This window comes from Williamsia sp. 1135 (assembly GCF_002095395.1).
Taxonomy (GTDB): domain Bacteria; phylum Actinomycetota; class Actinomycetes; order Mycobacteriales; family Mycobacteriaceae; genus Williamsia.
Map to the genome: position 1 here is coordinate 57,672 of NZ_MJEI01000106.1, position 115,343 is coordinate 173,014.

Sequence of the window (115,343 nt, forward strand, 5' to 3'; positions counted from 1 at the left end):
GACGACGAATCGGTTGACGCGCTGGTCGAACTGTGGCAGCGCGCACTGGAATCGATTGCGCTGCATTCGGCATCGCCTGACGCCGGCGGTCTGTCGCCCAGCGACCTCGATCTCGTCGATCTGTCGCAAGAACAGATAGGCGAGTTGGAGGACCGTTTCGGCGAGGTCGTCGACGTCTGGCCTCTGACACCGCTACAGAACGGTCTGCTCTTTCATGCCGAGCTCGCCGCCGGCGGCCTCGATGTGTATGCCGCTCAGATGATTCTCGATCTGCAGGGTGTTGATCCTGACCGGATGCGCCGCAGTGCAGATGAACTCGTCCGTCGGCACCCAAACCTTCGCAGCGCCTTCGTCGTCAATTCGGATGGCACCGCGTTGGCAGTCATCGATGGCCGCGCCTCGGCGCCCTGGATCGCCCACGACGTATCCGATCTCGATCAGCACGCGCAAGGACTGCGGATCGACGAGCTAACCCATGGCGAGCGGATCACACCGTTCGCCATGGATCGCCCGCCGTTGCTGCGTTTCACGATGATCAAACGTGGTCCCGGTGCGTACCGCTTCGTGGTCACCAATCACCACATCCTCCTCGACGGCTGGTCGATGCCGATCTTTGTCGGCGATCTGCTCGCGATCTATCGATCAGGTGGCGGTGGGGAGGTGCTCTCTGCTCCCAGGTCCTATCGCAATTACCTGTCCTGGTTGCAATCGCAGCCCGGCGGGCGCTCGCTCGAACTGTGGTCGAAGGCCCTCGAAGGTTTCACCGAACCCACTGTGCTCTTCCCCGTCACCGGGACGAAACTCACGGGCGAAGTGCCACAAGAGGTTTCGGTTGCGGTCGACGATGATGTCTTCGAACGGCTGACCCGGTACGTCCGCGAAACCGGGATCACCCTCAACACCGTTCTACAGTCCGCCTGGGGAATCGTGCTCTCGCGCCTGACAGGTCGCGACGATGTTGTGTTCGGAACCGCGGTGTCCGGTCGACCGCCGCAGGTCGCCGGGATCGAGTCGATGCTGGGGCTGTTCATCAACACACTTCCGGTTCGTGTCCGGATCGACCGCAGCGGCGATGTCGCCGGTTTGATGAAACGGCTTGCGCAAGAACAGGCCGAGTTGCTCGATCATCACGCTGTCGGGCTGGCCGAGATCTTTGCCGCGGCGGACGTCGAATCACTCTTCGACACCATGATGGTCTACGAGTCCTACCCTCTGGACCGGGACGCGCTCAGCGCTGCTGCGGACATCGATGGGATGCGGGTCGACGGTGCCGATGTCTTGGACGCCACCCACTACCCGCTGACACTCATCGCCATGACCGATCCGCACCTGCGGCTGTCGGCGAAGTATTTGGCGGGCGCCGTTGACCGCGAGCAGGCCGAGTCGATCTTGAACATGATGGTGCGGGTACTGCGGCAGCTCGCGGCAGGCCCGTTGGTCCGCGTCGGTGACATAGAGATCCTCACCGACGACGAGCGACTCGAACTGCTCGGACAGAGTGGGGCCGTTGCCACATCGCCGACCACACTGCCAGAGCTGCTCGCAGATGCGGCGGCGATGGGCGCCGGGCGCAACGCAGTCGAGTCGCCGTCAGGATCGATCACCTACCAGGAGCTCGACGCGCGATCGAACGCCCTTGCCCGGCTGCTCATCTCGAGAGGTATTGGTACTGAGAAGGTTGTCGCCCTCGGGATGGGGCGGTCCATTGATTTCATGGTCGGCCTATGGGCGGTTGCGAAGACCGGTGCCGGTTACCTTCCCGTGGACATGCGCTACCCGCCCGAACGTATCGAGCACATGCTCGTCGATTCGGCGGCGGTGTACGGCCTGTCGACTTCGTCGTGGCGTGAGGCACGTCCAGGAAGCATCGAGTGGCTTGAACTCGACGTCGCCGACACGGCCGACATCTTGGCCGGATACTCCACTGCGAGCGTCGCCGAAAGCGAACGTCGTTCGCCGATTCGGCTCGCCAACACCGCCTACATGATCTACACCTCCGGCACGACGGGTGTGCCGAAGGGTGTCGCGGTGACGCATGGCGGCCTGTCGAACCTCATGCACGACCAGTCCGACCGTTTCGTCCTGACGTCACGGTCGAGGACGCTGCACTTCGCCTCTCCGAGCTTCGACGCCTCTGTGTTGGAAGTGTTGCTGGCGCTCGCGCATGGGTCGACGATGGTCATCGCACCGACGGAACTGTACGGCGGTGAGGAACTCCACGATTTCCTCGCCGAGTACGCGGTCACTCATGGATTCATCACGCCTGCGGCACTGGCCTCTGTGGATCCGGCGAATCTGGACGACTTCGAAACCGTCGTGGTCGGCGGGGAGGCGTGCCCGCCGGAACTCGTCGAGCGCTGGGCTCCGGGTCGTCGGATGTTCAACGGTTATGGGCCGACGGAGACAACTTGTTTCGCTGACATCGCTGGACCGATGTCCGTCGGTGCAGACATCACGATCGGCTCGCCGGTTCGTGGCCTGACGTCGCTGATCCTGGACGGACGCCTCCAGCCGGTACCGGTCGGTGTGGACGGTGAGCTGTACCTGAGCGGCCCCGCGATGGCTAGGGGGTACCACGAGCGGGCGTCGCTGACTGCAGATCGGTTCGTCTCGAACCCGCACGGAGCCTCCGGTGAGCGCATGTATCGAACGGGTGACGTCGCGCGGTGGGTCCGCGGGGCCCACGGGCTTGAAGTCAAGTACCTGGGCCGCAGTGACTTCCAGGTAAAGGTCCGTGGCTTCCGTATCGAGCTGGGGGAGATCGACGCGACGCTGGCCGCGCACCCCGACATCGACTTCGCTTCGACGGCGGGCATGACGCTGCCTTCCGGTGTGACGGCGCTGGTGTCCCACGTCCTGGCGACAGCTCCACTGGACGCCAGGACGGTTCGGGACTTCGTCGGCAGTCGACTGCCTACGCACATGGTGCCCAGCGCGGTCGTCTTTCTCGATGAGATACCCCTGACCCGTTCGGGCAAGCTGGATCGGGCGGCTCTGCCGGCGCCGGACCTCACCGCGTTGCCTGTTGGTGGTGCGGAGCCATCCACGGCGACCGAAGTGGCCGTCGCCGAGGTTTTGGCGGAGATTCTCGGGCTACCTGCGGTTGGCGCGGACGTCTCGTTCTTCGACGTGGGCGGTAACTCCCTCCTCGCGACGAAAGCGGCAGCCCGGATCAGCGCGCGAATAGGCCGCCGCGTGGCGGTCCGCGAGATCTTCGACAATCCAACCGTCGAAACCCTGTCTGCTGCAGTTGATTCAGCAGTCGCATCTGAGTCTGTGCCTGACCTAGTTGCAGGTCTTGCGGGGGATCGGCCTCCGCTGTCCCTGGCCCAGCAGACCATGTGGTTGCTCAACCGACTCGACCCGGACTCCGCCGCGTACAACATTCCACTGGTGGTGCGACTCCGGGGGCAGATCGATAGGACGGCACTTCGCGCGGCGTTGCTCGACGTGGTCGAGCGGCATGAACCGCTCCGTACGATCTTCCCCGACACCGGGGGTGACCCCGTGCAGCATGTACTGCCCATGTCGGAGGTCGTCCTCGAACCGTCGATCGAGTCGGCGACCGAGACCGATCTCGACTCGAGAATCTCCGGTGTTGCACGACGTGGATTCGATCTGCGCTCGGATCTCCCGTTGCGCGCGAACATCTTCGAGATCGCCGACGATGACCACGTAGTCGTGGTGGTTGTCCACCACATCAGTGCAGACGGCGCATCATTGAGCCCGTTGGCGCGGGACTTCGTGTTCGCGTACTCATCTCGGGCAGCCGGCCGGCCTCCTGAGTTCGCGCCCCTGGCTGTGAGTTATCCGGACTTCGCAGTTTGGCAGCGCCGGTATCTCGGCGACGCCGACGACGCGGATTCGGAAGCCGGACGGCAAATCGGGTACTGGAGGAACGAGCTCGGCGGCGCACCTGAACTGCTGGAACTCCCGTCGGATCGACCACGTCCACCGCAGCGATCCACCCAGGGTGCGACAGTGCCGCTCGAGATCGACGAAGAGCTCTATGGCGATTTGGTCGTTCTCGCCCGCGAGCACGGCGTAACCGTCTTCATGCTGCTCCATGCGGCGTTGGCGGTCCTGCTGTCACGCGTCAGCGGAAATTCCGATATCGCCGTCGGCACACCGGTTGTCGGCAGGCGGGACGAAAAGCTCGCCGATCTCGTCGGGGTCTTTGTCAACACGGTGGTGCTGCGAACCGAGATCGATCCGGCATCCGCGGTCGCGGAACTCCTCGGCGTCATACGCAGGGTTGACTCGTCCGCGTTCGACAACGCGGACGTGCCGTTCGAGCAGCTCGTGCGCGCCCTGGGTCGTCGACGGTCCAACGCGTATTCACCGATTTTCCAGGTGTTGCTCTCGATGCAGAACAACGAGCGTGTCGATATCGACGTAGCCGGAGTGCGGGCGCAGATCAACAACCTGAGCTCTACGCGGGCAGCGCAGTTCGATCTCTCGTTCAACCTGTTCGAGTTGTACAACCCGACCACGTTCGCCCCGGAGCGCTTGGGCGGTGAATTGAGTTATGCAACAGATCTTTTCGATGAGCATTCCATGACCGAGCTTGCTGACAGATTTGTGGCAACGGTCCGTTCCTTGGTCTCCGCGGCCGCCGGAGTCGTCGGTGACATCGATATCCGGACCGCTTCCGAGAAAGGGCTCGGAGTTCCGTCGGTCGTCGAGCTGCTGGCCACCGACAACATCCTCGAGTTGATCTCCGCGGCAGCGTCCGTCGATCCGGATGCCATCGCCGTGCGCCATGGCGATGTCTCGGTTTCCTACCGTGACCTGCACGGGCACCTGACGTTGGTCGGAGCACCTCTTGCCGCGCGTGGGCTCAGTGATGATGCGGTGCTGTCGGTCTCGCTGGCGGGGCTCATCCCGGCGACGGCCACGCTGCCGCCGAACGGGCCGGGAGGAATCGGCTCGGTCATCGATGAATTGGTGGCGACGACGACGGGGATCGTCGCCAATGGCGGCGGTATCGAACAGTCGCTGCGCGCGGCCGTGTCACGTTCTGGCGCGGACACGCTGGCCTCGCTCTTCACAGAACAGGCAGCGAGAACTCCGGACGCAGTCGCAATTCGGTTCGGCGACGAGAACCTCGACTATGACGAGTTCGCTCAGCGGGCCGGACGCCTCGCGCGGCATCTGATCGAGGAGGGTGTCGGACCCGAATCGCTTGTCGGACTTGCGGTGCCGCGATCGCTCGAATTGTTGATCGGTATGTACGCGATCACCCTCGCAGGCGGCGCGTACGTTCCCATCGATCTCGAACACCCGGCCGAACGGATCGCCCACACGCTGCGCACCGCCGATCCGGTGTGTGTTCTCGTACTGGCCGATGCGGAGCCGCTGCCAGGCTTCTCAGGTGCGACCATCGAACTCGACAGGGTAGACCTATCTCGGTACCCGGGCGGCGCGGTCTCCGACACCGAGCGCTCGGCACCGCTTCGTCCGCACAACACCGCGTACGTGATTTTCACCTCGGGCTCCACCGGCAAGCCGAAAGGCGTTGCCATCAGCCATGGTTCGATCGTGAACCGTTTGCTGTGGATGCAGGGGGAGTACGGCCTGACCGCGGACGATGTCGTGTTGCAGAAGACGCCGGCGACATTCGACGTATCTGTCTGGGAGTTCTACTGGCCGCTGCAGGTGGGCGCGCAACTCACCATCGCGGCGCCAGGTGGTCACCGGGATCCTGGCTACCTGCAGTCGCTGATCGAGCGGCACGGGGTGACCACATTGCACTTCGTCCCGTCGATGCTACTGATCTTCGTTGCGGCAGCAGACCCTTCGGCGCTGATGTCACTGCGCCTGGTCTTCGCCAGTGGTGAAGCTCTTCCGGGTGCTACGGCTGCGGCCTTCCGCCGGATATCGGCTGCGCCACTGCACAATCTGTACGGCCCCACCGAAGCAGCCGTCGACGTCTCCTACCACGAGTGGACCGAAGCGGACGGCGCGTCGGTCCCGCTGGGGGTAGCGGTCAGCAACACCGAGTTGATCGTGCTCGACGATCGCTTGCGCCCGGTGCCCGCCGGAGTGGCCGGGGAGTTGTATCTCTCCGGCGTCCAGTTGGCGCGCGGGTATGTCAACCGCCCCGATCTGAGCAGCGACCGGTTCGTCGCGCTTCCGAACGGACTGTCGACCACTTCGGGCGCCGGCACCCGGATGTACCGCACGGGCGATCTCGTCCGTCGCAGGGCGAGCGGAGAGCTCGAATATCTGGGGCGCACAGACTTTCAGGTCAAGCTCCACGGACTCCGCATCGAACTGGGTGAGATCGAGTCGGTGTTGCTCGGCGCCGACGGCGTGACCGGCGCGGTGGTCCTGGTCGTGGACGACAACATCGGCCAGCGGTTGGTGGGGTATGTGACCGGGCAAGGCGACGTCGACGTCGACCTGCTCCTGGATCAGTGCCGGACGCGGTTACCGGAGTACATGGTTCCGACAGCGCTACTCCAGCTTTCCGAGTTTCCGACCAACGCCAACGGAAAGCTCGACAGGGGTGCGCTTCCCGTCATCGAGGTGGTGACGAGGACCGACGAGTTCGTTCCGCCCACGAATCCGCTCGAGGAGGTCGTCGCGAATCTCTTCGCCGACACCCTCGGTGTCGCCCGTGTCAGTGTCACCGCCTCGTTCTTCGAGCAGGGAGGCAACTCTCTCGGTGCTGCCCGTCTTGCGACCAGGGTCTCGGAGACGCTGGGAACCACGATCGGGATCCGCGACCTGTTCGAGAAGCAATCGGCACGGGCACTCGCGCACCTGATAGATGACCGCAGGTCCGCAGGTGACACCGGCGGAGCGGTGGTTGCGGCGCGCTTCGTCAAGCCTGATGTGCCACGTCCGCAACATGTTCCGCTGTCGCTCGCCCAACAACGTCTGTGGTTCATCAACAGGTACGATCCGGAGACCGGTGCGTACAACATCCCGATGACGCTGCTGTTCACGGGTGATCTAGATGTCGAGGCTCTCGGCGCTGCGCTGGTCGACCTGGTCGAAAGACAGCAGGCAATCAGGACCATCTACCCGCAGGGTCCGGACGGACCCCACCAGGTTGTCGTCCCGATCATGGAGGCGCTTCCCCCGTTCCGGCTCGACTCCATTCCGCAGGAACAGGTGTGGAATCGGTTGCGGGCCTTTGCAAAGCCTGGCTTCGACGTCACCACCACGGTGCCATTTCGGTCAGCACTCTGGCACCTCGAGCCCGCCGACCCTGTCGCAGGTGTCCCCGACGAACACCTGCTGGTCATCGTCATACACCACATCGCCTCGGATGGTCTCTCGATGCAGCCCTTGGCGGCGGACCTGCTCACCGCCTACCGCGCCCGCCGTGGGGGGCAAGCGCCGGACTGGGCGTCACTGGAGGTCCAGTACGCAGACTTCGCGCTCTGGCAGCAGCAGAACTTCGGACTGGAGGCCGCGAGTGGCCTCGCTGCCACACAACTCGATTTCTGGCGCACAACACTTGCGGGACTCCCAGAGGTCATCGCGCTGCCGACCGACCGCCCGCGCTCGAATGTGCGCACCGGTCAAGGTGCCAGCCACTACTTCTCGGTGCCCGCCGAAGTGCACCGAGACCTGGTTGCGCTCGCCGGCGCCAGCGGAGTGTCCAGCTTCATGGTCGTCCACGCTGCCCTCGCCTTACTTTTCGCGCGGTCGGGCGCTGAACGTGACGTTGCATTGGGAACACCGATCGGAGGACGCGGCGCGCCCGAACTCGACGCGCTGGTCGGTATGTTCGTCAACACCCTCGTGTTGCGCACGGAGGTCCCTTCACAGGGCACCGTCGCCGAGTTCCTTGCCGCCGTGAGGGCGGCCGATCTCGATGCATTCACCAACAGCGACGTGCCATTCGAGCAGATCGTGGATGCCCTGACGCCGCAGCGGTCCATGGCGCACACGCCGCTCATCCAGGTCGTTTTCGGCCTGAACAACGGATCCCGCCCCACGCTCGATCTCGACGACCTGATCGTCACCCCGGGCGCGGTAGACACCGAGTTCAGCAAATTCGACCTCGCCTTCGAGTTCACTGAGCAATGGGACGCAGAGGGACGGCCGGCAGGTCTGGCCGGGTTCCTCGGATACGCGACCGACATCTTCGACCCGTCGACCGCCACCGCGTTGGCAGATCGTCTGAACATGGTGCTCGCGGGTGTTGTGACCGGTGGGAACACTCTTCTTGACGAGATCTCACTGCTCGACGACGCGTCGAAGGCCGCCCTCGTCCCGGTCACAGGCACAGAGCCGGTCGAGCCGTCGACTCTCATCGAACTCCTCGACTCCGCGGTCGTGGCCGGCGGTGACGGTGTGGCAATGATCTGCGGCGCCCAGAGCATGACCTATCGGGAACTGGATGAACGCTCGAATCAGCTTGCGCGCGAGCTCATCGCGAGGGGGTTGGGGCCAGAGGACGTCGTTGCGCTGGGCATCACACGCAGTATCGAGTCGGTCTTGGCGGTCTGGGCTGTGGCCAGGTCCGGGGCGGCGTTCGTACCGGTGGATCCCAACTATCCGGCCGATCGCGTGGAGCACATGCTCACCGATTCCGGCGCCGCAATCGGTCTGACCAGACGCGTCGATGCCCTACGGCTGCCGAGAACAGTGGAATGGCTGGACATCGACGATCCGGTTCTTCACCGGCACTCCGGGACATCGATCTCCGCCGACGAGCGCCGCGCGCCGGTCCGGGTGTCGAACTGCGCGTACATCATCTACACCTCCGGCACGACCGGGAAGCCCAAGGGCGTAGAGGTCAGTCACGGGGGCCTTGCCGCGTTCAACGCTGAGCAGGTGTCTCGCTACAGAACCGACAGAGACTCGCGGACACTGCATTTCGCTTCTCCCAGCTTTGATGCGTCGGTGCTCGAGCTGCTGCTGGCGGTCGGTGCCGGTGCCACGATGATCATTGTGCCGTCCGGGATCTACGGCGGCGACGAGCTGTACGACCTGCTTGCCCAACACGAGGTCTCCCATGCGTTCATCACGCCGTCGGCATTGGCGTCGATCGATCCGCGCGGTCTGCCGCACTTCGCCGATGTGATCGCCGGCGGCGAGGCCGTTCCGGGTGATCTCGTCGAGCGGTGGGCACCGGGGCGGCGCCTATATAACGGGTACGGACCCACCGAGACCACGATCATGACCAACATCAGCGACCCGATGTCGCCGGGCACACCGGTCACCATCGGCGGTCCGATTGCCGGCGTGAGTGCGCTCGTGCTCGACGTCGCCCTGCGTCCGGTCCCGGTAGGTGTTCCCGGAGAGCTGTACATCAGCGGACCCGGGGTCTCTCGGGCGTATCGCGGTCGCGCCGACCTCACGTCGAATCGCTTCGTCGCCAACCCGTATACACATGCCGGTGCCCGTATGTACCGCACCGGTGACGTGGTGCGGTGGGTCGCTGTCCCGAAGGACGGCGGGTCGACCGCCTTCGAGATCTCCTACATGGGACGCTCGGATCAACAGGTCAAGGTGCGCGGATTCCGAATCGAGCTCGGCGAGATCGACGCCGTCCTGGCCGGTCATCCCGCGGTCGATTTCGCCGTCACCATCGGTGTGGACGGGCCAACCGGCGACACGGCGCTGGCCGCCTATGTGAAGCCGACACCCGGCAGCACGGTCGACGCCCGGGATCTCACCGACTACGCCAACGGTTTCCTGCCCAAGTTCATGGTGCCCACGTCGATCGTGCTGTTGTCCGAGGTGCCGCTGACACCGGTTGGCAAGCTCGACAAACGCGCACTGCCCGAACCGGACTTCCGGGGAAACGGAACCGAACATCGTGAGCCGTCGACACCGATGGAGCACGCGATCGCTTCAGCCTTCGCAGAGGTGCTCGGCGTGGACGCGGTGGGCGCGGACGACTCCTTCTTCGACCTCGGTGGCAATTCGCTTGCGGCAACACGTGCGATCGCCCGGATCAACGAGATCCTGGGTGTGCGGCTCGGCGTACGGATTCTGTTCGAGGCCCCTGTCGTCGCCGCCCTCGCCGAAGCCATCGGCGCGTCACCGGACCTAGATGGCATGCCTATCCGACCGCTGACCCCCCAAGTCCGTCCGGAGCGGATCCCACTGTCGTTGGCGCAGCAACGCATGTGGTTCGTCAACCGCCTCAACCCCGATGCGGCGGACTACAACATCCCGCTCGGTCTACGACTGCGAGGAACGCTCGACGAAGCCGCCCTTCGCACGGCTCTGATGGATGTCATCGCGCGTCAGGAGATCCTGCGAACGGTCTATCCCGATTCCGTGCAGGGGCCGTACCAGCGGATCCTGCCGGCGGGTGAGGTCACCCCGCAGCTGATCGGCAGAGTCGTCGACAGTGAAGACGAACTGATCGCTGCATGTGTCGAGGTGGCCACCGAGGGCTTCGACGTCACTACGGCGCCGCCGCTGCGGGCACTCCTGATCGAGCTGGCACCAGATGACCATGTCGTCTTGCTCGTGATCCACCACATCGCCGCAGACGGATCTTCGCTGGTTCCGCTCGCGACCGATCTGATGACGTCGTACTCGGCGCGCATCGCCGGCGGCTCACCCGTCTTCCGGCCGTTGAGCGTGCAGTACGCGGATTACGCCATCTGGCAGCGCGGCGTGATGGGTTCCGAGGACGACCCGGAGTCGCTCGTGTCTCGCCAGATCGCTTTCTGGCGTGAGCATCTTGCCGGACTGCCGGAGCTGTTGGACATCCCCACGGACCGACCTCGCACAGACAAGCGTTCGGTCTCCGGTGGTGAGGTGACGTTCACGATCCCGGCGGAACTGCAGGAGAAGCTGCACGCACTCGCCAGGGACAACGACACGACGATGTTCATGGTCGTCCACGCGGCCTACTCGGTCCTGTTGTCGCGGTTGAGCGGATCGTCCGACGTCGCCGTCGGCGCCCCCACGGCCGGCCGCAACGCCTCCGCTGTCGAGGGGCTGGTCGGGATGTTTGTCAACACCCTGGTGCTCCGTACTCGCGTCGACCTGTCGGATACGTTCCTGAGGACTCTGTCGGAGACCAAGGCTTCGGACCTGGCAGCGTTCAACAACGCCGACCTGCCGTTCGAGCAGGTGGTCGAAGCGCTCGCGCCGGGACGCTCCCGCAAGTACGCCCCGCTGGTGCAGGCGATTCTGACGATGCAGAACATCGACATCCCGACCGTCAGGCTCCCGGGCCTCGAGGTCAGCGGACTCGATTCGCCGCTGCGATACGTGAAGTCGGATCTAGGGCTGACCGTCTCGGAGTCGTTCGGGGCGGACGGTCGTGGGCGCGGCGTCGACGCCATCCTCGACTACGCGGTAGACATCTTCGATGAGGAGACAGTCGTCTCCATGTCGCAGCGGTACCTCGCGATCCTGGATGCGATCACGCAAGACCCGAACGTCACCGTCGGTGACATCGACATCCTCAGCGATGCCGAACGGGCATCACGGGGTCGCGCGATCTCTTCACCGGAAGTGGAAGGTTTCGGCTCGGTACTTCAGGAGCTGAAAGGCAAGTCGCTCTCCGAACTACTGGAGACGGCGGCAAGGATAAGCCCGGCCGGCATTGCACTGTCGCACAACGGGACCGATGTGTCCTACGGTGCGCTGCACGCGAAGTCCAAAGAATTGGTCGTGACACTCGCCGCGGTCGGCGTCGGGCCGGAGGCAGCCGTGACCGTCGCGCTGTCGACGCTGCTGCCGGGCCTGCTCGAAGGGGAGTCGGCCGAGGGGTTCGCCGAACAGTTCGCCGGCATGCTCGCATCGGTGATTGCCGAATCGGGCGAGGGTTCGGCCCGTGATGCGACCCTGATGGGCTTGTTCGACGAACAGGTGGGCCGCACTCCGGGTAACCGGGCGCTCATCGACGGTGACCTCGTCTTGACCTACTCCGAGCTCGACGAGCGTGCCAACCGGCTTGCCCGGCTACTGATCTCCCGCGGTGTCGGCCCAGAGCAGCTGGTTGCGGTCGCTCTCGACCGGACCGCAGATCTGGTCGTCGCACTGATCGCAGTCCTCAAGACCGGTGCCGGGTACCTGCCGATCGACACCAGCCACCCGGTCGACCGGCTGCAGTTCATCTTCGACGATGCCGCACCGGTCGCGTTGATCGTGTCGGAGGGTCTCCGCGGCACACTGCCCGCTCAACTACCAGACAGCGTCGTGCTCGACGATGCAGTGACGAAGGACTCGCTCCGGGCCCTTGACGGCACCCCGTTCTCGGAGGCGGAGCGCCCCGGGGTCCTCGCGTCCAATGTTGCCTACGTCATCTACACCTCCGGCTCCACGGGGCGGCCCAAGGGTGTGGTGATCGCTCATGAGACGGTCGTCGCCTTGTTCCGGAACACTCAGGCGGAGTTCGGTTTCGACGAGAACGACGTGTGGACGATGTTTCATTCGTACGCCTTCGATTTCTCTGTGTGGGAGCTGTGGGGCCCGCTGCTCTACGGTGGCGCGCTGGTCATGGTCGACTACGTGATGTCCCGTTCGCCGCAAGAGTTCCGGGAACTGCTCGTGCGCGAACGTGTGACGGTTCTCAACCAGACCCCTTCGGCTTTCTACCAGTTCGCCGAGATCGACCGGATCGCGGATCCGTCCGCTGGTGAACTGTCGCTGCGTTATGTGATCTTCGGTGGCGAGGCGCTCGACCTCGGACAGCTCGACCGGTGGTTCGCCCGACACCCCGACACCGCTCCGGTACTGGTGAACATGTACGGCATCACCGAGACGACCGTGCACGTGACGAAGATCCGACTCGACCGTGAGTTCGCTGCCCGCGCAACGTCGTCGGTGGTGGGTGACGCGATTCCGGGTCTGCGCGTGCACGTACTCGACAGCCGTCTGCATCCTGTCTCCAGTGGAGTGGCCGGTGACCTCTACGTGTCGGGCGCACAACTGGGACGCGGCTATCTCGCCCGCCCCGATCTGACCGCCGCGCGGTTCGTCGCAGACCCGTTCGGTCTGCCGGGTGAGCGCCTCTACCGGTCCGGCGACATTGCACGATGGAACTCGCGTGGCGAACTCGAATACCTGGGTCGCAGTGACTCCCAGGTGCAGTTGCGCGGCTTCCGCGTGGAACTGGGAGAAGTCGAGGCCGCGCTCCTACGTATAGACGGCGTCGCCTCCGCGGTGGCGCTGGTGGACAAGCCGGGCGAGCGTGACCTGGCCACGGGCGATCGACTGATCGCGTACGTGGTGCCGGAGATCGGTGCCCACCTCGAAGTCGGAGACATCCGCTCCGCGGCAGCCGGATTCCTGACCAGCTATATGGTTCCCGACGTGGTGGTCCTGTTGGAGGCCCTTCCGCTGACCGTCAACGGAAAGCTCGACCGGACCGCGCTACCACTCCCGGAATCGTTTGGGGGAGGGGCCGAGCACATCGAGCCCAGGACCGCCGCAGAGCAGGCCGTCGCCGAGGTGTTCGGTGACATCGCCGCGGCGACGCGGGTGGGCGCCACCGATTCCTTCTTCGACATCGGCGGTACATCACTCGGTGCGACCAGGGTGGCTGCCCGGGTGTCCGCAGCACTCGGGATCGACATCAGCGTGCGCGATGTGTTCGATCACCCGAGTGTCGCCGAACTGGCCGAGCTCGCGTCGTCGCGAACCGGTGGCTCCGGGCTGTCGCGGCCCGCGCTCACACCGCGAATACGCCCGGAACGAATCCCGTTGTCGCTCGCACAGACCCGCATGTGGTTCATCAACCAGTTCGACACCGCATCGCCGGCGTACAACCTGCCGCTGCCACTTCGGCTGTCAGGTGAACTCGACACGACGGCGCTGCGGCAGGCGATCGCCGATGTCGCGGAACGTCATGAGTCGCTTCGGACGACGTTCCCGGACACCGCTGACGGGCCTTATCAGTTGATCCACCCGGTCGCCGATGTCGTGGCTGCCGTCTACCGAGAGGTGACGGTACGCCGCGAGCCGGAGGCAGTCGCAGATGAACTACGGAAGCACGCGCTGGCGGGATTCGACGTCACGACCGGGTTCCCGCTGCGCATCGTGCTGGTACGCATCAGCGACAGCGAACACATCCTGATGCTCGTTGCCCACCACATCTCTGCGGACGGTGCCTCGATGGCTCCGCTGTTCGGTGACCTGGTCACGGCCTACGAAGCGCGGCGGACAGGCATCGCCCCCCAGTACCAACCCCTGGTCGTCCAGTACGCCGATTACTCGATGTGGCAGCGTGAATTGCTCGGCGACGAGGGTGATCCGGAGTCGGTGGCAGCATCCGAGGTGGCGTTCTGGCGGTCACGTCTCGACGGTCTTCCGGAATCTGTCGAGCTACCCTCGGACCGGCAGCGTCCCGGAACGCAGTCGCTTCGAGGAGAGGGCTTCGGCTTCACCGTGAGCGCTGCGATCCGCGAATCGCTCCAGGAGGTTGCGCGTTCGCATGATGTCAGCATGTTCATGTTGGTGCACGCGGGTCTGGCCGTCCTGCTCGAAAGGCTGAGCGGAGCAACCGATATCGCGATCGGCACCCCGGTGGCGGGGCGTGGCGAGCAGGCGCTCGATCCGCTGGTCGGCATGTTCGTGAACACGGTTGTCCTACGGGCCGAGGTCGACCCGGGAGTCCGGTTCGTCGACTTGCTCGCGCAGATTCGCGAAACCGATATCGATGCGATGGCACATGCGGACATCCCGTTCGAGCGACTCGTCGAGGTACTCGATGTGCCTCGGTCGACGGCTCATCATCCGTTGTTCCAGGTGGCGCTGTCATTCGATAACAACGAGATGCCCGAATTGTCCTTGCCGGGTTTGCGGGTGTCGCCGGTAGTCGCAGACTTCGAGGTCGCCAAGTTCGATCTGCAACTCTCGATCGGCGACAACGATGCGCCGGGCGCTCCGTTGAGTGCACTACTCACCTACGCGACCGACCTGTTCGACGAGTCGTCCGTCAGTGAGTTCGCCGATCGATTCGTGCGAATTCTCGAGGCCGTCGCCGACGACCCAGCAGTCCTGCTGAGCGACATCGACATGCTGTCGGCCGGCGAGTTCGTGCAGCTCACCGAGGTCAGCGGCGCGCCCGGGCTCGACCCGGAGAGCCTGCCGGCACTACTGACCCGTGGTGTGGTCGCCAACCCCGACGGGATCGCGGTCTCGTTCCGCGGCGAGACCCTGACATACGCGGCGCTCGACCGGCTGACCAACCGGATGGCTCGTCGACTGATCGCCCTCGGCGCCGGACCGGAAACGGTTGTCGCTCTGGGTATCCGTCGTTCGAAGGCGTCGATCATCGGAACCTGGGCGATCGCGAAGACCGGCGCCGCCTACCTGCCGATCAATGTGGACTACCCCCGTGAACGCATCGTGGAGATGCTCGAGGACTCCAGTTCGATCTTCGGTGTGACGGTGTCGGCAGACAGCGCGGAACTGCCCGCCGACGGCCACTGGCACGACCTCCACGATCTCGATGCCGCGTCCTCCGAGGAAGAGGACACTCCGGTGTCGGATGCCGACCGACGTGCTCCGGTGCATCCCGAATCGTCGGCCTACTTCATCTACACCTCTGGTTCGACAGGAAAGCCAAAGGCGGTGGTGGTGACCCACCGCGGTCTGGCCAACCTCGCGAGGGATGTGCGCGAGCACTACGACGTCAGTACGGACTCGCGCTTCCTGCATGTGGCATCGCCGAGCTTCGATACCTCTGTCGGCGAGTTGTTGGCTGCGTTCAGTGCCGGCGCCACGCTCGTCGTCTCCCCGCAGGATGTCTTCGGCGGTGATGAGTTGGCCGAGTTGATCGCCGAAGAGCAGATCACCAACGTCGTCATGACGCCGACCGCGTTGATGACCGTAGATCCCACTGGACTCGAATCGGTGCATTCGGTCGTCGTGGGTGGCGACGTCTGCCCGCCCGAACTCACAGAACGTTGGACTGGTGCGCTCCGAAATGCGTACGGCCCCACCGAGACAACGGTCATCGTCACGATCACGCCGCCTCTCGATGCCGGCGCGCGCGTCACGATCGGTTCGCCGCTTCGAGGCGTCACCACACGCATCCTCGACTCGCGGTTGCGGGTGGTCCCGCGCGGCGTTGTGGGCGAACTCTACGTGGCCGGACCAGGTGTCGCCCGTGGCTATCACGACCGTCCCGGCACGACGGCAGAGCGTTTCATCCCCGATCCTTATGGAGCGGCGGGATCGCGGCTCTACCGCACCGGTGACCTGGTCCGGTACAGCGTCGACACCGACATCGCCCCGAACTCGCTCGAGTACATCGGGCGTAGCGACTTCCAGGTGAAGGTCCGTGGCTTCCGCGTCGAACTCGGCGAGATCGACAGGCTCCTCGACAAACATTCAGCCGTCGACTTCGCCGTGACGACCGGCGCCCCCGGTCCGGGCGGTGACACGGTGCTCGTCTCGTACATCCTGGCCAAGCCCGGTACTACGATCGACGAAGATGAACTCAAACGCTCTGTGGGAGAGCATCTTCCGCAGCACATGATTCCGTCCGTGGTCATGGTGATCGACTCGATACCACTCACGCCGATCGGCAAACTCGACCGCCGCGCCTTGCCGGCGCCGGTGTTCGAGGTAGGGGACCGGGTCTTCCGAGCCCCGAGCAGCCAATTGGAGTCGACGCTGGCTGATGTCTTCGCAGATGTACTGGGTGTCGAAGAGGTGAGTGTCGACGAAAGCTTCTTCGATCTCGGCGGTAACTCGCTCAGCGCCACCAAGGTCGTCGGGCGGGCGGGTGCCGCGCTCGGCAGCAAGATCGGTGTCCGAGAGCTGTTCGCAGCGCCGACCGTCGCCGAACTCGCCGCCCGACTCACTGCGGCCACCGGTGTCCGTGCCGCCCGCCCACCGCTGGTCGCCCGACCGCGACCCGTGCAGATTCCGTTGTCGCTTGCGCAGACCCGGATGTGGTTCCTGAACCGCTTCGATCCGGAGTCCGTGGCCTATAACATCCCCGCCGCCGTCACACTCGCGGGTGAACTCGACATCGCGGCACTCGAATCGGCGATCGCCGATGTGGTGAACCGGCACGAGTCGCTACGCACCATCTATCCCGATTCGCTTGCTGGACCGCACCAGGTGATACTGCCCGCCGAGGATGCCCTTCCGACAGTCGAGAGGTACCTGGCAACGGCAGAGGACATCCCGGAGGTACTTGGGAGATTCGTCGCACAGGGCTTCGACGTGACGGTCACGCCACCGGTGCGGATTGCGCTGGTCGAGATCGATGCGGTGACACGTGTCCTGGCGATGGTCGTGCACCATGTTGCCGCAGACGGCCAGTCGATGGTGCCCTTCGTGGGAGATCTCGCCACCGCGTACGCCGCGCGGGCGCTCGGCTCAGCGCCCGAGTGGGCGCCCCTGACGGTGCAATACGCCGATTACTCGATATGGCAGCGGGAGCTGCTCGGCGACGAGGCCGACCCCACCAGTGTTCTGGCGACCCAGGTCGACTTCTGGAAGCGGAATCTTGCAGGAATTCCAGATCAGCTCGAGCTACCCGCCGACCGACCACGCCCGCCGACGCAGTCACTTCGAGGCCGGCAGTTCGACTTCGTGATTCCCGCCGACGTCCACCAGGGTCTGGCGAAGTTGGCGCGGTCCCGCGGGGCCAGTTCGTTCATGGCCTTCCACGGCGCATTCGCGTTGCTGCTGTCGCGGCTGAGCGGTGACCGGGACATAACAGTCGGTACGCCCGTCAGCGGTCGGGTGGAAAGCGAAGTCGAAGGCGTCATCGGCATGTTCGTCAACACGCTCGCGTTGCGCGCCGATGTCGATCCCGGACGCGGTTTCGGCTCGCTGCTCGACGACCTCCGCGACCGGGATGCAGAAGCGTTCTCGAACGCTGACGTGCCGTTCGAGCGGTTGGTCGAGGTGCTCAATCCTGTTCGCTCGACCGCGCGACACCCGATCTTCCAGGTGGGTCTGTCGTTCCAGAACATCGACCGCGCGAGCCTGGAATTGCCCGGACTCACGATCGCGCCGGTCGATCTTCCCGAGGGAGTCGCCCAGTTCGATCTCCACCTGATCCTGTCCGACAACTATGACGACGCCGGCGAGCCCGCCGGACTGGACGCGGTCTTCACCTACGCCGACGACCTCTTCGACGCCGCGACGGTTGCCGCTTTCGCAGACCGATTCCTCACTCTCATGCGAGAGATCGTCGCGGCTCCGCTCCACGCCGTCGGCGATCTGCCGGTGCTCGACGCTCGGACCACACGTGAACTGGTCCGCGGACGAAATCACACCGGGGTCGTACTGGCACCCGGCACACTGGCGGATCATCTGTCGATGTCGTTGCGGGAGAACGCTGACGACATCGCATTGGAAACCGACGACGGCATGCAGCTGACGTATGGTCAGCTCGGCGCGCGGGTCAACTCTCTGGCAAGGACCCTGATCGGACGCGGCGTAGGACCAGAGACGGTAGTCGGTCTCGCCATGCCGCGGTCGGTAGACCTCGTGGTCGGGATGTACGCGGTGACCGTTGCTGGTGGCACGTACCTTCCGATCGACCCGGACCACCCGCGTGAGCGAAGCGCCTTCATCGTCGACAGCGCCGCTCCGGTACTGGTGCTGATCACCGGTGAGCGCCCGGCAGGACTGCCGGAACACTCTGCGATCCTGGACGTCTCGACGCTCGACCTGGGTGGGATCGACTCCGGGCCGGTCACCGATCGAGAACGTCGTGGACCGCTGCGGCCGGAGAACACCGCGTACATCATCTACACCTCGGGTTCGACTGGACGACCCAAGGGTGTGGCGGTCTCGCACGGCGCGATCATCAACCAACTCAACTGGATTGCAGCGGAGTTCCGTCTGGGCATCGACGACGCCCTGCTCCTGCGCACACAGGCGACGTTCGACCTGTCGGTGTGGGAGTTCTGGTGGGCAGCCGTGTCCGGTGCGCGCCTTGTGCTCGCAGCGCCCCAGGGTCATCGAGATCCGGTGTACTTGGCGCGACTGATCGAACGCCACAACGTCACTGCGGTCACGTTCGTGCCGTCCCTGTTGGGTGCCTTCCTGCAGGATGCCGAGGCGGAACAACTGTCCTCGCTTCGGCATGTCCTCTGCATCGGTGAGGCGTTGACACCTGAGGTGGTCAGCAGATTCCGGCAGCTCACGATTGATGCACCGGCGGTCCTTCACAACCTCTACGGCCCTACGGAAGCGGCCGTCAGCGTCACTCACCAAACGGTTCCCGCGAAGGTCGGTGCCGCTGTGCCGATCGGTCGTCCGGAGTGGAACAACCAGGTCTACGTCCTCGACGGCAGGCTCCACCCGGTTCCCGACGGGGTGACGGGTGAGTTGTACCTCGGCGGTGCCCAATTGGCACGCGGTTACCTGGGTCGACCGGACCTGTCATCGGAGCGGTTTGTGGCGAACCCGTTTGCCGGGCAATCGACACGGATGTATCGCACGGGTGACCTGGTGCGCTGGAGTGTGTCCGAACCCAGCGCGCATCCGACCCTGGTCTATGTCGGTCGGAGCGACTTCCAGGTGAAAGTCCGCGGGTTCAGGATCGAACTGGGTGAGATCGAGCGGGTTCTGAGCTCCTCGGCGCAGGTCGAGTCGGCGGTCGTCGCTGTACACAACGATCAGCATGTGGGAGATCAACTGGTCGCGTATCTCGTTGCGGCCGAAGGTGTCACGGTCGACATGCGTGCGCTGCTGGCCGAGGCGGCGACTGAACTTCCCGCATATATGGTTCCGACACTGATCGTGCCGATCGACGAGCTGCCGCTGAACATCAACGGAAAGTTGGATCGTAAACAGTTGCCCGAGCCGGTGTTTGCCGGATCCGACAATTATCAGCCTCCCGGAACGCCAGTCGAAGAAATCGTCGCGGGTATTTTCGCCGACACCGTCGGCGTGACCAGGGTGGGGATCCACGACAGCTTCTTCACACTGGGTGGGAACTCGCTTTCGGCGACAAGGGTTGTCGCGCAGATCAACTCCGCGATGGGCTCGGACCTGGCCGTTCGGGATCTCTTCATCGAGCCGACAGTGGCCGGTCTGGCCCTGCTCGCCGAACAGGCCGACGGCCGGAACCGGCGGCCCGCTCTGGTCGCCGGGCAACGCCCTGATCGGTTGCCACTGTCGCCGGCGCAGACTCGCATGTGGTTCATCAACCAATTCGATCCGGCGTCGCCGGCGTACAACATCCCGGCGATCATTGCGATGTCCGGTGAGCTCGACGTCGCAGCCCTGCGGGACGCGGTCACCGACGTCATCGGCAGGCACGAGATCTTGCGGACCCGGTATCCCGATGACGGTGACGGTCCGCGACAATTGATCTCCGAAGCGGAGGAACTCCCGGACGGCGTATTGTCCCTCGCGACGCTCGATGTCGATGACGACGCCCACCTGTATCGCCTGCTCTCCGAGATGGTCGGTACCGGGTTCGATGTCACCGCCGAGATACCCGTGCGCATCGCGCTGGTACGGCGATCGCCGGGCGAACACGTGCTCGTCATGGTGATCCACCACATCAGCGCCGACGGCTCGTCGGTCTCTCCGCTTGCGCGCGACATCATGGTCGCGTACACCGCACGAACTTCCGGTGGTGAACCGAACTGGTCACCGTTGCCGTTGCAGTATGCGGACTACGCCTTGTGGCAGCGCGAGGTCCTCGGGGACGAACAAGACCCCGAGTCACTTGCTGCGCGTCAAATCGACTTCTGGACCGAACAACTCGATGGTTTGCCCGATGTGATCGACCTGCCTCTGGACCGTCCACGTCCTCCGGTGCAGACGACAGCGGGCGCGTCGTATGAGTTCGCGATCGATGCCGACCTGCGCACCGAACTGCAGCGGGTCGCCGGGAACAACCGGGCGACGATGTTCATGGTGTGCCACGCCGCGCTCGCAATTCTGCTCGCCAGGTCGGGTACCACGGACGACATCGCGATCGGTACGGCCATCGCCGGACGTGGCGAGGCCGACCTGGACGATCTCATCGGCATGTTCGTCAACACCCTGGTCCTGCGCGTCCAGGTCAGGCCCGACGAATCCTTTGCAGACCTGTTGGCGCGCACCCGGTCGACGGACATCGCGGCGTTCACGCACACCGAGGTGCCGTTCGAGCGTTTGGTCGAGCACCTTGCTCCGGAGCGGGAAACATCGTATTCACCGCTGTTCCAGGTGGTTCTCGCCTTCCAGAACAATGAGCGAGCGGATCTGGAACTACCCGGCCTTCGCATCTCCGGTCTGGAGTCCGACACCGAGACGACGAAGTTCGATCTCCAACTCACCCTGGCTGATGCAGTGGGCCTCAGGGGTGGCGACGGTCTCACCGCGGTGTTCACCTATGCGACTGCACTCTTCGACGCCGAGACCATCGCCGGACTCGCCGATCGTTTCCTGGCGATCCTGCGTGCGGTCACCCAGGACGTGGAAAGGCCCGTCGGGGACATCGAACTGCTCTCGCCGCGCGAACACGAGGAGTTGTCGCCGGTCCGTGGTCGCCCCGAGGTTGCGCCCCGTTCGTTGGCGGACATATTCGCCCGCGCGGTGGAGACCAATCCGGACGGCGTTGCGCTCTTGGCATCCGGCGAGAAGGTGACCTACGCCGAATTGAATCGACGCGCCGGGATCTACGCCGAGGCGTTGGTGGAGCGCGGTGTTCGACCCGGTGTCCCGGTCGCGCTTGCGATCGGCCGGTCCATCGACTCGATGGTCGGATTCTGGGCAATCGTGAAGTCCGGCGGCGCAGTCCTCCCGATCGATCCCAGCTACCCGTTCGAGCGGATCGAGAACATGATCTCGGACGCCGACGTCGCGATCGGTCTGACCACGACCGAAGTGATCGACAGGCTGCCGCAGGTGACCAAGTGGATTTCACTGACGAACGATGCGGTCCGTATCGCGCGGGGTGGCGCCGCTCGGATAGGCGATCACGACGCGTCCGGTCTTGTCTCGCCGGTGCGTGAGGCCGCGCGCCTCGACGACCTGGCGTATGTCATCTTCACCTCCGGATCGACCGGCAGGCCGAAGGGGGTCGGCACAACGCACCGCGGGCTGGCAGATCTGGTGAGCGAGTTGGAGACCCGCTTCGATCTGACGAGCGGGGCTCGAGTTCTCCACTTCGCGTCGCCGAGTTTCGACGCCTCGATTCTCGAGATCCTGATGGTGGTGAGTGCCGCCTCGACCCAGGTCATCGCTCCGCCGGCGATGTTCGGTGGCGGCGAGCTGGCGCGACTGTTGGCCGACAACAAGGTGACGCACGCGTTCGTCACACCGGCAGCGCTCGCGACGGTACCGGCAGACGGGTTGCCCGATCTACGGGTGATCAGTGTCGGAGGTGACGTCTGCCCGCCGGAACTGATGCGCCGCTGGTCTGCCGGACGCGAGATGTTCAACCTCTACGGCCCGACCGAGGCGACGATCGTGTCGACGGCGTCGGACGAGCTCGATGTCGATGCGGCAGTGTCGATCGGTGGTCCGATCGTAGGTCTGCGAGCCCTGGTCGCGGATGCTCGGCTACAGCCGGTTCCACCCGGAGTTGCCGGCGAGTTGTACATCTCCGGGCCTGCGCTTGCGCGTGGGTACATCAAGAGGCCGGACCTGACGTCTGAACGTTTTGTGGCGAACCCCTACGGTGAACCGGGCAGCCGGATGTACCGCACGGGCGACGTGGTTCGTTGGGTCCGGACCGGCGCGGGCAAACTCGTACTCGAATTCGGCGGCCGCAGCGACCATCAGGTGAAGGTGCGCGGCTTCCGGATCGAACTCGGAGAGATCGACGCCGCCCTCGGAGAGCATGCAGACATCGACTATGCGGTGACGCTCGGGCACAAACATCCGCATACGGGCCAGACGGTTCTCGTCGCATACGTCTACCCGCACCCCGGACGCAGCGTCCAGGTGACCGAGGTCGCGGCCCGCCTGGCGGAGCGTCTGCCGGCGCACATGGTGCCGACGTCGATCACGGTTCTCGACGCGCTGCCGCTCACCCCAGCTGGAAAGCTCGACCGAAGGGCGTTGCCGGAACCGGTCTTCGTCGGTGCCTCGGATGGTTACCGGGCGCCGTTGTCCGATATGGAGAAGGCTCTTGCGAGCTTGTTCGCCGACGTCTTGGGCGCGGAACGGATCGGCGTCGACGATTCGTTCTTCGCGCTCGGTGGTGACTCGATCGTGTCGATCCAGCTCGTCTCACGGGCTCGCGAAAGAGGAATAGTCTTCTCGCCCCGGGACGTCTTCGATCGGCGGACCGTCGCCGAACTGGCCCAGGTGGCGAGCTGGGAAGCGGACGCTGAATCGAAGTCGCTGGAAGAGCTTTCGGGCGGGGGAGTGGGGACGTCACCGCTGACCCCGATCATGCGCTGGCTGGTGGACACCCGCGTCAATTACCGCCAGTTCTCTCAGGCGACCTTCCTGACCCTGCCCCCCGAACCGGGGCATGACCGGCTGCTCACCGCACTGGGCGCGGTCCTCGAGCGCCACGACGCGCTGCGAGCCCGCCTGGTCCTCGATGCCGGAGGAAGCCACCTTGAGGTGCCGGCCGCAGACTCGGTGCATCCGCAGTCGGTGCTGACCCGAGTCGAGTTCACCGTGCGTCCGGGTACACCGGAGTTCGAAACCGTTGTGGCCGAGGCGAGCCGCGCTGCCATCGATCGGCTCGACCCGTCGGCGGGCACGATGGTGCAGGTCGTGTGGTTCGACCCGGCGGCGACGGCCCCGGACGGCGTCACCGGACGGCTCTACGTGCTGATCCACCACCTCGTCATGGACGGCGTGTCGTGGCGCATCCTGCTGCCGGATCTCGCCATCGCGTGGGCGCAAAGCGAGAACGGCGGTTCGCCGCAGCTCCCCCCGGTGGGTACGTCGCTACGAACTTGGTCGACGGCGCTGGTGGCAACAGCGAACGAACGTGACAGCGAAATCGGCTACTGGTCAAGCGTTCTCTCCGTCGACGACCCCGTACTCGGTGCGCGACGGGTCGACCCGGATCTGGATGTCGCAGGCACGATCAGGCGACTGCAGATCGAGTTCCCGGTGGACGTGACCGAGTCGATGCTCACCGGGATCAGCGCCACCTACCGAGGCGGGGTCAACGGTGCGTTGCTGACCGCGCTCGCGCTCGCTGTTCGTCAGTGGCGGACGCGCCGATCGCAGCACTCGGACACCGTTCTCATCGATCTCGAAGGACACGGACGTGATGAAGAGGCGGTCGGTGGCTCTGATCTGTCGCGGACTGTTGGGTGGTTCACCTCGGTGTACCCCGTCGCTTTGGATCTTTCCGGAATCGACGTCGACGATGCACTCGCTGGCGGCCATGACGCTGGGCGGGCCTTCAAGGCGATCAAGGAACAACTGAATGCGGTGCCGAACAACGGTATCGGTTTCGGATTGCTTCGCCACTGCGCCGCGGAGTCGGCCCGGATGTTGGAAGACCTCGGTGAACCGCAGATCGGGTTCAACTACTTGGGACGGGTCTCGGCCGGTTCTGGGGCCACGGATGTCGAATTCGGATGGCAACCGGCTTCCGACGGTGGCGAATTGGGTGGTGCCCAGGATCCCGGAATGGTTGTTCCTGCAGCGCTCACAGTCAACGCGATCACCACGGACCACGCTGAGGGGCCCCGCTTGTCGGCGTCGTTCGCCTATGCGAGTGGGATTTTCACGGCAGAGGAGATCGGTGAGCTCGCCGACCTCTGGGCCGAGGCCGCCGGTGCTCTGGCGCTGCACGACCGGCAAATCGACGTCGGCGGTTTGACGCCGTCGGACTTGCCGTTGGTCAGCATCGCGCAGCACGAGATCGAGGCGATCGAAAAAGATCACGACGTCGTCGAGGACATCTGGCCGCTGTCCCCTCTGCAGACCGGAATGCTGTTCCACGCCGAGATCGCCGGTGGTCAGACCTTGGACGTCTACACCGCCCAGGTGATCCTGGAACTTCGCGGTGCGGTCGATGAGGAACGGATGCGAGCCGCGGCGACAACGTTGATCGCGCGGAACCCGAACTTGAGGGCCGGGTTCCGCCACGTCGTCGACGGTTCCGCGATACAGGTGATCGCGGCTGACGTCGAGACCCCCTGGCAGGTTGTTGATCTCGTCGAGGAATACCGTTCGGATCCCGAAGCCGCCGACCATGCGGTGGATGACTTGCTGCGAGCTCATCGCAGCGATCGATTCGATATGGCGGCACCACCGCTCATGCGGTTCCTGCTGTTACGCCTCGGTGAGGACGAATCGGGGCAGGCACGATACCGGATGTCGGTGACCAACCACCACATCGTGCTCGACGGCTGGTCGGGACCGCTGCTGCTGGAACAGCTCTTCACCTTGTACGCAACGGGCGGCGACGACAGCTATCTACCGAGGACGCGGTCGTACCGCGACTTCCTCGCGTGGCTCCACAACCTGGATTCGGTTGCGGCCATTGCGTCCTGGCGGAAGACCCTCGATGGTCTCGAATCCTCGACACTGTTGGCAGAACAGACCACCGGGACTGGCCAGGAGTCGATTCCGACCGAGCTGGACATCGTCGTCGATCAGCGGACCGCTGAAGGTCTGGCGGACCTGTCCCGCGACCGCGGTGTCACGATGAACACCCTCGTGCAGGCCGCCTGGGGTGTGGTCCTGGCGAAGTCGTTGGGACGCGACGACGTGGTCTTCGGTGCGACGGTCTCCGGCCGCCCACCCGAGATCGCCGGAGTCGAGTCGATTCTGGGCTTGTTCATCAATACGATCCCGGTCCGGATCACACTCGACCAGGACGAGACGGTGATCGGTCTGCTGGAGCGAATTCAGTCGGAACAAGCCGGACTTCTCGACGCACACCACGTGGGGCTGCCGACCATTCAGCGGTCGGTTGGACTACCGGTCCTCTTCGACACGCTGACGGTCTTCGAGTCGTACCCGGTCGACCGTGACCGGCTCGGCTCGCAGACGGACATCAATGGCATGTCGGTCGCCGGGGCGGAGATCAACGACGCCTCGCACTATCCGGCTACGCTCCTGGCCCAGTCGGAACCCGAACTGGCACTACGGCTGAAGTATCTGCCGGACTCGGTGGCGCATGAGCGCGCAGATCTTTTGGCTAAGAGAATGATTCACGTCTTGGAGACCTTCGCTTCCGCAAGCTGGACTCCGGTTCGCGAGCTGGATCTGGTCGACCGAGAAGAACTTCGAACACAGGTCGAGAACTGGAATGCGACCTCGAAGAACGTTCCCGATCGCACGGCTGTGCAACTGTTCTCCGACCAGGTGTCGGCGACCCCGAATGCGATCGCATTCCAGGACGGCGAGCAGACGCTGACCTTCGCCGAGTTCGACGCGCTGACGAACAAGCGCGCACGTTCCCTGTTGGCCCGCGGAGTGCGTCCAGACGCGATCGTCGCGGTGGCGATGTCCAGGAGCCTCGAACAGGTTGCCCACTTGTACGGGATCCTGAAGGCGGGCGGCGCGTATCTGCCGCTCGACGTCGACGCACCCGATGACCGCCTCCAGGCAATCGTGAACGACGCGCACGTGGCCCTGGTAGTCGCCGACCGACCGCGCGTCCATCGGTTGCGGACACTGCTGGTCGGGGTGACCTGTGTCGATTTAACGCTGCCCGACCTCCAATCGGTCGAAGAAGGTCCGTTACGGGAATCGGAACTGCGTGGACGGGTTCACGCCGACTCGCTCGCCTACGTCTTGTTCACATCGGGGTCGACCGGTCGGCCCAAGGGTGTGCAGATCACCCAGCGTGCGTTGGTGAACCAAGTGCTGTGGATGGCCGAAGAGCATGGGTTCGGGCCCGATGATGTCGTACTGCTCAAAACCCCGTTCACCTTCGACGCATCGGTGTGGGAGATGTTCGCGCCGGCACTGGTCGGTGCACGAACCGTCATCGCGGGTCCCGATGCGCATCGAGACGCGGATGAGCTCGTGTCGCTCGTGTCACAGAACAGCGTCACGATCGTGCAGTTCGTCCCGTCAGTACTCGCGGTGTTCATCGACGCGGCGCAGTCGAACTCCATCGCGTCGCTCCGACTTGTCTTCAGTGGCGGTGAGGCACTTCCGACGTCGCTGGCCGGCGAGGTCGCGGCAGCTGCCGGTGCCCAGGTGGTGAATCTATACGGCCCCACCGAGGTGACCGTCGATGCGACCTCCCGACTCGTCGTGGACGGGCGTCAGGTGTCGGAGGGTGACGCGGATTCGGGCGCGGTCCCGATCGGCCGACCGGTGTGGAACACGAGCGCCTGGGTGCTCGACCGCTGGCTACGCCCCTGCGTCGTCGGCGCGACCGGCGAACTATATCTCTCGGGCGACCAGCTTGCTCGCGGATATCTCGGACGTCCGGATCTCACGTCCGAGAGATTTGTACCCAATGTGTTCGGTCCGTCCGGTTCGCTGATGTATCGGACCGGAGATCGGGTGCGACGGCTGCCCGACGGGGAACTCGAATACCTCGGACGCACGGACTTCCAGGTGAAGGTCCGCGGTCTGCGAATCGAACTCGAGGAAGTCGAGACCGTACTCGCCGACCACGAATCGGTTACTCAAGCGGCAGTTGTCGTGCATGGTGAGGACTCGAGGCAACAGCTCGTCGGTTATGTCACCGGTTCGGGAGTCGATCTCCAGGTGCTGCGTGACTATGCCGTTCGTGTCCTGGCCCCATACATGGTGCCGGAAATCATCGTCGTGCTGGACGAGTTCCCGCGCAGTCGGTCAGGGAAGATCGCGCGCCGTGAGCTGCCGGTTCCGGACTCCGAAGCATCGAACGATCGTGCACCAGCAACACGAAACGAAGAGATCATCGCCCGAATCGTCGGCGATTTGGTGGGATCAGAACCGGTTGGTGCCGACGCTTCGTTCTTCGAGGTGGGTGGCGACAGCATTTTGGCCATGCAGTTGGTGAGTCGTGCACGGGCCGAGGGGTTGCACTTCACTGCGCGAGACGTTGTGGAACAACGCACCGTTGCAGCACTCGCCGCGCTCACCACCGACTCTTCTCGCCCTCCGGCTACGGGCACCCCGATTGCGGCGGGAACTGAAGCGGTGGAAGTGGTTCCGTTGAGTCCGGTGGCTGTGAAGATGCTCGAGCGCGGTGGTGACCACAGTCGGTTCGTGATGCCGATGGTCGTCAACCTCCCGGTGGCCGTGACCGAGGAGCACATCGTGGACACCGTCGGCGCGATCGTCGATGTGCACGACGTCTTCCGATCGAGACTCGATCCGGACACGCGCTCGCTGATCATCGGACCGCGCGGGTCGGTCGACGTGCGATCTCTGCTGCAAAGGGTGTCCTTGTCCGCAGATCAACTGCCGGGGCTACCCGGGTATCGACCTGCACTGCAGGATGCGCTGTTCGAGGGGATGGGTCGGCTCGATACGGGCGCAGGCGTCATGCTGCAACTCGTCTGGCTCGATGCGGGGCCGGACCGGCAGGGAAGACTGCTGTTCATCGCGCACCATCTGGTGGTCGATGCGGTCTCGTGGCGGATTCTCGTCGCGGACATCGCCGTAGCCGGTGCGCAGGCGACTGAAGGCGGCCCCATCGATCTGCCCGCGGCCGGAACGTCTTGGCGGGACTGGATCGTCGGCCAGTACGCCGAAGTCGAACCGCGCCGGGGTGAACTGGCCTACTGGACGTCGATCCTGGCCGGGCCGGATCCGGACCTGGGTTCGCGGCGTCTCGATCCTGCGCACGATAGGACGGACCTGCTGGGCCGGGTATCGCTCGAGATCCCCGCAGACATAGTCGAACCACTGATGTCCTCGGCCGGATCCGACGTGACCGCCGCTGATCTCCTGGTGGCCGGATTGGCGGCGGCAGTCGTCGGCTGGCGCCGAGATCGTGGATATACATCTTCGGATGCGCTGCTCACGCTCGAAGGTCATGGCCGTCAGGAGGTCGTCGTCCCGGGTTCGGATCTGTCGAGGACCGTCGGCTGGTTCACCACGATGTTCCCCGCCCGTATCGATCTGAATGGCGTGGGGATCGGAGGTCTCTTTGATTCACCGGAGGTCGCACGGCAATTGCTGGAACGAACGAAGACGGCGATGGTGTCGCAGCCAGATCGTGGGATCGGTTACGGGATGTTGCGGTACCTCGACCCGGTATCGTCCGCGGCCCTGGCCGCCTTCCCTGAGCCTCAGATCGTGTTCAACTACATCGGTACCGTGCCGGGCGGTGACGTCCCGGATGAAGTGGCATCGGCACCTTGGTTCCCGGACGTCAACGGTCCTGAGCTCGGCGGGACCGAGCCAGAGGTCGTCGAACGCGGCAACCGGATGCCGGCACAGGCGGAGATCGACATCCAATCGATGGCGATAGATACAGCCCAGGGGCGGGTTGTTCGAGTCTTCATCAGCTACGTTGCTGACGCGATCGAGGCCGACGACCTGGAAGAACTCACCGAGCATTGGTTGATGGCGCTCAGGGCGCTGGCTCTCCGCGGCACGCGTTGATCGGCACCTGAAGAGAAGACCACACAACGCAACACCGCCCCATCGAAGTGGTCCGATGGGGCGGTGTTTGTTGTGTCGTCTCTATGAGGAGGCGGCGACGGTGATCACGGACAAGGTGCCTCGTGAGCGGCCCCGTACGCAGGATCCAGAGCGTTCAAGGTGAGCCAGACAGACCGGGGACTGCTTGTGACCGCTCCATGATCGACGACGGCGGCCGAACAGCCATCCTGCACCCAGACATTCTGGACGGTGGCGCCCGGGCCGGCCTTCAAGAATGTGCGTTCAGGCGGAGTGACCATCAGGTCGTTCTTGGTACCGATCGCGACGTAGTCGACGCTCGGCATCGTGTCGCCGCCGGCGTTCAGCTTCGTCAAGAAGTGGGATCCCACCATCTGCTGGACGTACGAGGGTCCGACTGTGGTCGCAGCGAGTTTGACGACGGGAACGCCGAGGAGCTGGGCGATCGCTCCGATCTCCTGATTGAAGTTGAAGGTCGTGCCATGGTTCGTACCGGCAAGACTCACAAGCGTATTCACCTGGTTGCGAGCTGGATTGGCGGTGTTGGTACCACCGTTGAACTTCAGGTACTGGCGGGACACGAGAGCACCCTGGGAGTGACCGACGATGTCGACCTGTCCGGCACCTGTCGCCGACTTTACCTTCGACACGAACTCGGCCAGGGTGGCCGCGGATCGCTCGATCGAGTTTCCGCCGACGAGGTCGAGCAGATTCTGACCGGTCTGTGGATCGCTGGTTCCGTAGTTCAGAGCGAAGACGCAATATCCCTGCTCCTTGAGAGCGGGCGACAGCGACTTCCATGTGGTGGCCATGTCCGCCCACGTCCCGTGCACCAAGACAACCGGGCGCGGGTGTGCCTCGCCAGGCCGACAGGACCAGTCGTTCGCCCCTGCTGGCGCCTCGTTCGGAGCGGGAGCACCGTGGGCTGCGGGCGGAATCAGAGCGATCAGCCCGAGCAGCAACGCTGCGAGCAGTCCACCGGATAGCAAACGACTGGATGAACTGCGCAACAAACCGGACTCCCCCGTTACAGATGTGACTGAAGTGGCCCCCGCCTACATTTGACGGTACCTTTCATCGGGCCGCTTTGGCGAATCTGTCGATCGGTCAGGACTTCGTTTCGTAGGGGAGCACGCGTTCGACGCGATCGGATACAAGCTGACGAAGCGAATATTTGCCGGTCTCGGGGTTCCAGCAGCGTGTCGGTAGCCAGAAGATTCGATGAATGATACGCATCATGCGAACTTGGCCCCACGATTTCTTGGCCTCGTCATGCATGCCGCGGGCTTCGAACGTGGCAGGCATATATTCGGTGAAGGTGCGGTAGTTTTCTACGCTGGACAGCATCCGCCGCCCTGAAGCACTGATTTCCATCCCCGGAATCATGACCGCCCGTTGACCGATATCCGACATGCACAATGTAATATCCAGATCGTCGAGAATTCCATCGCGTTCAAGCAAATTGGGCTGAATTTCATCCCACGTTTCTTTTCGGATCGCCATATTGGCTCCGAAAAGTGTCGGAATGTCGCCCCCCTCTTTTTCAACTTGGCGATGGCCGAACTTGAGCATCGCTTTGTGGAACCACTGTAGGGGCATGTCGTACTGATCGAAAAAGCCGGTACCTGCGCCGATTGATTGTTCGGCCTTCCCGAAGAAGTCGCGGACCGCACTTGCCCACCCGGGTTTTGCTCGTGCGTCGGCATCCAGGCGTCCGATGATGTCACCTTTGGCGAGGTAAAATCCGGCATTGCGGGCCGCGATGACACCCCGTCGATCTTCGTCGACCATTCGCAGTTGGGGAATCGATTCCGTGAAACCGGCCACGATCTCTTGTGTTCCGTCGGTGGATCCGTTGTCGACGACGATGATCTCTTCGATTTCGTCCAACTCCGAAGCCAATGATTCCAAGAGGAATCCGATGGAGTCCACCTCGTTATATGCGGGAATCACGACGGACAGTGTTGGGTTAGCCATGGTAACTATCGTAAAGCAGCGGATTTGGACGCAGTCTGACTTACGTCCACTTTGGTCGGCTCTCAATCGCGCCAAGCCGTGCCTTGATTGGCCCCGCATTGGGTCGACGGTCTATTAACCTGCAACTACCGGGATCTCTGAAACGCAATTCACATCTCCGCTGGACTCTCGGATCATGATGAGTGTGACGCGATTCACACGAGGATGGTCAGTCGGGTCGGACGGCGGGGTGTGGCGGCAGCCAGTGTGTGCCCGATGCCGACCTGAACCGATCCGTCGGCGCCGGGAGGCGGCCCGCGTCACAGAAATGACTGTGAAGGTCACCTATTTGTGATCCAAAATTTACCTATAAACACCCCCTGACCTGCAGTGATGCAAGTCATAAGAAATCTTGTGGATTTCCTACAGACAGGGCCTGTCAGGTTGCTGTACACATAGCACCATTAATGAACAGCGCACTGTGCGTTGAGCAGATACCAAAGGCAGATCATCGTGAACGATATGATCCCGGCGCCGGGGCGCCCTGTAGATGCGGGTATCCCGGTTGCAGCAGTGGTGGCCCGAGTCGCTGCCACGCGACCGGCCCGCGTCGCCGCCGAGTTCGGCGATGAGTTCGTCACCTACGGCCGCCTCAACACCACCATCGCGGCGTACCGCGCAGTCATGGACGAGCAGGGCGTGGACGAGAATGCGGCGATCTTTGCGGCCATCCTCAACACGTTGCCGGGCCTCGCCGACGAAACCCCGGGGCGGGTCACCGATCGCATCACGAGCATCTTGCGGGGGATCACCGGTGATACCGCCGCCTGGACCGACGGGGACCAGACCAGACAGGTCGGCTGAATCGCGACCGATCCGTCAGGATCCGAACGGCGAGAGAATCCCGGTGTAGGTCTTTGCCGGCGGGGAAGCCAGTTCACCCGTGGCGTTGGGACGCACCCGCATCGTCACCAGCGACTGCAGCAGCAGCGTCCCGGCGGCCACGCCGTCGATCACCGGCACACCGATCTTCTCGCTGATCAGTTGGGCGAGATCGGCCATGCCGGCACACCCGAGGACGATCGCGTCGGACCCGTCTTCTTCGGCTGCCGACCGACACGCCTCGATGAGGATGGCGGCGGTGTCGGGGTTGGACTCCAGTTCGAGCACCGGGATCTCACAGGCGTGGATTCCACGGCAGACCTTGGACATGCCGTAGCGGTCGACCAACTCCTCGGCCCGGCCGATGGTGCGGCCCAATGTGGTGACGACGGAGAACCCCCGGCCGAGTAGCGACGCCGCGTGCATGGCGGCTTCCGCGATGCCGATCACCGGCGCGGACGACACCTCGCGGGCGGCGTCCAGACCAGGATCACCGAAACAGGCCAGGAGATAGCCGTCAGCGGGTTTGTCGCCGCGCTCGCTACGGATGATCGCGTCCAGAAGGCCCGGCACCGCCAGGGCCTCGTCATAGTGCGATTCGATGGACGCCGGGCCCATCGTGGGGGTGACCCCGACGATCTCGGTGCCGGGCGCGGCGACTGATCGGGCCGCCGCGGCGATCTGGTCGGTCATCGAGACCGTGGTGTTCGGGTTGATCACGCTGATGAGCACGGTGCAATACTCCCATCGGAGCCGAAAATGGGGCCTTTTGGCGAGGAAACCCGCAGGTCGCGGTCGCCAAAAGGCCCCATCATTGGTTTGGTCAGGCTTCGACGGTCGCGGTCTCTTCGACCGGCCGGGTGCCGTAGATGAACTCCTTCGGCAGGAACTTCATGCCCACCATGTACATCACGAATCCGATTCCGGCGCCGATGAACCAGGTGAAGCTCGCCTGGTAGGCCGTGCCCCAGATGACGACACCGATCGGAACCAGCGCGCCGACGATGGTGGACACCACCGCCACCGGGTTGACGCCGCCGCGGAAGTAATACGTCGACGTCTCGTCCATCGTGAACAGATCGTCAACGATGATCTTCTGCTTCTTGATGAGATAGAAGTCGGCGATCAGGATGCCGAACAGTGGTCCGATGACCGCTCCGAGCGTGTCCAGCGTGTAGTGGATCGCGTCCGGGTTGTTGTAGAGGTTCCACGGGGTGATCAGGATGGAACCGACTGCGGCGATCATGCCGCCGGTGCGCCAGGTGATCTTCGTCGGTGCGACGTTCGAGAAGTCGAATGCGGGGGAGACGAAGTTGGCCACGATGTTGATGCCGATGGTGGCGATGGCGAAGGTGAGCACACCGAGCACGGCCGCCGTGGTGTTGTCGATCTTGTCGACGATGTGCACCGGGTCGGTGATGATGTTGCCCGCGTCGTCCTTGCCGATCACGGTGGCGCCGGCCGAGACCGTGCACACCACCAGGATCGAGAAGAACAGGAAGTTGATCGGCAGGCCCCAGAAGTTGCCCTTCTTCACGTCGCCGTACGTCTTGGCGTACCGCGAGAAGTCACCGAAGTTGAGCATCGGGCCCGAGAAGTACGACACCACAAGGGCTATCGCGGAGATCAGCGCGGTGATCGACGCCCAGCCCGACTTGCTGGGTCCGACGGAGAGGTCGAAGCTGACGTTGTCCCAGCCGGCCTTCCAGATCAGGTAACCCGCGAGGATCACCATCACGACGTAGACGGCGGGTCCGCAGAAGTCGATGAACTTCCGGATCGTCTCCATGCCGTTCCAGAAGACAACCGCCTGCAGGACCCACATGAGCATGAACCCGGCCCAGCCGAGAGGCGAGAGGCCGAGGAACGCCATGTCGCCGCTCTCGCTGTACTTTTCCAGCGACGGCCAGAACTTCAGGGCGAGGAGACCGAAAGCCACTGACGCCAAGTAGGTCTGGATTCCGTACCAGGCAACGGCGATCAGTCCGCGGATGATGGCGGGCAAGTTCGCACCGCGAACACCGAAGGCGACGCGGGTGGTCACGGGATAGGGGACGCCGGCCTGCTGGGACGGTTTGGCGACGAGATTGCACAGCAGGTTGACGATCACGATGCCGATGACAAGGGCGACAAGCACCTGCCACGCGGCGATACCGAGAGCAAAGAGACTGCCTGCGAACACGTATCCGCCGACGCTGTGCACGTCCGACATCCAGAAGGCGAAAATGTTGTACCAGGTCCAGCTCTGGTTCTTCAGTGGCGCGAGGTCTTCGTTGGTCAGGCGCTGGTCATAGCTGAGCTTGATGACGCTCTCGCCCGCCCCGTTGTTATGGCTTGTCGGTACCTCGGGATCTGATCCCGACGTTTTGACGTCTGTCATGGGCTTTCCCCTAGTGTCGGTTGAACCGGTTTCCCGGTTCCTCAGTAGCTGAGAAAAACCTAAGACCAAGATGTTGCTTAGGGATTACGTGCGTAACAAATTACCCATGCAGAGCCCAGGGAAGCCGATATATTCCGTGGCAGAGACCTTTTCGGCGACATCAACGTCCGAATTCAGGTCCGCCGTGCGCGCCTACTGCGGCGGGGAATCCTCGCGGGCGACGTTCAACTCGGCCGCAGTCTCGATGATCACGGACTCGAGCCGGCGATGGTGATCCTGTGCGACGGCGATGAGTTCGGTCGCATCCCGGCGCGACATCGCGTCGATCATCTTCTCGTGGTCGGCGTGCAACTGCAGCTGGGTGGGTCCGGTCGCACCCTGCATCACCTGGAACGGCTCGGTGATATCCCACGTCGAATCGAACATGTTGAGCAGACGGTGCATCCCACAGGGATTGGCCAACGCTTGGTGAAAGCGCCGCGAGTGCACGTGATAGGCGCGGAGATCACCTGAAATCGTCGCTTCTTTGAGTGCTTCGTGCTCGGCGCGCGCCCGATCCAGATCGGCGTCGGTGGACAGCTCGCAAGCCCGGGCCAGGGCGGCCTGTTCCAGGACGCCGCGGACGAAGTAGATCTCTCGGAGCTCCGTGAGGGTTAACTGCGCCACGTAGTAGCCGCCCCCGGTGCGATGTCCGACGAGTCCTTCACCGATGAGGGTCTTGAGCGCCTCCCGAACCGGGATGGCGCTCACTCCGAACAACTCTGCGACCTCGCCGACCGGAATCGCGGACCCCGGAGCTGCACTCCCGTCGAGGATGACCCGCCGGAGCTCGCCGAGCACGCTGGCGTGCGCGCTGCCGGAACGCTCACCGGTCAGGTACGACACCAGTGGACGGTGGGGCTGATTCGGTGGCACAGGATCCTCTTCGGCGGAATTCGGGCGGGAGTGGGTGGAAACGCGATTATCGCAATGTGCTGCTCATCGTGCAGGTCGGGCGACCGCCACGTCGAACGCGTCCGAGATCCAGTCGAGCAACGCAGCGGTCAGGGCATCCTGGTTCTCTCGTTTGACGATCTCATGGCCTTCGTCCTCGAACATCATCAATTCCGCCCGCGCGCCGTGGGCCTTGGCGGCCTCGACCACCCGTTCCGATTCGATCACGGGCACGTTGGTGTCGTGGCGGCCGTGGATCACGAGTAGCGGGGCGCGCAGGTCGTCGATGCGATGGATCGGGGACAGGTCCCGGAGCAGTTCGCGATCGGATTCGGGATGTCCGTATTTCGTGTACGCCGCAACAGCAATCCAGGGCTCGGTGTTCTCGTAGAACGACTGCAGATCACTCATCCCGCAGATGGCCACGCCGGCAGCGAACATCTCGGCGTGGAAGGTCAGACAGGCGAGGGTCAGGTAGCCGCCATAGGACCGGCCGGCGCAGGCGATCTGACCGGGAGCGGCATGTCCGGCCCGGATCAGGTACGACGCGCAGTCGGCGGCGTCGTTGATCCCGGCGAATCGACCCCACCGGTCGTCGGCATGGGAAAACAGTCGGCCCGAACCGCTGGAGCCACGGACGTTGGCCGCCAACACCGTGATCCCGGCGTTCTGCACTGCGGGGAACAGGAAGCTGAAATCGGGACGTGACTCCGATTCGGGGCCGCCGTGGAAGTAGATCAGTGCCGGTCCCGGTGACGCGGCTGCCGGTGTTGTCGGCCGATACAACCAGCCCAGCAATGGCATTCCGTCCCGGGCGAAGAACTCGACGCGCTCGGGTCCCGGGCCGTCGGCCGGTGTTGCCCGGCCGTGGTCGATCGGTGTCCAGTGACCCTCGCGCCAATTGATCAGGCCGACGGTCGGAGGTGTGTCGGGAGCCTGGACGGTCATCGCGATGACGGACCCCGATGCGCTGATCGACAGTTCTCCGACCACGGTCCCGGGCAGGTCGATGGGCGGGTGTAGCGTGCGTTCCGGCAGGGTAAGGACTTGGAGTTCGCTGTGCCCCTTGTTGTTCCACAGGATTGCGACGGTGCTCTGATCGTGGCTGATGGCGAACTCGTCGAGCCCGTAGCCGTTGCGCTCGGCCAGCACCGTGAATCGGATGCCCTCACAGCCGACGTCGATCGCGAGCAATCGGGGGAACTTCGCATCGAAATCGCTGCGCACCAAAGCCTGGACGCTGTTGAGATCGCGTTCCTGTCCCGACAGCCCCGGACCGGGGAAGAGCAGGGAGGGGTGCTCGAAACCCTGGTCCAGGATGACTCCCTGGTCCGTGGAAGCGCCCGGATCATTGGGTAACAGAGGAGTAATTCTCTCGTGGCGCAGGAGCAACATCTCGCGATAGCCGCGCGGCCCCACCCGCAGAAGAGCGGCGCCCTTCCAGGAGTCGATCAGGTGTCCTCCGACGCGGGCGTCGAGATCCACGACACCTTGATCGTCGGGGTCGACGATGAGAGCGTGCGCGGTTCCGTCCGCCTCGATCGCGGTGAGCAACACCCGGTTCGAATCCCAACCGATGAGTTCCACAGTCGCATAGTCAACTGCTGCAATCGTTTCCGGCGCACCGACCCTCACCGCCGCTGGGTCTTCCGGATCTGTCGTCACCACCCACACCTGATGATGCTCACCGCCGCCGGGCGCGACCTCGCAGGCGAGCCAATGGCCGTCGGCGGAATGGATGAGCTTTCGTACAGGTCCCGGGCAAGGCAACTCGACCGGCCGCATCGGCCCGGCACCCTCGCGACTGAGAGTGCGCTGGGCCGCGCGTGGATATCCGGTGCCGTCGTCGACGATGTAGGCAAAGGCACGGCCGTCCGGCGAGACAGAAGCGCCGTAGCTGTGCCGGTACTGATCTGTCGATCCCACAGTGGACTCCGCGTCGGCCGCGGGATCCGTCGTCACTGCGGGGCTCGTTGCGCTGTCGCCGTCTCCATCGTCTGCAGCCACATCTCCAACATTGCCAGTTGCCACAGGGAGTTGGAACCGAGGGTTGTGCGGGTCTCGTTGGGCGCCGCGAGCAGCGCCGCCAGCGTGGATTCCTCGTAGAGGCCGCGGTCGCGGGCCGACTGCGCCCGTAAAGTGTCGGTGACCAGGTCGAGCACGCCGCCGTCGAGATGCCGGATGCCGGGGACCGGGAAGTACCCCTTCGTCCGGTCGATGACCTCGGCAGGCAACAGCGCGCGGCTGGCCTGCTTGAGAACACCTTTTCCACCGTGGGCGAGCTTGAGCGCCGGCGGACACGTCGCCGCCAGTTCGACGAACTCGTGGTCGAGGAAGGGGACCCGGCCCTCGAGCCCCCAGGCCATGGTCATGGTGTCGACGCGTTTGACCGGATCGTCGACGAGCATCACCGTGGTGTCGAGACGCAGCGCAGCATCCACGGCCGAACCGGCCCCTGGTGCATTCTGGTGGTCGTAGGCGAATTGCCAACTCGGATCGTGATCGAGCCGATACTGCCGCTGCAGCAACGCATTGAGCTCCTTGTGCGATCGATCGAAGAACACCGACGCGTAGGCCTTGGTGACGTCGTCCCTCGGGGTGTGCTCGAGTGGGGGATACCAGTCGTATCCGCCTAGGATCTCATCGGCACCTTGACCGGATTGGACCACCTTGATCGACTTGCTGACCTCCTGGGAGAGCAGATAGAAGGCCACGCAATCGTGACTGACCATCGGTTCGCTCATGGCCGCAACGGTTCCCGGGATCGCCGGTAGCAATCGGTCGGTACCGATGTGGATCTTGTGGTGGTTGGTACCGAAAGCCTTCGCGATCAGATCCGAGTATTCGTACTCGTCACCCGATTCACCTGCGGCCGAGTCGAATCCGATGCTGAAAGTCGCCAGGTCGCGCTGTCCCTGCTCGGCGAGCAATGCCACGACGAGAGACGAGTCGATCCCGCCGGACAGCAGTACGCCGACCGGCACGTCGGCGACCATCCGGCGACGCACGGCAGTGCGCAGCGAATCGATCAGCTCGGTGCCCCACCGGGTCTCGTCCCAGTCGGCGCGGCTCGGATCCGGTTCAAAAGCCGGCTCCCAGTAGCGCTTTTCGGACGACGTGCCGTCACGCGCAATCGTCCGGACGGTCGCCGGCGGCAGCTTCTTGATGCCCTCGTAGATCGTGTGGGGTGCGGGGACGACCGAATGGAACGTCAGGTAGTGGTGCAGCGCGACGCGGTCGATCGAGGTGTCGACGCCGCCGGCCTCCAGGAGGGCCGGAATCGACGACGCGAACCGGAGCCGCGATCCGGTCTGCGTGAAGTAGAGCGGCTTGATGCCCAGCCGATCCCGGGCCAATGTCAGTTCGCCCGTGTCGGTGTCGACGATGGCGAAGGCGAACATCCCGATCAGGTGGTCGACGCAGTCGGTGCCCCAGCGGTGAAAGGCCTTGAGGATGACCTCGCTGTCGGCGGTGGAGAAAAACGAATAGCCGTACCCGGACAGTTCGTCGCGCAGTTCTCGGTAGTTGTAGATACAGCCGTTGAAGACCAGCGCCAGTCCGAGGGCCGCGTCGACCATCGGCTGCGCACCGCGCGCCGACAGGCCGATGATCTCGAGCCGTCGATGTCCCAGTGCCACATGGCGATGCAGGTAGACACCTTCGCCGTCCGGACCGCGGGCCGTCATGGATTCGGTCATCGCGGCCACCGCCGCCAGGTTGGGGCGTGTGCCGTCGAAGGTGATCTCGCCGCTGATCCCGCACATGCGTCAACGTCCTTCGTTCTGTGTTCCGGTCAGTATCCAGGTGTCTTTCCCGCCACCGCCGCGAGAGGAGTTCACGATCATGCTGCCCGACGGGGCCACTCGTGTCAGTGCGGCGGGGACCATGTGCGCGGTCACCTGGTCGTTGCCGTCGGCCCGCAGGTGGACAAACGCGCGCAGATCCACGTGGTGGGGGTAAAGCCCTTGGCCATCGAATGTCGGATGGGTCGACAGGCGCACGACTTCTTGGGCGACGAATCGTTCGGGATGCCCGATCAGATCCTTCCGCCGCTCCGCGAGCTCCTGTTCGGTGGCCTCCGGGCCGATCATCACACCCGAACCGCCCAGGCCGTCAATGGGTTTGATCACCAGTTCCTCCATGCGGGACAGAACATGGTCGCGCTGCTCCCGCTCGGCGCACAGCCACGTCGGGATCTGCTCGATGGCCGGTTCCTCGTTCAGGTAGTAGCGAATCATCTCTGGGACAAATGAGTAGACGGCCTTGTCGTCGGCGATGCCGTTGCCCAGCGCGTTGGCGATGGACAACGTGCCGGCGGCCAGCGCGTTCAGAATCGGATGCCGCAGTGCTTCGCCGTCGGCGCCCACCGACGACAGCAGCATGTCCTCGTCCATCCGGGCGAAGATGACGTTGACCCGCACGTCCTTGCCGCGGATGCGGGCCGAGAGACCCTTGCCGTCGGCGCGCAGATCGGGGCAGTCGACAACTGCGATCCCTGCCCGCTCAGCGATCATCGAGTGCTCGAACCAGGCGGAGTCCTCCCAGCCCGCGCTGAGCAGGACCGTCACCCCGTCGGTGGCGGCGTTGGGCGGCTGGGCCGCGTCGAGGGTGTCGGCGATCATCTGCGGTATCCCGTCGACCGACTCGATGTCCTCGGGTCCGAACAGCTCTCCGAGGTACCGGGTCATCAGGGTTCGGTTGCTGATCGCGAAGGCGATCCCGGAAGGTACGCGAAGGTTGTCCTCGAGTACCTGGAACTTGCCAGGACCCGTCGAGATCAGGTCGGTGCCACAGATGTGGGTGCGGACCGGCTGGGACAGCGGCGCCGCGCCGGCACTGCGGTACCCGGGTGCGCGGTCGAGGATCTCGGCCGGGATCACGGCGTCGCCGATGATCTGCTGCTCGCCGTACACATCGATCAAAAATGCGTTGAGCGCCAGAGCCCGCTGGCGAAGTCCCACCGAAATGCCATCCCAAGTGGGGGCGTCGATGATGCGAGGCATCACATCCAGCGAGAATATCTGTGGCCTCGCCTGGCCACTCACCTTGAACGTCATCCCGCCGGCGCTCTGCTGACCCTCCATCTGATGCTGTCGGTTGCGGAGTGCAATGGGTCCCAGGCCGGTGACGGTCTCGGCCACGCGGGCGTAATCCGGACGAGCGAGACCGGCCGGATCGAAGACCTCGTCGTAGTCGTCCGGCGTGGGCTCTACACCGACCGCCGGCGAGTAGGTGTGCACCATCGGGTTGGCGGGGTCCACCATCCTCGGGGAGGCGGGGGCGTCGCCGGCGGTCTCGGCGATGAGTGTGTCGACCACATCGGACAGATGTCCGCGCCTTCGCAGCGCCCGGCGCTGACGGGCCGAAGAGCTCCCCACGGAGATCGCGGTGTCGATGAGTTCGATGACGGTGTCCCAGTCACCGGTCGCCTCGAGCTGAGGTTGCAGCATCGCCGCCAGATCACCGATGATCTCGGCCGCCGGTCGCGGCTCGGCGGCCACGACGTCGATCAGGTCGGCCTCGAGACCCGAACGCGCTGCCTGCCAGATGGCGGCGCGATACAACGTCGGCGATACGTCGATGCCGGCCCGACCCTGCTCCATCCCGGCGACTTCCCGCTGCACCAGCGCGCGATAGAGCCCGGCGATCAGAGCGATGGTGTCGACCGAGGGACAGCTGTCACAGGCCCGGATCTCCAGGGTGGGTTGCATCGCCGAAGGACGTACGTCGTAATAGACCATCCCCGGGTCGGTGATCACGCCGGTGCTGATCAGCCGCGCGATTTCGTCGTCGTACTCGGCTGCCGACTCGAGCCGCGGGAACGGCCCGGTGGTGGGCCAGCGCTGCCACACGAGCGTCCGGGAGCTGGCGTATCCGGTGTCCGACCCGTCGGACCAGAAGGGGGAGCTCGCAGAGAGAGCGAGCAGAGTCGGGATGTAGGGGCTGAGCCGCCAGGCGAGCTGGACGGCCTGGTCGCGGTTGGCAACGTCGACGTGGACCTGCGTACCGCAGATCAGTTGTTCCCGGGCGAGTAACTGGTAGTCCGCGAGCATCTGCCGGTATCGCGGGGACTCGGTGACCTGAAGTTCGGTCGGGACCGCCAGCGGAACGCCACCGGCGGCGACGACCCCGATCCCCAGGTCCGCCGCCGTCTTGGCGAGGATCGCCCGGTGTTCCCGCAGATCTTGACGGAGGTCGGACAGCTTCGAGAACACGCCGCTGTTGACTTCGATGACGCAACGCTGCAGTTCTTCCACATAGCCGCCGGTGTCGGGGAGCGCGTCGAGCAACTCGGGCGCGCGCGGAGTGAGCCGGCGTGTGCGTAGGTCGACGAGGTGAAATTCTTCCTCGACTCCAATGTTGCGAACCAGGTCGTCCATCCTGCCGAGCGTAAGCGCATTTATGGGCTTGGGCAGGGCGAGACGATCAGGCCGGGGTGACCCACGTGGTGATGTCGCAATGCACCACCTCGACGCCCCGATGATCAGTGATCGCGACGGTCACGACCACGTCCCGGCCCTCGGTGACCGTGGCCCAATCGAGCGGCTCGGACAGGGTGGCGACCGCACGCAGACCGGTCGTCGCCTTGGTCAAATACTGGCTGTTCATGCCCTTCGGGATCCACCGATGGGTGGTGGGGGTGGTCGCCTCCATCAACATCCCCATCGCGGTCTCGGCGAGATTGCACGCAGCGATCGCGTGAAAAGTTCCGATGTGATTGCGGATACCGAACCACTTGGGTGCGGTGACCTCGCAGTAGCCGGGCTCCATTGTCTTGACGTACGGGAGGATCGTCGCGAAATAGGGGACCCGGACGCACATGCCAACGGAGAACAGCGTGGAGCCCAGGCGTCCGGCGGGGAGCTTTCGACGAAAGCGATAGGTGGGACTGCCGGTGGCGGGAGTGCTGGAGACGGTCATGGAGAGCCACCTTACCGCCCGGTAAGTTACCGTGGGCGGCAGGATGAGAAGTCGTCCGACAAAGCGAACCGTTCGCCGCTGAGCTGCCTTTTCGCCTTACTGCGCCCGATGTTGAACTCGGTCCATCCGTTGTCGGATCGAACGTCACGGGCGATCTTGCGCAGCACGCACGCGCGAAGGTCGGCCGGGAGCTCGAGCAGGGCACCTGTCGCGTCTGCTGAGAGGTCGGCAAGGTAGTAGGTGTCGATCTTGCCCGTCTTCTCGAACCGGTCGACGTTGGCCTGTGCGATTCGGCTATCCGGGTTGTACGCGGCAAACGACAGGGTGGCAGCGATCGTGAGAAGGCCGATGGCCCTCGGTAATTGGCGCGTTCGGAGTCCGACACCCGCGACGATAAGCGCGAGAAGTATGGCCCCGAGCCATAATTCGGTGGCCATCACGCTGACGCGCAATCGAGTGGCGCCGAAAGTGTCCATGTACAGGCTCATACGATGCAGCGCCGACACGACGACTGCCAGCGCCGCGAGACACAGGCCGCCAAGGATCGCGCGTACCAGGACTCGCCGGCTCATCGTGCTGCGGTCGGCTCGTTGCCATCCGATGGAGACCACCAGGATCGTCAGCGCGGTGACAGCAAAGAGCTGCCAGAATCCACTGCGTGCGTAGTCGGCGTAGGTGAGCCCGGCGGTCTGCTGCACATAGGCGTCGCCGCCGAACATCGCGCGGGTCTGGGTGATCAGGAAGGCCGCGTACAGCGCCAGAACCGTGCCAGTGGGCACGGCCCACATCCAAGTGTCCGACGATGTCTTCGGATGCCCATCGGTGATCGCCGGACGCGCGAAACGGATGTAGCACCCCAGCGCGGTGAAGACGCCGACCGCAAGTCCGGCAATGACATTCGATCCGACATCGGCGTTTCCGAAGTGCGGCACGACGCTGTCGACAAGCGATGCGAACGCCGCGTCGGCGCCGGCGAACAGCGCGACGAACACCGTGAACAGCGCGATGGTGAGCAACCCGACTTTGATCACCGCCCCGACGTTCTCGACCGGTCTGTTGCTACGCGCCGAGGCGGCGCCACGGTAGATCCACCCAGCCGCCCCGAAAGCCAGAACGATCGGTGCCACCATCGTGAACGCCATCTCTCGGATCGACCGGGCGCCGACGACGAGGACGCCGGTCGCGATCAGGGAGACGACAATGCATGTCAGTGACAACCACTCCGCACTGCGCCACCCGGCAACTGCCAGCAGCGCAGCGATGCTGGTTGCCGCAATGACCTGGGGACGACTGGGTCGATCGGGGGAGCCGACGAACACTGCGCTCAACACGGCGACACCGGTGAGTGCGACGCCGATACCCACCAGCGTCGTCGGGATCAGGACCGCGGCCGCGGTCGCGGCGATCACCGCTGACGCGAGAACCCGCGCCGGTGCGACATGGGGCAGCCCTGCGGACACTGTGAGGTGAGGCCGGCGGGACGGTTTCTTGGTCGATAGCAGCGGAGGGGCTTGCGGCAGATCTATTTCGGGCATGGGGTATCGCCTCTCGAAGATTGTCGGAAATGGTTGTGCGCTGGTGTCAGTGCGTGGGGTGTACCGGCAACCGGATCCTGATGCGGCATCCGTGTGGATCGTCGACGACGTCGATGTCTCCGGCGTGCAGGTTGATCACCCACTGGGCGATGGCCAGACCCAGACCGGTTCCGCCGTCGCGCGAACCGCCTCGGGTGAATCGTTCGAAGATGCGGGCGCGTTCGGCGGGTGCGATGCCAGGTCCCTCATCGGCGACATCGAGGACAACGGTGTCGCCCAGCTGTCGGCCGGCCACCTCGACCGTCGAACCGGTGGGTGCGTGACGGGCCGCGTTGTCGAGGAGGTTCGCGAAAACCTGATGGAGTCGCGCTTCGTCCGCCTCAACCGTGAGAGTCGAAGCGATGTTTACCGCGAACGCGATGTCGGCGCGCGATCGCAATCGGCATCGGCTACGGCGACGGTGGCGAAACTGTGGAGGTCGATCCGGTCATAGTCGAGCTGGGCCACGCCGCCCTCGACCCGGGACAGATCGAGCAACTCGTTGATGAGGCGACCCAGTCGATCTGTCTGGCCGAGCGCCCGCTCGAGAGTCTCCTGATCGGGACGGCTCACGCCGTCGACGAGGTTCTCCAGGACGGCGTGCAGGGCGGCCACCGGTGTTCGGAGTTCGTGGGCGACATTGCCGATGACCTCGCGACGGTATTTGTCTTCGTCGGCCAGATCGTCCGCCATCTGGTTGAACGCCGTCGCGAGTGTGCCGATCTCGTCCCTCGACGTGGCGCGGACCCTGGCCGTGTAGTCGCCACGCGACATCCGGCGGACGGCTCCAGTCATCTCGCGCAGTGGCGAGGTCATTCCGTGAGCGAGGACGAACGTCACGACGAATGCGACGAGCAAGGCCATCAGTAACGCGTAGCGGAACTGCCATCGCGCCGTGACCCAGAACGAGAAACTCGAGATGGTGAGGGCGGCCCCGACCACGACGGCGGTCTTGACTTTGAAGGACCGCAGCATATCCAGCGGGCGGGGAAGGGTGAGGGTCATCGCTGCGCGACTTCGAGTGCGTAGCCGACACCGTGGACCGTGCGGATGCGCCCGGAGCCGACCTTCTGCCGCAGCGACCGGATGTGGGAGTCGACGGTGCGCGTCTCGCCGGCGTCCGGCCATTGCCACGCGGCTTCGAGGAGTTGTCCGCGACTCAGAACCGCGCCTGGGTGACTCGCGAGCGAAACCAAGAGGTCGAACTCGGTGCGCGTCAGGTGAACAAGAGCTCCGGACACCGAGATCTGCCGCGCGGCGTGATCGATCAGAAGGTCGCCGAGGTCCTGGACAGACGACTGTTGCGAGCCGGCGACGAGATCGGCCGATCGGTACCGATCGGCCCGTCGCAGCAGCGCACGGGTCCGAGCGACGAGTTCGCGCATCGAGAACGGCTTGGACAGGTAGTCGTCAGCGCCCACACCGAGTCCGATGACCAAATCGGTCTCGCCGGACCGGGCGGTCAGCATCAGAACCGGGGTCGGCGAGTGCGCCTGGATCCGCCGGCACACCTCGAGCCCGTCCATGCCCGGCAGCATCAGATCGAGTATCACCACATCGGGGGAGGAGCTAGCATGCTCGGCCAGAGCGCCTGGACCTGACTCGGCGGTGGTGACGTCAAAACCCTCGGCCAGCATCCGGTCCGCGATCGTCTGCCGGATCAACGGCTCGTCGTCGACGACCAGCACGGTTGGTGCGCTGTTGGTGGGCTTCATGGTTGCGACGTTAGCTGCGGGTTGTCCGCAGACTGCGGGGATGATGTGAAGGAACTGTGAAGGTAGGGCCAGTTCCGGGGGCAATTTGGACCTACGCCGGATCTATTGCATACTTGTCGGGTTGCCTTGATCGGCAGCTGGGCTAGTTGCGCCTGTCGATCAGAGAGCACCACCGGACAAACCAAGCGGTTTCCGAACTGGTTTGAGTATCTGTCGTGGCGCACAACATGCAAAGTATGACCCCGCGTCCGCAAGGACGCACCGGTACAAAGTGATGGCGCGTGCGCATAAGTGTGTGTAGAGATCGCGACACACCCGAGCGCGTGGACCGGAGGCCCGCCTCGGCGGGCATGTACGAACGGCTCGCGCAAGCGGGCTTTGAACAATGACAGATGAACAGCGTCGATCACCACCGCGAGGTAATGGTCACGAGGGTGCGGCCACTGCGTCGCGACCACGAGGTGTTCATCTGTGCAGCCGAAAATGACGGAAGAGGACACAGCGTGGCGGGACAAAAGATCCGCATCCGGCTCAAGGCTTACGACCATGAGGCGATCGACGCGTCGGCGCGGAAGATCGTTGAAACCGTGACCCGTACGGGTGCACGCGTGGTCGGCCCTGTGCCGTTGCCCACCGAAAAGAACGTGTATTGCGTCATCCGCTCGCCGCACAAGTACAAGGACTCGCGCGAGCACTTCGAGATGCGTACACACAAGCGACTGATCGACATCCTCGATCCCACGCCGAAGACCGTTGACGCCCTGATGCGCATCGATCTGCCGGCCAGCGTCGACGTCAACATCCAGTGAGTGGCGGGATTTAACAGATGACTCAGAGAAATGTGAAGGGAATCCTGGGCACGAAGCTCGGGATGACCCAGGTCTTCGACGAAGACAACCGGGTGATCCCGGTGACCGTCGTCAAGGCCGGACCCAACGTGATCACCCAGATCCGTACCGAAGAGACCGACGGCTACACCGCCGTGCAGCTCGCCTACGGTGCCATCGATCCGCGCAAGGTCACCAAGCCTGTCGCCGGACAGTTTGCCAAGGCCGGGGTCACCCCGCGGCGGCATGTGTCCGAGATCCGAGTCCACGACGTGTCCGAGTACACGGTGGGACAGGAACTGACGGCAGAGATCTTCGTCGACGGAGCGCTGGTCGACGTGACCGGTACCTCCAAGGGCAAAGGCTTCGCCGGTGTCATGAAGCGTCACGGCTTCAAGGGCCTGGGCGCGAGCCACGGCGTGCACCGCGTGCACCGCTCGCCCGGATCCATCGGTGGTTGCGCCACCCCCGGTCGCGTGTTCAAGGGCATGCGGATGGCCGGCCGGATGGGCAACGACAAGGTCACCACCCAGAACCTCAAGGTTCACAAGGTGGATGCCGAGTCCGGCCTCCTGCTGATCAAGGGAGCGATCCCCGGTCGCAAGGGCGCCATCGTCATCGTTCGCGACGCAATGAAGGGTGGTGCATAGCCAGTGAGCGTCAACACTGAAAAGCAGCAGACCCGCACGGTCGACGTGAAGGTGTTCGGCGGCAAGACCGACGGCACCGTCGAACTGCCTGCCGAGATCTTCGACGCACCGGCGAACATCTCGCTGATGCATCAGGTCGTCGTCGCGCAGCAGGGTGCCGCACGTCAGGGCACCCACGCCACCAAGACGCGGGCCCAGGTCCGTGGTGGCGGCGCGAAGCCTTACCGCCAGAAGGGAACCGGCCGCGCCCGTCAGGGTTCGACCCGTGCACCCCAGTTCGCCGGTGGTGGCGTCGTACACGGCCCGCAGCCGCGTGACTACAGCCAGCGCACCCCCAAGAAGATGAAGGCCGCCGCCCTGCGCGGAGCCCTCTCGGACCGGGCCCGCAACGAGCGCATCCACGTGATCACCGAACTGGTTGCCGGACAGGATCCGTCGACCAAGACGGCCCGTCAGTTCCTCGCGGAACTGTCGGATCGCCGCAAGTTCCTGCTCGTCGTGGGTCGCGAGGACATCGCAGCCTGGAAGAGCGTGCAGAACCTGCAGCACGTCCTGCCGATCGCTCCGGATCAGCTGAACACCTACGACGTGCTCGACGCGGACGAGGTCGTCTTCAGCCGTGAGGCACTGGGCGCGTTCATCGACGGTGCTTCCAAAGAGCAGAAGGAGGCCTGAGAAACATGACAGTTCAGGCAAACCCACGCGACATCATCTTGGCCCCGGTGATCTCCGAGAAGTCCTACGGACTGATCGAGGACAACGTGTACACGTTCTTCGTGCACCCGGAGTCGAACAAGACCCAGATCAAGATCGCCATCGAAGAGATCTTCGGTGTGCAGGTCACGAGCGTGAACACCGCGAACCGGCAGGGTAAGCGCAAGCGGACCCGCGCCGGCTACGGCAAGCGCAAGGACACCAAGCGCGCGATCGTGACCCTGGCAGCCGACAGTAAGCCCATCGAGATCTTCGGAGGCCCGGTCGGCTGACGCCGCCCGGACTCAGAAGAAGTAGAGGACAAGAAGACTCATGGCTATTCGTAAGTACAAGCCGACGACTCCTGGTCGTCGTGGCGCTTCCGGCGCAGACTTCTCGGAGGTCACTCGTGACACCCCGGAGAAGTCGCTGGTTCGCCCGCTGCATGGTCGTGGCGGTCGAAATGCCCACGGACGCATCACGACTCGTCACAAGGGTGGCGGCCACAAGCGGGCCTACCGCCTCATCGATTTCCGTCGCCACGACAAGGACGGCATCAACGCCAAGGTCGCTCACATCGAGTACGACCCCAACCGCACTGCGCGGATCGCGCTGCTGCACTACGTCGATGGCGAGAAGCGCTACATCGTTGCTCCCAAGGGCCTCGGCCAGGGTTCAGTGGTGGAGAGCGGCGCCAACGCCGACATCAAGCCCGGCAACAACCTGCCGCTCCGCAACATCCCGACCGGTACTCAGATCCACGCGATCGAGCTCCGTCCGGGTGGCGGTGCCAAGCTGGTCCGCTCCGCCGGAGCGGGCGCTCAGTTGCTCGGTAAGGAAGGCGCCTACGCCACGCTGCGTCTGCCGTCCGGTGAGATCCGTCGCGTCGACGTGCGCTGCCGCGCAACCGTCGGCGAGGTGGGTAACGCCGAGCAGAGCAACATCAACTGGGGTAAAGCCGGCCGTATGCGGTGGAAGGGCAAGCGCCCGACCGTCCGTGGTGTCGTGATGAACCCGGTCGACCACCCGCACGGTGGTGGCGAGGGCAAGACCTCCGGTGGACGCCACCCGGTCAGCCCGTGGGGCAAGCCCGAGGGCCGCACCCGCAAGAACAAGCCGAGCGACAAGCTCATCGTCCGCCGCCGCCGCACCGGCAAGAACAAGCGATAACCCAGGAGGGAGTTAGAGAATGCCACGCAGCCTCAAGAAAGGCCCGTTCGTCGACGACCACCTGTTGGGCAAGGTCGATGTTCAGAACGAAAAGGGCACCAAGCAGGTCATCAAGACCTGGTCCCGTCGGTCCACCATCATTCCGGACTTCATCGGACACACCTTCGCCGTCCACGACGGTCGCAAGCACGTGCCGGTGTTCGTCTCGGAGTCGATGGTCGGTCACAAGCTCGGCGAGTTCGCGCCGACCCGCACCTTCAAAGGTCACATCAAGGACGACCGGAAAGCGAAGCGCCGGTAATCATGAGTACTGAAACAACGAATCCGACCGCCAAGGCGACCGCGAAGTTTGTCCGCGTCACGCCGATGAAGGCTCGTCGTGTCATCGATCTGGTTCGCGGCAAGAACGTGGACGAGGCCCTCGACATCCTGCAGTTCGCTCCGCAGACCGCGAGCGAGCCGGTTGCCAAGGTGCTCGCCAGCGCTGTTGCCAACGCGGAGAACAACCTCGACCTCGACCGTCGCACCCTCGTGGTGGCGCAGGCGTTCGCCGACGAGGGACCGACCATGAAGCGGTTCCGTCCGCGTGCCCAAGGGCGTGCGTTCCGGATCCGTAAGCGGACCAGCCACATCACCGTCGTCGTCGAGAGCATCGCCGACAAGGGTGCGGCCACCAGCCGCAACCGCCGGAAGGGAGCTCAGTAGTGGGCCAGAAGATCAACCCGCACGGCTTCCGTCTCGGTATCACCACGGACTGGAAGTCCCGTTGGTACGCAGACAAGCAGTACGCGGAATACGTGAAAGAGGATGTTGCCATCCGCAAGCTCCTGGCCACCGGCCTCGAGCGCGCCGGCATCGCCAAGGTGGAGATCGAGCGCACCCGTGACCGGGTTCGCGTCGACATCCACACCGCCCGCCCGGGCATCGTCATCGGTCGCCGCGGCGCCGAGGCCGACCGGATCCGTGGCGACCTGGAGAAGCTGACCGGCAAGCAGGTGCAGCTCAACATCCTCGAGGTCAAGAACGCCGAGTCGGAAGCTCAGCTGGTGGCACAGGGTGTCGCAGAGCAGCTCAGCAACCGCGTGGCTTTCCGCCGGGCAATGCGTAAGGCCATCCAGTCGGCCATGCGTCAGCCCAACGTCAAGGGAATCCGGGTCCAGTGCTCGGGTCGTCTCGGCGGTGCGGAGATGAGCCGTAGCGAGTTCTACCGCGAAGGCCGTGTGCCGCTGCACACCCTGCGCGCTGACATCGACTACGGCCTGTACGAGGCCAAGACCACCTTCGGCCGTATCGGCGTGAAGGTCTGGATCTACAAGGGCGACATCGTCGGTGGCAAGCGCGAGGCTTTGTCCTCGGCCGCTGCTCCGGCCGGCGATGACCGTCGTCCGCGTCGCCCCGCACGTCCGAAGCGGAGCGGTTCGTCGGGCACCACAGCGACCAGCACCGAAGCTGGACGTGCGGCCACCGCGACCGCAGATGCACCCGCGGCAGCCGACGCTCCAGTTACTACGCCTGCGCCCGCGCAGGCCGAGAACCAGGAGGGCTGAGGCATGTTGATCCCTCGTCGGGTCAAGCACCGCAAGCAGCACCACCCCAGCCTGAAGGGTCAGGCCACGGGCGGCACCAAGGTGACGTTCGGTGACTACGGCATCCAGGCTCTGGAAGCTGCCTATATCACCAACCGTCAGATCGAGTCAGCTCGTATTGCCATCAACCGGCACATCAAGCGTGGCGGCAAGGTGTGGATCAACATCTTCCCCGACCGGCCGCTGACGAAGAAGCCTGCCGAGACCCGCATGGGTTCCGGTAAAGGTTCGCCCGAGTGGTGGGTTGCCCCGGTCAAGCCCGGTCGCATCCTGTTCGAGATGAGCTACCCCAGTGAGGAGACTGCTCGCGAGGCCCTGCGCCGCGCGCAGCACAAGCTCCCGATCAAGACCCGCATCGTGACCAGAGAGGAGCTGTTCTGATGTCAATCGGAATCGCCGCCGCTGAGCTCCGTGAGCTCAACGACGAAGAACTGGTCGAACGTTTGCGTGAGTCGAAGGAAGAGCTGTTCAACCTTCGGTTCCAGATGGCCACCGGTCAGCTCGACAACAACCGCCGGCTGCGTACCGTGCGTCGCGAAATCGCGCGCGTGTACACCGTCATGCGGGAACGCGAGCTCGGCCTGGCCGCCGGACCTGAAGCAAAGGACGGTGACGACGCATGAGTGAGGACCAGAAGGTGACAGAAACGTCCACCACCGAGGAGCGTGCGCGCCGCAAAGAGCGGATCGGGTACGTCGTCTCGGACAAGATGCAGAAGACCATTGTGGTCGAGCTGGAAGATCGTGTGAAGCACCCGCTTTACGGCAAGATCATCCGCACCACCAGCAAGGTCAAGGCCCACGACGAGAACGAGACCGCCGGCATCGGCGACCGCGTCCGTCTGATGGAGACCCGCCCGACCAGTGCCACCAAGCGCTGGCGTCTGGTCGAGGTCCTCGAGAAGGCCAAGTAGAAGTTCGACACCTCAAGCGGTCCGTTCCCTTCACCGGGGGCGGGCCGCTTTTGTGTCACCACATTCGTCCCCATCTCGCATCACCGAGGGCATATCACCCTCGGTGACCGCGGTAGGGGACGAACGTGGTGTAAATCAGCGAGTGTCGCCGTCGCTGTCCGACTCGCCACGAAGTCGTAACAGCTTCTGGCGAGCGGTTTCCATGATCTCGAGCGCTTTTTCGTTCTGTTCGAGCTTCTTGGCTAACGCATCGTTCTGAGCCCGTAGACGTTTCAGTTCTGCGCGTTCCTCTGCGGTGAGTGGTTCATCGCTCACGTTGATCTCCATCTCGATCGATTTGCTTCGGAAGTTCCTATTCCCGGCTGAGGGCCAGAACTTCCTCGTCGGAGAGCGGGGAGGCGGGGTGGTAGCTCAGGCACATCGGCGTGTTCACCTTGAGGAACGGCCCGCCATTGGGCGCGACGTAGAACTCGCCTGTCTTGAGGTGGCCAACGTCATCGACATTGCTACTCTTGGTCGCTGCGATCTCCTTGGCTGCGGCAATTTGAGTCGGAACATTGAGCAGCCCGAACAGTTGGGTGGACGCGTTACCCGAAATTTTGTTGTGGATTCCCTTAGGGGCCTGCGTCGCGAAAACGAGACCGAGTCCATACTTTCGGGCCTGCGACGCGAGTGCAATGGTGCTCTGAGTCGACGCCGTGGAACGATCTGATGGTGCGATTGTCTGGGCTTCATCCATAACCAGGAGACCACCGAGCGGGCGGTCACCTGCCGGGTTTCGTTTGATCCATGCAAATAGCGCTAACTGCAGTTGATTGACAAAACTCTGGCGCTGCGAGTCGTCTTGAAGTCCGATGAAGCTGATGACAGAGATCCTTGCGCGTCGTCCCGGCGATGGAGTCAACAGCACGGCAGGGTCTACGGTCGCGCCCTCACCACCGAGAAGCGGGTTGTTGATCATTGCCGCTCGTAGATGTTCTGAAAGGAGTTTTGCGTGCTTTGAAGCTCCGCTGAGCGTACTCATGTCATCGGTGAACTCTGCGAGGTAGTCCACGTATGCGGACAGTGAGCTGCTCGCGCGCGCTCCGAACTGTGTCATCGATTCGCGCAGAACTGCCTCCTGGAGAGTTGAGCGAGCTCCTCCTACACCAGCGTGAGTCTTCAACGCCGACACTGCGGCGTCGACGGCAAGTTCGAACTCATCGGGGTTGTCACGTACCGCGGCGAAGTCGGGGAGCGGCTGAAAGCTCAGTGGGCGACCCGACACTCGTCTCGGCGTCCAGATGACGGTTTCGACGTTCGCGATGTAGTCGGCGGCTTTGGCGGCATCGTCGCCCGACCATGCCGACGGCGCCTTGGGCCATGCGGTCCCCAACCGCGCTAGGTCATTGTTGGGGTCGAGAACGATCGCCGAAACACCCTGCAGTGCGCATTCTTCGATGAGCCGGCGGATCATCACTGTCTTCCCGGATCCGGATCCGGCGAAGATCGCCGTGTGTTTGCGGAGGGCCTCGAGTTCGACGGTGGCCTCCCGTCCCGATCGCGCGACACCCAGTCGGATGCTCGTGGATGCGGGAGTCGATGCGACGACAGGGGAGGGAGGTTGATCGGGACCGATCACGGGGATCTCGGCGGTGGTCTCTGCGGACACCTCGGCCGATGGCTGTGCGGGTGATACCGCAGGTGTGTACGGTTCTGGCTCAGGTACTTCCACCGGTGAGGCGGGGGGATTCGCTGCATCGAGCGACGCGTCCGGTTCGTTGCCGGCGTTGCCCAGGGCGGCACTCAGGAACTCGATGTCGTGAGCCGGTGAGCGCTCCTTCAGCCAGGTGTCGAGACCACTGGGCATCTTCTTCATCATCTCGTTGAGCCCACTGAGCTTGGCGATGTCGTCGGTCGACAGCGACAGCACCTGACCGCCGTTGGCGGTGAACTCGCTGACCATACTCGCCATCAGCTGTCCGCCCGGCCAGTCTTCGTTTCGCAGGATGAAGAGCTGACGCCGCGGAACGGCTGAAGACAGGCCTGCGTCGATAGAGGCATTGCGCAGGCGCGACTGCACGGCACGTGCGTTGGGCGAAGAGATCGCACGGAACGCCCAGTGCTGTTCGTCGTCGGTGTCCGCATCGAGGGTCTGCCGAAGTCGGGCGTGCAGATTGAACTTTCCGCCGACTCGATCGAGGCTGAAAGCGTCAGAACCAGATTCGATGGCCCACGCCTGTAGCCCCGCACTCAGGAGAGCCGGCACCACGTCGTCTTCCTTCTTCGGATCGACCACCGGTGCGGTGATGGCATTTCGGATGTGCCGTTGGTAGACCTCGTCGAGATCTCCCGCGGCCGCCTCGTCGCGGATCTCCTTCCTAGGTCGGTGCGGAGCGTCTAGAACAGTCGTCGGCTGATCGACGAGCGATGCCAGCTCGACTACTTCGTCATTGTCGAGGCAGTCGTTGATGTGGCGGTCGATTCGTTTGATCAACAGGCGCGCGCTGAGCTCAGATGCCTGGGCGAATGCTGCGTCTTTGACCGGCCAGGTCGGATACGGGGGTGTAAAACCCGATTTGCCAAGAGCTTTGGTCAGGCGACGTTCGACGAGTGCGCGAGCGAACGTGCCATCGGGAAGGCCTTCGAGGATGACGTTCGCTCGAAAGCGATCCTGGACTGTGCTGGTCGCCTGAGACTCAATGATCACCCAGATCTTCGGCAAACACGAGATCACGCATACCGTCCGCAGGAGCACTTCACGAACCGACATCAGACCGTGGGCCAAGAGGTCGATGATCGAACTCGCGTAGGCCTCTGCCGCCGAGGCGTCGGTGCTCGAGCGCGACTGCGCAACGAGGGTGTCGATCTGGTCGATCGCCAATACCGACGGCCCGGTGGCGGCCATGAACTCTGAGATGGCGCGGATGGTCTGGTCGTGGGGCATCGCTCGTGGTGGCAGCTGCCACTCGTCCCGATCCGCCGGTTCGATCTCCTCGATGTTGTTCTCCAGGTACGCGATACCCAGATCGTTGAGGCGCGAGTTCGGTGCTGCGGTGAGAACGAGTGCGCGCAGGGTGGCGTGGTGGCTTCGAATGAGCGCGGGGAGGGGCTTGCGCAGACCGTTGACGAACTCGTCCAAGACTTCCGGAGTGATGGTCGTGTCACCGGAGATCGCACGACGCGCACTGCGGGTGGTGCCGGCAAGGTCGGCCAGTTTGCGCATGACTTCATGCAGCTGGGTCTTGTCGACCGGTGGTTCGATTTGGCGGTTCAACGAGTCGAGTAACGAACTGAGCAGCGTCCGCCAGAAGTCGCTCGGGTCCAGGAGATCGAGCATGATGAAGTAGCCGCCGTGCGATTGGACGTACTCACGTACTTGCCCGAGCAGGTGCGTCTTGCCCGAGCCGGCAGGTCCCTGCAGTACGACACCGAGCGGGCTGGGGCCGGAACTCTCCTCGGCGTCGGCGACGGCGCGTTCGATGGCACGCCAGGCTTTGGAGTGAAGTCCGTTGACGTGAATGTCGTTGTTGGAGACCCATACGTCGTCGCGGGTATGGGCGGAGTTCGAGAAGCCACTGCGAGCTGCGGCCAGAGCTTCGAGCGGGGATGTCGAGGTCACACGGACTCCACGTAGATGAGGTGTTTGTTCTGGCCGCCGATCGACACCGCAGCGGCGCGATCTTCCGGGGTCAACGACTTCTGGTTCTCTTCTGGGATCAGCGTGATCCCCGGCCGGGTGTAGAGCGATCTCAGAGCGTCGTCGAGAACATCTCGCTCGATGTCCCCGAGGGCGGGCCGAAGTCGCCGGAGAGATACCCACGCTCCGGGTTTGGCCGCCAGGGATCTGTAGGCCTCGACAATTCGGATGTCAACGGCAGGCTCGAGCTGGGCGGCGTCGTCGTCGGGGATGGGTTCATCGACAACCACCGGATCTTGTGGCGGCGCGAACACGTCAGCCAGGCGCAGGTCGCTGGTGTGAAGATGGCGTCCGAGCCCCGCCAGCACGGTGAACAGCGCTTTGCCCTGCGGGGTGGTTCCGGCCGGCGGCTGCGTTCCGAGGAGTTCGTTGCACCGGGCCCATCCGCGATCGGACAGTGCGTGCCGGTGGGGTCGCGCGGAGGTGTCGCTCTCGATGAGTCCCAGTTCGTTCAGCTTCTTTCGGGACGGGGTGGCACGGAGTTCGGGCCCACGCTCCTTGATCTCGGCGTTGGTGAGGCCACGTGCTTCAGCCATCAAGACGAGTAAGACGATCATCTCCGTACCGGTGAGGTCCGAAGTGGTCACGGGAGCTCCTTTGCAGCCAAGCGGTCAAAACGCAGCTTCTCGATTATGTCTGCAACGCGGGGGGTGTCGCTCAGTACTTGTTCGTTGGTGAACCGGACGACGGTGTACCCGGCGAGTTGCAGTGCGACATCGCGTCGGCGGTCGTCCGCGTACTTCGCGGCGGTCCGGTGGTCGGCGCCGTCGATCTCCACTACGAGCGAGGCCTCCGGCCAGAGGAGATCCGCTCTCACATACGGCGCGAGATCGCCGGTCGGCACTCGCTGGTTCCACCGTCGGCTCCCCGCCCACTGCTGCCGGGCGAGGTGCGATTCGAGCTTCCCCTCGGCGGTGCTCGATGGATGCGGCCGCCCGGCGAGGGGAGGGAAGCTCAGAGCGGGAAGGGTCCAGGGTTGTTCATCTGCCACCTGGGCATCGCCGGGTTCGAGGCTCCGGATCGGATAGCGGTCGAGCGGGGACATGATGTCGTCGAGCAGCCAGACGCCGACGTAGGTTGCCAACCAATCGCACGCGGCTGCCAGTTGCTCTTGCTCCGCGGCGGTGCACACGGCGGCGGGGTAGAGGGCGACTACGACGGCGTCCCGGGCGAAGCTCTCCGAGATCACCCGCACGAGGCCGGCCATGAGGTTGGCCGAGGAGTACTTCCGCGACAGCTCCGACGACTCGCCACCGCTGTGCGCGGCAACGGCATTGGCAGTCAGATCCATGAGGAACGGACGATAATGGGGTGTCGATGCGGCCATGGTCGCCGCCAAGGATCGGGCGGCGACCCGGTCGATCGTGCTTCGCCCCGGCGCCACCTCCGCGCCCGGAAGCCAGGCCGGATACAGATCGTAAGCGGTGCGTTCGAGGCGGCCGATCAGTTCGTCGATCACCTGGGACGCGCCGCTCACCTGGTCGATGCGCATCAGCAGGACCGCAGGTGCCTCGTCGGGAAGGTCGTCCAGCGCACGTGCGACGGCGGCGGCGCCGACACCGGTCAGAGAGACCACGCCCGAGGAAGGCAAAACGGACCAGTCCATGGGGAAAACGTACTCGCCTGCGATGTCACCGCAGGTCGTCATCCGTTCGATCTACATACCGCTCGGCGGCAGGCACACTAGTGTCGGCCAGATCTGTCTATGGTCGTCCCTTCGACTCGACCACCCGAAAGGTTTCGACATGAGCGATCCATACGACCCGACGCAGGGCTACCGGCCGGATCTGAACAAAGACGCCGGCAGCGGTCAGGACAACAACGGTTACGACAATGGTGGATACCCGCAGCAGGCCTACCCGCCGCCGCCCGCGTATGGCCAGCCCTACGATCCGTACGGCCAGTACCCGGCCGCGGGATCCTACGGCCCGCCGAACCAGGGGTTTGCGCCCCAGCAGTTCGGTCAGCCCGGCTACCCCCAGCAGTTCCCGGTGGCCGGGCAGCGCACCAACGGGCTCGCCATCGCTGCGCTGGTGTGCGGATTGCTCCCGTTCTTCTGCGTGACATCGATCATCGCAATCATCCTGGGGCACATCGGTCTGAACCAGGTCAAGAACAGCGGCGGGGCCGAGAGCGGTGAGGGTTTGGCCCTTGCCGGACTCATCTTGGGGTACGTCTTCGTCGTCGGATGGGTCCTCTACTTCTTCATCTCGATTGCCGTCGCGGCAAGCAACAGCTGATCATCAGCACGTCGTCTGATCAAATGACCGCCTGAGCGGTAAGATTCATTCAGGGTCGGGCAGTCCTGTCCACGGTTGACACCGCGGAGAGCTACCCGAAGGGCGTTCGATCTCATGACCGATGAACAAGTGCCACAACCGGGATGCCGGTGTGGCCGTACTACCTTTCTTGGTGACCTCTCGTCCGGGTGGTGGACGCCGTGAGCGTCGTCCGCGCGACCCCTCCCGTACGCCATTCGCTCGGCAGCAAACGCCAAGCGCGTCGATCGGGGGCCACCGAGGCGGCCGCAAACGTACGGCTCGCCGGCGCCGATGAGATTCGGCGTTGGGACGGGTTGATCCTGCAAAGTCCGGACGAGGGCAACGTCTATCGCGGAAGCGCGAATATCGACGGCATGGTGTGTCAGCAAGGGGTGACGCCCGTCTACCTGATCGTGAATGGCCACGCCGTGACCACGTTTCGAGTTGAGGTGCCGCTCGTCGGCGCCATGTGGGTGCTGTTCGGCCCTCCGGTCGAGGACGCCCACGAGCTGGCTCAATCCGCCAAGGCTGTGGCGGCGTTCGCTGAAGACCAGGGAGTCACCGCGGTCCGGCTTCGCACGCAACTGAAGGCGAACAGCGACGATGCGAACCTGCTTCGCTCGTACGGGTTGACGCGAGTCCCGGCGTGGCTCGACGACAGCACGGTCATCGTGGACCTGAGTGGTTCTGAACTGGATGTGCAGGCGCGCTTCAAGAAGCGGGCCCGGAAATCGATTCGGCGGGCTGCCCAAGAAGGCGTCACCGTAGACAGGGTCCCGGCCACTGACGACAACTGCCGGATTCTGTACGAGATGCTCGACGCCACCAGTGGCGGGCGATTCCAGATCCCCGATCTGCCGGCATCCGCTGCAGTGTTCCAGCGGTATGAGGCCACAGGGGACGGGCAGCTCTTTCTCGCGCGGCACGAAGGCGACGTCGTGGTCGGCGCGTTCGTCGCCAAGTTCGGAAAGACTGCGTTGTATCTCGGGGCGGGTTCGGTGCGGAAGCAGCCCGGCGATCCCACGCTGTGCGGGCTGGGCGGGAGTCGGGCGGCGTACGCCCTGCAGTGGGAGATCATGCGGTGGGCCCGCGAGCAGGGTTGCGACCGGTACGACCTCGACGGGACACCATCGTCATCGACCATCGCCGACGAGACCCACCCGCGTCACGGTGTCGGCCAGTTCAAGACGGCGTTCAGCCACGAGATCACCGACTACCTCGGCGCCTACCAGATCGCGGTACGGCCACGGCGTGCATGGGCGCTGCTGCAACTCGAGATATGCGCGGGGCGCGTTGATGAATCCCCTGTTCTGAACCGACTGCGGCATCGGCCTGTGCGGCCCAACCCGGACTACGTGTGGCTGCACCGGGGACGGCGTGGGCAGCGTCGCCTGCGCGGAGTGGAGATGAAGTGACGGTGCCCGAGAGGGTGCCGGCCAACGCGGCTGCCGGATAGGCCGGTCAGTTGTCACCGATGACGAGCGGGAGCAGCGTCCACGGACGCTCGGTGAGCCAGTCGATCGCGGCTTTGAGATCGGTGAGATCGTCACTGTCGTAGCCGGAGTCGAGTAGCGGATCGTCAGATTCCACAGGTGCGCCGTGGGTGTCGGCATTCGGTGAGGGTTCGTCGCAGACGATCATCGTGTTGTTCGCGTCGCCCCACGCCTGTTCGAACTCGTCGAGGGGGACCTCCATGCGGTCGCCGTCTGGGTGACCCGGGTCGCTGAGGTAGACAACGCCTTTCTCGTAGTCGATCTCGCTGATCACCACGCAGTGGTCACCGCCCTGATCGCGTCCGGCGGCCTCGTCCTTCGCCTCTTGCTCGGGGTCCCAGTACTCGCCGGAGTCGACGTAGAGCATCACCCCGCGACCCTCGTCGAGTGCGACGGAGAGGTCGTCCATGTTGCCTGTCTCGACAGTCGCCGGAATACCGTTCTGTTCCAGCAGATCTGCGGCCGCGTAGATCGACATCCCGTTGTTGATCTCGCCGTCGAGAAAGTATCCGTTCTCCTGGGACAGCTCGACGAACGCTTCCTCACTCTGGGTGTCTTCGCCGGTGTACTCCGCGACGATCTGCGCGACACTCGCCGGAACGCAGGTGCCGTTCTCCGCCTGCAGGAACCAGTGGTCGGAGTATTCGTCGGAGTCGCCGGCGCTGTGACCGGATTCGGGCTCGGCCGACGAGTCGTCGTTGTCGGGATCGTCGAGCGTGATGTCGAGGTCCGACCAACCGGCCTGAGCAGTGTTGTCCTGATCCTCGGTCGGCCCGGTTTCGTCCGGGACCGATATCACGTCGTGCGAGTCGAAATCGGTGCCGGTGTCCATGGTCATGTTCCTTCTGCAGTGTGCGGAGTGGTGTCGATGAGAGTCGGGTGCAGGCACAAATGTTCCCGACGACTTCCGGTCCTTGACAGCAACTTCACAGGCTGACCATGGATGCCGGTAAGTTTCGATCCCTATCGTTGAACGCAGTCGGTTGAGATGTCACCGATGTCGACGAAGGAGTGGTCACATGGAGGCCAGGAAGGCTATCGCGGCAGCTGCCGTCACCGGTGGAATCAGCCTGGCGGCGTTGGGAATCGGGACCGGCACAGCGACGGCGAGTACGGCTGCTGCGCCAGAGCAGACAGCTGTCGGCCAGACGTCGCAGGTTGCTCCTGCGCTCGGCGCGGTGAAGCGGCCCGATCTCGAGACGTTCGACTACCGTGGCCAATCGGTGACCCCGATCTTCGACGATCGCAAACAGGGTTGGGGCTTCTGGTTCTTCGGACTCTGGGTGCCGGTTGTGCTCTGACGCGGACGTGTCCGTGATGGATCATCGACACCGCATCCGGCCCCGGATGGGGCTCAGCGAGGGCTTTGTGCCCCCGCCGACCTCAGCCGGGGATGTGTTCGGTGGACACAGTCTGCTGCGTCAACACCAAGGGTTCACCATCGGTGATGGCGATGGTGTGTTCGCTGTGAGCGGTTCGGGATCCGTCGGCTGAGCGGATGGTCCACCCGTCGTCGTCGTAGACGATCTGGTCGGTGGTTCGAGCCAGCCAGGGCTCGAGGGCGAGGGTCAGTCCTGGTTTGAGTTTGAGGCCTCGTCCCGCGCGTCCGGTGTTGGAGACGTGCGGATCTTCGTGCATGGTGCGGCCCAGCCCGTGCCCGCCGAACTCGGTGTTGACCGGGTACCCGTAGTCGGCGGCCACCGCGCCGATGGCCGCCGAGATGTCGCCCAGGCGGTTGCCTGCTCTCGCCACGGCGATGCCGGCAACCAGTGCACGTTCGGTCGCCTCGATGAGGCGTTCGTCCTCGGGGCGAGGGGTGCCGACGATGATGCTGCGCGCGGAGTCGGCGACCCATCCATTGATGGACACTGCGATGTCCATGGTCAGCAGGTCGGAATCACGAAGGACATAATCGTGCGGAAGCCCGTGCAGCACTGCATCGTTCACCGACAAGCAGATGACGTTCCGGAACGGGCCTCTCCCGAACGAAGGTGAGTAGTCCCAGTAGCACGACTGCGCACCGCGATCGTCGATCAACCGGCGGGCGCGGTGCTCGAGGTCCAGCAAGTTGACCCCGGGCTTGGCCAAGCGCGTGAGATCGTCGAGCAGGTCCGCGATGAACGCGCCGGTGACCCGCATCGCTTCGATCTCCGTGGACGTCTTCAATTCGAGCACGATCAGTTCCCTTCTTCGGCCGGCGTGGCCGGTATTTAAATACCACCGTAGCTGACCTGGGCGGTATTTTCATACCGCCCAGCTGGTAGCAGGCGCGCTTGGGTCCGCGAAATAAATCGGACCACGGTCCGGTTAGAATGATCGTAGCTTCCAACCTAGGAGGTAGGCATCATGCAATTCGGAATCTTCACCGTCGGCGACGTCACCGTCGACCCCACCACCGGCCAGGAGCCGACCGAGAACGAGCGCATCAAAGCGATGGTCGCGCTGGCAAAGAAAGCCGAGGACATCGGCCTCGATGTGTTCGCCACCGGCGAGCATCACAACAAGCCATTCGTCCCGTCGTCACCGACCACGATGCTCGGCTACATCGCCGCGCAGACCGAGACCCTGCAGTTGTCGACATCGACGACGCTGATCACCACCAACGACCCGGTGAAGATCGCCGAAGACTTCGCGATGCTGCAGCATCTCGCCGACGGCCGGGTTGATCTCATGCTGGGCCGCGGCAACACCGGGCCGGTCTATCCATGGTTCGGCAAAGACATCCGTCAGGGAATTCCACTGGCCATCGAGAACTATCACCTCCTGCGCCGGTTGTGGCGCGAGGAGAACGTGGACTGGCAGGGCAAGTTCCGTACCCCGCTGACCTCGTTCACCTCGACGCCGCGTCCACTCGACGACGAGCCGCCGTTCGTCTGGCACGGTTCCATCCGCAGCCCGGAGATCGCGGAGCAGGCCGCCTACTACGGCGATGGCTTCTTCGCGAACCACATCTTCTGGCCCACAGAACATTACAAGCAGTTGATCGGGTTCTATCGGGAGCGCTTCGAGCACTACGGTCACGGCACTGCCGCGCAGGCGATCGTCGGACTCGGTGGTCAGTTCTTCATCCGACCGAAGTCCCAGGACGCGGTCGACGAGTTCCGTCCCTACTTCGACAACGCGCCGGTGTATGGACACGGGCCCTCGCTCGAGGAGTTCACGCAGCAGACCCCGCTGACCGTCGGAAGTCCGCAGCAGTTCGTCGACAAGACACTGGGCTTCCGCGAGCACTTCGGTGACTATCAGCGTCAGCTGTTCCTCGTCGATCATGCGGGACTGCCGCTCAAGACCGCTCTCGAGCAACTCGACCTGCTCGGTGAGGTACTGCCGGATCTTCGCGCGGGTTTCGCAGAAGGCCGTCCCGCCGACGTGCCCGATGCTCCGACGCACGCGGCGCTGGTGGCTGCCCGCTCACTCGCTGACGCAGAGGCGGTCAGCTGATGAGGACCCGACGCATCGCGGTCGTCAGTGCGGGAATGAGCGAACCGTCGTCGACCCGACTGCTGGCCGATCGTCTCGGTAATTCCATTGCGCAGCGGCTGGACGCGATCGAGGTGGACGTCATCGACTTGCGGGACATCGCGGTGGATGTGGCCCAGAGCATGCTCAGCGGTTTCGCTGTAGGGGGCGCCCGGGACGCGGTCCGTGCCGTCGAGGAAGCGGATGCGGTGATCGCCGCGACCCCGGTGTTCAACGCCTCGTACAGCGGACTGTTAAAGTCCTTCTTCGACATCGTCGACAAGGACACGTTCGTGGGCAAACCGGTACTGATCGCCGCCACGGGCGGTAGCCCGCGGCATTCGATGGTGCTCGATCACGCCCTGCGACCGCTCTTCGCCTACCTGCGCGCGGTGGTCGTCCCGACCGGTGTCTACGCGGCATCCGAGGACTGGGCAGCAGGGTCAGGCGATACGGCGACATTGGCAGATCGGGTCGACCGGGCGACCGGCGAGCTGGCGGCGTTGCTGGGCGGGAGCCGGCAGCGACCCGAACCGGTGGACACCGACGAGGCCGGGATCAGCAACTTCGCCCGACTGCTGGGGGACTCCCTATCTCAGAGTTGAACCCGCAGGTCAACGGCGCGCGACGTTGGTGTCGTGCCAATGGCTGATTTGTGAGAGCCATCGCTCCAAGTTTCCTGCGAACGCGGACCGTCCCACCGAAGCGCGGCAACAATGCTCCTGGGAGTCGCGACTGACCAGGCCCTTGCCGTCACCGGTGAGAGGAAAATTGGGATCGGTAGCCGAGGGCGTGGTTTGTACTTCTCTCATGACGGCGCCACTTCAGGCGACGCATCCACGAAAGGGAAGACCAATGAAACGAGTCCTCGCAGCCACCGTCGGACTGATCGCCGCAGTCGGGATCCTCTCGGCCTGTTCCGATGACAGCAGCAGCAGTGACAGCAGCCCCGCTGCCACCCCGGCGGCGAGCACCGCGCAGACCGGCGGCACCGAGGTCTCCACCGGTGGAGACACCGAGGTCAAGGTCGAAGGTAAGGATCTCGCCGGCGTGGATCTCGACTCGGTCAGCTGCGTCAAGCAGGCAGGGAAGATCACTGTGGGTAGCGGATCGACGGGCGGTCAGCAGGGCCTCGGCATCGTGATGACCGACGAGGCCACCCCCAAGGTGGAGTCGCTGGGAATCGTGGTCGACGGAAGTGCCCTGGCGGTCACGAACGGCATGGGCATGGCAGTCGGTTCGGCCGAGGTGTCGGTCGATGGCAACACCTACACGATCACCGGTGAGGCCGAGGGTGCGGACATGAAGAACCCGACCGCGGGAATGATCAAGAAAGAGTTCACGATCAAGGTCACCTGCAACTGACCAACTCTTCTCGGGTGGCGGCGGGCGTGCAGTGCACGCCCGCCGCCTTCTTGTCCCCGTGATCCCGCCCTCAATAGGATGCCTTCATGTCGGTTCCCGGTGAGCTCGAGCGTGCCCGCCAGTTGGCCTTCGCCGATGATCACGCCGGCGCGCAGGCACTGCTGCTCGCTCTGATGCCGCAGATCGTGGCGTTGGACCGCGACGACTTGGCGCTCGAGGTGTTTGCGCAACTGGGGGAGGTGTACCTGGTCCGCAGCGCCTACGACGGTGTCGCCGAATGTGTTCGACGAATCCGCGACTGTGTGTCGGTCTATGTCCAGATCGCCGCGGATCCGTTCTCGAAGGACGCCGCGCAGGTGACACTGCCTCCTGACGTCGTCGACGAGATGGTCATCCGGTACACCCGGCGGGCCGATCACCTCGAGATCGGGCTCGCCGCCGCTGCCGGTGACCACGAAGCGGCGGCTGCGGGTCTGGCAGATCTGATCGCCGAGAGTGATGCGGGCGCCGCGCCGAACCTCGCCGACGAGGCTCTCGAACTCATCATGCGGGCCCGCATCAGCTGCGCCGTCGCCCTCGCCGACGACGACGGTCACGTCCGGGCGGAGCCACTGTGGGATGCGGTGCTGGCGGTTCTGGACGAGCGCGAGCAGAATGCCGGGTCCGATCACCTGTGGGTTCTCGTCGGAATCGGGTATGGACGGTTCTGCGTCGAGACCGGACGCCTGGCCGAGGCGGAGCCCTACCTCCGTCGCGCAGGTGCCCGTGCAGAACGGCGGCGGTGGGAATTGGCCTCGGCGCGAGTGCTGTTGGAGCGGTCCGCAGCGGCATGGTCGCGATCTGACGTTGTGGACACCGAACGTCTGGTCACACTTGCCTATCCGGTCATCGCTCAGCATGCGATCGCCCACGATGTCTCGCGATGCTGGCTGTACTTCGGGCTCACCCGGATGGCTGCGGGCGCACTGGAAGCGGCCGACGAGTGCTGGCAGCACGCCCAGCGGCACTGGGAAGAACTCGGCAGGCCGCTACATGTGCATCGAATATTGCTGCAGCGCAGCTGGACAGAAATCTTCCGGGGCCGTTATGCGCAGGCCCGCGACGCCATCGAACAGGCCCGTGGTGTGCTTGATTCGAGTCCGCGAACGACGTGGCTCCAGTACGCCCGGCTCGACGATCTGCTCGGCTCTGTCTGGCGTGCGGAAGCCCTGGCGGACATGGGTTTCGATGGGGCCGGTGACCCCGACGAGGGGTGGCGCGAGCTGGAGGCGAGACTGGCCGGATCGCGTGGGGTCGTGGACGCGGCGCCCGGCACCGACGGCTACGAGAGGGCGATGCCGAAGTTCGAACGTGCCGCGGAACTGAAGATTCCCGCGGCACTCGCGGTCGACAGTGTGCGGCACACCCTCGCCGACGCGATCGCGCGCCTGCGCTGGACTGCGGCGGTTTCGGCGCCGATCCTCGCCGGGGCGTTTGCCGTGGCGTGGGAGTGGGAGAACGTGGATCTGGTAGCAGAGCTCATCGAATATCAGTGTGCACGCGGTACATTCACCGCGCAGCCTGATCCCTCGATGGTTGTCGACTGGGAGGTGACAGCGACCGCCGCGACTCCCGCAACGGCTGACAGAGCGGAAGTGGCGTTCGCGGCGGGTGCTGCCGTCGCCACCACATCGGCGTTGACCAGGCTCGGCCCTTTGCCGCCACTGCGGATGGATCCGGCGGGGCCGCCCGTGCTGGCGCGCTATCGCGAGCTGGCGCGGGAGCGTTATGGCCGCGTGGTCACCAGCGCCGAACCGGTCTGGACGACATGGCCGTGAACGGCGCCGGTGGTGTCACCCTGGTGCTGAGGTTCGCCGATGTGGGGGTCGCGACCTACGGGAGTCTGCGCGTCGTCGGCGATCCCGCGCGAACGGTGACCTGGGTGTGGCGGAGTCGCACCTGAACGCGGCGACGGTGCAACTCGACCAGGCGTTACCGGTGCCGTACGGGGAGGAGTCGACAGAGGACGCGATCGGCAGGGCTTTGACGGCCGGTCCGCTGGCGTCCCCGGACTCGGAGTTGCGGTGGTCGTACCAGTTGGGATCGCTCCTGCTCTCAGCACAGGCATGGATATTGCTGTCGGAATGTGTCGCCGATCCGCGGCCGATGCTGTTCGTCACCCCCACCGCTCGACTCGCGCAGATACCCTTCGCGATGCTCGCAGTGCCCACCGCGTTGTCGATGGCAAACGCGTCGGTGGACACCACCCCCGCCGAATCGTCTGATGGCCGAGAACCTTCGGACATTGCCGAGCTGACTGACGGCTATCGACTCATGGAGATCGCCGATGTGGTGATGGCGACGCCCGCCAACATCGTGCGGGCGCCGCGGCGCATGGTGAGTTGGGAAGACCGGCGTCACAACCCGCCCATGCTGATCCTGGATCCGCGCGTGCCGGGTCAGCGCCCGGATTCCCCGCTCGGGTCGGTCCTGGGACGACCCTCGCCGACAAGTCCGGTCGCGCAACACTTCGCGGATGTCCTCGCGACCGAAGCCGTCGTTCCGGATGTCGGGTCTGCGGTGGAGTTGTTCCGGCGCAGCGACATCGACCGGATCTGGTTGTCGAGGACGTTGCAGGATGAACCGAGTCGGCTGCTGTTCGTGGGGCATGCGAGTGCGGCGCCCGGCGACGCCGGATACGCCGAGCGCGCCGCGATCCACCTGGCGTGCGAGGAGAGCATCCCGGGGTACGCAGATGTGGTCGGAACGCACCGCCCGTTCACCGCGGCTGATCTCCTGGCGGATACGTCGCGGTGGCCGATGCCGCCGCGGGTGGCGTTGGTGGCGTGTGCATCTGGCAGCGACTACCGATTCGACGAAGCGACGGGCATGGTTGCTGCGGTGATCCTGGCGGGTGCGGAGGTCGTCACGGCGACTCTGTGGTCACTGCCCACGACTGCCGGTTACCGTCGATTTCGAGGGGAATCAGCGAACGTCGAGACCGACCTGATGGCGGAGCTGATCGTCGCGGTCGACACTGCCCATCGGGCCGATGATGCGGCACGGTCCGTCGGTCGTTGGCAGCGAGCCCAGATGCGACGATGGCGAGATGGCGATCACGGCGCCCACCCCATCTACTGGGGTGCGCTCGTCACATACGTCGTAGGCGCCGATTGAGCTCAGCTGTGGTGAACACCGCCGACCGGGCCGGACCGACCGCCGACCGTGCCGAAACACCCACCGACCGTGCCGAACCGACCGCCGACCGTGCCCTTCGCGTGTGTCTTCGGCGATGTCAGACCTCGCCGATATTCTGGGTGCGGGCAGCCTGCGATTTGATGAAACATGTTGCTGGACAATGAAATAAGTATTTTCGAACACTTGTGCTAGCGCGAAGATCGCGGTAGCCTTGAGTTATGAACTTGCGGGGGCTGTTCGAACACTTATCAACACTGGCGGCGGATCCACTGCTGCTCGCGCCACTGGACGATCTGGCGTTGTCGGAGGAGACGGTCTACGCGTTGCGGGCCAAGAACGTGTTGGACGTGCTGAAAGGTCTCAATCACATCGATCGACGTGATCCGGATCTGTCGGAGTCCGACCGCGATGACTGCGTGCGTGGGTTGTTGACCGAAGCCCGTGTGTCGACGCCGGCGGCGGTGAGCCGGCGAGTCCACGAGATGGCTATCGCCCTGTCCCCACCGGACAAGGAAGTACCGGACGCCGAAAACGATGACCTCAATGAAGTGTCGTTCGGGACCGGCGACGACGGCCGTACCCACGGCACCCTCGACCTCGACAAAACCCTCGGCGAGAAACTGGCGACCGCGTTGCGTCCCCTTTCCAAGCTGGTCCCAGAACCCGACGGGTCACCCGACCCCGCAGTACACCGCAACGTCTGTCCGAAGCCCTCGGCACGATCCTGGATGTGTTCTTCGCCCACCAGGAACGGCCCACCGAAGGTGGAGTGAAACCGCGGGTGACGATGACCGTCTCCGCCGAGCAGCTCCTGGCGTTTCAGATGAACGGTATCCCTGGCGCGAAAGTACCCACCGCGGCCGCGACGTTCGAGTGGACCGGACCGGTGGCGTTGCCCACCGCCCAGATGACGGTGTGCGATTCGGTGATCACCAAGATCCTGCTCGACAACGATGGTGTGCCGCTGGATGTCGGACGTGAGTTCCGTACGGTTACACCAGCGATTCGGAAAGCACTGATGGTGCGGGACATGGGGTGTGCGTTTCCGGGCTGCGGGTGCCCTGCCGGTTGGACGGACGTGCATCACGTCAAGTTCTGGAGTCATGGCGGCGAGACCAGCCTGTCCAACACAGTTTTGTTGTGCCGCCGGCACCACAACTACATCCATCACAAAGGCTGGACCGTGTTCATCGGCGGAGACGAAGCGGAGCGGAGCTCGACCCATGTGGCAGACGGACTGGTTCGTCAAACCCGGCACCACCACGCCCATGCGGTCGCACGCCAGACGGACCATGACCAACGAACCACTCGCCGCCTAACAGGCCTACAAGTTTACGAGAAACTACTTCGACGACGCAGTCCGAAGTTACTACCGCAGCACCCGATGACACCGGTGCGGCTGGAACATTGACAACTCCACAGTGTGTCAGGCCCTGGGAACCGTGATCGCGATCGTCGATTCGTCTGCAGGCCGATAATAGACGGCGATCACGCTCCCCGGCGCCACCGAGGCCACGGATGTGGCTGGAATGTAGGCGGTTTCACGGGCGGCGAATTGTCCACCGTCGGTCTTGCTGACCATCAAGTCGACAGTGATCTTCCGATGGTCCTCGATCACGTCGCCGGTGACGCGCACCGCGGTGACCACGCCCTGGGATCGGTTCCCCCGTCGAACGAGATCGATCTTCTCGGTGGTCGTGAGTCCTTTACGGATCAGCATGTGGTCGAACGCTGCACGCGCAGCGATCATGTCGTCGGCGAGGGTGAGATCGGTCCGCTTGTCCGGATCGAACCTGACCGCGATGACCACTCCGGGCCTCAGGTCGAGGGCCGCGCCGTGACAGGAGGAGGTGGTGAGCGCCCCGCGAAAGCGTTCGCCTGAGACGGTTTCGACGTCGACGGCCACCGCGGAGCCCGGACAGCCTTCGGCGGCGGCCGACACCGTCCCGAGGCCGATGGCGGATTCTGGGGGTCGCGCCGGGCCTCGTCGATATCGGTTGGGCGTCATCGAGGAGGTCTTCAGGTGGGAAAGTCGTGTTCGCATGCGTCAACGTTCTCGTCCGCCGGCGGCTACCGATCCCAACTTCGGCACTGGTTCCGTCCGGGGCCCCGGTCTACGATCGCCTGATGAGTATGGGGCTGCAGGTGGCGACCGACGTGTCGGTGGCCCGGCCACGACGGGCGGTGATCGATGAGGCGTGGCGTCGTATCGGTCCGGGACTCGAAGTGCTCAGCAGCACCGACGGGGGACCGCTGCGTCGCACTGTCAAACGCATCATCGATCCGCTGGTGTTGCGGCTGCGCGTGAATCCGCAGTTCTCCACACCGATTCTCGCTGGTGACGCCGCGGCCGCCGTCGATGCTCTGATCGCAGCTCATGGCCGCGAACTGGTGCTGACCGCCGGGTGGTTCAGCTACCTGAAGAAGGCTCGCAGGCGGCTCCGGATCACCACCGGCAATGCCCAGGAGATGTACTTTCCGGTCTGTTTCGAGCTGGCCGTCACTGTAGGGGAGCCGCCGGCCGACGCAGACACCGTCGCAGAGACGATGCTGCTCGAACTGCATGGGGACAGGGACCGAACTGCGGGTGCAGTTCTCACCGATCACCTGTCCGATCCTGCCGTGGTGGACAAACTCACCCGGCAACTGGCAGCCAGCTGGGGTGACGTGTCGCCGGGTGGCGCGATCATGGGGCCGTTTCTTTCGGGCCTGCCCGCAGTGTTGGGGCCTGCCGACGATCACAGCTCCCGCGGCGCCCGGCAACGGGTGTGGTCCGCGCTCATCGCCGATGAGACACCGTTCAACCTCGGGGCCCTCGCTCGGGACGAAATGTCGGTGCTGCCGTGGTCTATCGTCGACGTCGGTCTGAGTTCGGTTGCTCCACAACAACGTCCGACCGTCCTCGGTGAACAGCGTGGCGAGCGGCCGCTCGATCGGACGGTTGCCGAGCGGGTCCGGGCTACCCTCCGCCGCGGCCTCGACCAGACCGAGCCCCTGACGTCCCCCTGCTGTGCGACGAGGAGGTGGACCGCGCGTGTGCGCCATGGGGCCTGCTCGGCGAAGATCGGCAGGCCACCCTGATCGCCGGCATCGAGGTCGCCGTCGACCTCGCGCCCCTCGATGAGAAGCACGGTCCCAAGACCGCTTTGGCGACGCAGATCCAAGCGCGACTGCGCAAGGAGGCGTATGTGCTGCACGCGCGGCGCTGCCTTGCCGGGGGCACCGCGTTGCATCCGCGCCAGCAGCGGGTCGTCGATGATCTCCGGGCGTTCGCCCGCCCGTACCTGAGCCGGCTGTGGGCCAGACTGCACGGTCGCGATGTGTGGCAGGAAACATGCGCCGACGTCGACGATGTCCGAGCGCTGCTGGATGGGGTGGCACGGTCGACGAGTCTGGACCAGCGCCAGCGCATCAAGGCGATGTTGGAGAATCAACTGGCCCCGGCATCGGGTGCGGCGGCGATATGAGACTGCACTCGCAATCGAGGCTGTGGACCATCGGCGCAGACACAGAAGGTCCGCCGCTGGTTGCCGTACTCGAGGTCGGTGGCGCGGTGATGTCGTGGACGGTTGATGCGCCGGGCCCGCCTCAGATCACCTTTCTCGACCACGATCAGGCGGACTGGCTGTGGCATGTGGTCGGGGAGGCCGGCCATATCGCACTTGCCACCGGTATGGCAGATCCGGCTGTCAGGTCGGACTCTCTCGAGATCGATGACGTCGAGATCGTCGCAGGCGCACTCGAGGTGCCGCGGCGGCTCGCGCTCGGACACTGGCTGCGTCGCTGGTGGCCGACCAGTGTTCGCGACGCGATCGGACCGCTGGACCAAGCCCTTCTGGACGCCGAGGTCGCGGTACTGACGGCGGATGCCCAACATTTCTTCCCCGCCGAGTCCTTCGACTCCGACGTGGCCGCGTTGCTGGCACCGCACGCGGTTGCTCTGACCAGGCACGTACGTGGTGGCGATCACCGGATCGTGGAACTGATCTCTCGCGCAGTCGAACTGGTGGAGGAGACCGGCGCCGGCGCGGGCCCTGATGCGGCGCTGTGGCTCGATCTCGCCGACGCGCTGGACAACTCGGATCTGCACGCGACGGCCGGAGACGGCCGGCAGGACGAGTACGCCCTCGCGGCGGGAAACACGACCGGTATGAATGTGAGCGCGATCGCGCGGGGTACGGCGACGATCAAGTGGGGCGCGGTTCCGCCGCACACCTTCGATGCCGCCGAGAACACAGCGGAATGGCTGATACCAGCCGATTCTGGCGACACCGCCGCAACAGCGGTCGTCCGGACCATGACGATCGGGGGCGACCCGACGGGTATCGCTGTCACCTTGCGGGCGGGTGCGATTGCCGGCTCGGCCGAACTGGACGGCACTGGTGCCGCCAGGATCGCGCTCAGAACCGGCGAGAACGTTCCATCGGAATCAGAGTTGTGGGGCCATGATTGGTCGTCGGCCGCACTGACGGTGGGGGCGGCGGTATCAGAGCCGGCACAAGCCCGCGAACGGGTGCGGGCCTTCGTGCGTGCGCGACTCGCCGCGCCGCCCGCCGACGCCTTCCTTGCCGAGATCTTGGCGGCCGAATCCGACTACTGACCTGCCCGCGCATCCGGATTTGGTGGGTTTTGGCGACGCTGACCTGCGGAAATGGTCGCCAAAACCCACCAAGATCGGGCTAATGGCTGGCGACCGAGCGGTAACGCCAGAGCGACAACGGCACGAACACGAGGAGGATCGCGGCGCACGTGAGGACTGAATAGAGCACTGCGTTGTCTGCGACCCAGCCCGTCGCCTGCGGGAAGTCGGCAGGCGCCGGGTTGCCGAGCAACTGCCGAGATGCGGTGGCCACAGCGGTGATCGGGTTCCACTCCGCGATTGTCTTGAGCGGCCCAGGCAGGCTCTGCGCGGAGATGAACGCGCTCGAGAGGAACGTCATCGGGAACATCCACACGAAGCCGACACTCTGCGCCACCTCGACATTGGGTGCCATGAGGCCGGAGAACGCACCGACCCACGACATCGCGAACGCGAGCAACAGGATCAGGCCGAGGGCGATCAATGCATCGAGCGCGCTGCCGCGGATGCGCCAGCCGATGACCAGGCCACACAGAGCCATGACGGCGACGCTGACGATGCTGACCAAGAGATCGGAGAGTGTCCGGCCGAGCACCACCGCCAACGACCACATGGGCAGCGTACGCAGGCGGTCGACAATGCCGGATTGCAAGTCCTGGGCGAGTCCTACGGTGGTGAAGGCCGAGTTGAAAACGACTGTCTGCGTGAAGATTCCTGCCATCAGGAACTCGCGGTAGGACGCGCCGCCGAGGGTCGCACCGAACACGTACGCGAAGAGGAAGACGAACATGAACGGCTGCACGGTGGCGCTCACGAGCAGCGTCGGTACCCGGCGGATGGTCAGTAGATTTCGCCCCGCCATGACCGAACTGTCGGAGAACAGTCCGCCACCTTTCGCGGGAAGGAAGTCCTCAGAGCCCATCGACGTCGCGCTCACCTTGTTCGGTTTCTCCTGCTTCGTGGCGTCGGGAGTCGGCTGTGCCGATGTTGTCGTCACGCAGCACGCTCCTCGTTCTTGTCGGGGGTGGTCGACGTCAGGTTCAAGAAGACGTCGTCGAGCGTGGGGGCGTCGACGGTGAAGTCCGACACGATCACGCCCGTCTCGGACAGCGCCTGGATGACCGCTGCCGCACTGGCGTTGCCGTGCGCGACCGGAACATGCCAAGCCATCGAGTGCGCGTGACTGTATGGTTCGCCGGATCCGTATTCGGTCAGCACGGCGATGAGCCGGTCCCGGTCATAGCCCTGCGCCACTTCCACTGTCAGCAGGGTGGACTGGGACGCGGCCTTCAGTTCGGCGGCGGTGCCCTTGGCGACCACCACGCCCTTGTCGATCACCGTGATGATGTCGGCGAGCGCGTCGGCCTCCTCGAGGTACTGCGTGGTCAGGAGCACGCTGGTGCCCGTGCTGACGAGATTCTCGATCAGTGCCCACATCTCGCGTCGACCGCGTGGATCGAGACCGGTGGTGGGTTCGTCGAGAATGACGACGCCGGGCCTCGCGATCAGCGAGCCGGCGAGGTCGAGTCGGCGGCGCATGCCTCCGGAGTAGGTGCGCGACGGTCGATCTCGTGCGTCGGTGAGCCGGAAGTCGTTGATCAGTTCGTCGGCGCGAGCGCCGGCGGCCTTCCGCTTGAGGCCGTACAGCCGCGCGACCATGCGGAGGTTCTCCCAGCCGGTCAGGTTGCCGTCCACCGCGGCGTACTGTCCCGAGACACCGATGCTGCGACGAACCTTGGCGGGATCGGCCAGGGCGTCGGTGCCCAGAACGGTGACCGTGCCCTCGTCGGGTTTGAGCAGAGTGGAGATCACCCGCACGGTCGTGGTCTTTCCGGCCCCGTTTGGTCCGAGGAGAGCATGCACGGTACCCCGCTTGACCTGCAGGTCAACGCCCCCGAGTGCGCGATGAGATTCACCGCGACCGAATTTGCCACCGAAGGTCTTGGTCAGCCCGGAGACCTCGATCGCATATTCATCCATTGATCCACCACTTGTCGTCGCGGACCGCGCGGGCTCCGTGCTTACGTTCGGACATGGACTGCTTGAGGCTCATCGGAGCGATGTCGCGCCAGTTCTCCTCGACGTACTGCAGGCAAGCTTCTCGGCCGGATGGCCCGTGCTGCGAGGTCCACCCACCGGGTACCGGCGCGAAATCCGGCCACAGGGAGTGCTGGCCCTCGTGGTTGACCAGTACGCGGAACGTACCCCGCTCGTCATCGAATGGATTCATCATGATGTGTCCTCTCCCTGGCTGATTCGAACTTGTCGGCACTGTGGAACTTGTCTGTGGTCGCGTCGTTGACCCGGTGTGCTCCGGCGAGCGCATCGAGGTGATCGCGCAGCGCGTCGGCCACCGGGGCGACGTGCTCGGAGTCGAGAAGCTGGCTGTGCCGGCAAGGCGCGGTGATGTGATCGATCCCGCCCGAGACGTGCTCTCGCCAATCCTCGATCGCGGGTTGCCCCGCAGGCGGATCTTCTGCCGCAGTGACGAACACGACGTCACCCTCGTAGCTCCGCGGTGTCCAATCCCGGGCGACAGCGGTCGCCGCCGCGTACGCCTCGTACAGCGATTCGAGAGCAGCCACCGACAGGTGGGCCAGTGGCCCTTCGGCCTTGTGGACGATCTCCGTCGCCTGCTCGATGGTCAGGTCGGCATCCACATCGTGACCGAGGGCTTCGCGGACATCGGAGAAACCGAACTCTTCCAGTAGTTCTCCGACCGAAGGTTCGACGTGGAGCTCCGGCCTGCCCGGGATCACGTAGGAGTCGAGCAGCATCAGCAGGTCCACCTGTTGGCCCTGCTCACGGAGCTGAACCGCCATCTCGTGGACGATCGAACCACCGAGCGACCAGCCGACCAGATGGTAGGGCCCCTGCGGCTGCACCGAGCGGACCTGCTGCACGTAGAAATCCGCCAGATCTGGTACCGAGCGCAACTTCGGCCCGCCGGACAGCGCGGGGTTCTGCAATCCGTACAGCGGTTGATCGGAGTCCAGATGTGTGAGCAGGGACGTGTAGCTCCAGGCGACGCCCAGCGCGGGATGCACGGCGAACACCGGATGCCGGGTGCCGGTGGCACGCAGCGACAGCAGCGGGGCCAGCGCCGGATCGTCGGCGGGTACAGCCGGTGCCGCATCGGGCTCGTTCGCTGCCCGGTGCCGTTCGCTGTCGATGCGGGCTGCGAGCTCCTCGGTGGTCGAGTCGCTGAACATCCAGCCGACGGGCACCGCGATGCCCGCTTCCTCCCGCAGCGTGGCGATCACCTTGGTGGCCAAGAGCGAGTTGCCGCCGAGGTCGAAGAAGCCATCGTTTGCGCTCACCGTCTCGAGGTCGAGCGCCTTGGCGAACGCGGCTGCCACGAGGGTCTCGGTGCCGGGTGCCGGCGCTCGCCCCGTCGTCGTGGACACCTCGGGTTTCGGCAGGGCAGCCTTGTCGAGTTTGCCGACCGGGGTCATCGGGATCTCGTCGAGGACCGTGATCGCCGACGGCACCATGTGCCGAGGGAGTTTGTGCGACAACTGTTCTCGAAGCGCGGCGATGTCCACGTCGGCTCCGTCTGCGGCGACGATGTAGCTCAGCAGACGTGCCTGCCGGTCCGAGTCGCCGTCCACGATGGTCGTGGAGTGGCGGACCTCGTCGAAGCTGGCGAGTACCGCATCGATCTCGCCGAGTTCGATGCGGAAGCCGCGCACCTGCACCTGATCGTCGCTACGACCGATGTACTGCAGCGTCCGGGCCGCGGTCCACCGGACGACGTCACCGGTGCGGTACATCCGCTCACCGCCCACCCCGGTCGGATTTGCGACGAACCGCGCCGACGTCAGATCGGGGCGGCCGAAGTATCCGCGGGACACCTGATCGCCGATGAGGTAGAGCTCGCCGGCCACGCCGACCGGGGTCGGATGCAGTCGGCTGTCGAGCACCAGTGCCCGGACACCGCGGTTGGGAGAACCGATCGTGATCGGACCCTCTGGGGTCAGCGGATTGCTGCAGGTGGTGATGACGGTCGTCTCGGTTGGCCCGTAGACGTTGTACATCGTGCGGCCGTCAGACCACTTGCGGACCAGGTCGCGTCCGAAGGTCTCGCCGCCGACGGCAATCGTCCGCAGGCCACGCACCCGACGGTGGTCGAGACTCGCAAGGGCTGCCGGGGTGATGAAAGCGTGCGTCACCGCGCTGAGTTCGAGGAAGTCGGCCAGTTGCTCGCCGCCGTAGATGTCGACCGGGCTGATGACCAGCGCTGCACGACCGGAGATTGCCATCAGCATCTCGAGTACCGACGCATCGAAACTCGGTGACGCGAAATGCAGGACGCGGGAGGCGGATTCGGGGCACATCTTGGCCTTGAGCTCATCGTGCACCGCAGCGAGACCGCGATGGGACACCATCACGCCCTTGGGCCGGCCGGTGGATCCCGACGTGTAGATGATGTAGGCCAGTTGCTCGTGCCGGATCCCGTCGCCGATCTCATCGCGCGTCAGCGGCAATGCCGACAGCGCGGTGGTGGCGCCGTGCACTGCCGAGTCGTCGAGGACGAACCAGTCCACTGCGGCGGGCAACGACTGTGCGTGCTCGGCCATCGTGATGCCGACGCGAACCCGACTGTCGGACAGCATGTGTTCGATGCGGGCCGAGGGATAGGACGGGTCGACAGGAAGGAATGCTGCGCCCGTCTTGGTGATCGCGAGCGTCGCGATGATGGAGTCCACAGAACGCGGGATGGCCATGGCCACCAGCGAATCGGGGCCGAGGCCCCGGCGGAGCAACAGCCGGGCCAGCTTGTTCGACCGGTAGTCGACCTCGCGATAGCTGACGCTGGTGTGCGCATCGATCAACGCCGTGCCGTCCGGATTGTCGCGCACTGCTGCGGAGAACAACTCGGCCAACGACCGCGGCCGGGGCGCGGGCAGTCCGCGTACCGGTGCCAGGGTCGCTTCCTCGACGAAGTCCGTGACCGGGGTGTCGCCGATCGGCCGCTCAGGGGTGTCGGTGACGGCTCGCAGCACCCTGACCAGGCGCCCGGCAATGGCTTCCGCGGTCCGCTCGTCGTAGAGCGCGTTCGCGTAGGTCATCTTGATCCGGGCCTGACCGTCTGCGCCGGGGTTGATCCCGGTGACGGTGAACTGCAGGTCGAACTTGACGGTCGGGGTGTCGACCTCGGTGACCTGTGCCGACAGGCCGGGGCCGGCATCAAGGTCACCGCCGAGGCTGCTCTCTGACCAGTCATGCACCGACAGTGCGATCTGGAAGAGCGGATGCCGACCGGCCACCCGCTGCGGATTCACTGCCGCCACCACGTCGTCGAACGGGATATCCACGTGTGCAAGCGCTTCGAGATCGCTCTCGCGGATCTCCGACAGCAGCGCGGTGAACGACGAGGTGGGGTCGAGCGAGCTGCGCAATGCGAGAGTGTTGACGAACATGCCCACCACCCGTTGCAGTTCGGGTTCGAACCGACCGGCGACGGGGGTGCCGATGAGCACATCGGAACCCGCTCCCATGCGGTACATCAGGACGGCGAGCGCAGCGTGCATGAGCATGAACGGGCTGACCCCCTCATGCCGTGCCAGGTCTGCTATCGCACCTCGCAGATCGTCGTCAATGGTCAGGACGGTGTTTCCGCCACTGTGATCGGTGTCGGCGCCGGCCACACCCATCGCGTTCTCGGTGAGTGAGGGAATCGTGGAATCGGTGGGAGCGCCCTGCAATACGCCCCGCCAGTACTCGAGCTGACGGTGCGCGGCGCTGTCGGGGTCTTCGGGGGATCCCACAGTGGCGCGTTGCCAGAGGGTGTGATCGATGTAGCTCACCGGCAGGGGCTCGAACTCCGGTGCGGCATCGGAGATGCGCGCCCGGTATGCCGTCATCAGATCGCCCAGGAGGGTCGGGAGTGACCAGCCGTCAGCGGCGATGTGATGCACCACCACCACCAGGGTGTGACTCAGTGGCCCGGTGCGGAGCAACCGGAAGCGAACCGGGGCCTGCGTCGCCAGGTCGAATCCCTGTGCGGCCGTTGCCAACACGAGTTCGTCGAGATCCGCGTCGTCGTGGTGCTCCACCGGGAGGCGATTGCCGACCACCTTCGCGGCGTCCGGTTCCGGAACCTGCACGGCCTCGCCACCCACCTCGGGGAACAGGGTGCGCAGACTCTCGTGCCGGTCCAGCAGATCGATGAGGGCCGATCGCAGGGCGTCCACGGACAGCTCTCCGTGGAAGTCCACAGCGAACGGGACATTGTAGGCAGCCGACTCGGGATCGGTGCTCGCGAGGAACCACAGGCGCCGTTGGGCCAGCGACAGCGGCGCGCTGGTCACGTGTTCGGCTGCGCCGGTCAGCGGGGTGCGTTCGGCGCCCGCAGAGGTGTCACCCTCGGCGGCGAACTGTGCGAGATCACTGACGGTCGGGTGGTCGAAGACGACCTTCACCGGCAGATCCGTGCCGAGCGAACGGTTTATCCGGCTGATCAGCTGGGTGGCGGTCAACGAGGTACCGCCGAGTTCGAAGAAGTCGTCGTCGGCTCCCACCTGGTCGGCGGGGACCCCGAGGACGTCGGCGAACAACTCGGCAAGCGACTGCTGGGTGTCGCCGGTGACGGGGCGTCGCTCGGCCCGGTTCGCCGCCGCCGGCTCGGGCAGGGCCTTGTTGTCCAACTTGCCGTTGGGAGTCAGCGGGACCTGGTCGATGGAGGTGATCGATGCCGGCACCTGATGCCGCGGAAGTCGCGACTGCAGGTGGCGCCGGACGTCCTCGAGATCAAGGGATGCGTCGACGTCTTCGGGCACGACATAACTGGCGAGGCTGGCACCTTCACCGTGGCCGCGCACGACCGTCACCGCGAAACGGATGTCGGGGCGGGCGGTCAGTGCCGCGTTGATCTCGCCGAGTTCGATGCGGAAGCCGCGCAACTTGATCTGGTTGTCGCTGCGGCCCAGGTAGGTGATGACACCGTCGGGATCTGAAACGACGACGTCGCCGGTCCGGTAGAGCACTTCGCCGGAATCACCGAACGGGCTGGCGACGAATCGGGTTGCGGTCAGACCGGCCCGCTGCAGGTAACCGCGGGCGACACCGGCGCCACTGAGGTACAGCTCGCCGGGGACGCCGGAGGGCACCGGACGCAGGCGGGCGTCGAGCAGGAGCGCCCGCTCGCCGCGGACCGGGGTGCCGATGGGTATGACGGTCTGTCCCGTTCCCTCGGATGCGGCGTGCAACTCGGCCATCAGCGAGACGACCGTGGTCTCGGTCGGGCCGTAGGCGTTCAGGAACGTACGGCCGGGTGCCCACTTCTCCACCAGCTCGGGGCCACAGGCTTCGCCGCCGACGGCCAGTGCCCGCAGCTCCGGCAAATCCGTTCCCGGAACCGTCGCCAGCGCAGCCGGGGTGATGAAGGCGTGCGTGATGTGCTGGTCCCGCAGGAAGTTCTCCAGCTCGATCCCGCCGTAGATGCGCGGAGCGATGACCATCGTCGCCCCGGAGGACACGGCGAGGAGCAGCTCGAGGATGGACGCGTCGAAGCTGGGCGATGCGAAATGCAAGGTACGAGAATCGATCCCGATTCCGTAGCGCTCGCGTTGCTCGGTCGCGAGCGGGGCCAGTCCGCGATGGGTGACGGCGACGCCCTTGGGTACGCCCGTCGACCCGGAGGTGTAGATGATGTAGGCGATGTTGTCCGGTGTGGCCCAGCGCTGGCGCTTGAGCCTTCTCCCACTCATGGTTTCGACGGCAGCGCCGAGCTGCCCGTCGAGACTGATCCACCGGACACCGGTCGGCAGACCGGGTGCAGTCACCTCGTCGGTGATGCCGACGGTGGCGCCACAGTCGGCGATCATGTGCTCGATCCGCTCGGCCGGGTAGCCGGGATCGACGGGCACGAAGGCCGCACCGGTCTTCGTGATCGCCCAGAGCGCGGCCACCGAGGTGGCGCTGCGGCTCAGCGCGATCGGCACCACATCTTCTGGCCCGATCTCGAGGCTGAGCAGGTAGCGCGCCCATCGGTTCGACCACTCGTCGAGCTCGCGGTAGGTCAGCGCGCGCTGATCGCTCGTCGCCCCGGGAGTGGACCACTGGCCGGGCTCGAACTCGAGCGCGACCGCATCGGGGTTACGCGAGCTGGCGTCGGCGAGCAGGTCGGGAAGAAGGATTTCGTTGTCCGACCAGGCGTCACCCTGCTCGTCCACCGACACATCGGCTACCGGCCATTCGGTCTCGGCGAGGATGTCGATGTCGTCGACCGAGATACCTGGGTCGGCGGCAACGGCTTCCAAGATGCGGACGAATCGCTGCGCCATTGCCTCGATGGTGTCGCGGCGATACTTGCCGCGAGCGTAGGTGAGCCGCATCGACGCACCGGTGACGCGAAGCTCGAGATCGAACCGGGTTCCAGCAGTATCGATTTCGGATACCTCGGCGCGCAGGTCGCCCAGCGCGAGATCGGGTCCGGCATCTTCGGCGAAGGCAAGCGCGACCCGGACCAGCGGGTCCTGCTGCCGTCGATCACCCGCGACCGCTGCTGCCAGCTGGTCGTAGGGCACATCCGCATGGGAGAACGCATCGATGTCGTTGTCGCGAACCCGGTCGACCAGGTCGGCGAACGAGGTGTGCCCCGGAACCAGGGTGCGGAGCACCACGGTGTTGACGAACATCCCGACCAGCTCGGCCAGCTGGGGATGATCGCGTCCGGCGACTGGGCTGCCGATCACCACGTCCGAATCAGCGCCTTCGAGGTGTACGGCAGGATCGGTGCTGAGCCGGTGCAGCAGTGTGGCCAGCGCACTGTGCATGACCATGAACAGGCTGGCGTCGCGGGAGCGAGCCACCTCGTTCAGTCGTTGCAAAATCGCAGGGTCGACGCTGAAATCGACTGTCCCGCTGCCCCCGAGGCCGGTGAACGTCTCGGGGAGCATCGACTGCCTGCGGACGCCGGCCAAGGTGCCGCGCCACCAATCGAGGAGCGAATTGACCCGGCTGTCCTGATCGCGATCGTCGCCGAGGGCCGCGCGTTGCCATTCCGCGAAATCACGGAATCGGACTGGCAGCGGCGCGAACTCGGGCGCCTGATCCCCGCTACGCGCCTGGTAGGCCTGAGCGAGGTCTGCCGCGAGCGGTCGCAATGACCAGCCGTCGGCGGCGATGTGATGGATCACCATCGTCAACACGTGGTGCTGCTCGCCGGTCTTCGCCAGCTCGGCCCGGATCGGATGCTCACTGCGGAGGTCGAACCCCTGTGCAGCCAAACCACTCTGGTGATCCGCGAGCTCCTTGGATGCGATCTCGCGGGCGGTCAGGTCGAAGGTCGGCGCTGTGAGCACGTGAACCTGCGGCTTGCCGTCGTCCTCGGGGTAGATCGTGCGCAGCGGTTCATGGCGGTCGGTCACATCCGAGAGTGCCTGCTGGAGGGCCTGCACGTTCAGGTCGCCTTCGAGGCCGACGGTGAACGCGATGTTGTAGGCACCGGACTCCGGCTCGAGCCGGTTGAGGAACCACAGTCGTGACGCGGCCAGCGCGGGCACCGAGTCGAGACCGGTGTCGGGCCGATCACGCGCGACCAATTCGGGCAGGGGCGCGATCTGCTCACTGTCGGCCGACGAGCAGGCGCGGGCCAGCCGCGAGATGGTCGGATTGTCGAACAGGGTCCGGACCGGGATCCGCCGGCCCATCGATGTCTCCAGCCGCGCGACGACCTGAGTGGCCATCAGCGAGTTGCCGCCCATCTCGAAGAAGTCCGCGGCACGGCCGATCTGACCGGCGTCGCGGCCGATGACCTCGGCGAATATCGCCGCGACCTCGAGCTCGCGGCGACCACGGGGGCTGCCACCGTTGTCGGTGGAGGTGTCGCCGGCGCCACGCGACGGTTCGGGCAGTGCGCGGTAGTCGATCTTGCCGCTCGGGGTCACCGGCAGCTTGTCGATCACCATGATGATCCGGGGCACCATGTGCCCCGGCAGCTGGCGGGTCAATCGATCTCGGAGGGAATCTGACTGCAGGGTCTGCGCGCGGGCGGGACTGACGTACGACACCAATTCGGTGGAGCCGTCCCGGCCCGGACGGGCGATCGTCACCGCCTCGGCGACCAGATCGTCGCGGACCAGAGCCGCGTCGATCTCGCCGAGTTCGATGCGGAATCCGCGCACCTTGACCTGACTGTCGGCCCGGCCCAGGAACTCGAGTTCGGATGCCGTCGTCCAGCGCACCAGGTCGCCGGTCCGGTACATGCGGTCGCCGTCGCGTCCAAAGGGGTTCGCCAAGAACGATTCCGATGTGCGCCGGGTGCGTCGGTGATAACCGCGGGCGAGATGGCCGCCCGCCAGGTAGAGCTCCCCGACCGCGCCCACGGGTACGGGCTGCAGTCGCTCGTCGAGCACGAGGAGATCCATGCCTCGCACCGGACCGCCGATGCTGAGCGCGCCCTCAGGGGTGATGGGGGCCGAGATGGTCGCGGCCACGGTCGCCTCTGTCGGACCGTATGCGTTGAACAGACTGCGATCTCGTGCCCAGCGGGACACGACCTCCGGGTTGGGGTGCTCGCCACCGATGATCACGGTGGACAGGGCAGGCAGAGAACCCGGGTCCATCGTCGCCAGGACGGACGGGGTCACGAATGCGTGGGTGACCGAGGCGTCGGCCAGCACCTCCTGCAGTTCGTTGCCGCCGAGTACGTGGGGTGGTGCGATGACCATCGTCGCAGCTCCGCCTACGGCCATCAGTACTTCCAGGACCGATGCGTCAAAACTGGGCGATGCGAAATGCAGTGTGACACTGTCGGGTTCGACCCGGAATCGCTGGACCTGCTCCGTGGTGAAGTCGACCAGTCCGCGGTGGCTGACCACGACGCCCTTCGGGGTGCCGGTGGTTCCTGAGGTGTAGATCAGATATGCCGGATTGTCCAACGTGAGCGGACCGATCCGATCGGAGTCGCTGACGGGACGGGTGGCCGCGGTGCGCAGTCGCTCGAGCAGCTCGGGGTGGTCGATTGCCATCGTGGGGGTGTCGCCAGGGGTGACGGGTGCTTCGCTGACCGTCAGGCACAGCCGTGCACCCGAGTCGGAGATGATGTGGTTGATGCGCTCCATCGGGTACTTGGGATCGACCGGTACCCAGGCGGCACCGGTCTTCGCCGTTGCCCAGAGAGCAACGATCCAGTGGATCGATCTCGGAATTGCCACCGCGACAAAGTCTTCTGGACCAATACCTTGGCCGATCAGAAGATGGGCGAGCGCATCGGAGCGAGCGTCGAGCTCTGCGTAGGTGAGGTGATCCCGCGTACCGCGAACCGCGATGGCGTGGGGGTTCTCCTCGACTGCGGCAGCGAGGATTCCGGGCAACGTCCGCGGGCGACGCGGCGTGGGTCCGGTGGCAGGCACCAGGGATGCTTCCTCGCCTCGACCGAGGATGCCGATGTCACCGATCGGACGCGTCGGATGTGCGAGGACTCCGCGGGCAAGTCGCTGCAGGCGTTTGCCCAGTGCTCGGATGGTCGAGTTGTCGAATAGATCTGAGGCGTACTCGATCTCGACCTCTACGCCGGCTGGTTCACCTTGGTCGTCGAGATGCTCGGTGATCGTGAACTGCATGTCGAACTTGATCAAACCGGTCGGGATGGGCGCAGCATCCACACTGACGCCGGGCAACTCGATGGTGACGCGTGAGTTCTCGTTGACCGCGATGCTGACCTGAAAGAGCGGGTGCCCAGGGTTCGAACGGTCCGGGTTGAGTTCTTGTACGACCTGCTCGAACGGCGCGTCGGCGTGTGCGAGCGCGTCGAGGGTCACCGCCTGCAATCGGGTGAGTAGGTCGGAGAACGTGTCCGACTTGCTCACCGGCGCCCGCAGCACCACGGTGTTGACGAACATGCCGACGAGTTGGTCGAGGGCGTCGTCGCCCCGGCCGCCGACCGGGGTTCCGACCGAGATGTCGTCGTCGGCGGCCATCCGGCGCAGCAGGGTGGCGATCAGCGCGTGGACAACGGTGAACATGGTCTGTTCGCCGGGGGCACCCGACAGCGCGAGCAGTCCACGGTGGACGCCGGCATCGAGTGTGAGGCTGTGACCACCCGCGCGCATGGTCGGGTTGGCCGGTCGTGGCCGGTCGATGGGCAGTTCTGTCTGCGCAGGGATGTCGGACAGGGTGTCGACCCAGTATTCCAGTTGTGCAGCAATTGAATCGGCGTCCGCGGCATCGGTCAGCTGGTCCTGCTGCCACACACTGAAGTCGCTGTACTGGATCGGCAAGGGCTGCCACTCGGGGGCCTGGCCCGCATGCCGCGCTGCGTAGGCGAGGGAGATGTCGTGGGCCAGCGGTGGCAGAGACAGACCATCTGCGGCGATGTGGTGCAGGACGATCACCAATCGGTGCTCGTCGTCGGCCACCTGGAGCAACTTGACCCGAAGCGGGATCTGCTCGCCGAGATCGAAGCCTTCGCCGGCGATCTCGCGTGAGACTCGTTCTGCCTGAGCCGGTTCGACGGCGATTGGCGTTACGGTGAGCTCCTCCGACACCTCGTCCGCGGGCAGTACCCGCTGGAAGGGGCCTTGTTCGTCGAGGGGAAAGACCGTGCGCAGGATCTGCTGCCGCGCGACGACGTCACGCAGCGCCAGACCGAGAGCGTCCACGTCCAGCTCGCCGCGAAGCTTGAGCCGGAACGGGATGTTGTACGCGCCCGATTCCGGGTCCGACCGGTTGATGAACCAGACCCGCTGTTGGGCGGCCGACAGTGGGATGCGGTCGACGTCAGCCGGTGCCACCGGGATCGCACTGCGCCGATCGGGAGCGATCTGCTTCTCGTCGATACCCATCTCGCGCAGCGCCGCGGCGAGATCGGCGGGAGTCGGCGCATCGAACAGCGTCTTGATCCCGATCCGGGCGCCTACCATCGCGCTGAGCCGGGACACCACCTTGGTGGCGAGCAGTGAATTGCCGCCGAGGTCGAAGAACGAGGTCCCCGCTCCGGTGCTCTCGCGGCCGAGAATGCCCGAGAACAATTGGCACAGAGCCAGTTCGAGGTCGTCGGCGGGCTGCTGGTTCACGAGTTCGACCGCCTCGAAGTGCGGCTCCGGCAAAGCGCGCCGGTCCAGCTTGCCGTTCGATGTGGTGGGAATCTCGTCGAGTTCGACAATCGCGGCCGGGATCATGAACTCGGGCAAGGTCTCACGCAGGGCCGCCCGGATGTCTGCGGCCGCAGGCATCGCAGAACCGGTGACGTAGCCGACGAGCATGGTCTCCGAGGTCGCCGAGTCGGTGCGCGCGATGACGACGGCCTCACTGACTCCGGTGACCGCGTCGAGTGCCGCCTGGACCTCACCGAGCTCGATCCGTTGTCCGCGGATCTTCACCTGGAAGTCGCTGCGGCCGACGTAGTCGAGGGTGCCGTCAGCGCGCCACCGGACGAGGTCGCCGGAACGGTACATCCGGCGGCCGGGCTGATGGGGATTGGCGACAAAACGGTCGGCGGTCAGGTCGGGGCGCCGTACATAACCGCGGGCGAGCTGGTCGCCGGCCAGATAGAGCTCGCCGATGGCGCCGACGGGCTGCGGGCGGAGCTGCTGGTCCAGGACGTAGACGGCGGTATTCGCCACCGGCCGGCCGATCGGGACGGAGGATCCCTCGGATGCGGCGCTGTCGTTCTGGTAGGTGACGTCCACGGCGGCTTCGGTCGGGCCGTACAGATTGTGGACCGGGGCAGAGCTGATGGTGCCGAAGCGGACGGCCGTGGGTGTGCTCAGGGCCTCACCGCTGGTGAACACCAGGCGCAGGGATTCGAGGGTGCCTTCGTCCGGCCGGTCTCCCGATTCGAACGCCGAGACGAAGGTCGCCAGCATCGACGGTACGAAGTGGGCAACGGTGATGTGGTGCGCGGTGATGACCTCGCGGAGGTACCACGGGTCGCGGTGGCCATCTGGTGTAGGAACCACCAGTGCGGCGCCGCTGATCAGGGGCCAGAAGAACTCCCATACCGACACGTCGAAGGTGGCCGGGGTCTTCTGGATCACGCGGTCGTGGCGCCCGAGACCGTACTCGGCCTGCATCCACTGCAGCCGGTTGGCGATGGCAGCGTGGCTCACGCTGACACCTTTGGGTTTGCCCGTCGAGCCCGAGGTGAAGATGACGTACGCGGGATGCTCGGGTCGCAGCGTCGTGAGCCGGTCGGCGTCGGTGATCGGCGCACGGGGTGCGGCGCGGAGTTCGTTGAGATCGACAGCGACGGTGGCCACCGGGAGGTCCTGGTGGCCCGGGGTGACGAGAGCCAGCGCCGGGGTTGCCGTGGTGAGGATGTGCTCGATCCGGTCGGCAGGGTCGTCGGGGTTGATCGGCAGGTAGGCGCCCCCGGCCTTGATGACCGCGTGGATGGCGACCACTTGCTCGATGCTGCGAGGGATCATCACGGCGACGACCGACTCGGGACCGACACCTCGTTCGATCAGGCGACGGGCGAGCGCCGTTGTGCTGCAGGAGAGTTCATCATAGGTCAGTGCGGCACCGGCAGTGTCCGCGTCGAGAAGTGCCGGGGAGTCGACGTGCTCGGCTTCGGCCCGGTCCAGAAGCTCGGTGAGCGTCTGTGCAGCGAAGTGAGCCGCGGTGTCGTTCCAGTCGGAGAGCACCCGCTGCCGCTCATCGGGGCGAACGATGTCGAGGTGCGCAATGGTGGTCTGTGGGTCGCTGGTGACCAGCGCCTCGAGCAACGCCTCGATCCGGTGATGGTGTTCGCGAACCTCGTCGTTTGTGTAGCGATTGGGGTTGGCTTCGAGATCGAACATAATCTCGTCGCTACCGAAGTTCTCGTACACGTTGACGGAGAGATCTTCCACCGGGCCGGTGGAGAGCAGGTGCACCTCGCCACTGACCGGGCCGAAGTCGATGTGGCTGAAGAACAGCATCACGTTGACCATCGGGCCGAAGAAGTCACGCTCTGACCCGTTGTCTCCGAGGAGGTCACGCAAGATGTCCTCGTGCCGGAATCGCTGATGCTTCAGCGCATGCTTGATCTGATAGTTCGCATGGGTGAGTAGCTCGGCGATGGTCATCCGAGGTGTGGCGGACACGCCAATGGGCAGCACGTTGGACGTCATCCCGGCGCTCGTGCGCATCAGATCAGATGTTCGCGCCGCCACCGGCAGGCTGATGACCGTCTGGTTGCGTCCGGTGAATCCCGCGAGGTACAGCGCGACGGCAGCCGTGATCACAGATGCGGGCCGGACGCCGTGGTCGGCGGCGACCGCACGCAGAGTGGCCGCGAGCTCCGAGCTCAGCTGGCCGTACTCGATGCGGGCGATGGCCGACGCAGACGTGTCATCGGTGTCCGAACCGCGTACCGTCTCGGTCCGCGACAGTGACGCGCGAGCGGTCTCTGCGACCTCGGGATCGATGCTGTCGAGTTGCTGCCGCCAGTACTCCCTGTCGGAATTGAACTCCTCCGACGCGCGGTAGGCGTGGTCCAGCTCGGAGATCTCGGTCATCGTTGCCGAGGTCATGGGGGTGTAGTCGCGTCCATCGAGGAGGGCTCCGTAGCGCTGCCCGACGGCCGTCATCATGAACATGGCGGCGTAGCCGTCGAACGCCAGGTGGTGGCCCCAGCAATAGAAGATGCGATGGTCTTCACCGAGTTCGAACAGGAAGACCTCGAGTAACCGGTCGGCCTGCAGGTCGACGGGCTTGGTGCGATGAGCAGTCATGAACTCCATCGCGCGCTCATGCGGGTCGGACTCGTCTCTCAGATCAACGAACTGCAACGGAACATCCAGGTCACGGTCGACGTACAGGCGAGGTTCGGCGTCGGTTTCCATCACTCGCAGCAGTCCGGACTCGGTCTCGGAAGCGGTGTAATGCACAGCTTTCGCGAGGGCTTCGAGGTCCATCGGGCCGCGGAATTCGACGTAGGCCGAAACAGAAAGTGGGACTTCAGAATCAAACTGATGTGCGTACCAGATGCCGCGCTGGGCTTCCGTCATCGCAAACGTCTGATGGACCTCTGCGGGCGAATCCAGTTCCGTAAGTTCAGTTGTGGTGACGATCTTGTCATCCCCGGTATAAGGAAAATCCATATTGGTGCTGCTCAAGGCTCGCTTCACAACGCCCCTCCCGTGGTTTTCGTTGTGCAGTCTGTCTGTATCTCGGTAGTCGTTCGGGCTGAAGTCAACGCCGGATGGGTCCTCAGGGGCATTAAAGATCAGATGACCGAAGTTAGATGCGCACAGGGGCTACGTGCTACACAGGGACATCGAAATAACTTCTCGTTTCGTTACCCTGCGTCGGAATGCGGTAAACGTAAGTCGACTTCGGTGGAAGTTCGCGTGGCTAAGCGCATTACGGCAAACCTGCGGGGTCAGTCAAGTCCTGCGGTCATCATGGCGCTGAGCATGTCGACGATCTCGTCCGGCTCGGAGTCGGATTGCTCACCGAGCTCGGTGCGCCGTTCGTAGTCTGCGATGAGTGAGAACATCGCGGTGGCCACTGCTGTGACCCGGCGAATCCTGGCCGGTTTGTCGGCCTTGATTGATTTGTTCAGTTGGTCAAGAACTTTCGGCCATTCGGTGTAACCTGTTGGGATGGATTCGTCCGGCCAGTGTGGGCGGATGGCCTCCAGAAAACGGGCGTAGTGCGTGCCCTTCATCTGCAGGATGGGCAACACCAGCACTTCGATCAGATCGCGGACTGTTGGTTGTTTACCTTGTGCGGCAAAGGCTTCGAGCATATTTGCCCGTTCGCTTTCCATCGGACCGAGGCGGCGGGCCACAACTGCTGCGATGAGTCCCTGGCGGTTGCGGTAGTGGTATTGCACGGCTGAGTTGTTGCGGTGTCCGGCTGCCACGGCAACGTCCCGCAGGGGCACCTCATAGCCGCGGGTCGCGATCAGCCGTTCGGCGGCGTCGAGCAACTCACGTTTCCTGTGGTCGGCCCCGTTGTCTGCCATGTGACCTCCGAGCTTATCGTCCACTCATCACGCTGAGCGTTGACATGGTTTACTTCTCGCCGGGTGACGCATTCGTGGGTACTGACGTTCGGGGGAATCGCAAGTGAGACGGCAGCTTTCGATAATCATAACTGCAGTGATCCTCTGTGTCATTTGTGAGCTTGGGGTGCCATCGACAGCGTCCGCCGTCCCTGCCGGTCGAGAACGGGTGGAGCAGGCCGAGATGCGATCGATGGTCATGGTCACGCCGCATCGGGCCGAGCTCACGGTCTACTCGCCCGCCATGCCCCGAGCCGTCCGGGTCGACGTACTCCTGCCGACGAAGCCTCGGCCGAGCGCACAGCGTCGCACCCTCTACATGCTCGACGGCATCGACGCCGGCGTGTACAGCGGGTACACGCAGAGCGGATGGACCCAGTACACGGACATCGTCGACTTCATGGCCGACAAGAACGTCAACGTCGTACTGCCGATCGGCGGTACCGGGAGCTACTACACCGACTGGCAGCGCGATGACCCCGCGCTCGGCAGGAACAGGTGGGAAACATTCTTGGTCGAGGAACTCGCCGTTGATCGACGCGACCTTCCAGGGCAACGGGCGCAACGCCGTGGAGGGACTGTCGATGGGGGCGACGGGCGCGATGATGCTCGCGGTGCGTAACCCTGACCTGTACGCCGGCGCGGTGCTGCTCAGCGGCTGCCTCGATCTCGGTGACCCCGCAGCGCAGAACGCGACCACGGGATCGGTTCGGACCCGAGGCGGTGAACCGGAGAACATGTGGGGGTCGGTCTACAACAAGACCTGGGAGGCGCACGACCCAGGGGTGAACATCTCGGACTTGCGTGGAAAGCCGCTCTACGTGGCGGTCGGCAGCGGGTTGCCCGACCCGGCGCTGGGACTGGCGGGCCTGGCCTCGCCGGTCGGCGGTCTGCTCGAGGCGGCGGCCCTGGCGTGCACCCGGTCCTTCGAGGCGAAGGCGGACGCCGCAGGTGTGGAGATCACGTTCGATTACCGCGAAGGCTTGCACCCCTGGGGCTATTGGAACGAAGACCTTCATCGGTCCTGGCCCACGATCGCCGAGGCGCTCGATATCTGAGGTGACCATCTTCCTCCGTTAAGCGGACGTGCTTATATGGTCGCATGACCGTTGCCGTGCAGAACCCTGGCCTGTCCGCGCTCGCCGGAAAGGTCGCGGTCGTGACCGGGGCATCGTCGGGACTCGGAGCAGCCGTTGCCCGACTGCTGGCGTCGCGTGGCGCGCGAGTTCACGGTCTGGCACGAGACGAGGGTCGTTTGTCCGAGGTGTTTGCCGAGGTGCCGCAGGGCCGGTGGCGTGTCACCGACCTCGCCGATCCCGGTGCCTGCGCTGACGCGATCTCCGATACCGTCACGGAGTTCGGCCGTATCGATGCACTGGTGTACGTCGCGGGCGCGCACACCATGCGTACCCCCGCGGTCACCGACGACGAGTGGCACCGTGACCTCGCCGTCAACCTGAACGGCCCGTTCTTCCTGTGCCGCGCCGCCCTGCCGCATCTTCTGCGGACGGCGGGCAACATCGTCAACGTCGCGTCGACCGCAGGAACCCAGGGACAGGCCTATTCGGCAGGATACTGCGCCGCGAAACACGGACTCGTGGGACTCACTAGGGCTTTGGCCGTCGAGTTCGCGCACACCGCGGTGCGGGTCAATGCGGTCTGTCCTGGCGGCATGCTGACCCCTCAGGTCAGCAATTTCGTCGCACCGGACGGCGCCGACTTCGACCTCATCATGCGAACCGCATCGCCGCGGGGCATGTCGAAACCCGACGAGGTGGCACAACTCATCGCCTTTCTGGCCAGCGATGACGCTTCGGCAGTGCACGGCGCCGTGTACGCCGCCGACAACGGCCGCTCGGCCGACTGACCCCGGGTGGGCCGGGAGATCCGGCCGATGGGCTCAACGCTGCCAGGGGTTCGCGTACCCGTGCGGCACCAGGCCGTCGAACATCGACCGCATGTCGTCCGAGAGCTTCATCAGTTCGACGTACGACCCAAGGGTGCCGCCCTCGATGTAAACGAATTCCATTCCCACACCGGAGAATTCGCCGGATTGAACGATGTCGACGCCGGCTGTGCGTAGTTGTTCGACGGTGCGGTCGAAGTCCTCCGGAATCCAGGCGACGTGATGGAGGCCTGGTCCATGGGAGCTCAGGAACTCGGCGTACAGATTGTCGCCTGCCACGGGTTCGATGAGTTCGAGCTGCTGTCCACCGGCATATCCGAGAGACACGTGGATGGTGTAGTCGGCGGGCCGTCCGCGATAGGTGCAGCGTTCGGGCGTGAACGCGACATCAGGGATGCGGAGCCAGGAGTCGACGCCGTAGGCCGCCGTGAACTCTTTCTCGGCGGCCGCGATGTCGGCTACGACCCAGGCGAGTTGAAAGATCGGCCCGTGCGCATACGGCGGCGTCACAGGCCGTCCAGGGCGAAGGCGAACCACATCGCGCCGACGAGCACGCAGAGCAGGGTCACCAAACCTCCGACGATGATTCCGGTCCACGCCTGCGCCTCACCGGATTCGTTCGGCCGGTCTCTGATCTGCCCGAGCCCGATGATGCCGAGGACCACGCCGACCGGCGCGAGTGCCAACCCGAAGCACATGAAGACACCCGGGATGGCGACCAGTGAGCAGACCATCGCCGCAGTCGACATGGCGTTCGTCTTCGGCGGGGCCGCCAGATGCGGAGCCATCAGATAGGGATTGAGGGAGTAGGGCCCCGGGAAGTGGCTCGGCGGGTACGCGACAGGATAGGGCGGATACAGCTGATCGAGGGCGGCGAGGGGGTCGGCCTGGTACGGCGGGTACGGGTCGTACGGCTGCCAATACTCGGCATCGGCCGCGGGCGGTGCGGGGTACTTGTTCAGATCCGGCCCGGTGTCCCGATCCCCACCCGTGGTCCGATTCGCCCCGTCAGCATCGGTCATCGGTGCCTCTCGTCGACTGTGGCCGCCAGTTTAAAGGAAGCGGGGTGGGGGCTGGTGTGATCTGTCCGACGTTCGAAGGACGGGAGAAGGTGAGGGCCGCAGGTGGCGGGGGAGCGGATACAGCGATGCCCGGCCACGTGAACGTTGCCGGGCATCGTCAGAGGGTGACCGTCGGGATCAACCGCCGTGGCTGCCGCCCATCGAGGCGAGATCGGCGATCGAGGTGGACGAGAGCTTCCACTGCCCGCCGGCGTTGACGAAGGTGACCGGCATGGCAACGGGCGCGGGTGCGTGAGGGCTCGCAACCTCGACGTTCACGGTCGCCGTGTCGGCCCCGTCGGCCGTCACGGTGGTGACGGTGAACTTGTCGGGTGTGTATCCGGCCGCGGTGAAGCCGCGCGCGAGTCCGGACAGCTGCATCCCGATCCCGGGGTCGGTCGAGTCGACCAGCTTCGCCGCCTCCGCGGGGTCCGTGTCGGGCGAGAGAACAGTACGCAAGGTGGCCTGAGCCTCGGTGACCTCCAGTGCACTCGCGGTTTCACTGCCGGCACCCGAACTGCTCGACGTCGAGGCCTCGGCCGACGTCTCGGCGGCAACCGAACTCGTCGTCGTGGACGAATCCGAGCTGCTGTCGTCACTGCACGCGGCGGCACCGAACACGGCCAGACCGATCAGGGCCGCCGTGGCCGTACTCTTGCGGATGTTCATATCTCACTCCTCGACACCTGGTTGGTAAGCCAACACTAACCTAGCTTCGCGAGGCGTCCGCGGGCCATGTGGCAGCCACAGTGATTTGGTTTCCACCAGGGAGTTCCCTACACTAGAACGGTTGCCTGGGCACTTCCGTGTCGCGGGTGGCAAGACCGCGCGCGTCGGGTCGGAAATCCGGCGGGCATATTTGCAAACCAGGTCAAGGAGAAAAAGTGATCCAGCAGGAGTCACGCCTGCGGGTTGCCGACAACACCGGTGCCAAGGAAATCTTGTGCATCCGCGTGCTCGGAGGCTCGTCACGGCGCTACGCCGGCATCGGGGACGTCATCGTCGCCACTGTCAAAGACGCCATCCCCGGCGGAAACATCAAGCGGGGAGAGGTCGTCAAGGCGGTCATCGTGCGCACCACCAAGGAGCGCCGTCGTGCTGATGGTTCGTACATCAAGTTCGACGAGAATGCCGCCGTCATCATCAAGAACGAGAGCGATCCTCGCGGAACCCGCATCTTCGGCCCGGTCGGCCGCGAGCTGCGCGAGAAGAAGTTCATGAAGATCGTCTCGCTGGCTCCGGAGGTGCTCTGACATGAAGGTTCACAAGGGTGACACCGTCATCGTCGTCGCAGGCAAGGACAAGGGCGCAAAGGGCAAGGTCATCGAGTCCTACCCAGCGCGTAACCGCATCCTCGTCGAAGGCGTCAACCGCATCAAGAAGCACACTTCCGCCTCGCAGAATGAACGCGGCGCATCCTCGGGCGGCATCGTCACCCAGGAAGCCGCCATCCACGTCTCGAACGTGATGGTTGTTGATTCCGACGGCAATCCGACGCGCATCGGCTACCGCACCGACGACAACGGCAAGCGCGTCCGCATTTCCCGCAAGAACGGGAAGGACATCTGACATGAGCACCACTGAGAAGATCCAGCCTCGGCTGAAGCTCCGCTACCGCGCGGAGATCAAGGACGCGCTCAACGAGCAGTTCCAGTACGACAACGTCATGCAGATCCCCGGCGTGGTCAAGGTCGTCGTGAACATGGGTGTCGGCGACGCCGCCCGTGATTCCAAGCTGATCAACGGCGCGGTCAAAGACCTCGAGCTGATCACCGGCCAGAAGCCAGAGGTCCGCAAGGCCCGCAAGTCGATCGCGCAGTTCAAACTGCGTGAGGGCATGCCCATCGGTGCGCGCGTCACTCTTCGTGGCGATCGCATGTGGGAGTTCCTCGACCGGCTCGTCTCCATCGCGCTGCCTCGTATCAGGGACTTCCGCGGTCTGAGCGATCGCCAGTTCGACGGCAACGGCAACTACACCTTCGGTCTCAACGAGCAGTCGATGTTCCACGAGATCAACATCGACAACATCGATCGGCCCCGCGGCATGGACATCACCGTCGTCACCACCGCGACCAACGATGACGAAGGTCGGGCACTGCTGCGTCAGCTCGGCTTCCCGTTCAAAGACCCCAACGTGAAGGACAACTGACATGGCAAAGAAGGCTCTGGTCAACAAGGCCAACAAGAAGCCCAAGTTCGCCGTGCGTGGCTACACCCGGTGCAACCGTTGCGGACGCCCGCACTCGGTCTTCCGCAAGTTCGGCCTGTGCCGTATCTGCTTGCGCGAGATGGCACACGCGGGCGAGCTGCCCGGTGTGCAGAAGAGCAGCTGGTGATTTTGTAGCCTCACGGCTCGCAAACGCTCCACTTTTACAAAGACGCTCCACCTATTGGTGGAGCGTCTTTGTGTTTCCGGAGCGTTTGTCGGAATGAGATACCGCGGGCTGTGGCTACTTTCGGCGCCGGTGTGCCTGCCGTCGGTGGGCTCTGTTGGGTCCACGTGCGTGAATGATGTCGTGAGGTCCACCAGGTTGCTGCCGCCCCAGTGGCATCACCCCCTTGACCTGTTGGTCATCGGGCAACAGAGCGTAGTCATCCATCCACGGATACCTGCCGTGCTCGTCGGACCAGACGACCTGGAGGGCAGCCGAATTCGGGAACAGCTCGTTGGTGATCAGCAGATCGCTCTTGTCGACGAGTTCGATCAGTCGGACCGGTGCTTGCAGTGCGCGTAGCGACAACTCGATGCCCTGCGCGACGATGGCGCTCCACTGGTACCCATGGAGAAGGTCGCCCAGTTCGTCGAGCACCCGCCCACTGGTTCTCGCGTTCAGTCCGTACACCGCCAGTTCGGGCAGCGAATGCATCACCAGGCCGGTCGTATATGCGAATGAGCAGTCGGGCGGTCGGCAGTCGTCCGAGTCGCATTCGCATTCGTCGCTGACGGCGGTGATGAGCCACCGTTCTGTCTTGACCCTGCTGATCGCCGAATTGACCAGCGGGTGGGGATGCCAGCGCGGAAGGCTCCTGATCGCCTCGGTGTAGTCCGACATGTTCGCTCCTTTGTTCGATGTTGAGACGAGTGGAGCAGTGCCTGCTGACAAGTGGCGATCTTTGTCCCCTTAAGGACAACCGGACGGGAATGTTCCCTCCGTGACTACGGAAAGGGCCGATTTTCACCACGAGTGAACCGGTACCCGTCTGCCATGCGTCGGATGGTCATGGATGGTGGTGTCTACAGCCGAAACGAGCTGCGCCGACTCGGGGTCGACGAACCCCACCTGCGCAGGTGCGTGCGGGACGGCTCGTTGACCAGGCTGCGCTCTGGCTGGTATGCGACTGCCACGCCGGATCCCGATGTGGCGGAGGCGGTTCGGCGCGGGGGAGTTCTCGGGTGTGTCTCGGCCTTGCGCAAGCACGGGCTGTGGGTCCCGCCCGGCTACTACGACCGCCTGCACGTCCGCGCGAGCAAGCACGGCAAGCAGCTACGGGCCGGATCCTGCCAAGGTCCCGGTCGACCGAGGCCGGCGGACGCGGCGCTCGATTCCGTTCCGGTTGCGCTGGGTTGCGCGTCCCGGTGCATGTCGGCCGAGGATTGGGTCGTCGTCTGCGATTCGGTCCTGAACACCCTCGGACTGACCGTGTCGAAGTTGCAGCTGGAGATGGGGACCATCTCAGGGCAAATCAGGAACCTGATGGACAAGTGTGACCAGCGCTCTCAGTCAGGTACGGAGTCGCTGGCCCGTCTCAGGTTGCGCGCCGCGGGGTTCACCGTGCATGTCCAGCCGTCGATACCAGAGGTCGGATGGGTCGATCTGCGCGTGGGACGACTGCTCATCGAATGCGATAGCAAAGAACATCACACCAGTTTCGACAACTACCAGAATGACCGACGCCGCGACCGAAATGCGTTGGTCGGCAGGTGGTTGACCATGCGGATCACGTATGACGACGTGCTGTACGGCTGGAACGAAGTCATGGCTGATGTCCGGGCGATCACCCAGACCGATCGTCACCGGATGCGACAGCGAAACTCGGCCCGGTCAGCGCCGGCCGAGGGGAATGTTCCCTCCGCCCCACCTGAGGGGGACAAAATCGCCTGAACCTACCGCCCGAGTAAACCGCCGAGGCCGCCTTGCACACCGGATTGGCTGCCGCCGCCGGTACCGCCGATCAATCCGCCCGGTGGCATCTCCGACGGTTGGACGACGACGAAACCCTGTCCGCTGAACGCGAGGGTGAAACGCTCGCCGGTGCTGCGACCCATGAGCGTCCCGAGATTGAAGGAGTCGTTGCGCTTGACGCTGGTCTGCAGACTCGACGACCACGCGACCGCGGCGTTGGGGTCGGCAAAGGTCTGCTGATCGACGGTCAGGACCACCGGGTTGCCGTCGGTGGTGATCGCGATGCGACCACGACCGGTGAAGACACAGTTGAACAGTCCGGCGTTGCCCTGGGCGCCGGCACCTTGGACGCGTTTGACGTCGTAGGTCAGGGTGGAATCGAACGCGAGGACGTTGGCGCCGTTGATGGTCAGGCCGTCCGACCCGTCGAGGTCGATCAGGTGGACGTCGCTCGCGGCGTCGGCGAGGAACAGGTCGCCGCGGCCGGTCACCTTCATCAGCGGCACACCCTCGCCCGTGAGGGTGTTGCGGATGGCGCGGCTGATGCCGCCCGAGCCGAGCGCCTCGAACTTCAGATCGCCCTGATAGGCGACCATCGACCCGGACCGCGCCATCACCTCGCCGTTCATGCCGACCCGGCACATCTTGCTGCCCTGCTTCTGGATGCCGGTTCCCGACACCTCCGCGTGTGCCGGGTTGAAAAGGTCACTGTTCATGGCGTGAACTCCCTGCTGCTGGGGCGAAGGTGCGGGCGGTGGCGTCTGCGGGTAGGCGGGTTGCGGCGGCGGCGGTGAGCCCTGCGTGGCCGGTGGTGATCCCTGGCTCGCAGGTGGCCACGGCATCGGATCGGGTGTTTGCGCAGGCGGCGGGGGATCGTCGTCGACCTGGATCCCGAAGGCCCGGGCCAGACCTGCGAGTCCGTCGTCGTATCCCTGGCCGACGGCGCGGACCTTCCAGGTGTCGCCGCGCCGGTAGACCTCCATACACACGACACCGGCCTCGGAGGTCAGTTGCGCCGGGGTGAACGACACCGTGGGAGCGCCGGAGCCGTCGCGGAGCTCGGCCCGAAGCGTGCCCGCCGTCGCGAAGGCGGTGGGCCCGGTGCCGTCGAGGCTGGCCGTGATCGCGACCGTCTCGATGTCGCGGGGCAGGCGCGTGGTGTCGATGGTGATCACGTCTGTTCGACCGGCACTGCTGTAACTGACACCGGGACCGGACGCCTGGTTGTAGAAGATCAGGTCGTCGTCGGAGCGGACCCGGCCCGATGTGGTCAGCAGCACCGCCGACGTGTTGACCGGCGACGCACAGGTGACCGTTACGCTGACCTGCGGTGATGGTAGGGGAGTGTTCTCTCCCGGAGCGAGTTCTCTCATGACCTGCTCCATTGTTCCAGGCGGTGGGTCAGTCTCGATTCAAGAGCGGGACCAGGGCCTCGGTTTTCGCCTGGTCCCATCCCGGCGGGTCGAGAATCGCCGCCCACGCGTAAGGAATGGCCGACAGGTAATTGTGACCATGGCCGTCGGGGACACCGGTCGACACCGCCAAGTCTGCCGAGACCTGTAAGAACGACACGAACGGGATCCACCGGGTCGACGACAGGACGTCGTCACCGCGGGTTTCCTTCAGCCAGTCCGGCTCGTTCAGGATCAACCGGGGACTCCACCAGGCGATCGGGTCGCTGGCGTGCTGCAGGTAGACGATCCGTGACTGCTTCCAGGGCGCATCCGGTCGGTCGAGGTCTGTTTCATCGGCGATGAACCGGACCTGGCTGCCGTTGTCGTAGATCGGGAGGATCTGGGGCGAACCGGCATCACGATCTGCTGTCGTGTCGTTCCACAGCGTGTTGTTGAACGTCGGACCGCTGAAGAGTGCACCGTCGGTGCGCGCGGCCAGCGCCGGGATGCTGCCGAAGGCGGACTCGCCGGCAAACGACCCGAGACTCTCTCCGAAGACCACCAGTTTTGGTCGCTGTGCCTCCGGGATCGCCTGGACCCGTTCGGAGATCGCCTCGAAGAGCGCCCGGCCGGCTTGCCGGGCACGCTCTTTGTCGACGAGGAACGACAGCCAGCTCGGGAGGTACGAATACTGCATGCTGACGATGGCGGTGTCGCCGTTGTACATGTATTCGAGCGAGTCCACGGTCCCCTTGTTCAGCCAGCCGCTACCGGTGCTGGATCCGACCGCGACCACCTGGCGCTCCAGGCCGCCGGTCCGGACCAGTTCTTCGGCCGCGAGTTCGGCGATCTCGCGGACCGAGTCGGCGGACTCGAGGCCGGCGTACACGCGGATCGGCTCGGTGGCGGGAACACCGTTGAACCGGGTCAAAGCCTCGACGTCCGGGCCCTTCGAGATGAACACCCGACCCTCGCGGCCGAGCGAATCCCAGGACACGAGCGACCCGGGGCCGCCGGAACGGAGTGAGGATGTCGGTGGCGATGAGTCGGCTTTCGTTTCGTCGTTTGCGGCGGCGAAGCTGGCGTTGAGGGCCTGCATCGAGTAGTTCACGATCACCCCGTTGAGGATGAACACCGTCAGGACGACGACGACACCGGCACCGATGACCGCGGAGATCCGTGGCGGCGCGACCTTGTTGAGCTGTCGTACGCACCATCGCACCGCGAACCCGAAGCCCTGACCCAGAGACATGAGAAGGAAGAACACGATGAGCCCGACCACCGCGATCGTCGGGTACGCACTCCAGCTCAGGTGATCGACCCCCATCAGGTCGCGGATCTCGCTCTGCCAGGAAGCGAACCAGACGAGCATCAGCGACGTGCCGACCACCGCAGACGCCGCGAGGACCAGCCAGGCCACCCGGCCCGCGCTGCGCCAGGGTTCGTCCCGCGAGATCATGAACCGCACGAGCCAGGTGAAGAACACGCCGAGGCAATAGCCCAGCGCAGCGGAGCCGCCACTGACGACACCCTGGAACAATGGGCCCCGCGGAAGCAGCGACGGTGTCAGCGACAACAAGAGGAAGACGAGCGCGACCACCATGCCGGCGTATGCGTACCGCTGTAGGTGTCGACGCCACCACGGCGGCTCTGATGCATGAACCGGTGCGCCCGCCGACGTCGCAGCGGAGTCCGGCGGGTCTACGGGCGCACCGGGCGCGTCAGCACCGGAGGTGTTCGCCGAGGAGATGTCACTGTGGGCTGCCACCGGCTGCGCTCCCTTGGTTCGGATCAGCCACCGTATCAGCGCCGGCTCCTCACCGACCCTGCCGGCGACCAGTCGATGATCTCAGTAATTTGGCCTGAGCAGCACAGTTCCCTACACTAGAACGGTTGCCCAGGGTGGGATGTGTTCGCGCACGTCCAAAACGCCCCTGGTGACCACCATTTTTCTTGGCCATCGAGCTTTGAAAACTCCCGAGTGCATCCGTGCACTCGGGGGAGCAACACCCCTGACCGGCAACGGTCGGTCAGGACGCAAAACTCACTTCGTAGTAGGCCCACGATGTGACGTGCGAGGCCCGCAGTCCTTCGGCGAGAGTCGAGGGCGGGGAACCGGTGCGCACATGCTGCATGGGAACCGCCGCGAGAAAGGTTGACGGTCTGTTATGACCATGACTGATCCGATCGCAGACTTCTTGACTCGTCTGCGCAACGCCAACTCGGCGTACCACGATGAGGTGACCCTGCCCGCATCGAAGATCAAGGCCAACATCGCCGAGATCCTCAAGCGCGAGGGCTACATCACCGATTACCGCACGGAGGACGCAGAGGTCGGTAAGAGCCTCGTCGTCTCTCTCAAGTACGGCCCCACCCGCGAACGGAGCATCGCCGGCCTGCGTCGCGTCTCCAAGCCGGGTCTGCGGGTCTACGCAAAGTCCACCAATCTGCCCAAGGTGCTCGGCGGCCTGGGCGTGGCGATCATCTCCACGTCCTCGGGTCTGCTGACCGATCGCCAAGCCGCCAGCGCGGGCGTGGGCGGCGAAGTCCTCGCGTACGTCTGGTAAGGGGCAAAAACAATGTCGCGTATTGGAAAGAACCCGGTCGCCATCCCGGCCGGAGTAGACGTGAAGATCGACGGCCAGACCGTCAACGTCAAGGGCCCCAAAGGGACTCTGTCGGTTGACATCTCGGAACCGATCAATGTCGCTGTTGAGGACAACACCATTGTGGTGACCCGTCCCAACGACGAGCGCAAGAATCGTGCGCTGCACGGTTTGAGCCGCACCCTGGTTGCCAACCTGGTCACCGGTGTCACCGAGGGATATGTCCGCAAGTTGGAGATCTTCGGTGTCGGTTACCGTGTCGCGCTCAAGGGCAGCGACCTAGAGTTCGCGCTCGGGTACAGCCACCCGGTGCCGATCAAGGCGCCTGCGGGCATCACCTTCGCGGTGGAATCGCCCACCAAGTTCTCGGTTTCGGGAATCGACAAGCAACAAGTCGGACAGATCTCGGCGAACATCCGCCGCCTGCGCCGTCCGGACCCGTACAAGGGCAAGGGCGTTCGCTTCGAGGGTGAGCAGATCCGTCGCAAGGTCGGAAAGACGGGTAAGTGACATGAGTGAAGCAACAGTAAAGCCAAAGCGTCTGCCCCTGGGCAAGGACGTCTCCACCCGTCGCCGGGTCTCCAACAACCGCCGCCACTTCCGGCTGCGCAAGAAGGTCAGCGGCACTCCTGAGCGTCCCCGTCTGGCCATCAAGCGGTCGTCACGGCACATCCACGTGCAGTTGATCGACGACCTCGCAGGCAACACCCTCGCCGCCGCCTCGACCATCGAGGCAGACGTGCGCAGTGCCGGCGGCGACAAGTCGGCACAGAGCAAGAAGGTCGGCGAACTGATCGCCGCCCGCGCCAAGGCTGCCGGCGTGCAGACCGTGGTGTTCGACCACGGTGGCCACGGCTACCACGGTCGTATCGCCGCTCTGGCGGACGCCGCCCGCGAGGGAGGGCTCGAGTTCTGATGATTGATACGAATACTTGCAACGGAAGGACCATCTGATGCCGGGACGTCAGCGGCGTGACGGCGGTACCGGAAGCGGACCCGCCGGAAGCAACAGCAATGACCCCAACGCCAACAACGCAGGCGGCGACCGCCGCGGTGGCGGCGGCAATCGCGATCGGCGCGACAACCAGCGCGGCGGTGGCCGGGAAGACAAGAACCAGCTCGAGCGCGTGGTTGCCATCAACCGCGTCTCGAAGGTGGTCAAGGGTGGACGTCGGTTCTCCTTCACCGCCCTCGTCGTCGTCGGTGACGGCAACGGACTGGTCGGCGTCGGCTACGGCAAGGCCAAAGAGGTCCCTGCCGCGATCCAGAAGGGTGTCGAGGAGGCTCGCAAGAGCTTCTTCCGCGTCCCGATGATCGGCGCGACCATCACGCACCCCGTGCAGGGCGAAGCCGCTGCCGGTGTCGTGATGCTGCGTCCGGCCAGCCCCGGTACCGGTGTGATCGCCGGTGGCGCGGTGCGTGCCGTGCTCGAGTGCGCGGGTGTCCACGACATCCTCGGCAAGAGCCTCGGCAGCGACAACTCGATCAACGTCGTGCACGCGACCGTGGCTGCGCTCAAGCTGCTGCAGCGTCCCGAAGAGGTGGCCGCACGTCGCGGACTGCCGATCGAGGACGTCGCTCCGGCCGGTATGTTGCGTGCCCGTGCAGGACAGGGAGCATAACGACATGGCAGAGCTGAAGATCACCCAGGTGAAGAGCACCATCGGGCAGAAGAGCAATCAGCGTGACAGCCTGCGGACCCTCGGTCTCCGAAAGATCCGCCAGACCGTCACCCGCGAGGACAACGCCCAGAACCGTGGATTGATCAAAGCGGTTCGGCACCTCGTGACAGTCGAAGAGGTTTAACCGCAATGACAATCAAATTGCATCACCTTCGCCCCGCTCCGGGGTCGAAGACAGACAAGACCCGTGTGGGTCGCGGTGAGGGATCCAAGGGTAAGACCGCGGGTCGCGGCACCAAGGGCACAAAGGCGCGCAAGAATGTGCCTGCTCGTTTCGAGGGTGGGCAGATGCCCATCCACATGCGGCTGCCGAAGCTCAAGGGCTTCACCAACCGCAACCGGATCGAGTACCAGGTCGTGAACTTGGCCGACATCAACCGGCTGTTCCCCGACGGGGGCACCATCGGTGTCGAGGACCTCATCGCCAAGGGCGCGGTTCGCAAGAACGAACTGGTCAAGGTGCTCGGCGACGGAGAGCTGACGGTGGCCGTGCAGGTCACCGCCAACAAGTTCTCCGCCTCTGCCACCGAGAAGATCGCCGCCGCGGGCGGATCCACGACCGTCCTGTAAGGCGGCCGTAGTCCATCGATCACCCAGGACTCGCTACAGTGGCGGACGGCGCGGCATCATCGCTGCGTCGTCCGTCACTCCGGCAGTCACCCAACGTGGTTCCAACAAGGTGACTGTTAGAGTTCAAGAGTTGTTTGTAGCCCGGTGCAACGCTGCTGCCGGAGCGACATTGCCCAGGAGGAGTTAGTGCGTTCCGCCGTCATATCGGCCTTCAGGACACCCGACCTGAGGCGGAAGATTCTCTTCGTTCTGGGAATCATCATTCTTTATCGTCTCGGCGCGACCATCCCGTCGCCCGGTGTGGACTATCAGCAGGTCCAACAATGTCTTGACGATGTCTCGCGTGGAGATTCCGCAGGCATCTACTCCCTGATCAACATGTTCTCCGGCGGAGCCCTGCTCCAGCTGTCGGTGTTCGCGATCGGCATCATGCCGTACATCACGGCCAGCATCATCGTCCAGCTCCTGACCGTGGTGATCCCACGGTTCGAGCAGCTGCGTAAGGAAGGTCAGTCCGGCCAGGCCAAGATGACGCAGTACACGCGCTACCTCACGGTGGCGTTGGCGTTGCTGCAGTCGACGGGCATCGTCGCACTCGCCGACCGCGGTGACCTGCTGCGAGACTGTCAGAACGGTGACCAGATCCTGCGGGACCAGTCCATCTTCGGCCTCTTCATCATCGTCTTGGTGATGACCGCGGGCGCCTGTGTGGTCATGTGGTTCGGCGAGCTGATCACCGAGCGTGGCATCGGTAACGGTATGTCGCTGATGATCTTCGCCGGTATCGCCGCGCGTATCCCGTCCGAGGGCAAGACCATCCTCGACACCCGCGGTGGCCTGGTGTTCTTCCTGGTCATCCTGGCGGCGCTCGCGATCGTCGCCGGTGTGGTGTTCATCGAGCAGGGTCAGCGCAGGATCCCGGTGCAGTACGCCAAACGCATGGTCGGCCGCAAGATGTACGGCGGATCGTCGACGTACCTGCCGCTCAAGGTCAACCAGGCCGGCGTCATCCCGGTCATCTTCGCGTCGTCGCTGCTGTATCTGCCCAACCTGATCTTGCAGCTGACGCAGAGTCAGACCGAGGAACCATCGTGGTGGCAGCGCGCGATCCAGACCTACCTGGTGGATCCGAGCAACCCGGTGTACATCCTCATCTACTTCCTGATGATCATCTTCTTCACGTACTTCTACGTGGCGGTGACATTCAACCCGCAGGAACGCGCCGACGAGATGAAGAAGTACGGCGGCTTCATCCCCGGTATCCGTCCGGGTCAGCCGACCGCCGACTACCTCGGCTACGTGCTCAGCCGGATCACGCTGCCCGGCTCGATCTATCTCGGCACCATCGCGGTCCTGCCCAACCTCTTCTTGGAGATCGGCAATTCCGGCGGTGTGCAGAACATTCCGTTCGGCGGCACCGCGGTGCTGATCATGGTCGGTGTCGGTCTGGACACCGTCAAACAGGTCAATTCGCAGCTCATGCAGCGTAAATACGAAGGGTTCCTGAAGTGAGACTGGTTATTCTCGGCCCACCCGGAGCCGGCAAGGGTACGCAGGCAGAGCTGCTGTCCGAGAGCGCGGGTATCCCGCACATCTCGACCGGCGACCTGTTTCGCGCCAACATCTCGCAGGGCACCCCGATCGGTGTCGAGGCGAAGAAGTACCTGGATGCCGGAAACCTCGTGCCGTCTGAGATCACCGTCGACATGGTGCGTGCGCGCGTCGCCGAGCCCGATGCGACCAAGGGGTTCATTCTCGACGGGTTCCCGCGTTCCACGACTCAGGCGGATGCGCTCACCGAGATCCTGTCCGAGCTCGACACCAAGCTCGACGCAGTGCTGTCCTTCGGCGTCGATGAGGATGTCGTCGTCAAGCGCATGCTGGCCCGCGGCCGCGCGGATGACACCGAAGAGGTCATCCGCAACCGTATGCACGTCTATCTGAGCGAGACCGCGCCGTTGCTGGAGTACTACGCCGACACGGTCAAGACGATCGACGCGATGGGCGACGTCAACGAGGTCCATCAGCGCGTGCTCCGCGCTCTGGGCGCCTGACGTTTCGGCCCTCGCGGCAGAGTACGAGAATGCGCAGGTGTGAAGATGGGTTTTCGTAAGCCCAAGCCGGTGCCGTTTCGTAGCGCCGGTGAAGTCGACGCCATGGCCGCGGCCGGCGCAATCGTCGGCAACGCGCTGGTGGCAGTGCGTGAAGCTGCGCGGCCCGGTGTGAGCACGCTGGAGCTCGATCAGATCGCGGAGTCGGTGATCCGAGACGCGGGCGCGGTGCCCTCATTCCTCGGCTATCACGGCTTCACCGGTTCGATCTGTAGCTCGGTGAACGAGGTTGTGGTGCACGGCATCCCGTCAAAGGATGTGATTCTCGCCGAGCATGACCTGGTGTCAATCGACTGCGGCGCGATACTCGATGGCTGGCATGGTGATTCGGCCTGGACGTTCGGGGTTGGCGAGTTGTCGCAGGCCGATCAGGATCTGAACGCCGCCACCCAGCAAGCCCTCGACGCCGGCATCGCCGCGATGGTCGACGGCGGCAGGCTCACCGACATCTCCCACGCGATCGAAACCGCAACCCGCGCAGCGGAAAAGACCTTTGGTCGCACTTTCGGGATCGTTGCCGGGTACGGCGGCCACGGTATCGGCAGGCAGATGCACCTCGACCCGTTCCTCGCCAACGAGGGTAAACCGGGCCGCGGCCCGGTCCTGGTGATCGGTTCGACGCTGGCGATCGAGCCGATGCTCTCGCTGGGTACCGTCGACACCACCGAGCTCGACGACGGCTGGACCGTGGTCACCGATGATGGGACCAGGGCTTCGCACTGGGAGCACACGGTGGTCGTCACCGGCGATGGTCCGCGGATTCTCACCACCCGTCCGTAGGCCCACGTCGAAAACTCCCTGACATCGTCCCCCTGGCGGGTGTTCGCGGGCACTATGCCGCTCATGGCCGCAGATGGGGACGATCTCGGGGCGCCAGCGTCGAGTCACACTTCGAGTTCGATCGTGACCGGGCCGTCGTTCACCAGCGAAACCTGCATGTTCGCGCCGAATCTGCCGGTTTCGACGTGGGCTCCCGATGCTCTCAGGGCCGCGACCACCGCCTCGACGAGTGGCTCGGCGACCGAACCCGGCGCCGCCGCATTCCACGACGGGCGACGTCCCTTGTCGGTATTGGCGTACAGGGTGAATTGACTGATGACGAGAACGGGTGCGTCCAGGTCTGCGGCGGACTTCTCGCCCTCCAGGATGCGCAGCCGCCAGATCTTGTCGGCGAGTTTGGCAGCGGTGTCGGGAGTGTCGTCGTGCGTCACACCGATCAACGCGACGAGTCCGTGGGTACCGGCAGGGATGGTCAGTTCGCCGACCACCTCACCGTCGACGCTCACCGATGCAGACGTGACCCTCTGTAGTACAGCTCTCATCCAGCCAACCTAACGACTGAACAGTTCGTAGGCGACGGCCACCTCAACCGTTCGTGTCGGGCCGGAGTCGTCGCCGCCTTGAACCGTCCACCGATCCGACGTGCGGTCGATGACGTACCTCACCGGATTACCGATCTCCGCCAGGGGTTCGACGTACACGCCCTGGGTCGGGCCGTCCGTGCACTCGTAGACATGGACGAATCGTTCGTTTCCGGTCGCCATCGCCATCGGGTTGCGGCCGAGGGTGCAGCGCGAACCGTCGGCCAGGTCGAGGCCGGCGGGAACGTACGGGCTCACGTCGGTCATGAACGTGAGAGTTGCGCCCACAAGGCCGAATTCGGTATCTCGCGGATCGGCGAGACACGCTGCCGTGCTCTCGCCGGCCTCGACGCAGAAGCGAAGACCTTCCGGAGTGTCCGAGCAGCGCAGGCCGCCGGTGATATCGGTGAAGCAGTCGAGCGGTGCGAACGTCGGCACGTCCCGTGCGGTGTAACCGGGCATCGGGGTGCCGCCCGCGTCCACCGGCTCGATCGTTCGAACTTCGGTCACGGATCGGGATGGTGCACTCTGGTCGGTCGAGCCCCCGTCGCCGGACGCACAGCCGACAAGTCCTGTCAGGAGCGAAGCAGCGAGAACGACGGTCATCCGCATGCGGCCGACAATACGGACATGTGTCCTGGTATCGGTGTTCTCGCGAAACAATTGCTGCGCACGAATGACGCCCGGTGGAATGGCCTCCGCGTTGGGGGAGTTGCATTGGAGTATGACTGGATTCGGAACTCATGGGGTGTGGGCCGGCTTTTCGGCGATATCCCCGCAACAGGCACTGGAGATCGAGAAACTCGGCTACGGCACGATCTGGCTGGGAGGTTCGCCGCGGTCGCTGACGCCGGCACGCAAGGTCCTCGAGGCGACGTCGTCGATCCGGGTGGCGACGGGTATCACGAACATCTGGAACACCGAAGCCGCGGAGATCGCCGAGCAGTTCAACCAGCTCGAGACTGATTTTCCGGGCCGCTTTCTGCTGGGCATCGGGGTCAGCCATCCGGAGGCCGTGCAGGAGTACAGAAGTCCCTACGACTCGCTGGTGGCCTACCTCGACGTCCTCGACGAGGGTGGGGTCCCCGCGGACCGCAGGGTGATCGCAGCCCTCGGACCCCGCATGTTGCGTCTGGCCCGAGACCGCGCGTTGGGCTCGCACCCGTATCTCGTACCAGCAGCTCATACGGAGTACGCCCGCAAGATCCTCGGCCCGGACAAGTTCCTGGCACCCGAGCACAAGGTCGTGCTGACCGAGGACGCCGAACTCGCCCGATCTGTCGGCCGACCCTACGTGGACCAGCCGTACCTGCATCTGCAGAACTACACGAACAACCTCAAGCGCTTCGGCTACACCGATGCCGACATCGCCGACGGCGGCACCGATGCGTTGATCGACGCACTCGTCGCGCACGGCAGCGCGGAGGTGGTCCGTGAACAGCTCGATTCACACCTCGGCCAGGGCGCCGACCACGTCGCCATCCAGATCCTGGGTGATGTCGACATCGTCGAGGAGCTCGCGAAACTCATCTGACCCCCCGATCTTGGTGGGTTCTGGTGAGTCCGACCTGCGGTTTTACTCGCCAGAATCCACCAATTCCGGAGCTTGGGAGGCCAGGTGGGCGCGGATCGACTGCTCGAGCGGTGTCACCTCGATGGGCACGCCGGTCATGTTCGCCATGCCGGCTAGTCGTTCGAGATCCTCGGGATCGGACGAGATGAGGGCGTTCACGTTCGCACCGCCGCTACCGAGTTCATTGGACGCGGCATCGTTCGCCTTCGTCCAGCCACCGGTGCCGTTGTGTCCCCAGCCGTGAGGAATGGCGACGACCCCGGGTTTGATGTCGTCCGTGACGCTGATCGGCAGGGCGATCTGTCCGTGCCGGGACGTCACCGTGACCAGGTCGCCCTCGTCGAGGCCGCGAGCGCTTGCGTCCGCAGGGTGCATACGGGCGCTGTGAGCGCGTCCGCCGCGCAGGAGCAGCGGCGCATTGTGCTGCCAGCTGTTCTCCGACCGGATCTCCCGCATTCCGATGAGCCGCAACGGGTACGACGGGTCGTCGGCAGGGTCGAGCCGGTCGATCTCGGCGAGCAATTCGGGTGCGTCGAGGCGGATCTTGCGGTGCCGATGAGTGACGAACTTACCCAACTGACCTGGTTCGAGATGGTCGGCGACGATGGTGCCGTGCGGGAACTTGTCGAGCAGCCGCTTGAACGTGAGTCCGCCGCGGCGTAATCCGAAGCGATCCCCACCCGTTCCCAGCCGGACCACCAGATCCGAGAGTCTTGTCGGTGTCCAGGGTTTGCCGATTCGGGCGGCGAGCTTGTTGAACAGATGCAGCCCACGGAGTGCCGGTGCCTGGGGAGCGAGCGCGGCGACGAGCTCGTTGACGATCTGCCACTCCTCGCGGGCTTCGCCCATGGGCGGGATGACCGCGTCGGTCGCCTGTTTGAAGGGTGTGGTGAACAGCGGCTGGAAGGGGATCAGGAAGTCGGCCCGCTCGTACATGGTGGTCGTCGGCAAGATGTAGTCGGCGTGGGCATTGGTCTCGTTCTGATAGAAGTCGAGCGACACCATCAGGTCGAGCCCGCCGAGGGCTTTGACGAGTTCGTCGCCGTTCGGCACCGACAGCACCGGATTGCCCGCGCTGACGAACAGTGCCTTGAGCTGTCCCTTGCCCGGGGTCAGCATCTCTTTGGCCATCAGCGACGCCGGAGCGGTGCCGAGGACCTGCGGCAAGCCGCCGACCCGACTGCGCCGACCGTTCCACGCGAAGTTCGAAACATGCTGCATGGCAGTGACTCCGACGCGCTGTCCGGGTATACCCAGGTCGCCGAACATCGAGCCGCCGACCGCGTCGAGGTTGCCCGCGACGAGGTTGACGATGTCGAGCAGCGCCGTGGTCAGGGTGCCGGTCCGGCCGAGTGAGGTGCCCACCCGGCCATAGAGTGCCGCGCGGTCGGTGAGCACCAGGGTGCGGGCGAGGTCCCGCACGGTGTCGGCGTCGATGCCGGTGCGCTCCGAGGTCAGCTCCGGCGGATATTTCGCCGCCAGCGACTTGATGGCCGCCACCCCGGTGGCCTGTTCGCGAAGCCGGTCGTCGTCGGCGAGCTTCTCGTCGAACATCACGTGCAGCAACGACAGCAGCAACAGGGCATCGGTGTCTGGGACGATCGGCTGCCAGTCGAACTCTCGGGCCGTCTCGGTGCGCCGTGGATCGATGACCAAGACCCGACCGCCGCGCTTGGTGATCGCGGTGAGCCCCTCGCGGATACGCGGCGAACTCATCACGCTGCCATGCGAGACAACGGGATTGGCGCCGATGATGACGAGGAACTGGACTCTGTTGATGTCGGGTATGGGGGCGGCGACAGGGGTGCCGTAGAGAAAATGGCTGGCCACGAAGCGGTTGTTCACGTCCTGAGAGCCAGCGGAGTAGACGTGGGGCGTGGCGAGCAGCGTGGTGAAGTTGGCGACCCAGAGGGTGTGGCCCGTCGAGAAGGTCGCGGGATTGCCGAAGTACCAACCGATACCGGACGCTCCGTCGCGCTTGTGTATCGCGGCCAGTTTCTCGGTGATCTCGCTCATCGCGGTGTCCCACGAGACCTGTTCGAACTCGCCGAACTCGTTCTTCCGCAGCGGGTGCAGCACTCGATCGGGGTCATTGACGATTTCGCTGAAGGCGATTCCCTTCGGGCAGGCGAACCCCTTCGACAGAGGGTTCTCCTTGTCCGGCCGCAGGGAAAGCAGCTTGCCGTCTTCGACGGTGGCGATCATCCCGCACAGCGGTTCGCAGATTCGGCAGAAGGTTGTTTTGTTCTCGGCCATGAGCAGCTCCCTGGTGATCCGTCTCACATCTGACAACGAGTGTTCCACAATGGTGGCCGGAAACACCAGGGATGGCGGTCGGAGGCCTCGTTGGTCCGACCCGATCAGCGGGTCAGGCGGGAGCGGTGGAGGCCCGGATGACCAAGCGCGGCTGGAAGAGCACATGGCGGGGCGGGGTCTGCGGAGACCGAGAGATCTCATCGACGAGGAGCTCGATGGCGCTGGACCCCAGCTGGCGGCTCGGCTGGCTGATCGATGACAGGGGGACCACGGCGGACTGGGCGAAGTCGATGTCGTCGTAGCCGATGAGCGCGATGTCGCGGGGTACCGCGATGTCGCCGAGCATCGTCAGGGCCTGCAGGATCCCGATGGCCAGGAGGTCGTTGGCGCAGAAGACGGCGTCGGGACGCTCGTTCGCCGGACGCCTGCGGATCTCCTCGCCCGCGGCGCGGCCTGCCAGCACACTCAGCGACGGCGTTTCGATCACCTCGAGCGTTGCGTCGGGTACCCGAGCGATCGCCTCGTTAGCGCCGCGCAGTCGGTCGGCCACCTGGTGCAGACCGCGGGGGCCGCCGACGAAGGCGAGCCGACGCCTCCCGGTCTCGTACAGGTGCGTGCACGCCAGCGCGCCACCGGCGACATCGTCGACGGCGACCGACGGAAACACCGTCCCCTGCCCGTTACGGTCGACGAGAACCACGGGCGTTCCGCGCTGGTGCAATGCTTCGAGCCGACTCAGATCGTCGCCGACCGGCGACACCAGAACGCCGAAAACCCGCTGCTCGTCGAAGGTCTCGATGTACATGTGCTCGCGGGCGACATCGTCGTCGGACGTACCCAGCAGGAGGGTGAGGTTGTTCTCCGCCGCCTGCCGCTCTGCGGCCCGGGCGAGATCGGTGAAGAACGGGTTCCCCACATCGAGGACGATCAGGCCGACGCAGCGCGACCTACCTGCTTTGAGTTGCCGCGCAGCGTCGTTGCGTACGAAGCCGAGTTCGGTGATCGCCTTGTGCACTCGATCGACAGTCGCCGGCGCTACCTTGTCGGGGGCGTTCAGCACATTCGACACGGTCCCGATGGACACCGACGCGGCTGCGGCCACCTCGCGCATGCTCACCGACATCGCTGCTTCCCTTTCCGACCTCCGGGTGGACACCCGACCCCCGCGTCCCCCGACAGGCTAGCGCGGAGCCAGTCGGGTCAGCTGCGTGACGTGCGCCGGGGTCAACTCCTCGAGCGAGGTGACACCCAGTAGTCGCATGGTGCGTTCGACCTGTTCGGCGAGGATGTCGACGGCCCGGTTGACGCCTGCTTCGCCGCCTGCCATGAGGCCGTAGAGGTAGGCCCGGCCGATCAGGGTGAAACGCGCGCCGAGCGCGATGGCCGCGACGATGTCTGCCCCGGACATGATGCCGGTGTCGAGGAGGACCTCGGTGTCGGAACCGACCTCACGGGCGACGTCCGGGAGCAGATGGAAGGGGATCGGTGCCCGGTCGAGTTGCCGTCCACCATGATTCGACAGCACGATGCCATCGACACCCAGGTTGACCACAGCTTGTGCGTCGGCCACGGTCTGAATGCCCTTCACGACGATCTTGCCGGGCCACTGATCGCGGATCCAGGCCAGGTCGTCGAAGGTCACCGTCGGATCGAACATGGTGTCCAGCAGTTCGGCAACGGTGCCCGACCAGCGATCGAGGGAGGCGAAGGCCAGCGGTTCGGTGGTGAGGAAATCGATCCACCAACTCGGGCGCGGCAGCGCGTTGAGGACCGTGCCCGGGGTGAGCGCAGGAGGGATCGACATCCCGTTGCGCTTGTCCCGCAGGCGCGCGCCGGCGACCGGGACGTCGACGGTGACGAGCAGGCTGTCGTAACCGGCCTTGGCGGCCCGGTCGACCAGCGCCATCGAGCGTTCGCGTTCCTTCCACATGTAGAGCTGGAACCAGTTGCGGCCCTGCGGATTGGCCTCCTGGACATCCTCGATGGACGCGGTACCCATGGTGGACAGCGAGAAGGGGATGCCTGCCCGTGCCGCGGCATGGGCGCCGGCGATCTCGCCTTCGGTCTGCATCATGCGGGTGAAACCGGTGGGCGCGATACCGAACGGCAACGACACCGGGGCGCCGAGGACCTCCCAACCGGTGCTCACCTTGGAGACGTCACGCAAGATCGCCGGATTGAACTGGATGTCTGCGAAGGCTTCCCGGGCACGGCCGATGGAGATCTCGGCCTCGGCAGAACCGTCGGTGTAATCGAAGGCGGCCTTCGGGGTGCGGCGTTTCGCGATGCGGCGCAGGTCCTCGATCGTGAGAGCGGCATCCAGTCGCCGCTTCTTGGCGTCGAACTCCGGCTTCTTGAACTTCATCAGGGGCGCGAGGTCATGGACCTTCGGCAGTTGTCGTTTCATAGCGCTGTGTCGTGTCATCGGGTTGCCTTCAGGTGGTGTGCGGCCGCTGTACGCGGCTCGAAACGTTCGGGTGGGAAGGTGGCGGCGACCAGCGCGCGTGCGCTCTCGGGATCGTCGGCGACCAGCTCTTTGGTGCGGGCGGAGACCAGGATGTTGCCGATCGCGGTGGCCTCGACGGGGCCGGCGAGTACCGGCATGCCGAGTCGATCTGCGGTGAGCTGACACAGCAATCGATTTCGGGAGCCGCCGCCGACGATGTGCACGACCTCGACCTCGGTGCCCGAGAGGGATGCCGCCTCATGGACACGACGGGCGAAAGCGCCGGCGAGGCTCTCCAGAATGGCTCGAACCATCGGGGCGCGGCCGGCCGGGGCGGGAAGACCTCGGCTGGTGTACCACCGCGCGATACGCGCCGGCATGTCACCGGGTGTCAGGAACTCCGGGTCATCGGTGTCGAAGAGTTCGACCGGGGAGTGTGCCTGTGCTGCCTCGTCGAGCAAGCGGGGCAGCTCGACGGCAGCGCCTTCGCGCTGCCATTGCCGTACGGACTCACTCAGAAGCCACAGGCCCATGACGTTGCGGAGGAATCGTATTCGACCGTCCACCCCGACCTCATTGGTGAAGTTGGCGACTCGAGCCGCGGGATCGACGACCCGGTCGGTCAACTCGACACCGACCAGCCCCCAGGTGCCGCACGAGATGTATGCGGCCGATTCGGGGCGCATCGGCACGGCGACCACCGCCGAGGCGGTGTCGTGCGAGGCAACGGCGCTCACTGTGACCGACGACGGCAGTCCGAGCTGCGTGACGATCTGCGGCAGGACCGGACCGAGTTCGGAGCCGGGTTCGATGAGCGCGGGAAACAACCCGGTGGGCAGCCCGAGCGTGCGTTCGAGTTCGCTGTCCCAGATGCCGTCCGCGCCGAGCAGCCCGGTGGTCGAGGCGTTGGTGCGTTCGGTCGCCATCTGACCGGTGAGCCAGTACCCGATGAGGTCCGGGATCAGCAGTGCCCGGTCGGCGAGCTCGAGTGTCCCGGCCTGCTTTTCCGCCATCAGTTGGTACACGGTGTTGAAGGGCAGGAACTGCAAGCCGTTGCGGGCGTGGAGCACTGCGGGATCGATCCCTCGGTGTACCGCCGAGACACCGGCGTGGTTCCGGTCATCGCGGTAGTGGTAGGGCAGGCCGAGCAGGCGCCCGTCGCGCAGCAACCCGTAATCGACTGCCCACGAGTCGACCCCGATCCCGATCAGATCCGTGGCCTGACGTGCCGCCGACGACAAGCCGTCGCGGATATGCGAGTACAGGCCGGGTAAGTCCCAGTGCAACGCAGTTCGGTGGCCGTCCCAGATAGGGAGGGGGCCGTTGGGGAATCGATTCACCTCGCGAATGTCCAGCCGGCCGCCGCCGACCTCGGCCAGCATCACGCGACCGCTGGTCGCTCCTAGGTCGACGGCGGCAAGCTCGGCCACGCGTGAGCCCTTGCTCATCGCAGGAATGCCGCGGCCACACCGGCATCGACGGGCACGTGCAGGCCGGTGGTGTGCGACATGTCGGAGCTGCACAGCACGAACGCCGCGTTGGCGATGTTCTCCGGCAGCACTTCGCGTTTGAGCAATGTGCGCTGGGCGTAGAACTCGCCGAGATCTTCTTCGGCGACACCGTAGACGGCCGCTCGCTTCGCGCCCCAGCCGCCGGCGAAGATGCCCGATCCGCGGACCACCCCATCTGGGTTGATGCCGTTGACCTTGATGCCGTGCTCGCCGAGTTCGGCGGCGAGCAGTCGAACCTGATGTGCCTGATCGGCTTTGGTCGCCGAGTACGCGATGTTGTTCGGGCCGGCGAACACCGAGTTCTTCGACGAGATGTACAGGATGTCGCCGCCCATCTGCTGATCGATGAGTGCCTTCGCGGCAGCCTTCGACACCAGGAACGATCCGCGGGCCATCACGTTGTGCTGCAGGTCCCAGTCTGCCGCGGTGGTGTCGAGAAGCGATTTCGACAGCGAGAGTCCCGCGTTGTTGACCACCAGGTCGATACCGCCGAACGCGAGGACGCACGCATCGATCGCGGCCTGCACCTGCGCCTCGTCGGTGACGTCGGCGCGGATCCCGATGGCGACGTCGGACCCGCCGATCTCTTCGGCCGCAGCTGCTGCCTTCTCCTCGTCGAGGTCGGCGATCACGACACACGCACCTTCGGCGGCGAGCCGGGTCGCGATGGCCTTGCCGATGCCCGAGGCGGCTCCGGTCACCAGAGCGATCCGGGTGGCCAGCGGCTTGGGCTTGGGCATCCGGGCGAGCTTGGCCTCTTCCAGGGCCCAGTACTCGATGCGGAACTTCTCGACTTCGTCGATGGGCAGGTAGTGCGAGATCGACTCGGCGCCGCGCATGACATTGATGGCGTTGAGATAGAACTCGCCGGCCACCCGGGCGGTCTGCTTGTTCTTGCCGTAGCTGAACATGCCGACGCCCGGGATCAGCACGATCGCCGGGTCGGCCCCGCGCATGGCGGGGGAGTCCTCGGTGGCGTGCCGGTTGTAATACGCGGTGTAGTCGTCGCGGTAGGAGCTGTGGAGCTCACGCAGACGTGCGATGCAGTCCTCGATGGGCGCATCGGCCGGCAGGTCGAGCACCATCGGCTTGACCTTGGTGCGCAAGAAGTGATCGGGGCATGACGTCCCGAGTGCGGCGAGCCGGGGATGCTCGGCGCCGGTGAGGAATTCGAGGACCGGGTCGGTGTCGGTGAAGTGCCCGACCTGGGCGTTGTCGGTGGACGCCAGTCCGCGCAGGGTCGGTGCCAGCGCAGCGGCTTTCGCGTGACGCTCGGCCGGACTCAGCGGTCCGAAGCCCCGCAACGGCGGGCCGAAGGGTTGCTTCCGGCCGTTGGCCGCGATGAATTCCTCCGCGGCCGAGATGATCTCGAGGGAGTTGGCTTCGGCCGCCTCGGAGGTCTCGCCCCACGCGGTGATGCCGTGGCCCCCGAGGATCGTGCCGATCGCCTGCGGATTCTGGCGTTTGACCTCGGCGATATCGAGTCCGAGCTGGAAACCGGGTCGCCGCCACGGAACCCAGATCACCCGGTCGCCCCAGATCTGCTTCGTGATCGCCTCACCGTCGGCGGCGGTGGCGATCGCGATACCGGAGTCGGGGTGCAGGTGGTCGACGTGGTCGGCGTCCACCAGGCCGTGCATGGCGGTGTCGATCGACGGCGCCGCGCCGCCGCGACCGTGCAGCGTGTAGTCGAATGCGGCGACCATCTCGTCCTCACGGTCGACGCCGGGATACACACCGGTCAGCGCGCGCAGGCGGTCCAGTCGCAGTACCGCGAGACCGTTCTCGGTGAGGGTGCCCAGGTCTCCGCCCGAACCCTTGACCCACATGAGGTCGACGTCCTGGCCGGTCACCGGGTCGCGCTCGGTGCCCTTGGCGGAAGTGTTGCCGCCCGCATAGTTGGTGTTCTTGGGGTCGGCGCCGAGCCGGTTGGAGCGTTCGATCAGTTGGGTGACGGTTTCATTGGTCATGGTGTTGTTCCTTCGAAAATGGTGATGCGGGAATGCTCAAGCGCCCCAGGAGGACTGCGTACCGCCGACGCGGGCGGCGGCGATCTCTTCCTGGTATCCGGAGTCGGCGAATGCGGCCATCGGATCGGCCGGGAGACCGCGCTCGATCCGCCAAGTCGCAAGATCGGGCCGGATGTCGGTGTAGAACGCGTCCATGAAGATTGCGTTGGCGCCCAGCACATCTCCCGCCTCCTGGGCGGCGGCCAGCGCGTCTGTGTCGACGAGC

At 64.8% G+C, this 115,343-nt stretch carries 76 protein-coding genes and 4 pseudogenes (2 of these 80 cut by a window edge); 42 read left to right on the top strand and 38 right to left on the bottom strand.

Annotated features, from left to right (window positions below):
• A protein-coding gene (locus BFL43_RS24930; RefSeq protein WP_084896164.1) for a non-ribosomal peptide synthetase crosses the window boundary here: on the top strand, window positions 1-29,334 show its 3' portion. 4,500 nt of this gene lie to the left of the window's left edge; 29,334 of the gene's 33,834 nt are visible here — the last part of the coding sequence; the start codon falls outside the window, past its left edge; the stop codon is at window positions 29,332-29,334.
• 104 nt (window positions 29,335-29,438) lie between these two features.
• Here BFL43_RS24930 and BFL43_RS24935 read toward each other — a convergent pair whose 3' ends face one another.
• Window positions 29,439-30,365, bottom strand: a complete 927-nt coding sequence (locus tag BFL43_RS24935; RefSeq protein WP_346425994.1) for an alpha/beta fold hydrolase — start codon at window positions 30,363-30,365, stop codon at window positions 29,439-29,441.
• A 94-nt stretch (window positions 30,366-30,459) separates the two neighbouring features.
• A complete protein-coding gene (locus BFL43_RS24940; protein WP_168176724.1) occupies window positions 30,460-31,329 on the bottom strand; it encodes a glycosyltransferase family 2 protein in 870 nt (289 codons plus the stop codon).
• Between the two features lie 492 nt (window positions 31,330-31,821).
• Here BFL43_RS24940 and BFL43_RS24945 point away from each other — a divergent pair, with 492 nt between their 5' ends.
• A complete protein-coding gene (locus tag BFL43_RS24945) occupies window positions 31,822-32,172 on the top strand; it encodes a hypothetical protein (RefSeq protein WP_143695546.1) in 351 nt (116 codons plus the stop codon).
• Window positions 32,173-32,187: 15 nt separating this feature from the next.
• On the opposite strand, the gene BFL43_RS24950 is transcribed toward BFL43_RS24945, so the two are convergent.
• The 10 genes and pseudogenes from BFL43_RS24950 to BFL43_RS24995 form a co-directional block, all read right to left on the bottom strand.
• Window positions 32,188-32,922, bottom strand: a complete 735-nt coding sequence (locus BFL43_RS24950) for an aspartate/glutamate racemase family protein (protein ID WP_084895838.1) — start codon at window positions 32,920-32,922, stop codon at window positions 32,188-32,190.
• Between the two features lie 91 nt (window positions 32,923-33,013).
• Window positions 33,014-34,570 (bottom strand): NCS1 family nucleobase:cation symporter-1, encoded by a 1,557-nt coding sequence (locus BFL43_RS24955; RefSeq protein ID WP_084895840.1) that lies wholly within the window; start codon window positions 34,568-34,570, stop codon window positions 33,014-33,016.
• Window positions 34,571-34,762: 192 nt separating this feature from the next.
• Window positions 34,763-35,485 (bottom strand): GntR family transcriptional regulator, encoded by a 723-nt coding sequence (locus tag BFL43_RS24960; RefSeq protein ID WP_084895842.1) that lies wholly within the window; start codon window positions 35,483-35,485, stop codon window positions 34,763-34,765.
• Between the two features lie 63 nt (window positions 35,486-35,548).
• Window positions 35,549-37,429: a prolyl oligopeptidase family serine peptidase gene (locus BFL43_RS24965; RefSeq protein WP_168176733.1), complete on the bottom strand. Its 1,881-nt coding sequence runs from the start codon at window positions 37,427-37,429 to the stop codon at window positions 35,549-35,551.
• Window positions 37,430-37,461: 32 nt separating this feature from the next.
• On the bottom strand, window positions 37,462-39,267 hold the full coding sequence (locus tag BFL43_RS24970; RefSeq protein ID WP_084895846.1) for an N-acetylglutaminylglutamine amidotransferase: 1,806 nt from the start codon (window positions 39,265-39,267) through the stop codon (window positions 37,462-37,464).
• Window positions 39,268-39,270: 3 nt separating this feature from the next.
• Complete coding sequence (locus BFL43_RS24975; RefSeq protein WP_084895848.1) at window positions 39,271-41,883, bottom strand: carboxylate--amine ligase/circularly permuted type 2 ATP-grasp protein; 2,613 nt, start codon at window positions 41,881-41,883, stop codon at window positions 39,271-39,273.
• 46 nt (window positions 41,884-41,929) lie between these two features.
• On the bottom strand, window positions 41,930-42,424 hold the full coding sequence (locus BFL43_RS24980; RefSeq protein WP_084895850.1) for a hotdog fold domain-containing protein: 495 nt from the start codon (window positions 42,422-42,424) through the stop codon (window positions 41,930-41,932).
• A 26-nt stretch (window positions 42,425-42,450) separates the two neighbouring features.
• Window positions 42,451-43,959 (bottom strand): DUF4173 domain-containing protein, encoded by a 1,509-nt coding sequence (locus tag BFL43_RS24985; RefSeq protein ID WP_084895852.1) that lies wholly within the window; start codon window positions 43,957-43,959, stop codon window positions 42,451-42,453.
• Window positions 43,960-44,005: 46 nt separating this feature from the next.
• Window positions 44,006-45,003 (bottom strand): annotated as a pseudogene (locus BFL43_RS29950) (HAMP domain-containing sensor histidine kinase).
• Window positions 45,000-45,713: a response regulator transcription factor gene (locus tag BFL43_RS24995; RefSeq protein ID WP_084895854.1), complete on the bottom strand. Its 714-nt coding sequence runs from the start codon at window positions 45,711-45,713 to the stop codon at window positions 45,000-45,002. The pseudogene BFL43_RS29950 and the gene BFL43_RS24995 overlap by 4 nt, the downstream one beginning before the upstream one ends.
• A 503-nt stretch (window positions 45,714-46,216) precedes the next feature.
• On the opposite strand from BFL43_RS24995, the gene rpsJ reads away from it, so the two are divergent.
• From rpsJ to rpsQ, 11 genes are read left to right on the top strand one after another with little or no spacing between them, the layout of a single operon-like run.
• Window positions 46,217-46,522, top strand: coding sequence for a 30S ribosomal protein S10 (rpsJ, locus tag BFL43_RS25000; protein ID WP_003938093.1), 306 nt, complete (start codon window positions 46,217-46,219; stop codon window positions 46,520-46,522).
• Window positions 46,523-46,539: 17 nt separating this feature from the next.
• Window positions 46,540-47,190 carry a 50S ribosomal protein L3 gene (rplC, locus tag BFL43_RS25005; RefSeq protein ID WP_084895856.1) on the top strand — a complete coding sequence of 217 codons (651 nt, stop codon included), beginning with the start codon at window positions 46,540-46,542 and terminating at the stop codon, window positions 47,188-47,190.
• A 3-nt stretch (window positions 47,191-47,193) separates the two neighbouring features.
• Window positions 47,194-47,865, top strand: coding sequence for a 50S ribosomal protein L4 (gene rplD, locus BFL43_RS25010; protein ID WP_084895858.1), 672 nt, complete (start codon window positions 47,194-47,196; stop codon window positions 47,863-47,865).
• A 5-nt stretch (window positions 47,866-47,870) separates the two neighbouring features.
• Entirely contained in the window at window positions 47,871-48,176 is a 306-nt protein-coding gene (rplW, locus tag BFL43_RS25015; RefSeq protein WP_084835378.1) for a 50S ribosomal protein L23, read from the top strand.
• A gap of 40 nt (window positions 48,177-48,216) precedes the next feature.
• Window positions 48,217-49,053 (top strand): 50S ribosomal protein L2, encoded by an 837-nt coding sequence (gene rplB, locus BFL43_RS25020; RefSeq protein ID WP_084895860.1) that lies wholly within the window; start codon window positions 48,217-48,219, stop codon window positions 49,051-49,053.
• Between the two features lie 19 nt (window positions 49,054-49,072).
• Window positions 49,073-49,354, top strand: a complete 282-nt coding sequence (rpsS, locus tag BFL43_RS25025) for a 30S ribosomal protein S19 (RefSeq protein WP_084835380.1) — start codon at window positions 49,073-49,075, stop codon at window positions 49,352-49,354.
• Window positions 49,355-49,356: 2 nt separating this feature from the next.
• On the top strand, window positions 49,357-49,758 hold the full coding sequence (gene rplV, locus BFL43_RS25030; RefSeq protein ID WP_084835381.1) for a 50S ribosomal protein L22: 402 nt from the start codon (window positions 49,357-49,359) through the stop codon (window positions 49,756-49,758).
• Window positions 49,758-50,600 carry a 30S ribosomal protein S3 gene (gene rpsC, locus BFL43_RS25035; RefSeq protein ID WP_084835382.1) on the top strand — a complete coding sequence of 281 codons (843 nt, stop codon included), beginning with the start codon at window positions 49,758-49,760 and terminating at the stop codon, window positions 50,598-50,600. The genes rplV and rpsC overlap by 1 nt, the downstream gene beginning before the upstream one ends.
• 3 nt (window positions 50,601-50,603) lie before the next feature.
• Entirely contained in the window at window positions 50,604-51,020 is a 417-nt protein-coding gene (gene rplP, locus BFL43_RS25040) for a 50S ribosomal protein L16 (RefSeq protein ID WP_084835383.1), read from the top strand.
• Entirely contained in the window at window positions 51,020-51,262 is a 243-nt protein-coding gene (gene rpmC, locus BFL43_RS25045; protein WP_084835384.1) for a 50S ribosomal protein L29, read from the top strand. Before rplP ends, rpmC begins: the two co-directional genes overlap by 1 nt.
• A complete protein-coding gene (rpsQ, locus tag BFL43_RS25050; protein ID WP_023956016.1) occupies window positions 51,259-51,552 on the top strand; it encodes a 30S ribosomal protein S17 in 294 nt (97 codons plus the stop codon). Before rpmC ends, rpsQ begins: the two co-directional genes overlap by 4 nt.
• 135 nt (window positions 51,553-51,687) lie before the next feature.
• Here rpsQ and BFL43_RS25055 read toward each other — a convergent pair whose 3' ends face one another.
• From BFL43_RS25055 to BFL43_RS25070, 4 genes are read right to left on the bottom strand one after another with little or no spacing between them, the layout of a single operon-like run.
• Window positions 51,688-51,867 carry a hypothetical protein gene (locus BFL43_RS25055; RefSeq protein WP_143695547.1) on the bottom strand — a complete coding sequence of 60 codons (180 nt, stop codon included), beginning with the start codon at window positions 51,865-51,867 and terminating at the stop codon, window positions 51,688-51,690.
• A gap of 37 nt (window positions 51,868-51,904) precedes the next feature.
• A complete protein-coding gene (locus tag BFL43_RS25060) occupies window positions 51,905-55,153 on the bottom strand; it encodes an AAA family ATPase (RefSeq protein WP_084895864.1) in 3,249 nt (1,082 codons plus the stop codon).
• Window positions 55,150-55,818 carry a hypothetical protein gene (locus BFL43_RS25065; RefSeq protein WP_084895865.1) on the bottom strand — a complete coding sequence of 223 codons (669 nt, stop codon included), beginning with the start codon at window positions 55,816-55,818 and terminating at the stop codon, window positions 55,150-55,152. The genes BFL43_RS25060 and BFL43_RS25065 overlap by 4 nt, the downstream gene beginning before the upstream one ends.
• Window positions 55,815-56,837, bottom strand: coding sequence for a DUF559 domain-containing protein (locus tag BFL43_RS25070; RefSeq protein WP_168176725.1), 1,023 nt, complete (start codon window positions 56,835-56,837; stop codon window positions 55,815-55,817). The genes BFL43_RS25065 and BFL43_RS25070 overlap by 4 nt, the downstream gene beginning before the upstream one ends.
• Window positions 56,838-56,976: 139 nt before the next feature.
• Here BFL43_RS25070 and BFL43_RS25075 point away from each other — a divergent pair, with 139 nt between their 5' ends.
• Window positions 56,977-57,471, top strand: a complete 495-nt coding sequence (locus tag BFL43_RS25075; protein ID WP_240498471.1) for a DUF4190 domain-containing protein — start codon at window positions 56,977-56,979, stop codon at window positions 57,469-57,471.
• A gap of 200 nt (window positions 57,472-57,671) precedes the next feature.
• Complete coding sequence (locus BFL43_RS25080; RefSeq protein ID WP_143695548.1) at window positions 57,672-58,907, top strand: peptidoglycan bridge formation glycyltransferase FemA/FemB family protein; 1,236 nt, start codon at window positions 57,672-57,674, stop codon at window positions 58,905-58,907.
• A 46-nt stretch (window positions 58,908-58,953) separates the two neighbouring features.
• On the opposite strand, the gene BFL43_RS25085 is transcribed toward BFL43_RS25080, so the two are convergent.
• Window positions 58,954-59,817, bottom strand: a complete 864-nt coding sequence (locus tag BFL43_RS25085; protein ID WP_143695549.1) for a C39 family peptidase — start codon at window positions 59,815-59,817, stop codon at window positions 58,954-58,956.
• A 187-nt stretch (window positions 59,818-60,004) separates the two neighbouring features.
• On the opposite strand from BFL43_RS25085, the gene BFL43_RS25090 reads away from it, so the two are divergent.
• Window positions 60,005-60,286: a hypothetical protein gene (locus BFL43_RS25090; RefSeq protein WP_084895872.1), complete on the top strand. Its 282-nt coding sequence runs from the start codon at window positions 60,005-60,007 to the stop codon at window positions 60,284-60,286.
• A gap of 82 nt (window positions 60,287-60,368) precedes the next feature.
• Here BFL43_RS25090 and map (BFL43_RS25095) read toward each other — a convergent pair whose 3' ends face one another.
• The gene (gene map, locus BFL43_RS25095) at window positions 60,369-61,160 is read right to left on the bottom strand and encodes a type I methionyl aminopeptidase (RefSeq protein ID WP_084895874.1); all 792 of its coding nucleotides are present in this window, start codon (window positions 61,158-61,160) and stop codon (window positions 60,369-60,371) included.
• Between the two features lie 171 nt (window positions 61,161-61,331).
• On the opposite strand from map (BFL43_RS25095), the gene BFL43_RS25100 reads away from it, so the two are divergent.
• From BFL43_RS25100 to BFL43_RS29630, 7 genes and pseudogenes are all read left to right on the top strand, one after another.
• Window positions 61,332-62,426 carry an LLM class flavin-dependent oxidoreductase gene (locus BFL43_RS25100; protein ID WP_084895876.1) on the top strand — a complete coding sequence of 365 codons (1,095 nt, stop codon included), beginning with the start codon at window positions 61,332-61,334 and terminating at the stop codon, window positions 62,424-62,426.
• Window positions 62,426-63,049 (top strand): FMN reductase, encoded by a 624-nt coding sequence (locus BFL43_RS25105; RefSeq protein ID WP_084895878.1) that lies wholly within the window; start codon window positions 62,426-62,428, stop codon window positions 63,047-63,049. Before BFL43_RS25100 ends, BFL43_RS25105 begins: the two co-directional genes overlap by 1 nt.
• A gap of 250 nt (window positions 63,050-63,299) precedes the next feature.
• Window positions 63,300-63,809 (top strand): lipoprotein LpqH, encoded by a 510-nt coding sequence (locus BFL43_RS25110; protein WP_084895880.1) that lies wholly within the window; start codon window positions 63,300-63,302, stop codon window positions 63,807-63,809.
• Between the two features lie 86 nt (window positions 63,810-63,895).
• The gene (locus BFL43_RS25115; RefSeq protein ID WP_084895882.1) at window positions 63,896-65,626 is read left to right on the top strand and encodes a hypothetical protein; all 1,731 of its coding nucleotides are present in this window, start codon (window positions 63,896-63,898) and stop codon (window positions 65,624-65,626) included.
• Window positions 65,617-66,965 (top strand): annotated as a pseudogene (locus tag BFL43_RS25120) (CHAT domain-containing protein). Before BFL43_RS25115 ends, BFL43_RS25120 begins: the two are co-directional and overlap by 10 nt.
• A gap of 239 nt (window positions 66,966-67,204) precedes the next feature.
• Window positions 67,205-67,759: a hypothetical protein gene (locus BFL43_RS29625; RefSeq protein WP_240498472.1), complete on the top strand. Its 555-nt coding sequence runs from the start codon at window positions 67,205-67,207 to the stop codon at window positions 67,757-67,759.
• Window positions 67,717-68,397: an HNH endonuclease signature motif containing protein gene (locus BFL43_RS29630; RefSeq protein ID WP_240498473.1), complete on the top strand. Its 681-nt coding sequence runs from the start codon at window positions 67,717-67,719 to the stop codon at window positions 68,395-68,397. Before BFL43_RS29625 ends, BFL43_RS29630 begins: the two co-directional genes overlap by 43 nt.
• Window positions 68,398-68,412: 15 nt before the next feature.
• Here BFL43_RS29630 and BFL43_RS25130 read toward each other — a convergent pair whose 3' ends face one another.
• Window positions 68,413-69,030: a hypothetical protein gene (locus tag BFL43_RS25130; protein WP_143695550.1), complete on the bottom strand. Its 618-nt coding sequence runs from the start codon at window positions 69,028-69,030 to the stop codon at window positions 68,413-68,415.
• An 83-nt stretch (window positions 69,031-69,113) separates the two neighbouring features.
• Between BFL43_RS25130 and BFL43_RS25135 the strand changes: the two are divergent.
• Together BFL43_RS25135 and BFL43_RS25140 are read left to right on the top strand one after the other, a co-directional pair.
• Window positions 69,114-70,453: pseudogene (locus tag BFL43_RS25135) on the top strand (hypothetical protein).
• Window positions 70,450-71,586 (top strand): hypothetical protein, encoded by a 1,137-nt coding sequence (locus BFL43_RS25140; RefSeq protein ID WP_084895886.1) that lies wholly within the window; start codon window positions 70,450-70,452, stop codon window positions 71,584-71,586. Before BFL43_RS25135 ends, BFL43_RS25140 begins: the two are co-directional and overlap by 4 nt.
• Before the next feature lie 79 nt (window positions 71,587-71,665).
• Here BFL43_RS25140 and BFL43_RS25145 read toward each other — a convergent pair whose 3' ends face one another.
• From BFL43_RS25145 to BFL43_RS25165, 5 genes are all read right to left on the bottom strand, one after another.
• On the bottom strand, window positions 71,666-72,448 hold the full coding sequence (locus BFL43_RS25145) for an ABC transporter permease (RefSeq protein ID WP_084896169.1): 783 nt from the start codon (window positions 72,446-72,448) through the stop codon (window positions 71,666-71,668).
• Window positions 72,449-72,558: 110 nt separating this feature from the next.
• Window positions 72,559-73,545, bottom strand: coding sequence for an ATP-binding cassette domain-containing protein (locus BFL43_RS25150; RefSeq protein ID WP_084895888.1), 987 nt, complete (start codon window positions 73,543-73,545; stop codon window positions 72,559-72,561).
• Window positions 73,538-73,798, bottom strand: coding sequence for an MbtH family protein (locus tag BFL43_RS25155; protein ID WP_084895889.1), 261 nt, complete (start codon window positions 73,796-73,798; stop codon window positions 73,538-73,540). Before BFL43_RS25155 ends, BFL43_RS25150 begins: the two co-directional genes overlap by 8 nt.
• Window positions 73,779-87,599, bottom strand: a complete 13,821-nt coding sequence (locus tag BFL43_RS25160) for a non-ribosomal peptide synthetase (protein ID WP_084895891.1) — start codon at window positions 87,597-87,599, stop codon at window positions 73,779-73,781. Before BFL43_RS25160 ends, BFL43_RS25155 begins: the two co-directional genes overlap by 20 nt.
• A gap of 281 nt (window positions 87,600-87,880) precedes the next feature.
• Window positions 87,881-88,432 carry a TetR/AcrR family transcriptional regulator gene (locus BFL43_RS25165; protein WP_240498474.1) on the bottom strand — a complete coding sequence of 184 codons (552 nt, stop codon included), beginning with the start codon at window positions 88,430-88,432 and terminating at the stop codon, window positions 87,881-87,883.
• 187 nt (window positions 88,433-88,619) lie between these two features.
• On the opposite strand from BFL43_RS25165, the pseudogene BFL43_RS25170 reads away from it, so the two are divergent.
• Window positions 88,620-89,565 (top strand): annotated as a pseudogene (locus BFL43_RS25170) (alpha/beta hydrolase family protein).
• A 71-nt stretch (window positions 89,566-89,636) separates the two neighbouring features.
• The gene (locus BFL43_RS25175; protein ID WP_084896171.1) at window positions 89,637-90,374 is read left to right on the top strand and encodes an SDR family NAD(P)-dependent oxidoreductase; all 738 of its coding nucleotides are present in this window, start codon (window positions 89,637-89,639) and stop codon (window positions 90,372-90,374) included.
• Between the two features lie 33 nt (window positions 90,375-90,407).
• Here BFL43_RS25175 and BFL43_RS25180 read toward each other — a convergent pair whose 3' ends face one another.
• The 3 genes from BFL43_RS25180 to BFL43_RS25190 all read right to left on the bottom strand — a co-directional run bounded on the left by BFL43_RS25180 (window position 90,408) and on the right by BFL43_RS25190 (window position 92,143).
• Entirely contained in the window at window positions 90,408-90,923 is a 516-nt protein-coding gene (locus tag BFL43_RS25180) for a VOC family protein (protein ID WP_084895894.1), read from the bottom strand.
• Window positions 90,920-91,435: a DUF4190 domain-containing protein gene (locus BFL43_RS25185; RefSeq protein ID WP_084895896.1), complete on the bottom strand. Its 516-nt coding sequence runs from the start codon at window positions 91,433-91,435 to the stop codon at window positions 90,920-90,922. The genes BFL43_RS25180 and BFL43_RS25185 overlap by 4 nt, the downstream gene beginning before the upstream one ends.
• A 177-nt stretch (window positions 91,436-91,612) precedes the next feature.
• On the bottom strand, window positions 91,613-92,143 hold the full coding sequence (locus tag BFL43_RS25190) for a hypothetical protein (RefSeq protein ID WP_084895898.1): 531 nt from the start codon (window positions 92,141-92,143) through the stop codon (window positions 91,613-91,615).
• 215 nt (window positions 92,144-92,358) lie between these two features.
• On the opposite strand from BFL43_RS25190, the gene rplN reads away from it, so the two are divergent.
• From rplN to BFL43_RS25210, 4 genes are read left to right on the top strand one after another with little or no spacing between them, the layout of a single operon-like run.
• The gene (gene rplN, locus BFL43_RS25195) at window positions 92,359-92,727 is read left to right on the top strand and encodes a 50S ribosomal protein L14 (RefSeq protein WP_084835415.1); all 369 of its coding nucleotides are present in this window, start codon (window positions 92,359-92,361) and stop codon (window positions 92,725-92,727) included.
• A gap of 1 nt (window position 92,728) precedes the next feature.
• Window positions 92,729-93,043 carry a 50S ribosomal protein L24 gene (gene rplX, locus BFL43_RS25200; protein WP_084835416.1) on the top strand — a complete coding sequence of 105 codons (315 nt, stop codon included), beginning with the start codon at window positions 92,729-92,731 and terminating at the stop codon, window positions 93,041-93,043.
• A gap of 1 nt (window position 93,044) precedes the next feature.
• Window positions 93,045-93,623, top strand: a complete 579-nt coding sequence (rplE, locus tag BFL43_RS25205; protein ID WP_084835417.1) for a 50S ribosomal protein L5 — start codon at window positions 93,045-93,047, stop codon at window positions 93,621-93,623.
• A 1-nt stretch (window position 93,624) separates the two neighbouring features.
• Entirely contained in the window at window positions 93,625-93,810 is a 186-nt protein-coding gene (locus BFL43_RS25210; protein WP_023955966.1) for a type Z 30S ribosomal protein S14, read from the top strand.
• A gap of 114 nt (window positions 93,811-93,924) precedes the next feature.
• Here BFL43_RS25210 and BFL43_RS25215 read toward each other — a convergent pair whose 3' ends face one another.
• A complete protein-coding gene (locus tag BFL43_RS25215) occupies window positions 93,925-94,527 on the bottom strand; it encodes a DUF4262 domain-containing protein (RefSeq protein ID WP_084895899.1) in 603 nt (200 codons plus the stop codon).
• A gap of 162 nt (window positions 94,528-94,689) precedes the next feature.
• Between BFL43_RS25215 and BFL43_RS25220 the strand changes: the two genes are divergently transcribed.
• The gene (locus BFL43_RS25220; protein WP_346425995.1) at window positions 94,690-95,577 is read left to right on the top strand and encodes a hypothetical protein; all 888 of its coding nucleotides are present in this window, start codon (window positions 94,690-94,692) and stop codon (window positions 95,575-95,577) included.
• 2 nt (window positions 95,578-95,579) lie between these two features.
• On the opposite strand, the gene BFL43_RS25225 is transcribed toward BFL43_RS25220, so the two are convergent.
• Together BFL43_RS25225 and BFL43_RS25230 are read right to left on the bottom strand one after the other, a co-directional pair.
• A complete protein-coding gene (locus BFL43_RS25225; protein ID WP_206186746.1) occupies window positions 95,580-96,983 on the bottom strand; it encodes an AIM24 family protein in 1,404 nt (467 codons plus the stop codon).
• Window positions 96,984-96,999: 16 nt separating this feature from the next.
• Window positions 97,000-98,760 (bottom strand): alpha/beta-hydrolase family protein, encoded by a 1,761-nt coding sequence (locus BFL43_RS25230; protein ID WP_240498475.1) that lies wholly within the window; start codon window positions 98,758-98,760, stop codon window positions 97,000-97,002.
• Window positions 98,761-99,160: 400 nt separating this feature from the next.
• Here BFL43_RS25230 and rpsH point away from each other — a divergent pair, with 400 nt between their 5' ends.
• The 9 genes from rpsH (at window position 99,161) to map (BFL43_RS25275) (ending at window position 104,741) form a co-directional block, all read left to right on the top strand.
• Entirely contained in the window at window positions 99,161-99,559 is a 399-nt protein-coding gene (gene rpsH, locus BFL43_RS25235; protein ID WP_084835419.1) for a 30S ribosomal protein S8, read from the top strand.
• A gap of 12 nt (window positions 99,560-99,571) precedes the next feature.
• Complete coding sequence (gene rplF / locus BFL43_RS25240; RefSeq protein WP_084835420.1) at window positions 99,572-100,108, top strand: 50S ribosomal protein L6; 537 nt, start codon at window positions 99,572-99,574, stop codon at window positions 100,106-100,108.
• Window position 100,109: 1 nt separating this feature from the next.
• Window positions 100,110-100,514 carry a 50S ribosomal protein L18 gene (rplR, locus tag BFL43_RS25245; RefSeq protein ID WP_084895903.1) on the top strand — a complete coding sequence of 135 codons (405 nt, stop codon included), beginning with the start codon at window positions 100,110-100,112 and terminating at the stop codon, window positions 100,512-100,514.
• A gap of 37 nt (window positions 100,515-100,551) precedes the next feature.
• A complete protein-coding gene (gene rpsE / locus BFL43_RS25250; RefSeq protein ID WP_084835422.1) occupies window positions 100,552-101,220 on the top strand; it encodes a 30S ribosomal protein S5 in 669 nt (222 codons plus the stop codon).
• Window positions 101,221-101,224: 4 nt separating this feature from the next.
• Window positions 101,225-101,404, top strand: coding sequence for a 50S ribosomal protein L30 (gene rpmD / locus BFL43_RS25255; RefSeq protein WP_084835423.1), 180 nt, complete (start codon window positions 101,225-101,227; stop codon window positions 101,402-101,404).
• A gap of 5 nt (window positions 101,405-101,409) precedes the next feature.
• Entirely contained in the window at window positions 101,410-101,850 is a 441-nt protein-coding gene (gene rplO, locus BFL43_RS25260) for a 50S ribosomal protein L15 (protein WP_084895905.1), read from the top strand.
• Window positions 101,851-102,036: 186 nt separating this feature from the next.
• A complete protein-coding gene (gene secY, locus BFL43_RS25265) occupies window positions 102,037-103,362 on the top strand; it encodes a preprotein translocase subunit SecY (RefSeq protein WP_084835425.1) in 1,326 nt (441 codons plus the stop codon).
• On the top strand, window positions 103,359-103,904 hold the full coding sequence (locus tag BFL43_RS25270) for an adenylate kinase (RefSeq protein WP_084895907.1): 546 nt from the start codon (window positions 103,359-103,361) through the stop codon (window positions 103,902-103,904). Before secY ends, BFL43_RS25270 begins: the two co-directional genes overlap by 4 nt.
• 45 nt (window positions 103,905-103,949) lie before the next feature.
• Window positions 103,950-104,741 (top strand): type I methionyl aminopeptidase, encoded by a 792-nt coding sequence (gene map / locus BFL43_RS25275; RefSeq protein WP_084896176.1) that lies wholly within the window; start codon window positions 103,950-103,952, stop codon window positions 104,739-104,741.
• A 104-nt stretch (window positions 104,742-104,845) separates the two neighbouring features.
• Here map (BFL43_RS25275) and dtd read toward each other — a convergent pair whose 3' ends face one another.
• Both dtd and BFL43_RS25285 read right to left on the bottom strand, forming a co-directional pair.
• Entirely contained in the window at window positions 104,846-105,283 is a 438-nt protein-coding gene (gene dtd, locus BFL43_RS25280; protein ID WP_084895908.1) for a D-aminoacyl-tRNA deacylase, read from the bottom strand.
• A gap of 9 nt (window positions 105,284-105,292) precedes the next feature.
• On the bottom strand, window positions 105,293-105,832 hold the full coding sequence (locus BFL43_RS25285; protein WP_143695552.1) for a hypothetical protein: 540 nt from the start codon (window positions 105,830-105,832) through the stop codon (window positions 105,293-105,295).
• Window positions 105,833-106,046: 214 nt separating this feature from the next.
• Here BFL43_RS25285 and BFL43_RS25290 point away from each other — a divergent pair, with 214 nt between their 5' ends.
• Window positions 106,047-106,856: an LLM class F420-dependent oxidoreductase gene (locus tag BFL43_RS25290; RefSeq protein ID WP_240498476.1), complete on the top strand. Its 810-nt coding sequence runs from the start codon at window positions 106,047-106,049 to the stop codon at window positions 106,854-106,856.
• A gap of 42 nt (window positions 106,857-106,898) precedes the next feature.
• On the opposite strand, the gene BFL43_RS25295 is transcribed toward BFL43_RS25290, so the two are convergent.
• From BFL43_RS25295 to rhaI, 6 genes are all read right to left on the bottom strand, one after another.
• Window positions 106,899-109,151, bottom strand: a complete 2,253-nt coding sequence (locus BFL43_RS25295) for a molybdopterin-dependent oxidoreductase (protein WP_084896177.1) — start codon at window positions 109,149-109,151, stop codon at window positions 106,899-106,901.
• 112 nt (window positions 109,152-109,263) lie between these two features.
• Window positions 109,264-110,274 carry a LacI family DNA-binding transcriptional regulator gene (locus BFL43_RS25300; RefSeq protein WP_084895914.1) on the bottom strand — a complete coding sequence of 337 codons (1,011 nt, stop codon included), beginning with the start codon at window positions 110,272-110,274 and terminating at the stop codon, window positions 109,264-109,266.
• 57 nt (window positions 110,275-110,331) lie between these two features.
• The gene (locus tag BFL43_RS25305) at window positions 110,332-111,558 is read right to left on the bottom strand and encodes an alpha-hydroxy acid oxidase (RefSeq protein ID WP_084895916.1); all 1,227 of its coding nucleotides are present in this window, start codon (window positions 111,556-111,558) and stop codon (window positions 110,332-110,334) included.
• Window positions 111,559-111,572: 14 nt separating this feature from the next.
• Entirely contained in the window at window positions 111,573-113,045 is a 1,473-nt protein-coding gene (locus BFL43_RS25310) for a rhamnulokinase family protein (RefSeq protein WP_084895917.1), read from the bottom strand.
• On the bottom strand, window positions 113,042-115,078 hold the full coding sequence (locus BFL43_RS25315) for a bifunctional rhamnulose-1-phosphate aldolase/short-chain dehydrogenase (RefSeq protein ID WP_084895919.1): 2,037 nt from the start codon (window positions 115,076-115,078) through the stop codon (window positions 113,042-113,044). The genes BFL43_RS25310 and BFL43_RS25315 overlap by 4 nt, the downstream gene beginning before the upstream one ends.
• 36 nt (window positions 115,079-115,114) lie before the next feature.
• A protein-coding gene (gene rhaI, locus BFL43_RS25320; RefSeq protein WP_084895921.1) for an L-rhamnose isomerase crosses the window boundary here: on the bottom strand, window positions 115,115-115,343 show its final stretch. The gene runs 941 nt beyond the window's last position; only the last 229 of its 1,170 coding nucleotides appear in the window; the start codon falls outside the window, past its right edge — the gene reads right to left on this strand; the stop codon is at window positions 115,115-115,117.

Bases quoted from the DNA above. Each gene is read 5' to 3' on its own strand.
- BFL43_RS24940 (WP_168176724.1), bottom strand. From the start codon at position 31,329: ATGGCTAACCCAACACTGTCCGTCGTGATTCCCGCATATAACGAGGTG.
- BFL43_RS24955 (WP_084895840.1), bottom strand. From the start codon at position 34,570: ATGACAGACGTCAAAACGTCGGGATCAGATCCCGAGGTACCGACAAGC.
- BFL43_RS24970 (WP_084895846.1), bottom strand. From the start codon at position 39,267: ATGTGCGGGATCAGCGGCGAGATCACCTTCGACGGCACACGCCCCAAC.
- BFL43_RS24975 (WP_084895848.1), bottom strand. From the start codon at position 41,883: ATGGACGACCTGGTTCGCAACATTGGAGTCGAGGAAGAATTTCACCTC.
- BFL43_RS24980 (WP_084895850.1), bottom strand. From the start codon at position 42,424: ATGACCGTCTCCAGCACTCCCGCCACCGGCAGTCCCACCTATCGCTTT.
- BFL43_RS24985 (WP_084895852.1), bottom strand. From the start codon at position 43,959: ATGCCCGAAATAGATCTGCCGCAAGCCCCTCCGCTGCTATCGACCAAG.
- BFL43_RS24995 (WP_084895854.1), bottom strand. From the start codon at position 45,713: ATGAAGCCCACCAACAGCGCACCAACCGTGCTGGTCGTCGACGACGAG.
- rplC (WP_084895856.1), top strand. From the start codon at position 46,540: ATGACTCAGAGAAATGTGAAGGGAATCCTGGGCACGAAGCTCGGGATG.
- rplW (WP_084835378.1), top strand. From the start codon at position 47,871: ATGACAGTTCAGGCAAACCCACGCGACATCATCTTGGCCCCGGTGATC.
- rplB (WP_084895860.1), top strand. From the start codon at position 48,217: ATGGCTATTCGTAAGTACAAGCCGACGACTCCTGGTCGTCGTGGCGCT.
- rpsS (WP_084835380.1), top strand. From the start codon at position 49,073: ATGCCACGCAGCCTCAAGAAAGGCCCGTTCGTCGACGACCACCTGTTG.
- rplV (WP_084835381.1), top strand. From the start codon at position 49,357: ATGAGTACTGAAACAACGAATCCGACCGCCAAGGCGACCGCGAAGTTT.
- rplP (WP_084835383.1), top strand. From the start codon at position 50,604: ATGTTGATCCCTCGTCGGGTCAAGCACCGCAAGCAGCACCACCCCAGC.
- rpmC (WP_084835384.1), top strand. From the start codon at position 51,020: ATGTCAATCGGAATCGCCGCCGCTGAGCTCCGTGAGCTCAACGACGAA.
- rpsQ (WP_023956016.1), top strand. From the start codon at position 51,259: ATGAGTGAGGACCAGAAGGTGACAGAAACGTCCACCACCGAGGAGCGT.
- BFL43_RS25070 (WP_168176725.1), bottom strand. From the start codon at position 56,837: ATGGACTGGTCCGTTTTGCCTTCCTCGGGCGTGGTCTCTCTGACCGGT.
- BFL43_RS25075 (WP_240498471.1), top strand. From the start codon at position 56,977: ATGAGCGATCCATACGACCCGACGCAGGGCTACCGGCCGGATCTGAAC.
- BFL43_RS25085 (WP_143695549.1), bottom strand. From the start codon at position 59,817: ATGGACACCGGCACCGATTTCGACTCGCACGACGTGATATCGGTCCCG.
- BFL43_RS25090 (WP_084895872.1), top strand. From the start codon at position 60,005: ATGGAGGCCAGGAAGGCTATCGCGGCAGCTGCCGTCACCGGTGGAATC.
- BFL43_RS25100 (WP_084895876.1), top strand. From the start codon at position 61,332: ATGCAATTCGGAATCTTCACCGTCGGCGACGTCACCGTCGACCCCACC.
- BFL43_RS25105 (WP_084895878.1), top strand. From the start codon at position 62,426: ATGAGGACCCGACGCATCGCGGTCGTCAGTGCGGGAATGAGCGAACCG.
- BFL43_RS25110 (WP_084895880.1), top strand. From the start codon at position 63,300: ATGAAACGAGTCCTCGCAGCCACCGTCGGACTGATCGCCGCAGTCGGG.
- BFL43_RS25115 (WP_084895882.1), top strand. From the start codon at position 63,896: ATGTCGGTTCCCGGTGAGCTCGAGCGTGCCCGCCAGTTGGCCTTCGCC.
- BFL43_RS29625 (WP_240498472.1), top strand. From the start codon at position 67,205: ATGAACTTGCGGGGGCTGTTCGAACACTTATCAACACTGGCGGCGGAT.
- BFL43_RS25130 (WP_143695550.1), bottom strand. From the start codon at position 69,030: ATGCGAACACGACTTTCCCACCTGAAGACCTCCTCGATGACGCCCAAC.
- BFL43_RS25140 (WP_084895886.1), top strand. From the start codon at position 70,450: ATGAGACTGCACTCGCAATCGAGGCTGTGGACCATCGGCGCAGACACA.
- BFL43_RS25150 (WP_084895888.1), bottom strand. From the start codon at position 73,545: ATGGATGAATATGCGATCGAGGTCTCCGGGCTGACCAAGACCTTCGGT.
- BFL43_RS25155 (WP_084895889.1), bottom strand. From the start codon at position 73,798: ATGATGAATCCATTCGATGACGAGCGGGGTACGTTCCGCGTACTGGTC.
- BFL43_RS25160 (WP_084895891.1), bottom strand. From the start codon at position 87,599: ATGGATTTTCCTTATACCGGGGATGACAAGATCGTCACCACAACTGAA.
- BFL43_RS25185 (WP_084895896.1), bottom strand. From the start codon at position 91,435: ATGACCGATGCTGACGGGGCGAATCGGACCACGGGTGGGGATCGGGAC.
- BFL43_RS25190 (WP_084895898.1), bottom strand. From the start codon at position 92,143: ATGAACATCCGCAAGAGTACGGCCACGGCGGCCCTGATCGGTCTGGCC.
- rplX (WP_084835416.1), top strand. From the start codon at position 92,729: ATGAAGGTTCACAAGGGTGACACCGTCATCGTCGTCGCAGGCAAGGAC.
- rplE (WP_084835417.1), top strand. From the start codon at position 93,045: ATGAGCACCACTGAGAAGATCCAGCCTCGGCTGAAGCTCCGCTACCGC.
- BFL43_RS25210 (WP_023955966.1), top strand. From the start codon at position 93,625: ATGGCAAAGAAGGCTCTGGTCAACAAGGCCAACAAGAAGCCCAAGTTC.
- BFL43_RS25215 (WP_084895899.1), bottom strand. From the start codon at position 94,527: ATGTCGGACTACACCGAGGCGATCAGGAGCCTTCCGCGCTGGCATCCC.
- BFL43_RS25220 (WP_346425995.1), top strand. From the start codon at position 94,690: ATGGTCATGGATGGTGGTGTCTACAGCCGAAACGAGCTGCGCCGACTC.
- BFL43_RS25225 (WP_206186746.1), bottom strand. From the start codon at position 96,983: ATGGAGCAGGTCATGAGAGAACTCGCTCCGGGAGAGAACACTCCCCTA.
- rpsH (WP_084835419.1), top strand. From the start codon at position 99,161: ATGACCATGACTGATCCGATCGCAGACTTCTTGACTCGTCTGCGCAAC.
- rplF (WP_084835420.1), top strand. From the start codon at position 99,572: ATGTCGCGTATTGGAAAGAACCCGGTCGCCATCCCGGCCGGAGTAGAC.
- rplR (WP_084895903.1), top strand. From the start codon at position 100,110: ATGAGTGAAGCAACAGTAAAGCCAAAGCGTCTGCCCCTGGGCAAGGAC.
- rpsE (WP_084835422.1), top strand. From the start codon at position 100,552: ATGCCGGGACGTCAGCGGCGTGACGGCGGTACCGGAAGCGGACCCGCC.
- rpmD (WP_084835423.1), top strand. From the start codon at position 101,225: ATGGCAGAGCTGAAGATCACCCAGGTGAAGAGCACCATCGGGCAGAAG.
- rplO (WP_084895905.1), top strand. From the start codon at position 101,410: ATGACAATCAAATTGCATCACCTTCGCCCCGCTCCGGGGTCGAAGACA.
- map (WP_084896176.1), top strand. From the start codon at position 103,950: ATGGGTTTTCGTAAGCCCAAGCCGGTGCCGTTTCGTAGCGCCGGTGAA.
- dtd (WP_084895908.1), bottom strand. From the start codon at position 105,283: ATGAGAGCTGTACTACAGAGGGTCACGTCTGCATCGGTGAGCGTCGAC.
- BFL43_RS25290 (WP_240498476.1), top strand. From the start codon at position 106,047: ATGACTGGATTCGGAACTCATGGGGTGTGGGCCGGCTTTTCGGCGATA.
- BFL43_RS25295 (WP_084896177.1), bottom strand. From the start codon at position 109,151: ATGGCCGAGAACAAAACAACCTTCTGCCGAATCTGCGAACCGCTGTGC.
- BFL43_RS25300 (WP_084895914.1), bottom strand. From the start codon at position 110,274: ATGTCGGTGAGCATGCGCGAGGTGGCCGCAGCCGCGTCGGTGTCCATC.
- BFL43_RS25305 (WP_084895916.1), bottom strand. From the start codon at position 111,558: ATGAAACGACAACTGCCGAAGGTCCATGACCTCGCGCCCCTGATGAAG.
- BFL43_RS25310 (WP_084895917.1), bottom strand. From the start codon at position 113,045: ATGAGCAAGGGCTCACGCGTGGCCGAGCTTGCCGCCGTCGACCTAGGA.
- BFL43_RS25315 (WP_084895919.1), bottom strand. From the start codon at position 115,078: ATGACCAATGAAACCGTCACCCAACTGATCGAACGCTCCAACCGGCTC.